The sequence below is a fragment of the Mesorhizobium sp. M0227 genome (genome assembly GCF_040321855.1).
Classification (GTDB): domain Bacteria; phylum Pseudomonadota; class Alphaproteobacteria; order Rhizobiales; family Rhizobiaceae; genus Mesorhizobium.
This window is the reverse complement of sequence record NZ_JAMYSJ010000002.1, coordinates 1-111,536: the sequence shown is the minus strand read 5'-3', so window position 1 is coordinate 111,536 and position 111,536 is coordinate 1. Positions and strand designations below refer to the sequence as shown.

Below are 111,536 nucleotides of genomic sequence, written 5' to 3'. Positions count from 1 at the left end.
GCGCAACACCGAGGAACACCGCCAGGCGCAGAAGGCCGGCCGTGGCGGTATCTTTGCCGGCTACCGATTGCGCATCGCCCATGTGGTGAGGGATTATGGGCTGACGGAGAGGGACGAGGCGCCTAGGGATAGCCGGGCGGTGAATGGGTGAGTGGTAGCCGATCGCCGCGCCGTCGCCCCCTCATCCGGCCGCTTCGCGGCCACCTTCTCCCCCAGGGGAGAAGAGTTGGCGCCGGCGCTGGTAGTCTCCTCTCCCCTCGGGGAGAGGTCAGCCGAGCGAAGCGGAGGCTGGGTGAGGGGGCGCTTTGCGGTTACGCATTCCCGATCAGCACGCCGGCCGCGAACACCAGGGCGCCGCCCAGCACCACCTGGAAGGCGGCACGCAGGAAGGGCGTCTGCATGTAGCGGTTCTGGACAAAAGCGATCGCCCACAGTTCGAAGAACACCACCACTGCAGCGACACCCGTCGCCGTCCAGAAGCTCGGAATGAGATAGGGGAGCGCGTGTCCGAGACCGCCCAACGTCGTCATGATGCCGACGGTCAAACCGCGCTTGATCGGCGAGCCGCGGCCCGACAGCTTGCCGTCGTCGGAAGCGACCTCGGTGAAGCCCATCGAAATGCCGGCGCCGATCGAAGCGGCAAGCCCGACCAACAGCGTCTGCCAGGTGTCATGCGTGGCAAAGGCGGCGGCAAAGATCGGCGCCAGAGTGGACACAGATCCGTCCATCAGCCCGGCCAGTCCTGGTTGCACATAGGTAAGGATGAACTGGCGCTGCTCGGCGCTGGCCTCCTCGGCCTTGACGGCGCCCGGTACATGTTTCTGCTCCAGCCGCTGCGCCAGAGTCTCGTGGCCCAGTTCGGCCACCGCCAGATCGTCGAGCAGTTTTCGCGTCGAGGCATCTGCCGTGCGCTTGGCCGCCTCGACATAGAACAGGTAGGCTTGCCGCTCCATCGCCTCGGCTTGGCTGCGCACGTGCTCGATGCCGAGCGGCCGGACCAGCCAGTCGGGCTTGCGCTCGTAATAACCCTTCACATGTTCGCGCCTGATCAGCGGTATGCGCTCGCCGAACCGCTTGCGGAAAAGCTCGATCAGCGCATCGCGATGGCCATCCTCTTCCTCGGCCATCTCCTCGAACACTTTTGCCGATTGCGGGAAGTTTTCCGTCAGGCCATCGGCATAGGCCCGGTAGATGCGTCCATCATCCTCCTCGGACGAAATGGCCAGCGCCAGGATCTCCTGTTCGGAGAGCGATTCGAAGGGACGGCGGCCGAAGCCGAAAACACGGGAAAGCATGAGGAATTCACCCTAGTTTAGAATAGTTCTAAACTAGGGTTTTGAGCGCCTCCGGTCAATTGCGCTCGGTCGCGGTCAAGAATTGTTGAAGCTCGTAAGCCGGGCTGGCCCTTCATTATCAGTGAATGTTCACCTATATAATTTACCTAACCAGAACAAGGAACCGGCAGATGACGGCAAAACAGCCTCCGCATCACTATGACCCAAAGCCCGTTCTCGATCTCATCGCCAGCATCGAGGCCGACCTGCAGCGCCTGAAGGGCCTGGTCGAACAGCAGGTCGAGAAATTCGACCCCGCCAATCCGCACAACAAGGGGCCGGATGGCAAACTGACCGAGGAAGGCGCCGAGTGCTGCTACCGCATGTTCGACGAGGGCAAGTCGCGCTACTCGGTCGCCCAGCAGATGAAAATCTCCTTTGCCGCCGCCAGCCACCGGTTCAACAACTGGCGCAAGCTGGGTGGGAGCAAGAGGCAGAGGACGTTGCTTGGGTGAACTGGCGAGATGTCGGCGGGACAGCACCCCCCTCTGTCCTGCCGGACATCTCCCCCTCAAGGGGGGAGATTGGCAGTTTCGACTCCGGCGCTTGTCGACCTTGTAAGTTGGTGAGAGCTTTCGTGACGTCTAATCTCCCCCCCTTTGAGGGGGAGATGGCCGGCAGGCCAGAGGGGGGCGTGCAGCCGTGGCGTTGGCGACCGTCCGCCAAACTTTGTAACGGTCACATTTTTTCATTGGTGTCGCGCGGCGCTTTCCGTGCACCATGGGCGGGCCACATTTCCGCAGGACCCGCCATGACCACCCCTCCCGGCATCGCCGACGTCCACGCCGCCGCCGCACGTCTCTCCGGCCTGATCGTCGAAACCCCCTTGATCGAATCGCAGGAGCTGAACAAGCGCTTCGGCGGCCGCATCCTGTTCAAGCCGGAGACGCTGCAGCGCACCGGCTCGTTCAAATTCCGTGGCGCCTACAACAAGCTGTCGTCGCTGAGCGAGGAGGAACGCAGTCGGGGCGTCGTCGCCTTCTCGTCGGGCAATCATGCGCAGGGCGTCGCGGCGTCGGCGGCGATGTTCGGCGTCGAGGCGGTCATCGCCATGCCTTCAGACGCGCCGGCGATGAAGATCGCTAACGTCCGCAAGATGGGGGCGGAGGTGGTGCCGTTCGACCGCTTTCGCGACGATCGCATGACCGTGGTTCGCCCTTACATCGAAAGAGGCATGGTGCTGGTGCCGCCTTTCGACGACCCGGCCATCATTGCCGGCCAGGGCACGATCGGCCTCGAATTGATGCGCCAGGCAAAAGTGCTTGGCGTTGACCTCGATGCGGTGATCGTCCCCTGTGGAGGCGGCGGCCTGACCAGCGGCATTTCGGTGGCCGTCAAGGACGCCTCGCCGGACACTGCGGTCTGGGCGGTGGAGCCCGAGCATTTTGATGACACCCGCCGGTCGCTGGCCGCAGGCGCCAGGGTTTCGAACGAGCCCGGCCATAGCTCCATCTGCGACGCGCTCCTGACCGCCGAGCCCGGCCTGATCACCTTCGAGATCAACCGCAGGAACCTCACTGGGGCCATCGCCGTCTCGGACCAGGCGGCGGCGCAGGCGGTGCGCGACGCCATGGCCTATATCAAGCTGGTGGTCGAGCCCGGCGGCTGCGTGGCGCTGGCGGCACTGTCATCGGGCGATATCGAACTAACAGGCAAATGCGTTGTCGTGGTGCTGTCCGGCGGCAATGTCGATTTCGGCACCTATGCCGAGATCATGGCGGCGGCTTGAGACGGCGATGTCCAAGGGGACCTGATATGGAGTATCTGGCGACACGTTCCGCCTTGGATCACTCCTCTCCCGCCGCCAAATCATCGCCGCGCTGAGCATGGTCATCTACCGCCCGCTCACGCGTTCCGAGCTGCCCCACGATACGGCATCCCTTGCCCGCGCCCTCATCGGCAAGATCGTGGTGCGCGAACTGCCCGAAGGCATCGCCTGCGGCCGCATCGTCGAGACAGAGGCCTACGTCGTCGGCGATGCCGCCGGGCACGGCTACCGGGGCCAGACGCCGCGCAATCGTTCGCTGTTTCTCGAGCCCGGGCACGCCTATGTCTATCTCGCCTACGGCATCTCCTACATGCTCAATGTCTCGAGCGAGATGCCGGGGGTCGGAACCGGCGTGCTGATCAGGGCGCTCGAGCCGCTCGAGGGCATTGCGATCATGCGGGTCAATCGCGGCACCGAGCGCCTGCGCGACCTGGCGCGAGGACCGGGAAGGCTGGCCCAGGCGTTGCGGATCGATCGTTCGCTCGACGGGCTCGATCTCTGCCGCGAAGGCCCGCTATGGCTCGGACATGATGGTGGCGAACCCGGCGAAATCGGGAAGAGTGTCAGGATCGGCATCTCGAAGGATGCGGACCGCCTGCTGCGGTTCTATGTCAAAGGGAACCCGTTCGTCAGCGGTCCAGCTTCGCTCAACGGTTAAGCGATGGCCGCTGATTGGCCTTGACCCTAATCCAGCGTCCGCCTGAACCGCACCAATGCCACACCGGCAAACAAGGCCACGAACACCACCAGCCAGCCGATCTCGCCTGCCACTGCGGGCAGTTCAGCGCCCTTCAGCATCACGGCGCGGGTGATGCGCAGGAAATGCGTCAGCGGGAAAATCTCGCCGAAGATTTGCGCCCAGTCCGGCATACCGCGATAGGGGAACATGAAACCCGACAGCATGATCGACGGCAGGAAGAAGAAGAAGGTGAGCTGGAGCGCCTGCATCTGCGTGCGGGCGACGGTCGAAATCGTGTAGCCGAGCAGCACCAGCGCCAGCACGAAGATCAGCACGGCGGTCAACAGCAGCGACATCGACCCGGTGAAGGGGATTGCGAACAGCAGCTTCGCCGCCGCCAGCACCACCACCACCTGCACGCCGCCGACCGCCAGATAGGGCAGCACCTTGCCCATCATGATCTCGAGCGGGCTGGACGGCATGGCGAGCAGGTTCTCCATCGTGCCGCGCTCGGTCTCGCGCGTCAGCGCGATCGAGGTCATCATCACCATGGTCATCTGCAGGATGACGCCGAGCAGGCCGGGTACGATGTTGTATTGCGAGATGCCTTCGGGATTGTAGCGCCGGTGTACGACGACATCGAGCTGACCCTTGGCGGCCTCGGCGGCGGCTTCCTGCGTGCCTTGCGCCCTCAGCAGCGCCTGGCTGGCGACGGTGCCGAGCGTCGAGATGGCGCCGCTGGCCACCGCCGGGTCGGTGGCGTCGGCCTCGATGAGTATCTGCGGGTTGTTGCCGCTCTCCACCCTCATGGCGAAATCGGCGGGGATGGTGACGACGAAGGCGACGTCGCCGCGCGATATCAGGAATTCGGCCTCGGCGGCGCTTTGCGCGACATGGTCGAAACGATAGTAGCCGGTGGTCTGCAGCGCGGCGACAATGGCACGCGTGTAGGGATCGTTGCTCGTCGCCACGAGTGCCGCCGGCAGGCTTTTCGGGTCGTTGTTGATGGCGTAGCCGAAAAGCACCAATTGTATCAGCGGCACGCCGAGCATCATGGCGAAGGTGATGCGGTCGCGCCGCATCTGGATGAATTCCTTGATCAGCAAAGCGCCAAGCCGGGCGAAGGAAAAGACGCTGTTCATGCCATGTTGTCCTTCGACCCGGACATGAACTGGATGAAGACGTCCTCGAGGCTGGTTTCGCCGGGCGAAACTTTCACGCCCTTGTGCTCTTTCTCGACGTCGGCGAGTGCGGCTTCGAGCTTCTTCCTGTCCGAGCCGACGACATGCAGCGTCGCGCCGAAAGGCGCCACCTGGTCGACGCCGGGGCGGCCCTGAAGCGCTTCGGCGACCTGATCGAGCCGCGGGCCCTGCAGGACGAACGTGGTCAGCCCGGCATTTTTCACCACCTCGGCGACCGTGCCGGTGGCCAGCATCTTGCCGTAGGAGATATAACTGATGCGGTGGCAGCGCTCGGCTTCGTCCATGTAGTGGGTGGAGACCAGAACGGTCAGCCCGCCGCTGGCAAGGCGATGGATCTCGTCCCAGAACTCGCGCCGCGCTTTCGGGTCGACACCGGCCGTAGGCTCGTCAAGCAGCAGCAATTTCGGCTTGTGCATGATGCAGGCGGCCAGCGCCAGCCGCTGCTTCCAGCCGCCCGATAAGGTGCCGGCCAGCTGGTTGCGGCGCGACGTCAGGCCGAGGTCCTCCAACGTGCTCGCGACATGCTCTTCGACCGGCTTCAGCCGGTAGAGCCGCGCCACGAATTCGAGATTCTCGCCGATCGTCAGATCCTCGTAGAACGAGAATTTCTGCGTCATGTAGCCGACTTCGCGCTTGATGCGCAGGCTGTCGGTGCGGATGTTGAAGCCGAGCACCGTGCCTTCGCCTTCGTCCGGCGTCAGCAGGCCGCACATGATGCGGATGGTGGTGGTCTTGCCCGAACCGTTGGGGCCGAGAAAGCCGACGATCTCGCCCTCCGCGACCGACATCGTCACATGGTCGACGACGGTCTTGTCGCCAAAGCGCTTGACCAGGCCGTGGACGTCGATGGCGTTCATCTTGCACTGTCCGCGAGATCAACATCGACGATCTGGCCCGGCTGCAGCGGGCCGGCATCGCCCTCCGGCCGCGCCTCGACCAGGTAGACCAGCTTCTGCCGGTTCTCGAGCGAATAGATCACCGGTGGCGTGAACTCAGGATCGGGCGACACGTAGCTGACGCGCGCCTTCACATCCGGGCCGCAGCCGTCGCAATGGACGCCGAGCAAGGTGCCGACCTTGACCGAGGAGAAGGCGCTCTCCGGGATGTAGACGCTGAGCTTGACCGCGCCGTCGGGCAGGATCGAGATGACAGGCGCGGTCGGACCTGATGTATCGCCCGGATTGCGGATGACATCGTTGACGCGGCCCGGCGAAGGGGCTGCCAACACCCGTTTCGACAGCCGCCACTGAGCCTGCTCCAAGGTAGCCTGCGCCTGCTTGACCTGATTGTCGGCGGCCTTGATCGTCTCGGGGCGTGCCGGCAGGCCGCCGACGGCGAGATTGGCATTGGCCTGGCCGACCTGCGCGTTGGCCGTTTCGAGCGTGGCCGACGCGGTGTCGAAATCCGCCTGCGTGCCGGCACCGCGCTTGAACAGATCGGCGGCGCGGTCGTATTTGCGCTTGGCGTCGGCGGCCTGGGCGCTGGCCATGTCGACCTCGGCCTTCAGCACGGCGATCTCTTCCGGCCGCTTGCCGATCTGCAGGTCGGCCAATTGCGCCTGCGCCTGGGCAAGGCCGGCCTGCGCCTGCGCCACCGCGATCTTCGCATCGGCGCTTTCCAGCGTCACAACGATGGTGCCGGGCGTGACACGGTCGCCGCGCTTGACCGTGACGGTCTCGACCTGCGCCACCTCGATCGGCGCCAGAAGCACGTAGTCGCCTTCGACATAACCGACGGCCAGCGGTGCTGCCGGGGCACAGGCCGAGAAGAGCTGCGCGGCGAGCGGCAGCGAACACAGAAAGCTCATGGTCTTTGCCCCTTCATGCTTTGCTCTTTTTGGAAGCCAATATGGCCTTGAGATTACCCGATGTGACCGCCACCACCTTGGCCGCCTCGGCGGCGCCGATGTCGTTCCAGCCCATGCGGCGCATCACCGCCTCGCGGCCGATGCGGAAATAGATGACCTGGCCAATCAGCGTGAACACGGTGAGCCTTGTGGCCTCGCTTTCGGCGGGCTCGCCGGTTGCCTGTTCCCAGAGTTGGCACAGCCGGCGATGGCTCGGCTCGAAGACACCGTCATAGATACGATCGAGGGCTGCCGTTGGATGGGAAAGTTCGCGCAGGATGAACTGCACGATCTCGCCGGCCTGCGGACTGGCCACGACAAAGCCGACCATTCGCTCCAGCGCCGCGAAGAGCTGCGCCTGCGCTGCCTCGGGACCGACCGGCGCGGTCGCCTGCGCGTTGCCGAGCGCCGGGCCGGCGACCGTCTGGATGGTCTCGACGATAAAGTCGGCGGCGGCCGTGCGAAGACCCTCCTTGCCGCCGAAATGATAGGCGATCGAGCCGATATTGGCTTGCGCCTCGGCGGCGATCTCGCGCGTCGAGGTGCCATCGAAGCCCTGCCTTCCGAACAGCTTCAGCGCCGCCTGGACAAGGGCCGCGCGCGTCATCTCGGCGGGAGATGCTTCGCGGCGAAGGTTTTTGGCATCGGGCTGCTTGATCATTTCGCGACTTTAATCAATCGATTGATTAAAGTCAATTCACGAACGTCAATCCGTGTATGTCATCGTCTTGCCACGGATAGCGGCAACCGCTTTAGTGCGCGGCCATGGGTAAGGAAGTCGAACGAAAATTCCTGGTCACCAGCACCGCATGGCGGGAGCTGGCCGAGGCGGATATCCGCATTCTCCAGTTCTATCTCGCTGCCGGCCCCGAGCGCACGGTGCGCATTCGCATCAGCGATGGCACTTCCGCCAGGCTGACGCTCAAATTCGGCAGCAAGGCGCGCGAACGCGACGAATTCGAATATTCGATCCCGCTGTCGGAGGCGGTGGAGATGCTGGACTTCGCCATCGGACGTGTCATCGAGAAGACACGTCATCATGTTAGGCACCGTGGCTATCTCTACGAAATCGATGTCTTTGGCGGTCCGCTTGCGGGACTTGTGATCGCCGAACTTGAGACGCCGGAGGACGTGCCGGACGAAATGCTGCCTGACTGGCTCGGCCGCGAAGTCACCGGCGAGTCAAAGTTCTACAACGCGTCGCTCGCCCTTGGGGGGATACCGGAGATCGCCGCATGAGCTTTCGTATCGATCCGCGCCTGCCGCTGACCGGCGAGGTCAGGCGTATCCTTGCCGAGGAAATCGGCAAGGCGCTGCATCACCTTGACGCCGCACGGAGCCGGCCGGAACAGGCGCTGCACAAATGCCGCAAACGGCTGAAGAGCGCCCGCGCCCTGCTGCGGCTTGTTCGTTCCGGTGACGAAACGTTCTGTGAGACCGAGAACCAGTGCTATCGCAATGTGGCCGGCCTGCTTGCCGGTCCGCGCGAGGCGACTGCGCTGATCGAGACCATCGACCGGCTGGCGGCGAGCTTTCCCAAGGAGAGCGCCGACGATGGGCTTACTGCTGCGCGCGACAGGCTGATCGCGCGCCAGCATGAACTGCACGAAGGCAGCGGGCTCGAAGCGGCGATCGGCGCGGCGACCGCCGCTTGCGAGGATGGCCTCAAACGCATCGAAGCGCTGGCCTTGCCCGACCAGCCGGAACAGGCGGCCGACGTGCTTGCCGAAGGTGCCCGCGTCACGCTGCGCCGTGCCAGGAAGGCGCTCGACAAGGCCGGATCGCGGGGCGCGGCCGATGATTTCCACGATTTGCGCAAGGCCGCCAAGACCCACGGCATGCATCTGTCGCTGCTCGGCAGGCTGTGGCCGACACCGATCAAGGCCCGGCGCAAGGCGGTCGACGAACTGGGCGAGCGGCTGGGCGACCTGCACGATGTGCTGGTGATGCGCGCGCTGCTCGAGGCCGACGACCAGCCGCTCGGGCTGCCCGAGGACACGAAACTTCTGGGCAAGCTGTTGAAACGGTCGGAGAAGCAGCTGAAGAAGAGCTGCCTGGCTGAGGCGGCCGAACTGTTCAGCGACAGTCCCAAACGCTCGACACGCAAACTGGCCCGCAAGGCGCGCGACGATCTGGCTGCGCCGCCGGAAGAGGCCGCTGCGACGGCAAGCTGACTTGGCGCCTTTCCTCTCGGTCCGGACAGGGGGAGGAAAGGCGTGCGCTAGCCCTCATTACCCGCCCATGCTAATCGCCATGGGGCATGACCGAGCCCGGCGACACGCTTCTGGATCGACTTGGCCGCTGGCTTGCCGGCCGGCTGCAGGAAGAATCGTCCGGCTACGAGCCCTACACACCGTCCGATGCCGAAACGCTGCGCCGCACGCTTGAGCCCGGCGACATCCTGCTGATCGAGGGCAACCAGAAGATCTCGGCGGCGATCAAATACCTGACCCAGTCGACCTGGTCGCATGCGGCCTTCCATGTCGGCGACGCCTTGCCAGAGCCGCAAGACGGCTCGGAGCGGCCGCGCCTGATCGAGGTCACGATCGGCGAAGGCTGCGTCGCCGTGCCATTGTCGCGCTACCGCACCTACAACACCCGCATCTGCCGGGCGAGCGGGCTGGCGCCGGAGGATCGCGACAAGGTCGTCGCGTTCATGATCGGCAGGCTCGGCCTGAAATACGACCTCAAGAACATTTTCGACATGCTGCGTTTTTTCTTCCCGACACCGCCGGTGCCGGTGCGCTGGCGGCGCCGCATGCTGGCCTTCGGCTCCGGCGACCCGACACGGGCGATCTGCTCTACGCTGATCGCCGAGGCCTATGGCCAGATCCGCTATCCGATCCTGCCCGAGATCACCCGTGCGCCCGGCCGCGCCTCGGCGCAGTCGAATTACTCGCGCAAGGAGATCCTGCACATCCGCCACCACTCGCTCTACACGCCGCGCGATTTCGACCTGTCTCCCTATTTCCGCATCGTCAAGCCGACGCTGGAATATGGTTTCGACTACCGGGCGGTGACCTGGGATGACAAGGTTGCCGATCCCGGGGCGAAGGCCGCCGAATAAACGCGATCAAATGAGTCCAGCCGCGTGCACGGGAGCGCTGGCCGGCGGCCGGGCGTCAGTGCTTGCAAGCCGCGGCCCGCACGTCCGAGGGTGTAGCGTCATAACGGCGACGGAACGCCCGGTTGAAATAGGAAAGGTCGTTGAAGCCGGCCTCGTAGGCGATCGCGGTGATGCTGCGTCCGGCATGGCGTGGATCGCCGAGCATGCGATGGGCGCGCGCCAGCCGCTGGTTCATCATGAAATCAATCAAGGATGTGCCATCGCTCTCGAACAGCTTGCGGACGTAGCGGGCCGACAGTCCGTGGCGGGCGGCGACGTCCTGCGCCGACAGGTCGACATGGCCACCATGCGCGACGATATCGGCCTTGATGGCGCGCAAGCGGGCAACGCTGACGCCACGGCCGCGTGCGATCTGGGCCGCATCCCTGGTCGCGCCCATGGCGAGTGCGGCAAGGTCGAAGACATGCGTCGCCGCAAGGTGGCAGGCCTCCGCGGTCAACTCGTCTCCGACCTCCTGGATCGAGCTGATATAGTCGAGCAACAGCCGCATCGCCCCGCTCTGGGTCGGCAAGGGCCGCATAAGGACCGCGGCCGGATCGCCGATCAGAGGCGAAAGCTGCTTGCGCGAAAAACTGAGATTGACGAAGCGGAACCCGCCGGCGCCGATCAGGTTGAGGCCAACCTCTTCACCGCTCATCATGAGCGCCTGGCCGTTGCCGACCGCCTCCTCGCGGCCGCGATGCTTCATCACGCTGCCCCCGTCGAGGGCCGCCAGAAGAACGAAGTCGTCGTTGTCGATCAGCGACGACGTATGATGCACCCGGAATTCCGATGAGCTGCCGGTGGCGATGCCGAGGCCCGGCAACGCGCGCACCCGCATGTCGATCTGCGCCGGCGCCAGCGGATCGAGGTCCACCCTCAGAACGGTGCGGCCGTAAACCTCGCGCGTAATCTCGACGCGATCCCGCTCCGGAAACATCTCCGTCGCCAGCCTGAACGAAGCTGACGGCCCCATCGTCGCAGTCATCGACACCCCCATGCCCAAGAGCGCGGTCATATGCGCCGCGGCCTGCAAAACGTCAATCCCGGGCCGTTTTGGCCGCTTTCAGTGCCGTTCTGTCCAAGCTGACCCCCTTCGATGCCCCTAGTTTGCGGCGCGATTCCAAAACCGGAACCGCATTGGCGGCAATCCAAGGGGGCACGATGTTTCATTTGCAATTGTTCAAGACGCTGTCGGCACTGGCCGCGGCGGGCTTCAATCCGCGCGTCTATCTGCTGTCGATCGCCTTGGGCAACGCGGTGACCGATCATCGCGAGGCCAAGCTGCCGCCGCGCGCTGCCCGATGATGAGCAGCACCGTGAAAAGGATCATTTTCCTGGCCCTGACCCTTGCCCTGGCGGGCTGCCAAACGGGCCAGGCCGACAACAACCCGGCATCGATCGCGAGCGCGGCCGGCAGCAAGAAGGCCCAGAACGAACCGACGACGGAAACGGCCTGCGCCGATGCCGCCAAGACGGCGGCGAAGGCGCAGACCAATGCGGCTCTGCTCGGCGGTGTCCTGTCGATGGCGGGGGGTCTTGGCGGTCTGGCTGGCAATGGTGGGGTCATTGCCGGCCAGGCCGCCTCGATCGGCGGCTCGGTTCTGCAGTCCCAGGCGACGAGCAGTGCCCGGGCCGGCATTGCGGAGGATTGTTATGGCTGAGCGGCGTTTCGCAGCCATGCGCCGGCTGGCCGGCGCGCTCGCACTTGCCGGCATGATCTTCGACAGCCCGCAGGCCTTGGCGCTGACAGCGCGGGATGCGTCGGCGGTCGTCGGCCTGATCGAGGCCTTGCAACCCGAATTCGGTCAGTTCGCCTATGACGAGGAGATCGCCGCCGACTGGTACGAGCGCGATGCCGCGGACAAGGGCTTGATCGGCACAGCCGGTTTCACCGCCGATAGCTGGAAGATCGCGCTTGGCGAGACCATGCGCGGGTTCCTGGCGACGATGCCGGTCGCAGAACTCGATGCCATTTTCGCCAAGCTCAGGAATGCCATATCCGGCATGAAGGAGCTGACCGACGCACAGAAGACAGAGACCATCGCCGCCATCGACGAAGAGGTCGAAGGGTTGATGGCTTTGCGGGCCGAGGGCGACCCCTTCGCCGATGTCGTCAGGCCGCTGACGCCAAAAATCCGCAGCCTCATCCTCGGCCCGGCGATGGGGCGATAGGATGTTGGGCAACAGGAAACGGGTGGCGGGAAAAGCAACTCCGAGCGGGAGCCTCGAGGCCGAACATCGCGGCATTTTTCCAACCACGGCACGTGTCAGGCGGGGCAGCCCGATCGCGATGCTTATCTGCCTGCTGGCGTCCAGCTGCAGCCAGACGGCCGCCAGCCCGCCGATCACGCCAGAGCAGCATGCGCAATTGGCGGAGCTGGCGGCCGGCCCGGACTCGCCGGAGGGCCTTGGCGAGGCCCTGGCTGCAGTCGAGGCGACCAGGAAAATGCAGGACTGCAGGGCCAGCATGAACGAGACGGCCGGGCAGATGAAGATGATGGGCGCGGTCAATGGCGCGGTCGGCATCGCCGGCCGCATGGCAGGCCCAGGCGGCAAGACAGCGGCGAAAATGGTGGCCATCGGCACCGCCAGGGCCGTGCGCGGCAAGCTCAGCCGCCAGATGCAATCATGCTGAGACGATTGGCCGATCAGGCCGGCAGCGGCCGCCGTGTCTTGGCGGCCGGGTCCGTTGCTCTCGCACCGGCATCTCGCGCGTGCGGCTCGATCGGCATGATCGCCGGGAATGGCGTCGCGCCAAAGGCAAACGTCCATTTGTAGCCGACCAGCCCGTCTTCCGGCGTCGTGTGCTGATCGTGATGGGCCAGCAGTTTGGCGCGATCGGCGAGGTCCTGCGCCTCGCGTCGCACCATCTCCGCCGTCTCCGGCCGCATCCGCCTGCTAAAGCTGACGAAGGTCGCTTCCTTGTCGATATGGGTGATCGCCCAGCCGATGAAGTTCTTGTTGGTCATCTCGAACAGCGGCCGCAGCGGCCCTTCGAAATTCCACTGGATCGGCGTCTCGACAAGCAATCTCGCCGTGAGCCCGCGGCCGAGCGCGATCAGGCCGAGCTCCTCGAGATCGCGCAGATAGAGGAACATCGAGGCTTCGCTCAGGCCTTGCGAGCGCATGATGCCCTCGGGCGTGAATTTTTCCGACAGCATGACGAAGATGAACAGCAGTGCCGGCCGGCCGGCGAGCCTGCGTTCGATCTCCGGCGCGATGTGGTTGACCGGCCCAGGCCCCCGGTTCATCGAGCCGAGCACGTTCTCCAGCTCGACACCGGCGGCAGCGCAGATCTCCACCAGCCGGTCGAGCTTGCAGTTGCGCTCATGGAAGATGCGCTTCACCGTCGGCTCGGAAACCCCCATGCGTTCGGCAAGCTCGCGATAGGTGACGCCCTTCGCCTTCAGCGTCCGCTTCAACGCGTCGAAGATAAGGCCGTTCATGGAATGCACCTCTCGCCGTGGGTTTCGTATCGACTTTCGATACTAGCGGTTATCGATCTTTCCGGAAAGTATCGAAAATCATAGCTCTCCGCCGACATCACAGGAGAGCAGCCATGAACACCCTCATCACCTCAGCCTTTCTCGCCGTCATCGGCATCGCAGCCGCGCCTGCCGCCGAGGCTGGAGAACTCTGGCGCGCCACCGGCCTCGAACAACCGGAATCGGCACTGTTCGACGCAGCCAGCAATCGCCTTATCGTTTCCAATATCGTCGGCAATCCCGGCGACGCCGACGGCAACGGCTATCTCAGCGTGCTGTCCGTGGACGGCAGGACGGTCACCCGGCACTGGACCGACGGCATGGACGCGCCCAAGGGCATGGCGATAGCGGGCGGCAAGCTCTATGTCGCCGACATCACCAAGGTTCGCGTCGTCGACCTCGCCAGCGGCAAGCTCGTCGCCAGCATCACGGTACCGAACGCTGTTTTCCTGAACGACATGACATCCGACCAGTCCGGCAAGGTCTATGTCACCGATATGCTGGCCGACGCCATCTACCGCATCGACAGCGACCGGCCGGAACTGTTCGTCAGGGACCCGATGCTGGCTTCGCCCAACGGCGTCTTCGCCGATGGCGACAGGCTGATCATCGCCTCCTGGGGCAAGGACATCAAGTCCGACTTCAGCACGGCGGAGCCGGGTGGGCTGCTGTCGGTCGACATCGCCAGCAAGGTGGTTTCGCCCTTGCCGGGCGCGCAGAAATTCGCCGATCTCGATGGCGTCATAGCCGTCGGCGACACCATCTACGCCACCGCCTACATGACCGGCACGCTCTACCGCTATCAAGCCGGCGGCGCGCCGGAAGCGTTGGCGCATTTCAAACCGGGCAGCGCCGACATCGGCACCGACGGCAAGTCGATCCTCTATGTGCCGTTGATGAACGAGGGCGAAGTGGCTGCGCTGAAGCTCGACTGAGAGCCATGATCGGTGCCTCAGGGCCGATCTCTGAGACGTTCGCCAACAGCCCCTGTCGTTCATCGGCGAGGATCGCCAACTCGAACTCTTATTGTGGCTAGTAAACGACGTCGCCCGGATCGGCCCGCCAAGCGCCAATAGCGTACATTGCCAAGCAGATATTTTGATGTCGCCTTTGGGCCGGTAGCAGTCCGTCAGCTTCTAGTGGAGAGGCATCGAAAGCGGACATCGGGTTGCGGGCGTACCGACGGCTCAATTGGGGCCGGCAGCAGACTGGCTGGTATTGTCGGGCAGCCGACGGTGGCGACGACGTAGGGAGGCCGGTGCGGAGAGGGGAATCTGTGTTCTCAAACCAGCATCGACTGCTGGGCGGAGATACCCGCCGTCGCGCCTTGCGATATTGCCGTGGTGACCGAGGCCATGGCCGGGTTCGCAAGATCGCCGGCAGCATAGATGCCGGCTGTGCTGGTTTCGCGGCGCTCATCGACCTTGATGGCGATGCCGAGGGGCGTATTGACCGTGGCGAGGCCCACTAATTCATGCAGGCTTGCGGACGGCTTGTTGCGCGGATGCGCGAACAGGATGTCGACCGCGGCATTGCGGCCGCTCTCGAGATTAACGGTGGTGATATGGCCCCGGTGATGGGCGATTTCGGCGATCCGGCCATCAACGATAGGTATGTTGCGGCGCGCCAGATCGGCTCGAACATCGGGTGAAATGTCGTGACCATCGGCGAAGACCGTCAATGTTTCGGTCCAGTCGTGGTACAGCCTGACATAATTGTGCGACGGCGGGCCGGACCAGACGAGGCCCCAATGCTGGTCGGCGACTTCAAAGCCATCGCAATAGGGGCAGGGCACAATGGATGTGCCCCAGCTTTCGGCAAAGCCCGGAACATCCGGCATCTGGTCGGCGACGCCATAACTCAGGATCAGGCGGCGCGCCCCAAGGCGTTCGCCATCGCCAGTGAGGACCGAGAAATCGTCGATGGTGCCGGAGATGCTGTCGGCCCGGCCATTGACCAGCCTGATCGTGGGATAACGCGCCAGTTGCTTCCGCGCTTCGGCCAGGATGTCCAGCGGTGGCTTGTGATCGTGGCCGAGCAGACCATGCGAGTGGCCGGCGAAGCGGTTGCGCGGCAGGCCGGTATCGAGAACGGTGACCTTGCGGCGGGCACGTCCGAGCTGCAGGGCGGCGGCGAGACCGGCAAAGCTGCCGCCGATGATGATGACGTCATCCATGGTGATGGGCTCCGTGTGTGGATGAGGGATGGCTTGGCCTGGCTTGCACATTTTTGACACTGCGTGGTATCGTAATTCAAGAATTATGATACTGTCAAGGACTGGAATTGTCGTGACCGAAAACAGCCAGGGCCGGCGCGGCCGGCCCGCCAATGAGGCGCTTGGCCAAACGATAGTCGACGCCGCGTGCGAACTCTTTGAGGAATTGGGTTTTCATGCGACGACATTGGACAAGGTCGCCCAGAGAGCGAAGATATCCAAGCTCAGCATCTATCGGCACTTCGAGAACAAGGAGGCGCTGTTCAGCGCGGCCATCGCGGCCCGCTGCCATCAGTTTGCACCACAGGCCCTTTTTGAAGGCGTCGACGGTTCGGCCGAAGATCAGCTCATGGTGGTGGGATCATCCCTGCTTCGCACGCTGTTGAACCCGGACGTCCGCAGTGTCGAAGCCATGATCATGGCCGACAAGACGAATCAAAAGTCGTTAAGCAAGCTCCATTACGAAGCCGGCCCCGCCCATGTCATCGCCCAAATCGAGGCCCTGTTGCGTCAGTTGCACGCGAAGGCGGTTCTGAACGTGACCGATCCTCTCCGGTCCGCCCGCCTGTTTGCCGCGCTTATCAAAGGATCCGATCTCCTGATTATCGCACGCTTCGATGAGGCGAGAGCAGAGGACGACAACGAAATCGAATCCTATTGCCGGTCGGCCGTCGCCATGTTCATCGCCGCGCACGGTGGCACGACCACCCGGGCGGATAGCCCAGGAGTACTTGCATGATATTTGGGGCTCGCATTGACATCAACGCGACTATTATCGTTGGGCAGCGGGCTGACCGGCGGCGTAACCTGCTACCACCCCATTCGAGGCCTTAGTGCTGGCTTAGCAGACCGTCAGCTTTCGGGAAGCTGCAACGATAGTCTGAATGGCGGAAACGAGGGCGCAAAGCGGCCGTTCACGTCGCGCCGTGCGTGAGTCAACCCAGGGCCAAAACGTTTGCGTTCAACCGGCGGACACCTGTGTGGCCCGCCGACCGGCAAATCCCGATTTCTACTCTGCCTCCAGCTTCCCTTTCAGCTGCGCCCGCGCATCCTTGATCGAGGCGGCATAGGTCACCAGCGGGCGCTTGACGCCGTGGTTGATCAGCATACGCCGGATCTGCGGCGCGGCACCTGATATGATGAAGCGGACGCCGGCGCGTTTCGCCTTGTGGGCGGCGCCCTCGATGACGTTGGCCGCCGTCGAATCGAAGAACGGTACGGCCGAGCAATCGAGGATGAAGTTTTTGCGCTGGTCGGCGATGCGGTCGAGCACGGTGCCGACGGTCGACGCGGCGCCGAAGAAGAAAGCGCCGGAGATGCGGTAGACCACGGTGTCGGCGTCGGTAGCCTCGCTGGCATCGTAGGCGTTGGTGCTGTCGGCGACATCCTCCTGCACCAGCGGCTGATCGGCCTCGACGGCAATGGACTTGGCCATGCGGTCGATGAACAGGATCGACCCCAGCACGAAGCCGACGACGATGCCTTCGGTCAGGTCGCGGAAGATGACGAGCAGGAAGGTCGCCATCAGCACCAGCGCGTCGCCGCGCGACGTGCGCAGCAAGGTGGCGAAGGCCTGTTTCTCGAACATGTTCCAGCACACGACGGCCAGCACGCCGGCAAGGGCGGCGAGCGGGATGTAGCTGGCGAGCGGCGCCGCCACCAGCATCAAAGCGAGCAGGATGGCGGCGTGGACGATGCCCGAAACCGGTCCGTGGGCGCCGGCCCGCACATTGGTCGCCGTGCGGGCGATGGTGCCGGTGGCACAGATGCCGCCGAACAGGGCGGACGCGATGTTGGCGAAGCCTTGCGCCACCAGTTCGCAGTTGGAGCGATGCCGCCGGCCGGTCATTCCGTCGGCGACCACTGCCGACAGCAGCGATTCGATGGCGCCCAGCAAGGCGAAGGCAATGGCATCCGGCAGCACGTCAATCATCCTGTCCAGGCTGACCGGTGGCAGAGCGGGCATTTGCAGGCTGCGCGGGATACCGCCAAAGCGGGTGCCGATCGTCTCCGCCGGCAGCGCAAGAAGCGCCACGACCAGAGACGCCAGCCCGATGGCGATGAGCATTGCGGGCCATGTCGGCCGCCAGCGCTTCAGGCCGGCGATGGTGACGAGGGTCAACACCGCCACCAAGGTCGCCGCCGGGTTGATGGTGCCGGCCGCCTCGGCGACCGCCATCAACTTGGACACCAGCGGTCCGGGCTCCTTGCCGGCAAGCCTCAGCCCGAACAGTTCGACGATCTGCCCGGAAAAGATGATGACGGCGATGCCGGCGGTGAAGCCGACCGTCACCGGATAGGGAATGAACTTGATGTATGTCCCAAGACGAAGATAGCCGATGGCGAGCAGGAAGACCCCTGCCATCATCGTTGCCAAAAGCAGCCCATCGATGCCGACACGGGCAACCGTCGCTGCCACCAGGACGATGAAGGCGCCGGCCGGACCGCCGATCTGGAAGCGGCTGCCGCCGAGCGCCGAAATGATGAAGCCGCCGACGATCGAGGTGTAGAGGCCGCGCTCGGGAGCGACGCCCGATGCGATCGCGATCGCCATCGACAAGGGCAGCGCGACGATGGCGACCGTCAGCCCGGCAATGGCGTCCGCCTTGAAGTCGGCGAAGGTGTAGCCCTCGCGCCAGACCGTCACCAGCTTGGGCGTGAACAATTCGGAAAATGTCGGCTTTGCCGACCCGTGGGCCGACCCGTGGCCAAACCGGTGGGCCGACTTATGGACCGGTTGATGCACTGCCCGCTGCGTCTGATCCATGGACTGCCTTTCGCACCCTGAAAGGCGGCGGGATCGTCGGCAGGGCTGTCGGCGGTCGCCGTCGCGACTTTATGCCGGCTCAGCCTTGGGACCCCGCGGCACGGCAGGCTTGAGGCGCACGCCCCGGCCGCCGCGCTCGCTGGTCTGGTTCTCGCCGATCAGCTCCACCCCGGCCTCGTCGAGAGCCTGGATGACCTTCATCAGCGTGTCGACCACGCCCCTGACCACGCCATCGCTCGCCTCCATGCGCTGGATGGTCGGAAGCGAAACGCCGGCGCGCTCGGCGAGCGTCTTCTGATCGATGCCGGCCAGCGCCCTTGCGGCGCGCATCTGCGCGGCAGTGATCATCGGCCACAATCCCCGTCTGAGTCTGCAGGAGTAAGGTGTAATACCATCATAGTGATGTTTCAAGCATTAGTATGAACCTCTGAGACGTAATGGGGCGGGCGTGACCGATCATTTTCAGATACTTCCCGGGATTGCGCGCTAGGGTGTCCATCTGGGCAGGGGGTAACGCGGTTGAGCATCCTCAAGACCTTCATGACGTGGGCGGCCTTGCTGTCGGCCGGCTGCGGGCACGGGCTGATCAACCGGCTGATCTAGGACGTAAACTCATAAACGCGGAATTATGAGGATAGAAAAGTGGTCCTTTCAAAAGTGGCCGGTTGGGTCACGGTTTTGAAGCGTAAACCAGACCGAGGAGGCTCTTTCCGAACCGTTCATCCCATAGCCGACCCCAATCCGCGATAAGCCGCTCCTCTGGTGTGACTGCGCGTCTATATTCTACTAACCTCGATATGCCGCCGTCTTCCGTCTCAACATCTGCATGGGTCATTTTCGGAGTTCCGTCAGAAAAGCGTAGATACATGTACGCAAAAACAATCAGGTGCCGCTTTCCCAATGACGCGACACGCTCGTCAATTGTCTTGACCGCAGACTGCACTGCATTGAAATCAGCAATCCTTACCGCTCGCTCAAGCCGAACGAAGTCCAGAAAAACCAACTGATTCGTGATCGTAATAAGCCCGTCGGGCGTCTTATCGACGCCATGGGAAATCAGTTTCTCCTTGACGAATCCATAGATCGAACCGGGCATTCACAGCGTTTACAATGTGAACCACTGCGTTCGCTAGGAGTCTTTTCGACTGGCGGCTTTCTTATTGCTGCTAAATCTGATTCAGGCTCGGCATGAGCCGATATGACCTGACCGACTTCGAATGGGGCGTGATCCAGCCGCATCTGCCCAACAAGGTGCGAGGCGTGCCGCGTGTAGACGACCGACGTGTAATGAATGGCATCTTCTGGGTTCTGCGCTCCGGTGCGCCGTGGCGCGACCTGCCCGAGCGGTACGGCCCACGAACCACCTGCTACAACCGCTTCGTGCGATGGCGGAAGGCGGGCGTGTGGGACCGGCTGATGAATGCCATCACCGCCGCGCACGACGGTGACATCCAGATGATCGACAGCACCTCTGTTCGCGCCCACCAGCAGGCCGCGACGGCAAAAAAGGGGGGCCAGATCACTGTCTCGGTCGATCGCGCGGCGGGCTCACGACGAAAATCCACGTCGTTGTCGATGCGCAAGGGCTCCCCATCCGGCTCGGCCTGACCGCCGGACAGGCGCATGACAGTCAGATCGCAGATCAACTGCTCAACCACCTCAGCCCGCGCACCATCGTGCTGGCCGACAAGGCCTACGATGCGGATCGCATCCGCTCCTTGATCGAGGAGCAGGGTGCAACGCCCAACATCCCGCCTAAAAGCAATCGGCGCTGGAAGCCGTGCTTCAGCAAACGGCTCTACCGCGAGCGCAATCTGATCGAGCGCTTCTTCTCCAAGCTGAAGCACTTCCGCCGCATCGCCACCCGCTACGACAAGCTCGCCGCCAACTTCCTCGCTATGGTCCAGCTCGCTTCAATGCGCCTGTGGCTGCGCGCTTATGAGTCTACGGCCTAGTCTCCAGTCTCGCCGTCCGGGTGCTGCCCACGCCATCGCTGCCACGCCCGGGCAGCGAGCCAGCAAAGCATCGCCCAGACGAAGCCCGCGCACCAGCCGGCAAGCACGTCCGATGGCCAGTGGACGCCAAGATAGATGCGGCTGATGCCAACCAGCAGCGTCGTCAGAACCGCCAGCGACAGCACATAGATCTTCGTCATTCGACCGGGCAGGAAGCGTGCCGCCAGCGCGCCGAGCGTCAGATAGGTCACCGCCGACAGCATGGCGTGGCCGCTCGGAAAAGACAGCGTCGTTTCGTTGACGAGATGCGAGACGAGTTCGGGGCGCGGCCGGTCGATGCCGGCTTTCAGCAGGCTCGACAATACCTGCCCCCCGGCCACCGCCACGAAGATGAAAAGGGCGGTCGCCGGCCTGCGGATAAGCAGGAGATACACGATGACCGCCGTCACGATCAGCACCAGCACGCTGCCGCTGCCGAGGCTGGTGATGTCGCGCATCGCCCCTTGCAGCCACAGCGGGCCGACCGGGCTGTCGGGGCGGCCCGCCTGGCGGAAGGCGAGCAGGATTTCGGTATCGAAGGCGTGCGGCGTGGTGGCGCGCGCCATCTCCATCAGCTCCTCGAATCCCCACAGGCCGGCGGCGATGACCAGGCCGGCCAGCAGCACCGGGAATTCAACCCGGTTGAGCAAAGCGTTCGCGGCGTTCTTCATCGGCAATTCGCCCGTTACAGCCGGCCTTGCAGATAGGGTCCGAGCGTGATCAGCGCCACCGCTGCGATCGCCAGCATGATCCCGGTCGCCTGCAGCGCATTGACGCGCTCGCCGAAGAAGACCAGTGCCACGACGTTCACCGAGACCAGCTGGATGACGGCGGAAAGGCTGAACGACACCGACATGCCGAATTCGCGGATCAGCCGCAGCATGATCAGATTGCCCAGCGAATAGAGTGCCAGCGTCAGCGCGATCTTGCCAAGGCTCGGCGCCAGGCCCCATTGCTTGGCGGCTGTCGCCGCCAGCAGGAAAATGACCGTCGAAAAGCCGAGCTGCAGCAATCCTGAAAAACTCAACGCTCCGTCCCCTCTCGAAGCGGCTCCCGCCGCGTGTGTCGCGGACGTTGTTTCCCAAGCGCGCCGGGACGTCAAGCGACCTCGACCAAACGAAGCTCTTGGCAATGGCAAGCCGGAAGCTCAAAGTACTACCATCGCCCAATCTGTCGGTTCGAAGGGCGGTCAGGGGCTCATGATTCGCAGTTTTCAAAACCTGGTGCGGCGCTGGAGCGAGCTTTCCCTTGCCCTGCAATTCGTCATTGCCGGCGGCTTTGGCCTGCTGGCTGTCATGTTGGTGGTCGGCACCTGGGTGACGGCGCAGATCCGGGACGGCGTCATCCGCAATTCGGCCGCCACGACGGCCCTTTATGTCGACAGCGTGATTGCGCCGCTGCTTCCCGACTTGCGCAAGGAGCAGGAGCTCAGCGAGTCCGTCAAGCAGGCGCTGGACGAGACGCTTGGCCAGGGCGCGCTTGGTAAGCGCCTCGAATCGTTCGTACTCTGGCGCCGCGACGGGACGGTTCTCTACGCCAAGGAGACGGCCCTGATCGGCCGCCGCTTCGGTCCGAGCGACAATCTGCGTTCCGCCTTCGAAGGCAACGTCGTCGCTGAATTCAATACATTCGATGATGATGAACGCGAGGAGAAGGCTACCCGCTTGCCCTTGCTGGAGATCTACAATCCCGTGCGCGAGCCCTGGTCGGGCGAGGTGGTGGCGGTCACCGAGTTCTATGAGATCGCCGACGATTTCCAGGCCACCCTGGCGTCCGCTCTGTGGTCGAGCTGGCTGATCGTGGCCGGCGCGACCCTGGCGGCATTCCTGCTCCTGTCGGGCATCGTCCTGCGCGGCAGCCGCACCATCGACGACCAGCGTGGGGCGCTGCGCCGCCAGGTGTCGGAGCTGCAGGGTCTGGTGGCGCAAAACAGTGCCTTGCGACTGCGCGTGCAACGGGCCTCTCGCCGCGCCACCGCGCTCAACGAAAGATATCTGCGCCGCATCGGCGCCGACCTCCATGACGGCCCGGCCCAACTCGTGGCCCTGGCGGCGCTGCGCATGGATAGTCCGATATTTTCCAGCGATGGCCATTCGGGCGTAAGCCGTTCGACCGAGGTCGCGATGATCCGCAAGACACTGGAGGATGCGATGCGCGAAATACGCGGCATCTGCACCGGCCTTGTCCTTCCGCAGATCGAGACGGCTGCCGCAAACGACATTCTGCGGCTGGCCGTCAAGGAACACGAGCAGAGGACGGGAACGTCGGTGACGCTGACGCTGGCCGGACAGTTGCCGGAACCCGGCGCTTCCGAGAAGATCAGCATCTATCGTTTCGTTCAGGAAGGGCTGAACAACGCCTATCGCCACGGGCTAGGCAAGGATCAGGCGGTGAGTGCCGGGATGAAAGGTGGCAGGCTTTTTGTCGAAGTGTCGGACGGCGGGCCGGGTTTCGATCCGGCGGCACGGGTCGAGGGCCTCGGGCTCGCCGGCCTCAGGGAGCGGGTCGAAAGCATTGGCGGACAGTTCGAAACCTTGACCGGGCCGCAAGGTACGCGTTTGGTAATCCGTCTGTCGGTCGAGGAGCAAGCATGACTGGTACCATCCGCATCGCCATTGTCGACGATCATCCCCTCTTTCGCGAAGGTGTGACGCGCAGCCTGTCGGAGATCGGGGGCTTCGAGATGGTTGGCGAGGGCGCCACGGCGCAGGATGCCGAACGCCTCGCCACGACGGTGCGGCCCGACATCTTGCTGCTCGATATCTCCATGCCTGGCGGCGGGCTGACCGCGGTCGCAAGCATCCTCGCCAGCCATCCCGCCCAGAAGATCGTCATGCTGACCGTTTCGGAGGCCAATGCCGATGTGACAAAGGCGCTGAACGCAGGGGTGAATGGCTATGTCCTCAAAGGCGTCGGGTCGCGCGGGCTCGCCGACATCCTGCGCAATGTTGCAGCCGGCGAAAGCTATCTGTCGCCGACGCTGTCGGCCCGGCTGCTTTCGGATCTCCAGTCCCAGCAGCCGACCGACGGCATTGCGGAACGGCTGCGGCAGCTCACCGATCGGCAGACGGAAATCCTGCGGCTGGTGGCGGAGGGGCTGAGCAACAAGGAAGTCGCCTTGCGGCTTGAGCTGCAGGAGAAGACCGTCAAGCATCACATGACCGGGGTGCTGTCGAAGCTCAATGTGCGAAACCGCACCGAAGCGGCCTTGATGATGCGTGAGTTGCGCGACCGCGACAGGCCTTCTTAGAGCATTTCACCGTTTCACGGAAACGGCGAGCTGCTCTAATTCTTTGTTTTGACGCGATTCTAGACGGAAAACCGCTTCACACTTTTCCTAGAATTGCTCCAGGCCAGGTACGGAGAAATGCGCAGCGGTTTCCCGTCCCGGATTGCGCAAAAGCACGTCGCGCCTCGGGACTGCAGCCATTGCGGTGCCGAAAACCGGGACGCTGGCCAAAAACGAGGTCACCTCCGCCGGGGGGCGGCGGAGGTGACGTGCAAAGCTGACCGTTGCCTGTTGGCCAGCTTCACAAGGCCTTGAGACGATTGGCATCGGCCGGGGTAGCCTGGCGGTCGATGATCGTGCGACCGAGCGCGTCCTTCATGCTGAAACGACCGTTCTCGAGCTTTTCCGTTATGCCGTCGGGGTGCCGGACCGTGATCTTGTTGCCGGTCACGTCGACCTTGTCACCGGTCTTTGCATTGACATGGCTCCCGCTCTTACCCTGATTGGATCCTGATTTGCCGCTGTTGCCATTCCCATTGCCGTTGCCGCTATTGCCGCTGTTCCCGCTATTGCCTCCGCCGGAATTGCCGCCGTTGCCGCCGCCACCTTTGCCGGCGTATGCGCTGGCGGTCTGGATGCCGGAAACGGAGCCGTCCAGGACAATTTGGTAGGGAGCAATCGTCAACGCCAGCGCCGCTGCCGATTTGAGCGCCAGCCGGCAACAACGGGTCGTGACCGATCTGTGCATTTTGATCTCCGACGACTGAGCCCGGCGCGCCCCACCCCAACGTTGCAGTGCAACAACATTGCCGAAAGACGCGGCGCCCGGAAGCGACCTCCGACCGTTGCGGTTGTCAACTAGGACCTTTGCAAGCGCAAGATTGGACTAAAGTCCCAAGCCTATGCTACATTAGCTTTGCATGAACGGCGCCGCCATCGCTAAACGGGAGACTCGCTTTCCCGACGCCTGACGACGGCAGACGCCGAACATCAAGTCACCTCCGCCGGGGGCGGCGGAGGTGACTTGTCGAGCCGGCTTTGTCCGTTGATCCGTTTGCAACGACTGACGCCATGGATGCGCGGCGAAACATGCCGCCGAAGGTCTCCTTCATCTCGAAAAGACGATTCCGGAGCAGTTCACGGCCTTCGGGAATGCTGAGCCAGCGCTGCGCGTAGTGCCTGTCGCCTCTGAAAGGCCTCCCGATGTCACGAAAATGTGACCCGGCGATTATAAGGGGGGTCAAACAGGTACCCCACGCTCCAGCCAACCCGACAGCCAGAGGCAAGCCACGATGACTGACCTTCGCTCCCCCGACACCCGATTCCGCACCAGCCTGCTTGAGGAAAACGACGGTCCGGCCATCAACGCCTCCGACAACCGCACCATGGGCGAGATCATCGCCGCGCGGTTCTCGCGCCGCGGCTTCCTCAAGGGCTCGCTGGCCGTCTCGGCCATCGCCGCCACCGTCAGCCCGCTGGCGCTGATCAGCGCCGACGAGGCCAGGGCAGCGGAAGGCTCTGCCTTCGCGTTCGACGAACTCGAGGCCGGCATCGACGACAAGCACCATGTCGCGTCGGGTTACGATGCCGATGTCCTGCTGCGCTGGGGCGATCCGTTGTTTGCCGATTCGCCCGACTTCGACCCCATGAAACAGTCGGCCGAGGCCCAGGCGAAACAGTTCGGCTACAACAATGACTATGTCGGCTACATCCCGATCGACGGCTCGGCCGAACATGGCCTGCTGGTGGTCAACCACGAATACACCAATCCGCATCTGATGTTCCCGGGCATCGTGAAGATCGTCGAAAAGGACGGCAAGAAGTCGGCAGAAATCGCACCCCTCTCGAAGGAGCAGGTCGATGTCGAGATGGCCGCCCATGGCGGCACCATCGTCGAGATCCGCAAGGACGGTGGCAAATGGCAGGTGGTGCGCGACGGCAAGCTCAACCGCCGCATCACCTCCAACACCGAAATGGCGCTGTCCGGCCCGGTTGCCGGCCATGACCGCGTCAAGACCAATGCCGATCCGTCCGGCACCAAGGTGTTCGGCACGTTCAACAATTGCGCCGGCGGCGTCACGCCCTGGGGCACCTATGTGATGGCCGAGGAGAACATCCATGGCTATTTTTCCGGCGAGCTGCCGGAAGGCCACAAGGAAGCCGCGAACTACAAGCGTCTCGGCATTCCCGAAGGCGCCTATGAATGGGCGGCGCATTACGAGCGTTTCGACCTCGCCAAGGAACCCAACGAAGCCAACCGCTTCGGCTGGATCGTCGAGGTCGATGTCAACGACCCGACCTCGACGCCGAGGAAGCGCACCGCCATGGGCCGCTTCAAGCATGAGGGCGCCGAATCGATCGTCGCCAAGGACGGCCGCGTCGTCTTCTATCTCGGTGACGACGAGCGCTTCGACTATGTCTACAAGTTCGTGACCAGGGCCGCGTTCAATCCGAACGATCGTGCCGCCAACAAGGACCTGCTCGACGATGGCACGCTGCATGTCGCCAAGTTCGCCGAAGACGGCACGGTCGAATGGCTGCCGATCGTCTTCGGCCAGGGGCCGCTGACGGCTGAAAACGGTTTTGCCAGCCAGGCCGACGTGCTGATCGAGACGCGCCGCGCCGCCGACCTGCTCGGCGCCACCAAGATGGACCGCCCGGAAGACGTCCAGCCCAATGGCGTCAACGGCAAGGTCTATGTCATGCTGACCAACAATTCGAAGCGCAAGGCCGACCAGGTCGACGCTGCCAACCCGCGCGCCGAAAACGCCTTCGGCCACATCATCGAAATCGCCGAGGACGGCGGCGATTTCACCGCCGCCAAGGGCAAGTGGGAAGTGCTGCTGAAATGCGGCGATCCGGCGGTCGCCGATGTCGGCGCCACCTTCTCGACAGCAACGACGGCCAATGGCTGGTTCGGCATGCCCGACAATTGCGCGGTCGATTCGGCCGGGCGTCTCTGGGTCGCGACCGACGGACAGGGGCCGAAAGCCACCGGCCGCACCGATGGCCTGTGGGCAGTGGACACCGAGGGGGCGGCGCGGGCGACCTCGAAACTGTTCTTCCGCGTGCCGATCGGCGCCGAGATGTGCGGTCCGCTGTTTGCGCCCGACGACCAGACCGCCTTCGTCGCCGTCCAGCATCCGGGCGACGGCGGAGAGGACTGGGAAGCGTTCGGGCGCCCCTCTTACTATGAGGACCTGTCGACGCGCTGGCCCGACTTCAAGCCCGACATGCCGGTGCGGCCGTCGGTGGTCGCCATCACCAGACAAGGCGGCGGCAAGATCGCGGTCTGATTGCCCACTCGCATGGGCAGCAGCGGAGCAGAATTTGCGCCGCTGCTGCGCCTTGAAGCCGCGGCATGTATCCCTTGGGCTGCGGAGCAGCTCCAGAGGTCTGCGCCGCGTCGCTTCGCTCCTTGCTCCGCCCCAGGATGACGAGGCGACGGGGGAAGTCGGTCAAGCCTCGGGAAAGATTGGCAATTTAAACGTGGCGCTCTAGGTCTTTATCAGGAGATCGCCATGTCGAAGTCTGTCTATGACCGTGGCTTGCTCAAGCCAGCCGATATCGCCAAGCTGCAGCGCGTGTTCGACGAGGCCTGCCGGCGGCGCGAGGCACATCCCGATTCCGCCGACGCGCGGGAAATCGCGCTTAACCTGCTCGCCCTGCACAATGCCGGCATGGTGGAAGAAGACATGCTGATGGAAGCCGTCGGTTTCCGGCGGCTGGAACCGAAATCAGCGTGATGCGCTGGATTGGTGCGGGGCCGACCTTGCAATTCGTTTGGCGATCGCCTTGGCCAGGATGCCGGCATTGGCGAAGCAGCCGCGAATGCTTGGCCGCATGCCGGTGAACCACAGACCGGGCAATTTTGGATCGGCTTGGCCACCGTTGAAGAGCGGAACGCCCTTGGCGTCGAGCACGCCGAGCTTGCCGACCATGGGCTCCAGCCCGGTGCGGTAGCCTGTCGCGGCAATGACGATGTCGGGATAGATCAGGCTGCCATTGGCCAGGATCACGCCATCGCGGGTGAATTCCCGTATGCCCGGCACGACGGTGATCTTGCCGGCCTTGATGGCGCCGACGGCGCCGTCATCGGCGGCGATCGCGGTATAGTCCGAGGTCAGGCGGCTGGCGCCGCCCGCAGGCGCGGGCGGCAGGCCGAATTTGGTCAGGTCGCCGAAAACCAGGCGCTGCGTTGCCGTCATCACCGCATCGGCGAGCCGCAACGGCAGGCGCGCCATGAACGGCGAAAGCCGGTGCACGGCGATCTTGGCAATCCGCTTGGGCAGCAAAGCGGGGCCGCTGCGGGCCGACAGCCAGATAGCGGCCGTGTCTATGCCGGCCAGATGATTGAGCGCATCGAAGCCCGAATTGCCGGCGCCGACGACCAGCACTCTTTGGCCCGCATAGGCTTGCGCGTCACCGAAATCCGCCGAATGGATGATGCGCCCGACGAAATCCTTCATGCCTTTCCATTCGGGGGTGAATGGCTGGCTGTCGCGGCCGGTGGCGATGACGACATTGCGGGCGAAGCGCAGTCCGGTGCTGGTGCGCAATGCCCAGTGATCGCCCTTGAAGGTGATCTCTTCGACCGCGACGCCAAATTGCACCGGCAGCCGGTTCTCCTTCTGGAAATCGTTCATGTGGCGGATGACGACCATCCTTTGCGGAAAGGCGGGCGTGCCAGGGGGAAAGGCGAGACCAGGCAGCGAAGAAAGATCGCGATGGGTGTTGAGATGCAATTGCTGGTGGCGCCGGTGCCAGGGCTCGGCCAGCCGGCTTTCCTTTTCCAGGATCGCCGTCGGCACGCCGGCGTTCATCAAGGCATGCGCGGCGGCCAGCCCGGCAGCACCGGCGCCGACGACGATTGCCGGCTCGACCATGGCCGGCAGATCCGCAACCGATCTGATTGTCGTATCCGTCATTCACTCGAATCCCATTGGACGTCCCGCCGCAAGGCTCGCAGGACGCTGTAACCGTTTGATCGCGCGCAGGATCCCTGCAGCAAACCGCGGCCGAATTTCGAGCGATGCGATTTAGAGCCACACGCCGGGCCGCGGTTGCGCTCTATATGGCATATGCGCGATATCAACGGTAATCAGGTCGCGGCAATGTGATTGATTCGAGGCCTTGGTGGCTGGCGGGTCTCGGTTATCCCCCACGCGCATGTCCGAAATCGAGTCCGATTTTCGAGTCATGCGCAGAATCAAAGTGTTACAGCACCTTGGCGCGTCCTGGACGGCCGGCGCTGTAGGCGGCACGCGGAATCTCGACCATGCCCTCCTTGCGGTTTTATTTCGACAAGATCCTTGAGGCTGCCGCGCCCGAGGTCGAGCGGCAGGCGCTGACCCATGTCGAACGCCTGGCACTGGTGCGCCGCTATGGCGACTTCTCGCTCGCCTATTCCACCGCCGTGCAAGGCAAGCTTTCCTATTTCGGCGACGCCGACGGCTACATCGCCTTCGGTACCAAGATGAAGCACCATTTCGCGCTCGGCGACCCGGTGGCGGCTCCGGCGCGTCGGGCCGATTACATCAAGCGCTTCGTCGAGACCGCCGGCAGCCCATGGTTCGTGCAGGTGGGCGAGGACACCGCACGCGTGCTGGCCGGCCTTGGCTACAAGGTCAATCGCCTCGGCATCGACACCCGCCTCGCCCTGCCCGAGCATGATTTTTCCGGGAAGCGCAACGAGACCGTGCGCTACTCCGAGCGCTGGCTGCTGAAGAAAGGCTTTTCGTTCGAAGAGGACAAGCGCACCATCTACCTCGACGAGATCGCCCGGCTTTCGGAAAACTGGCGCGGCGACCGCATCGTCAAGCGCTGGGAGATGGGCTTTCTCAACCGCCATTTCGCCGACCATCTCGGCACCGACATGCGCCGTTTCGTCCTGCACGGTCCCGATGGCGAACTGGTCGCTTTGCTCGACTTCGACCCGTTGTTTGCCGACGGCAAGGTCATCGGCTACACCACCGCCTTCAAGCGCAAGCATCTCGACGCTTCACCGCATGCCGAGGTCGGCCTGACCAAATTCGCCGTCGACCGTTTTCGCGAAGAGGGCATCTCGGTGGTCACGCTCGGCCTGTCGCCGCTCGTCGATGTGGGTCCGAGCGGATTTGCCGAAAGCGATTTCTGGCGCAATGCCTTCCAGCGCGCCTATTCTTCGCCCTGGGTCAACCGCCGCAGGTTCAACCTGCAGGGCCAGGCGGCCTTCAAGCGCCGCTTCCACGGCGTCGAAGAGCCGGTCTATATCGCCTTCCGCAAGGGAACGTATGTCGAGATGCTGGGGCTGCTGCGGCTGGTCAAGGCGATCTAGGTCTGCTGATATTCAGGTGATGCCGGCCTGCAAATGGCGGCTTCCTGCGCTTCCGGTGCTCACGTACGAAAAGTACGCTCCGCTCCGGTTCTCGGAATCCACCATTTTCGTCTCGGCCTGACCTGAATCTCAACAGACCTGTACTCTCGCCGCTCAATTCCTCAGCCGATAACCGGTCCTGAATATCCAGGCGACGATGCTTATGCAGACCAGCAGGAAGACGACCGTCATGCCGAGGCTGACGCCGACCGAAACGTCGGACTTGCCGTAGAAGCTCCAGCGGAAGCCGCTGATCAAATAGACGACCGGGTTGAACAGCGTCACCGTGCGCCAGATCTCGGGCAGCATGTTGATCGAATAGAAGCTGCCGCCGAGGAAGGTCAGCGGCGTGATGATCAACAGCGGCACCAGCTGCAGCTGCTCGAAACTCTTCGCCCAGATGCCGATGATGAAGCCGAACAGGCTGAAGGTCACCGCCGTCAGCACCAGGAAAGCGAGCATCCAGAACGGATGCAGGATGGTGAGCGGTACGAACAGCGAGGCGGTGGCCAGGATGATCAGGCCGAGGATGATCGACTTGGTCGCGGCGCCGCCGACATAGGCGATGACGATCTCCAGATAGGAGACCGGCGCCGACAGAAGCTCGTAGATCGAGCCGACGAATTTCGGGAAATAGATGGCAAAGGAGGCGTTGGAGATCGACTGCGTCAACAGCGACAGCATGATCAGACCCGGCACGATGAAGGCGCCGTAGCTGATGCCGTCGATCTCGGTGATGCGCGAGCCGATGGCCGAGCCGAAGACGACGAAATACAGCGATGTCGAGATGACCGGCGAGACGATGCTCTGCAGCACGGTGCGGAAAGCACGCGCCATTTCCATCCGGTAGATCGCCCATACTGCGCGAAGGTTCATGGCTCCCTCCTCACCAGATTGACGAAGATCTCCTCGAGCGAAGAGTTTTGCGTGTCGATATCGCGGAACTGGATGCCGCCGGCCTCGAGGTCGCGCATCAACGAGGCGACGCCGGGCCGCTCGGCCTGGTTGTCATAGGTGTAGGTCAGCTGCCCGCCATCCGGCGACAATTCCAGCGCATAGCGCGAGAACGCCTCGGGAATGGCCGTCAGCGGATTGCGCAGTTCCAGCACCAGCCGCTTGCGGCCGAGCTTGCGCATCAGTTCGGCCTTGTTCTCGACCAGGATGATCTCGCCGCGATTGATGACGCCGACGCGGTCGGCCATCGCCTCGGCTTCCTCGATATAGTGCGTGGTGAGGATGATGGTGACGCCGTCCTCGCGCAGCCGGCGCACCATCGCCCACATGTCCTGGCGCAGCTCGACGTCGACGCCGGCGGTCGGCTCGTCGAGGAATAGGATGCGCGGCTCATGCGACAGCGCCTTGGCGATCATCAGCCGGCGCTTCATGCCGCCCGACAAGGTGATCGCCTTGGCGTCCTTCTTGTCCCACAGCGACAGGTCGCGCAGCACCTTCTCGACAAAGCCGGGGTTGGCCGGCTTGCCGAACAGGCCACGGCTGTAATTGGCCGTCGCCCAGACGCTCTCGAAGGCGTCGATGGTCAGTTCCTGCGGCACCAGCCCGATCAGACCGCGCGCGGCGCGATAATCCTTGTTGATGTCGTGGCCGTCGACGGTGACCGTGCCCGACGAACGGTTGACGATGCCGCAGACGATCGAGATCAGCGTCGTCTTGCCGGCGCCATTGGGTCCAAGCAGCGCGAAGATCTCGCCGCGCTGAATGTCGAGATTGACTTCCTTGAGCGCGGTGAAACCGGTTGCGTAGGTCTTGGAGACCCCGGAAATGGACAGGATGGAAGGCATGGATGAAAACGGCTGCTTGAAAGAGGTCCCCTGATATAGGACGAATGTCGGTGCTTGCAACCGCAAGTCAATGCCCTGCTGACAGTTCTCGACAATCGTGCCCGGCCGGCCGTTGCAGGTGCGGCGCACAGGCCCGGAGTTGCGCGGCACAACCGGCAAAATTGTCCTGTGGCGTTCAGCCTCGCGGCAGGACGCCGCTTTGACCTGAACTCGCTTCGGGCCTATCCTTCGCGAGTATTTGCAGCAGCCGGAGCCCATCATGGACCCGCTCATACTTTCGCGTATCCAGTTCGGCACGAATATTTCATTCCATATTCTATTTCCGACGATCACCATTGCGCTGGGTTGGGTGCTGCTGTTCTTCAAGCTGCGCTACAACGCGACCAACGATTCCGCTTGGATGCGCGCCTATTTCACCTGGGTGAAGGTTTTCGCGCTGTCCTTTGCCATGGGCGTGGTTTCGGGCGTCACCATGAGCTTCCAGTTCGGCACCAACTGGCCGGGCTACATGGAAAAGGTCGGCAACATCGCCGGGCCGCTGCTGGCCTACGAAATCCTCACCGCCTTCTTCCTCGAAGCGGCCTTCCTCGGCATCATGCTGTTCGGCTTCCGCCGCGTCTCCAACCGCATCCACACGCTGGCGACGGTGCTGGTCGCCGGCGGCACCACCGTCTCGGCATTCTGGATCATCGCGCTCAATTCCTGGATGCAGACGCCGGCCGGCTTCGAGATGCGCGACGGCGTGGCGCATGCGGTCGACTGGTGGGCAATCATCTTCAACCCGTCAATGCCTTACAGGCTGACCCACATGCTGCTGGCGTCGGGGCTGACGGTGTCGTTCCTGATCGCTGGCCTGTCGGCGCTGCGCTATCTCACCGGCGACCGCTCGGAATCGATGTGGAAGGCGCTGCGCACCGGCGTCTTCACGGCGGCGACCCTGATCCCGATCCAGATCTTCGCCGGCGACCAGCATGGGCTGAACACGCTGGAGCATCAGCCGCAGAAGATCGCCGCCATGGAGGCCAACTGGAACACCGGCCCCAACGTGCCGCTGGTGCTCTTCGCGCTGCCAGACGAGGCAGCCAGGGAGAACAAATTCGAGATCGCCATTCCCAATGGGGCCAGCCTGGTGCTGCGGCACTCGACCAGCGGCGTGGTGCCGGGGTTGAACGACTATCCCGGCAATCATCCGCCGGTCTTTCCGGTGTTCTGGGGTTTCCGCATCATGGTCGGCACGGGCATATTGATGCTGCTCGTCTCATGGTCGGCGGCCTTCTTCCTCAAGCGCCGGCACAGCCTGCCCAAGCCGCTGGCCATGCTGATGGTGCCGATGGCGATGTCGGGCTGGCTGGCGACGCTGGCCGGCTGGTACACCACCGAAATCGGCCGCCAGCCCTGGCTGGTGACCGGCGTGCTGAAAACTGCCGACGCGGTCGGCCCGGTGGCCGGCAGCCATGTCGCGCTGACGCTCGCCATATACCTCGTTCTCTATGTGCTGTTGCTGATCGCCTATCTCGGCGTGCTGGTGCACCTGGCGCTGAAGGCGGCGAAGGACGGCGATTCATCGCCGCTGCCGGGCGTCATGAACGCCGCCATGTCGCAGCCGGCGGCTGGCGAGTAGGAGAAGAAAATGAGCTTCGACTGGCCAACCGCGCTCCCCTTGATCTTCGCCGGCCTGATGGGCCTCGCCATCCTGATCTACGTCATTCTCGACGGTTTCGATCTCGGCATCGGCATTCTGTTCGCCGCCGCTGAAGACGCCGAACAGGATACGATGATTGCCGCGATCGGCCCGTTCTGGGACGCCAACGAAACCTGGCTGGTGCTGGCCGTCGGCCTGCTGCTGGTCGCCTTCCCGCTGGCGCATGGCGTCATCCTGACGGCGCTCTACATTCCGGTCTTCGTGCTTTTGCTCGGGCTGATCCTGCGCGGCGTCGCCTTCGATTTCCGCGCCAAGGTGCCGACCGAGCGCAAGCACCGCTGGAACCGTATTTTCTTCCTCGGCTCCATCATCGCATCGCTGGCGCAGGGCTATATGCTGGGCGTCTATGTGCTGGGCCTCGATGTCGGCCTCGGCGGCGTGGCGTTCGGCGTGCTGGTGGCGTTCTGCCTTGCCGCGGCCTATGCGGCGATGGGCGCCGCCTGGGTGATCTACAAGACTGAAGGCGAGTTGCAGAGGAAGGCCGTGCGCTGGCTGCGCACCGCGCTGGTGCTGACCGCGCTCGGCATGGCGGCGGTGTCGCTGGCGACGCCCTTCGCCAGCCCGCGCATCTTCGACAAATGGTTCGTCTGGCCGGAAATGCTTTATCTGTCGCCGCTGCCGATCCTGTCGGCGCTTTTGTTCCTGTGGCTGTGGCGGCAGACCTTCCATCTGCCGAAGCCCGACGACCGCCATTCGCTGATGCCGTTCCTGACGCTGGCCGCCATCTTCGCGCTCGGCTTTGCCGGCCTCGCCTGGTCGTTCTACCCGTTCGTGGTGCCGGATCGCCTGACCATCTGGCAGGCGGCTTCCGCGCCGGAGAGCCTGGCCATCATTCTGGCCGGCACCGTGGTCGTGCTGCCGGTCATCATCTTCTATTCGTTCTATGCCTACCGGGTGTTCGGCGGCAAGGCGACGGATCTGACGTATGATTGAGCGGGTCAGGTGGGGGTGAAGGTGGCAGCAGCTACCGTGCCTTCGTCATCCTAGGGCGAAGCAAGGAGCGAAGCGACGCAGCGCAGACCCTAGGATCCATGCCGTGACGGTGGTGCAGTGCTCCGACGGTGCAAGAAACGGTGCACCTACCACCCCGTCCCGCGAAAAAGCTCGAACCACTCCGGATTCGCTTTTTCGATCAGGTCGATCTTCCATTGGCGCGGCCAGCGCTTCAGTGATTTCTCGCGCTGGATGGCATCAGTGATGTCGAAAAATTCCTCATACCAGACCAGCCGCTGCGCACCGTAGCGGCTGGTGAACCCTGCGCCCTGGCCGGATTTGTGTTCCGGCATGCGGCGGCCGAGGTCATTGGTGACGCCGATGTAGATCGTGCCACGCTTTTGGCTCGCGGTCATGTAAACGTAGCCGGTCATCGCGTAAGGATAGCTGGCGATCTACCGGGCAGCTATCCTGATCCGCCGCATTCTACGACCAATGTCACGGCATGGAAGGGAAGGAGGGCATCGCCGCCCTTCGCACCTCCCACACGCCAACCAGCGCTATCTCAATTGCTCGCCGACAGCACCAGCACGGGCTTTTCGCTGTAGAGCGTCGGGAACAGTGCCTTCAAGTTCGCCACCTTGGGCAGGTCGTTGTAGACGATGTAGGGATAGGTCGGGTTCAGCGTCAGGAAATCCTGATGGTAATTCTCGGCCGGATAGAAGGTCTTGCCGGTTTCCAGCGTGGTGACGATCGGCTCCGGGAACACCTTGGCCTGGTCGAGCTGGGCGATGTAGCTTTGCGCGATCTTCTTCTGTGCATCGTTTTCGGCGAAGATCGTCGAGCGGTATTGCGTGCCGGAGTCCGGACCCTGGAAATTCAGCTGGGTCGGGTTGTGGGCGACCGAAAAATACACCTGCAGCAGCTGGCCATAGGTGATTTTCGATGGATCGTAGGTGATCTCGACGGATTCGGCATGCCCGGTGCGGCCTGAGCCGACCGTCTCGTAGACGGCGGTGTCCTTGTCGCCGCCGGTGTAGCCGGAGACGGCCTTAGTGACGCCCTTGACGTGCTGGAAGACGCCCTGCACGCCCCAGAAGCAGCCGCCGGCGAAGATTGCCTTTTCAGTGCCGGTGGCCGCCTTCTCGTCGATTGCCGGCGGCGGGATCTTCACCGCGTCCTCGGCCGAAACCGCCGGCGTCAGCCAGAAGGCGGCGCCCGCTGCGGCAAGTGCCAGGGCGGCGAGCGCGCTGCGGAAGACGTTCGACGATTGTCTGGTGACTGGTTTTTGAATGTCGGTCATGGCTTGAGCTCCTGTGACGTCCATCATGTGGAGTCTATTGGATAAGATACGATCATGCGACGGGCGAGTTGCGGCCGAAGCCTCACTTTCACGTGCATCCGGCTTCGGACCCGCGGGACCGAAGCCGGAAACAGCACCACCTTTACTTGGCCGGAGCCATCGCATCCGTTGCCGGCTTCATGGCGTCGGTTCCCGGCTTCATGGAATTGGTGGCCATCGGGTCGGCCGGCTTCATCGCATCGGTTGCAGGCTTCATCGCATCCGCGGCCGGTTTCATCGCATTTGCAGCCGGCTTCATCGCGTTGGTCGCGTCGTCGGCACGAGCGATGCCGCCGGAAAACAGCGCCGTCGAGCACAAAGCGAGAGCGAGCGCCGGCAGCGTCAGGCGGGAAATGGTCATGATGATCTCCTTGGGTTGGTCGTGAAGGCGCGCCCTCTTGGCGGCCGTGCTATGCGGCGCCGCTCCATGCGGCGTTGCGCAATCTCTTGCCGAAGCGCGATCTAGTCGGTCGCGGCAGCCAGGATCGGTCCGCCACCGGGCGACTGCACGAGCACGGCGGTGCTCAGGCCGCCGGATGCGGCGGGCAGCGGATACGTCGCGGCCGCGCCGGTCCAGCTGCCGAGGTTTTTGAGCGCATGCACGACATTGGCGTGCGGCAAGGTGCGGCCGGTGTTTTCGCCGCGCGCCACCGGCACCTCGACGACGCCCTTGGCATAGCGCACCAGCCAGACATCGGCGTGGCCGCCAGGTGCGGCGCCGGCGCCGATGCTGATCTTGCCGCCATCGAGCGACAATGCCGGGCCGCCCGTCCGGCCGCTCACCGAGATCAGCTTTTCGATCTCGCCGGGTGCGGCGCCGACGACATCGGCATGGCCGTTGACCACCACTTGCGGCGTGAACGGCCCGTCACGGCCGAGCGCCGGCTCGTAATTGACCTGGCGCCGGGTGAATTCCTGTTTTCCGAAAATGTCCTTCCAGCCGAGATAGTCCCAGTAGGTGACGTTGAACGACAGCGCCAGCACGCCGGGCTGATCCTTGACCTTGATCAGATTGGCGTTGGCCGGCGGGCAGGACGAGCAGCCCTGGCTGGTGAACAGCTCGACCACGGTGAGCGGCTGGGCCGCCGCCGCACCGAGCGACGCCGCCAGCGCGAGCGCTGAGAGGCTGGACACTGTGACGAACTTGCGGGACATCGGCTTGCTCCGTGGGCGGCGGCGCCTGGAAGCGCCGCTCATGTCCCCACTTCGCCGCTGCTTGCTGCTTCGTTACAGCGTTCACCGGTTTGTGATGAGGTTCGGGAGATCGCAGGGAAAGCCGGAGGGACAGCACCCCCCTCTGGCCTGCCGGCCATCTCCCCCGCAAGGAGGGAGATCGACCCTCATCACGGCTTTCGCCTATCACTAGCTTCGCAACAGGAGCGCGGCCGACGAAGCTGCCAATCTCCCCCCTTGCGGGGGAGATGTCCGGCAGGACAGAGGGGGGTGTGAAGGATCGCCAAGCCTCACAAGCCCATAGGGCGTTTAGCCTGGGGCAGCGTCTACTGCGTCAGCACCGTGTTGGAGGGCCGCTTGTTGAAGTCGCACTTGCCGGTCACGCTGTAGAAGAAGTCGGCGTTCGTGACGTCTGGCAGTGGAGGATTGTTGCCGCCGTCTTCCCATGCCTGGTCGCTGGTCTGGCTGCAAGGCACCACTTTGAAGATGTCGACGTCCGTGTTGCTGGCAACCTCGACGGGGAGGTATTTGGAAGGGTCCAGTGCCTTTTGTGCCGCGGTGCTGTACCCGGCGCCGAGGTAGAGCCGGTTCGACGTGTCTGTATTGTTCGACCTGAGCGGGTTGACCGGTCCGGACGGCACATCCATCTGCAGATAGAGCTTGTCCACCGTGCTCACGTTGACTGTTGCGCCACTGCTGTTTCCGGCGGTATTCGTGGTCGCGCACGTCGTCTTGAAATAGATGGTGGCGCTCGTCTTTCCGCTTTTTGCCACCGCGGTGCTTTTGTAAACTCCCGCAGTGGCAGTGAAATCGGTTGCCGATCCTACTGTCGTGCACACTTGGGTCTGAACCAGCGTATTGGTTGGTCCCGTGGTAATAGTTGTCGTGCCGTAACCTTTCGGCTCGGTAGCCGTGTAGGTCTTACCCCCGCTCGTATAGGAATAACTATACGCTTTGTAGTTATAGTTGGCCTTCATCATGGCCGTCGGTGTGGTCGTGGAGGTCCAACCGTAGGGAAGGCCGTACAAGGTCATGGTCTTGTTCCAGTAGCCTGAAACGTGATCGACGTTGAATGTGGCCTCCACCAGTGCGGGCGTCTTGCTCACCGCCGACGAGACACCGACCGCCACCGTCGGGATCCTGGCGATCTGCATGAACACGGTCGGCATGGCGTAGCTTGCCGAGGCCCGCGCTGTGGCGGTGCCGTTGGCGCTGACGTCGAAGCTGTTCAGCGTCGCGGTGCCCTGTCCGCCGTTTTCTCTGTAGGTATCCTGGAGCACCACCTGGCGCTGCGGCTTCGTCGAGGCTGTTTCCATCGTGGTGATCGACAGGATCGCGGCGTCGAGTGCCGCCTGCTCGGTCGACCTGGTCTGGACCGCGGAGGTGTAGTCGACGGAAAAGCCGATCGCGGTGATCAGCGGAATCATGGCGAGAACAAGTATCGGTGCGAACGAGCCGCTCCGCGACTCGATAAAACTGCCTGCAAGCCCCCGCATGCCTTCGTCCTTACATCAGATATTTCCCCCGGCTAACATGCCGATCACAAATTATGCTCTAACGCGCATGGTTAAAATTTATCGATTTTTCGAGGAAACCGGGGGGAAAGGCGACAAGCGCCCGCACCGCTTGCCCCGGCAGCGGCCTGCTCTGCCTTCCCGGCAGCGCCTGTACGGCTTGCAAGGCAACGGGCCGCGCCACATGTACGGCGGCAGCCTGCCGCTTGCTCGGGCAAGCCACCCCTGCTAAACGCGCGCCATGAGCACGCCCCTCGACCACATCCGCAATTTCTCCATCGTCGCCCATATCGACCATGGCAAATCCACGCTTGCCGACAGGCTGATCCAGCTGACCGGCGGGCTGGAGCTGCGCGACATGAAGGAGCAGGTGCTGGACTCGATGGACATCGAGCGCGAGCGCGGCATCACCATCAAGGCTCAGACGGTGCGGCTGAAATACCGCGCCAACAATGGCGAGGACTATATCCTCAATTTGATCGACACGCCCGGACACGTCGACTTCGCCTATGAAGTGTCGCGGTCGCTGGCCGCCTGCGAGGGGTCGCTGCTGGTGGTCGACGCCTCGCAGGGCGTCGAGGCGCAGACGCTGGCCAATGTCTACCAGGCGATCGACAACAACCACGAGATCGTCGTGGTGCTGAACAAGGTCGACCTGCCGGCCGCCGAGCCCGAGCGCATCCGCGAGCAGGTCGAGGAGGTGATCGGCATCGACGCCTCCAACGCCGTGCTGATCTCGGCCAAGACCGGGCTTGGCATTCCCGACGTGCTGGAGGCCATCGTCCACCAATTGCCGCCGCCGCGCGAAGGCGATGCGACCGCGCCGCTGAAGGCGATGCTGGTCGACAGCTGGTACGACGCCTATCTCGGCGTCATCGTTCTGGTGCGCGTCATCGACGGCGTTTTGAAAAAGGGCCAGACCATCCGCATGATGGGCACCGGCGCCAAGCACCTGGTCGAGCGCACCGGCGTGTTCACCCCGGCCCGCATCAATGTCGACGAGCTCGGCCCCGGCGAATTCGGCTTCTTCACCGGCTCGATCAAGGAAGTGGCCGACACCCGCGTCGGCGACACCATCACCGAGGACAAGCGCACCACCGCCAAGGCGCTGCCCGGCTTCAAGCCAGCGCAGCCGGTGGTGTTCTGCGGCCTGTTCCCGGTCGACGCCGCCGATTTCGAGGACCTGCGCGCCGCGGTTGGCAAGCTGCGCCTCAACGACGCCTCCTTCTCCTTTGAAATGGAAACCAGTGCGGCGCTCGGCTTCGGCTATCGCTGCGGTTTCCTTGGCCTGCTGCATCTGGAAATCATCCAGGAGCGGCTGGAGCGCGAGTTCAACCTCGACCTCATCGCCACGGCGCCCTCAGTCGTCTACCGGCTGGCTCTGACCGACGGTTCGATAAAGGAACTGCACAACCCGGCCGACATGCCCGACGTGGTGAAAATCTCCGCCATCGAGGAGCCGTGGATCCGCGCCACCATTTTGACGCCCGACGACTATCTCGGCGGCATCCTGAAACTCTGCCAGGACCGGCGCGGCATCCAGGCCGACCTGTCTTATGTCGGCAAGCGCGCCATGCTGATCTACGATCTGCCGCTCAATGAGGTCGTCTTCGATTTCTACGACCGGCTGAAGTCGATCTCCAAGGGCTACGCCTCGTTCGACTATCACCTCACTGACTATAAGGAGGGCGACCTCGTCAAGATGTCGATCCTGGTCAATGAGGAGCCGGTCGACGCGCTTTCCATGCTGGTGCACCGCACGGCGGCGGAAAAGCGCGGCCGTCAGATGTGCGAGAAGCTGAAGGAGCTGATCCCGAACCATCTGTTCAAGATCCCGATCCAGGCCGCCATCGGCGGCAAGGTCATCGCCCGGGAAACCATCTCGGCGCTGCGCAAGGACGTCACCGCCAAATGCTACGGCGGCGACGTCTCGCGCAAGCGCAAGCTGCTGGACAAGCAGAAAGAAGGCAAGAAGCGGATGCGCCAGTTTGGCAAGGTGGATATCCCGCAGGAGGCGTTTATTCAGGCGCTGAAGATGGGGGATTGAGAAGCCGGTTGGCGCGCAAAGCGCGCCAAGTCATCGATCCGGTGGATCGATGACAGGCTTCGAAAGCGGGGGAGCTGCCGGAGGCAGCGGGCCCCCCGCCAGCGCGGCGCTGATGCTGCACGGTGGGGATTAGGCACAACACCCCAGTCACCCTTGCATTCTCTACCCCCGATTGTATCGTTGCCTCATTTCTGGGGAAATAACTTTTCATGCGCAAATACGGGATTCCGTTTCTTCCGTCTTGTTGGGCGGAATGATGCCAAAGTTGGTTGGCGGCCGACCCGGATTTAGGAGTTGGGTGGATAAGCACCCCGATCCCAAGTGGGGGCTCATGCCCTTAACTCATATTACGAAAGGCATTGTCGCAGAGGATATCATCCGCTCAAATACCGTCTCGGTAAGCGATTGCAAAGTCTTTGGCGAGCCCCTCGCATATCTTTTCTATGGGCGGCCCGCTTATCGGGTTGCCGGAGATGGATCGATTCGCGTCGAAGCAGCCTGCCCTTTCTGTTTTATTTTCGACGCATCGCTTATTCAAAAGGCCAAAGCAATCTTTGCGTTCGACACCGGAGCATTCGACAAGCGGTTATACAGTCGAATCCTTATGGATGAGATGACTGTCGAGGACTTTAGCTTGGAAGGCGACACCACAAGACCCAACCGGATCATTTCAGCCTTGTTTGGCACCCGCAGGGAATATTTCGAAGGTGACACGTCAAAGATCGATTCCGGGCGAGCAGCAGAAGCATGGGAGTTTCACGCACAGGCCTACTTAGATCTCTTAACATCGCCCGGGCGCAATGAACCAGACGACAGAATTTGCTCAATCGAGGTAATTCTTGGCGAACCAATCTCTATCGAAGGCAATCTATCCGCCGTAGTTGTCCCACACACGCTCTGGGATGGCGAAAAGGGGGCGCCATGGCTTGAAAGACTTGTCCAAAGCGGTGTCGTGGTCAGCCCTTATACGTTCGTACCTGGTCGCCATCCTGACTACTATCAGGCCCACCTCGAAGCTGCGGTTAGAGACTTGTACTTAGCTTGGGGGGACTTGTGAACAGCACTCAGACCTTCTTCGTCGTCGGGTGTTTGCCATTTCTGGATGATTTGGTCGGCTTTGCTCTTCCAATACTGAAGACGCCTGCAAGGCCACATACAGAAGTTGTCCAGTATATAGATGAGTATACTGGATTGGTCTCTGGGTTTTTCGAATTTGAAAGGACATCCGAGAAGATTGTCCTGCAGCAAAGTAATTTTACCGTTAAAATTGGAGATGAGCACGTTCTCGCATTTGTTACGGAAGACGGCTTTTGCCATCTGGGCACGACTGCAAGTCTAGCGCCCATCCTACGGGGCTTCATATCTCGCTTTCCGAAGAGAAATTCAATTGCCTTGCAGGTTGCGGAACTGATCGGTAACGCCCAAGAAAAGAAACTTGCTCGTCTCTCAATGCGTGAAGAGCTCGTCAACTCAGCAGGGTTGCCGTCTGCTAGGGCATTTTACGAGGGAGCCGCTCTTAGGTCGGCAGTTTGGGCAAATCTACTCGCATTGGCCCCAAACGCAGATGTTGCAAAACGTGTTCTAGGCGCTCGCGCGAGATTGGGCGCATCCATAGGCGTGGGAGGTGAATTACTACTTCACCTAGATGCTCTGGACGACGGTGACCGAGCTTTGATGAATGAAGAGATCTTAAAGGATGCGATAATTTCCGAATTTGCGATCATCCCAGACATGATCGCTACGCCTAACCCAACATACGAGAAGTATGACAATGTACAAGATAGCGCGGTTAAAGATTTACTTATTGAGGTTCGATCCGCGCGGCGCCAGGAAGAACGCATTGCGATTCTTATTGCTGGCATACTTGAAAATAGAAACGTTGGTATTTCAGCCCTCTTGCAGTATGAACGCGATAAAGCGAAGTTTGCGAACCTTGCCCTTGATAGGATTAGAGATACCCTTATTAGAGACGACGGCGATGATCGTTTGATGGAAATTGCGGCTGCAAAGCTTGTGCGCCATTTGTATTCCGCACAGTTTCCCGCAAGCAGAGGCTCGTTACTGTTATTTTTTGCGAAATATCTGGCGGGGTGGCCGGAGATAAATGGCGAGATACATCGGAGGCTAGGTAGAACCCGCAGCATTTTTGTTGAGCAGTATAGGCCAGCGATTGAAGAATTCCTTAAGAGTCCAAGAGTTCAGAACCGAGAGGGACCTAACCTGCCCCTATTCCGGGCATCGCTCCGATCCAATCCCATCGATTGATCTGTCTAACGACATGGGCTCCCCCTCGACACCTCCCCGCTTTCCGCGCGCCCCCTTTGAGAGCGCCCCGCCATGACGTATCCTCCCGACGGCTTGGGGAGACATCACATGCGCACCACTTCAGACACCGCCGCTTCTCTCGGCCTCGCCATTGGCGGCGCCTTGGGCCTCGCCGGCCTTTCGTCGCCAGCGCTCCACTGCGCGAAACGCTGTGGACGATCGATGGCGCAGCGCCGGTGGTGGCGACCGCGCTACTGATGATAAAATATCAGCGGCTGGGCAATGATGGCGTGGTGGCCGGCTTCCTGACCTTCCTCGCCGGCGAGAGCCTGCTACTGGCCGGCAATGCGGCGGGGCTGGAGACCAGCGTGCCCTCCTATGTCGGCGGCATTTCGCTGTGGGCGGCGGCACTTGTCATGGTCAGCGCGCCGAAAACTTTTGCCCTGTGGATGCGGCTCCCTCGTGGCCGCCGTGCTGTTTGTCGTCTCGGCCGGCATGACCCTGTGGGGCGCGCCCTTGCTGCCGACCTCCGCGCCCCTGCCCGCCGCCGGCTACCCGTTTCTGGTGCTGACTTTTATCGGCTGGATCTGCACGCTTCTGAGGGCGGCGCGGTGAGCCTTTGTCTGCTTCCGTACCAAACGTCCGGCCTAGTTGATCGAGCATCACCGGAACGGTAAAAAATCCGGGCGGCGGACCCAGGTTCGCCAGTGGCCGGCGCGGGCTCAGGCAACTGCCTCACCGGCATTCGCGCCGGCCATTTCCCAGGTGCAATTCGGCCAACGTTGGCGCCGCCCCTCATCTGCCGCCATCTTCTCCCCGTAAACGGGGCGAAGGACGCGGTGGTCGATGATTTCGCTAGTCGCCAACCTTGCAATGGAGGCGCCGGGGATGGCGCGGCTTGGTTCCTCGCCCCACGAAGTGGGGAGAGGTGGCCCGGCGAAGCCGGGACGGAGAGGGGCCAGCGCGGCGTTGGGAGGTAGTTTCTCAAGGGTTGCTGTCGTGTCAGCCAGCTCTCATTCTTGATACGGTTTTGGTTTCGCGAAGGGCGTCCCCCGCTCCGTCCCGGCTTCGCCGGCCCACCTCTCCCCCACTCCCGTGGGGGCGAGGAACCCAAGGATGGAAAGCCTCAACTCTCAATCCAAACCTTCTCAAAATGCTGCTCGAGCGCCTGGTGCTGTTCGCAACCTTCGACGCCTTTGCGGTACGTCCGGTAGACCGAGCGCCAGTAGGGTTGGATGATGATGCCGGAGTCGCGCAGATTCTCCTCGATCTTGGCCATGATCTCCTTGCGCGCCCTGGCGTCCGGGGTCGCCAGCGCCTTGTCGAGCAGCTCGTCGAACTCCTTGCTGGCGTAGGCGCTTTCGTTCCAGGCGGCGCCCGATTTATACGCCAGCGCCAGCACCTGGACGCCGAGCGGGCGGCCGAGCCATTCGGTGCAGGAGAAGGGGTATTTGCTCCAGTCGTTCCAGAAGGTGGCGGCGGGCAGCACGGTGCGCTTGATCTTCAGGCCGGCCTCGCGCATCTGCGCGCCGATGGCGTCGCCGGTGGTCTTTTGCCATTCGACATCGACGGAGATGAGCTCGAACTCGTGATCGGCCTTGCCGGCTTCCGCGAGCAGCTTCTTCGACTGGTCGAGGTCGCGCTTGGCCGGGCCGATATCGGCATATTCGGGGTGCATGGGGCCGACATGGTGGTTGTCGGCGGGCTTGCCGCGGCCGCCGAGGCCGAGCGCCAGCACGGCGGAATTGTCGACGGCGAGCTGGGCTGCGCGGCGCACCTTGACGTCGTCATAGGGCGCGTTGCCGACATTGAAGCGGGCGACGATGGTCGAGCCGGTGGCGATCTCGGAATTCATCAGCCCCATCTGCTCGGTCTGCGAGACGGCATCGGAGGCGGTCTCGTGGTCGGTGTCGATCTCGCCGGATTCGAACGCCGACAGCATGGCGTTGGGGTCGGAGCCGTAGTCGACCCATTTGATGCCGTCGAGATGGAATTCGCCCTTCCACCAAGGCTTATCCCTGCGCTTCACCTCGGCACCGGGCTCGGCATCCCAGCTGACCAGCTCGCAGGGGCCGGTGGTGATGGCCAGCGCCTTCAGCGGGTCGCCGTCGCCCTCATAGGAGCGGTGCATGATCAGTGCGGGATAGTCGGCCATGCCGGCGATCAGCGAAATGTCGGGTTTGGGCAAATTGAGCTTGATGGTGAAGTCGTCGACCTTGGCGATGCCGCCATCGACGACCTTCTTGGTGTCGGCATTGACCAGCGCGCCCATGCGCGCGGCGACCGAGTTGCCGGGCACCGAGGCATCGCACCAGCGGGTGAGGTTGTGGATGACATCGTCGGCGTTGAAGGCATCGCCATTCGACCAGGATATGCCCTTTCGCACATGCAGTGTGAGCGTCCTGGCGTCGTCGCTCGCCTCCCAGCTTTCGAGCAGCCAGGGCTCGAAGGAGAAGTCGGTGTTCCAGCGCACCAGATATTCGTTGCAGTGGCGGGCGACATTCGACATCTCCACGCCGTCGAAGGTGCGCGGGTCCTTGAAACCCTTGACGTTCATGGCAACGCGCAGGACGCCGCCCTTCCTGGGCTCCGCCGCGCGGGCAGGCGTGGGGGCGAGCCCGCCTAATGCCAGCGCCCCGGCGGCGCTGACGCCGAGGCCGGCCATCAGGGCCAGGTATTCGCGGCGGTTGATGCCGCCGGTCCTGAAATCGTCGGCGACGGGCTTGGCTTGCGGGTGCAGTTTGCGATCGGTCAGCATGAATTTCATCGTCGTTCCCCTGTTGTTGATGCATGCCGCCCAAAAGTGCCCAGCGGTTTTGGGACAACGGCATGCACAGAAAAATCGCCCCGGCCGATCGACAGACGCGGGGGCGGACGCGACCGCCGGGACGCCATTGCCTGAGGGGAATGATAGAGCGAGGTGACGCCGGGAAGTGTTCGGGAATCCGCAGTGATTGTGCGGGGTTCCGCAGGGTGCCAAGCGAGGGCCTCCCCCTTCGAAAATTGGCGAAGGGTGACGTGACAGCCAATCTCCCCCCTTGCGGGGGAGATGTCCGGCAGGACAGAGGGGGGTGTGAAGGATCGCCAACCTTCGATCCCCAGATCATTTAAAATCGGTCTGAGAGCGCGGCTGGACTTAGCTGATTAGCTGAAAGGTCAGCGGGACAGCACCCCCCTCTGTCCTGCCAGACATCTCCCCCGCAAGGGGGGAGATTGGCGCCCCACCGCCGGCGCCTTCCTTCCTCAGCCACTCAATACGGCCACTCGCCCTTACCCAACGCACCAACCGCCGCAACAATCCGCGCAAACGCCTCCGCCGCCGCCGGCACCGTTGTCCGGGCGCGCAGGAAGCTGTGCACCAGCCTCGGCTCCTCGTGCCACCACGCCTTGCCGCCGGCGGCCGCAATACGGTCGCGATAAGCCTCGCCATCCGACGACAGCGGGTCGCATTGCGCCGTGACGATCACCGTCGGCGGCAGGCCGGAGAAATCGGTGTCGCGCAGCGGCGAGAAGGTCGGATCGTCAGGTGATTGCCGCCTGGCCGAACGGACGTCGCGGTAGAAGGCGATGTCGGCCACCGACAGCAGCGGCGCCTCGGCGTGCTCGATATAGGAGCCGGCGCGCTCGTCGCCGCCGAGCTCGGGGTAGATCAGCACCTGGCCGACCGCAGCTCTGATATGGCGGCGCGTCGCCTGCGCCACCGCGGCGGCGAGGTTGCCGCCCGCGCTTTCGCCGCACAGCACCAGCGGCAGATCTGATGACACTGCCGCCCATTCGAAGGCGGCCACCGCATCGTCGAAGGCGGCGGGATGAAGATGCTCCGGCGCCAGCCGGTAGTCGACCGACAGCACGTCGAAGCCGGTGCCGGCGCAGAGCTCGGCGCAGATGTCGTCATGGCTTTCCAGCCCGCCGAGGATGAAGCCGCCGCCGTGGTAGTAGATCACCATCGCCTGGGCGGCCTTGCCGGCAAACCGGTAACGGCGGATGGGGATGTCGCGGCCGGCGGCGGCGATCAGGCCATCGCTGGCCTTGACGCCGGGCGGGCGGCCCTGGTGGAAGGCCCGGCTCATCCGGTCATAGACTTCGCGCTGCCTGTCGATCGGCAGGCCGATGATCTCAGGCGGATACCAGGTGTTGACCGCGTCGATATAGGCCCAGAGTTCGGGGGCGAGCCGGGTTTCGTATTTGCCCCGAGTCATGCTTTCGACAGTCATAGATCGGCGTAGAGCGCGGCCGCATTCTCAAAACTGAAACGCAGCGGCACCGAGCCTTCGACCTGCCAGGCGGTGACGGTCTCGCCGGCCAGCAGCCGGCAGGCGCCGTCGGTGTCGGTGACGGCGCCACCATAGAGCCGGTTGGCGAGGTTGAGGATGCCGGTCTGGTGCATGGCCGCGCTGCCGCTGCCGCAGGCATCCTTGACCAGCAGCACGCGAAATCCTCTGGCCACCGCATCCTTGACCGACGCGTCGATGCAGGCCTCGGTCCAGACACCTGCCACAACCAGCCATTCGATGCCCGAAGACTTGATGTCACGCGCCGCCGGCCCGGTGCGGAAGGCGCTGGCCTCGGCCTTGATCAGCAGCGCCTCGCCCTTGGCCGGCGCCACCTCACGGCAGATCTCGGTCAGCGGATCGCTCTTGTCGGAAAAGGCCGACTTGCCGTCCTCACCGAGCGGATGAAACGGCCGGTCCTGGCTGTCGAGATCGACGATGTAGGCCCAGTGGTAGAGCGGCACATGGTTCTGCCGCGCCGCCGCCTGCAGGCGCTGGACGTTGGCGAGGATCGTGGCGTAGCCGTCGACGAGATAGCGGGGGTCCTGCCGGTGCTCTTCCTGCAGGTCGATGAAGATCGCGGCCATTGTGCCGGGTTTGATGGAGATGGGGGTTTTCATGCGGCTTCATTATCCACGGGCGGAGCAGTCCAAGACTCTTGCCTGTGCCGGTGGGACAGCACCCCCCTCTGCCCTGCCGGGCATCTCCCCCGCAAGGGGGGAGATCGGCCGTCGCGAATGCCCTCGCCAATCGTCAGAGTTGCAGGAAAAAGCGCTGCAGGCGACGCTGCCAATCTCCCCCCTTGCGGGGGAGATGTCCGGCAGGACAGAGGGGGGTGCGACGGAATGAGGCGCTTGTTGTGAGCGTTAGTTGCGCGTATCAAACCTGCGTCTCCAGAAACTCATCCTCATAGGGAAAGCGCGACAGAAGCTCCGTGCCGGTGTCGGTGATCAGGATCTCGTCCTCCAGCTTGACGCCCTCGCGGCCGCCTTTCTCGCCGATATAGCTTTCGACGCTCACCACCATGCCTGGCACGATATGGCCGTCGCGGCCATAGGTCTCGTAGTCCATGGAATGCGCGATGAAGGGCGTTTCGCCATGCATGCCGACGCCGTGCATGACCGAGGTGTAGCGCTGGTCGACGAAGCGGTCGGGGATTTTCCAGGCCTTTTCGGCAATCTCGCGGAACGCCATGCCGGGTTTGACGATCGAGATGTTGTGCTGAACCTGGTCGTGCGCCATGCGGTAGAGCGACTTCTGGTAGGGGGTCGGCTTGCCCGGCCCGCAACGGAAGGTGCGCGAAAAATCGGAATAGTAGCCGTAGCAGCCGATCGTGTCGGTATCGAGCGCCAGCAGTTCGCCCGGCCGGATCTTGCGGCCGCTGGCCTCGTTGAACCACGGATTGGTGCGCTGGCCGGAGGTGAGCAGCCGCGTCTCGATGAACTCGCCGCCCTGGCGGATGACCTCGCCATACATGATGGCGAACAGGTCGTTTTCGGAGACACCGGGCTTGATCGCCTCGCGCACCGCATAGACGGCGGCCTCGGCGCCGGCCATCGACACCTGCAGGCATTTGACTTCCTCGGGCGTCTTGACGGCGCGCACCGCTAAAATCTCGCCCTGGCAATCGCGGACATCGCAGCCGCGCTTTTCGAGCGCCAGCGCCTGCAGATGGCTGCAGCGATCGAGGCCAAGCTTCATCGAGCCGCCGCCGTGCTGCTTGAGCAATTCGGCGATCTCGTCGGCGAAGGGGCCGGCGGTTTCGTCGTCGCGGCCGGAGACCGACGACCAGACGAGCTTGGACGGACGCGCCTCGTCGATCGTGTCGAGCACCATGGAGACATGATAGCTCTGCGGATATTCGAACAGCACGATAGGCCCGTCGGTCGGGATGAAGAAATAGCGGGTCGAGTTGCGCAGGAAATAGCCGAACATGTTGCGCGAGCCGGTGGCGTAGCGCTGGTTGTACGGGTCGAACAACACGACGCCGCCATAGCCGGCCTCGCGCATCCAGCCGCGCAGCTTGGCCAGCCGGCCCTTGCGCAGGGCATCGGCATCGATGAAGGACGGCTCGGTGTCCGACAGCCACATGCCGCCGGCCGGATCGGCCGCGGCCGGGTGGCGCATGCGGTCCTTGAAGTCCACGTCCTCGGTGCTGTCGGGGTCGAATACGACGATGCTCATGGGGGTACGGCCTTGGATGGGTTGTGAGGGTTGAGCATGGCGCAGGTGGGGCGGATGGATTGTGCGGAATACCGCAGGTGTTGTGCGGGATGCCGCTGGTGCCAATGAGAGATGCCGATGGGACAGCACCCCCCTCTGTCCTGCCGGACATCTCCCCCGCAAGGGGGGAGATTGGCAGTTTCGATGCCGCCGCTCTTCTTGCAACATTCGAGATTGGCGAAAGCTGAGGTGCAGTCAATCTCCCTCCCTGCGGGGGAGATGGCCGGCAGGCCAGAGGGGGGTGCTGTCCCGCCATTCCTTTGATACCCTAATGCCTTCGCGCCAGCTTCGGCGGGTGCCCATGCTCCTCGCGAAACGCCCGGGCAAAGCTCGACATCGAGGCGAAGCCGCAGGCCAGCGCCACGTCGCGCACGGCGAGCGTCGAATGTGCCAGCAGGTCGGCGGCGCGCTTCAACCTGAGCCGGCGGTAATAGCCATTGGGCGAGATGGCGAGTTCGGAGCGAAAGGAGCGCTCGAGCTTGTCGGAGGAGACGCCGAGCTTCGCGGTCAGCTCGGCCATGCCGAGCCGCTCTTCCACCGCGTCCTCCATGATGGCGATGGCCGACAGAACCAGTTCGTTCTGGACGCCGGTGCGCAGCCGCAGCGGCATCATCTTGCGGTCGATGCTGGAACGCAGCTGGCTGTGCACGAACCACTCGGCGACGCCGGCCGCAAGCTCGGCGCCATAGTCGCGGGTGATGATCTCCAGCATCATGTCGAGGCTGCCGACGCCGCCGGCCGAGGTGAAGCGCTTGCGGTCGATGACGTAGAGGTCGCGCCTCAGCTCGATGTTGGGAAAAGCTTCGGTGAAGGCGGCCTGGCTGGTCCAGTGCAAGGTGCAGGCATGGCCGTCGAGCAGGCCGGCGCGCGCCAGGAAGAACGCGGCATCCGCCACCGCACCGATATGGGCGCCGTTGCGCAGGCTCTTGCGGATCCAGTGTGCTGCGTCCTCCGCGACGAGATGATCGGCATCGCCGCCCGAACAGACGACGATGCGATCGACCTTCGGCGCATCCTCGGCGTAAAAACCCGGCTGGATAACGACGCCATTCGACGCCTCGACCGCGCCTTTCGTGCCGCCGACGATGATCCAGCGATAGCATTCTCTTTTCGCTAGGACATTGGCCGCACGCAGCGGCTCGATGACCGAGCTGAACGCCATCATCGGAAAGCCGGGGAACACCAGCACCGCGAAGGTGAGAGGGGTGTCGGTGGGTTTGGGTGGGGCGTGTGTAGCCATGGGGCGCTACATTTCGGGCAGATGGGGTTCGGGGTCAACGGGGCTTGGCTGAACGATGCGCGAAGCGCGGTTTGCCGTTGACCGTTGTGGCGGCGAAGAGATCGGTCAGACGTCGGCGGGACAGCACCCCCCTCTGGCCTGCCGGCCATCTCCCCCGCAAGGAGGGAGATTGCAGCTTCGATGGCGCCGCTCGTCTTGCAACGTTCGAGATTGGCGAAAGCGGAAGTGACATCTGATCTCCCCCCTTGCGGGGGAGATGTCCGGCAGGACAGAGGGGGTGTGAAGGATCGCGACAGACCCCAGTTTGCCCTGCGCCGCATCTTCCGCGATATCAGTCCGCTAACCCAGCGCCTGATCCAGATCGGCGATCAGATCGTCGCCATCCTCGATCCCCGCCGACAACCTTACCAGCGAATCCGAAATCCCGATCTCGGCCCGTTTCTCGGCCGGTATGGACCCATGCGTCATCAGCGCCGGGTGCTCGATCAGGCTTTCCACCCCGCCGAGGCTTTCGGCCAGCGTGAACAGTTGCGTGCGTTCCAGGAAGCGTTTGGTGCCGGCAACGTCGCGGTCGAGCACGGCTGTGATCATGCCGCCGAAGGCGTGCATCTGCTGGACGGCGACGGCGTGCTGCGGGTGGCTGGCGAGGCCGGGATAGATGACGCGGCGCACATCGCGACGCGCTTCCAGCCACTGCGCGATCTTGAGGCCGTTGGCGGAATGGCGCTCCATCCTGAGCGCCAGCGTCTTCAGCCCGCGCAGCGCCAGAAAGCTGTCGAACGGACCCGAAATGGCGCCGATGGCGTTCTGCAGGAATTTCAGCTGGGTGGCGAGCTCCTTGTTGTCGCCGACCACGGCGACGCCGCCGACCATATCGGAATGGCCGTTGAGATATTTCGTCGTCGAATGCACCACGATATCGATGCCGAGCTCCAGCGGCCGCTGAATATAGGGACTGCAAAACGTGTTGTCGGCGACCGTGAGCAACCCCTTGTGCTTGGCGAGTGCCGCAACGCCTTCGAGGTCGACGATGCGCAGCAGCGGGTTGGTTGGCGTCTCGACCCACAGCATTTTCGTCTCGGGCCGGATCGCCGCCTCGACGGCAGCGAGGTCGGTGAAGTCGACGAACGAGACCTGCAGGTTGGCCGAGCGTTTGCGCACCCGCTCCATCAGCCGGAACGAGCCGCCATAAATGTCGTCGGTGGCGACGATGTGGGCGCCGGAATCGAGCAGTTCCAGCACGGTGGCGATCGCCGCCAGGCCGGACGCGAAGGCAAAGGCGGCCGAGCCGCTTTCGAGATCAGCCACGGCGCGCTCGAAGGCAAAGCGCGTCGGGTTCTGGCTGCGGGCATATTCAAAGCCCTTGTGCACGCCGGGAGACTGCTGGGCAAAGGTCGAGGTGGCGTAGATCGGCACCATCACCGCGCCGGTCAGCGGGTCGTGGCTCTGGCCGCCATGGATGGTGCGCGTCGAGAAAGCCAGACGGTTCTTGCCGGCTGAAGATGGGCCGGCTGGCGGAGTATTGCTGGTCATCGTGCGCGCCTCAAATGGTTGATCAGGTCTATGCGGGTTATCAGGCCGACGAACTCTTCGCCGTCGAAGATGATGGCGACCTCGTTGCGGTCGAAGACCGGCAGCAGCGCATCCAGCGTCTGGCTGGCCTGCAGCGTGTGCAGATTGGAGGTCATGGCCGTGCGCACCGGGCCGTTGAAGCGCTCCCAGCGGCCGTCATAGGGGCCGTCGACCTTGGCCAGGATGTCGCTTTCGTCGACGATGCCGACGAGCTTGCCATTGTCGAGCACCGGCAGCTGCGAGACATCGGAACGGCGCATGCGGCCATAGGCGTTGAGCAGGCTTTCGTCCGGGCCGACATAGACGGTGTCGCCGGTGCGGTGCGAACGCATCACCAGGTCGCGCAGGTCGCCATGCTGTTCGTGCTCGGCCAAACCCTGCTCGGCCAGCCAGAAATCGTCGAACACCTTCGACAGATATTTGTTGCCGCTGTCGCAGACGAACGTGACGACGCGCTTGGGCACCGTCTGCTCGCGGCAATAGCGCAGAGCGGCCGACAGCAGCGTGCCCGACGACGAGCCGGCGAGGATACCTTCCTTCGACAAGAGGTCGCGGACCGCCAGCATGCTCTGCTTGTCGGGGATGGAATAGGCCTTCTTGACCAGCGACAGATCGGCGTTGGGCGGCACGAAATCCTCGCCGATGCCTTCGACAGTCCAGCTGCCGGCCTCTTCCATCTTGCCGGTCTTGATCAGCGGCGCCAGCACCGAGCCGACCGGATCGGCCAGCACCATTTCGGTCTTCGACGACACCTTGGCGAAGTAACGGCCAAGCCCGGTCAGCGTGCCGCCGGAGCCGACGCCGACGACCACCGCGTCGACATCGCCGTCGAGCTGCGAGAAAATCTCCGGGCCGGTGGTGGTTTCATGCGCCAGCGGGTTGGCCGGGTTGGCGAACTGGTTGGCATAGAAGGCGCCGGGCGTTTCCGCTGCGATCTTCTCGGCCATGTCCTGGTAATATTCGGCATGGCCCTTGCCGACATCGGAGCGTGTCATGCGCACCTCGGCGCCGAGCGCGCGCAGATGCTGGATCTTTTCGCGCGACATCTTGTCGGGCACGACCAACACGATGCGGTAGCCCTTGGGGATGCCGACCTGGGCGAGGCCGAGGCCGGTATTGCCGGCGGTCGCCTCGACAATGGTGCCGCCACGCCTGAGCTTGCCCTGCTTTTCAGCCGCGGCGATCATCGACAGTGCGATGCGGTCCTTGATCGAGCCGCCGGGGTTCTGGCTTTCGAGCTTGATGAACAGCCGGCATTTGCCGGTGTCGAACTTGGTCAGCTCGACAACCGGCGTCTGGCCGATCAGGTCGAGCACCGACTTGTAGGGCGGGCGCAGGCGGGACAATGCGTCGGCTGCGGCGATCTCATGCTCGCTCATATCGATGCTCCATGACCAAGCGACCGCCTCGAGGCAGGGCGGCAGCGTATCCTCTTTTCCAGCCCTTTGCAGTCGGAAAGAAGATAGATCGTGCCAATCAACCGGCCAGATGCGGAATGAAATTCCGGGTTGTGGCTGTGGTCTCAAACAAAACGCTACCGCAGCACTCCGTCACACCCCCCTCTGGCCTGCCGGCCATCTCCCCCGCAAGGGGGGAGATCGGATGTCGCCGCCGGTTTCGCCAATCTCCAACGCTGAAGAGAACGTGCCAAAAGTGAAGCTGCCAATCTCCCCCCTTGCGGGGGAGATGTCCGGCAGGACAGAGGGGGGTGCTGTCCCGCCGGCATCAAAGGTTCTGCTTCAACCCAACAACTGCTTGCTCAGCCTCGCACACTGCACGCGAATATCTGGAATGGCGTCGATCTCGAAGAAGGTGCCGCGCGTCAGCGGGCCGACGGCGAGGATCTTGGCCGAGACGGTTCCGTCGCCGGCGATGATCTCGCATTTGGCCGATACATCGAGGCCGATGCGCAGCGGATCCGGCCGTGCCAGGCCGCGGTCGACCAGCGAGCGCACGACGCTGTTCGACGAGGTCGAGATGTCCCTGACGATACCAGAGCAATCATAGATGCGGGCGACCTCGAAGGTCTCGAGGCGCTGCGTGTGGCGCGACTGGACCTGGACGGTGAATTCGCCGTTGCGCGCGATGTCGACGACGCGGCCGGCGACCAGGCGGATGCGGCCGGACCGCACGGCTTCGGTGACGCGGGCGTAGACCTCGGGCGCCATGCGATGGCGGTGGATGTCCCACCAGGCCTTGGTGTGCTCGACGAAGCGGCGCTTGGCGGAAGCCGGCCAGTTCTGCCAGATCTTCTGGTTGAACGGCCGCAGGCCGTCGACGACGTCGCGCCAGTCGATGCCGGCCTTCTGGTTTTCCTTGATCAGGTCGCGGAACCAGCCGACGAAATAGGAGAGCTGCGTGCCGAGCGGAATGTCGGCGACGTCGAGCTTGATCGGATTGCCCTTACGATGCGGCGAGGGCAGCAGGCCGCGCCGCGACACAGCTATGATGTCGCCGCGATGGCCGCGCTGCTCGAGCGCCAGGAAGGCATCGACCATGCTGAGGCCGGTGCCCAGCACCATGACGCCGGCGTCGGGGGGAAGTGCTGTGTCGGCTTCCGACCCCATCCTGACGGCATGGCCTTGCGCCGGCTCCTCGTCGTGGCCGGTGGCCAGCACGGCGAGATGCGCAACGACGCTGGTGCCGTTGGCCAGCGCCACTTCGACACCGGATGCGGTGGGCGTGATCGAGAGGCTTTCCTCGCGGATCAGCCGAAGCCGCCCGGTCTGCTTTTCGCGCGCCTGCAGCTCGTCGAGCAATTCGCCGAGGTAACGGGCATAGATGCTGCGCGGCGCATAGAAGGGCGCCTGCTCGGCCGTTGCCAGGCCGCGCTCCTGCAGCCAGCGCCAGAAATTGCCAGGATCGTCGGCATAGGCGCTCATGCCGGCGGCGCTGACATTCAAGACATGCGCCGACAGCAGCGTCGAATAGGCGATGCCCTGGCCGAAATGCGGGCGCCTTTCGATCAGCGTGACGCGCAGGTCGGGATTGGGAGACTTCAGGAGATGCGCGGCCAGCACGACGCCGCTGGCGCCGCCGCCGACAATGATGATGGAGTTGGCGCGCCCGGTCATAGGCATGCCTTCGCTCTGCGCAGCGCCAGTGTCAGGCCTGGACCTTCACCGCGACCGGCAGATCGCCGATGTCCCTCGCAACCGGCAGGTCGTCGATGCGCTTCGCGACCGATAGGTCGTCGAGGACGATGTCGCGCATTTCCGCGAGGCTGCGCTGATCGAGCACCTCGGCGATCGCCTGCCGGACCTCGAGCATCAGATGTCGGACTTGGCATGTCGCCTCGTTGCAATCTTCACAGCGCTGGTACTGGGTGCGGCTGGCGCAGGGGATCGGCGCCAGCGGACCGTCGAGGACGCGCACGACATGGCCGACCTTGATCTCGTCGGCGGGGCGCGCCAGGCGATAGCCGCCATCCTTGCCCTTGCGGCTCTGGACGAAGCCGGCATTGCGCAACTCGCCCAGGATGGCGTCGAGAAATTTCTTCGGGATGTTGTTGCCGGTGGCGATGTCGTTGACGAAGGCAAGCTGCCCGGCCGGCAATTGCGCGAGATGGACGAGCGCCTTGAGGCCGTACTTGCCCTTTTTCGTGAGCATGAGATCAAAATTTCTCTGTCATGCGACGGCGTGGAACCATCGGTTGCAAAACGCCTGGCGTGCGTTGCCGCCGCGTCCAAGCCCGCATGACACATAAATTCTAGTGACATGATGTACAAGCCGAGAACCGTTGATTTTGCTTCGTTTTCAAGCCGCTGTGGCCATTTTAGCCCGACCTTGTGCCCTCGAAAGCACAAAAATGCCCTTTGAGAGCAGTGGGATGGCAAAATGGTCCTCCAGGGCCGGATGTGGTCGGCATCGACTGACGCGACGGCGAAAGCCGATCCATGCCGCGAGCGATCATGGTGATGTGGTGGCCGCTCATCGCCGACTCCAACTCTCTCATGTCGATAAGAATACTATACTTATGCTGGAGCACTGTGGAAGGTGTTTTCGAATCCATGGCTTTTTTGGGTATGGATTTGCCTGACAGGGGCAAGACTAGGAATTCTCGTTCGCGATCGAGGTCATGCCATTCCTTCGAGCGTTGGTGCGTGCAGAACCTTGCCGGACGCTGGCAGGACAGCACCCCCCTCTGCCCTGCCGGGCATCTCCCCCGCAAGGGGGGAGATTGGCAGATCCACCGTAGGTTCAACACCTGCAACGATGGCGATTGGCGAAAGCCGGGATGACAGCGATCTCCCTCCTTGCGGGGGAGATGGCCGGCAGGCCAGAGGGGGTGCTGTCCCGCCGACATCGGAAGACTTCGGACAGTAGCCGAGCCCCCAACGTCACGGCTTGGATCAAGCCAGGAGATCGCTTGCAGCCGCCACATCCGCTTCGCCACCCAGCACCGACAGCTTTTTTCTAACAAGCTCGCCTTGGTTGGAAGGATTTAACTCTACAAGAGCAATAGAATTAGCTGACTATCATAGGGCATTCCGGTTTTTCTCTTTTCAGGAGCCCTTCATGTCCACCATTTCGCGACGCATTGTTCTTCTCTCGTCCGCCGCACTGGCCGGCGCCGCCTTCCTCGGCCCGGCCCTTGCCGACGACCTCAAGATCACCATCGGCTATCAAACGGTAGTCGAGCCTTCGAAAGTGCCGCAGGCCGACGGCGCCTATGAAGAGGCGACGAAGGCCACCATCGACTGGCGCAAATTCGATTCCGGCGCCGATGTCATCGCCGCGGTCGCTTCCGGTTCGGTCGATATCGGCTATGTCGGCTCGAGCCCGCTGGCGGCGGCGGCGAGCCGCGAGCTGCCGATCCAGACCATCTTTATCGTCGGCCTGATCGGCGAATCCGAGGCGCTGGTGGCGCGCAACGGCGCCGGCATCGCTGGGGTCGCCGACCTCGCCGGCAAGAAGGTCGCCGTGCCCTTCGTCTCGACGACGCATTACAGCCTGCTCGCCGCGCTGAAGCACGAGGGCGTCGATCCGAAGTCGGTCGAGATCCTCAATCTGCGGCCACCGGAAATCGCGGCGGCCTTTTCCCGCGGCGATATCGACGCGGCCTATGTCTGGGATCCGGCGCTCGGCCAGATCAAGACGACCGGCAAGGTGGTGGTGGATTCCTCGCAGGTCGCCGCCTGGGGCGCGCCGACCTTCGACGCCTGGATCGTGCGCACCGACTTCGCCGAAAAGAACCCTGAGGCAGTGCGCGACTTCGTCAAGGTGACGGGCACCGCCTATGCCGAGTTCCTCGCCAAGCCCGACGCCTGGTCGGTGTCGTCGCCACAGGCGGCCGCGATCGCCAAGATCACCGGCGCCAAGCTGGAAGAGGTGCCGCAGCTGCTCAAGGGCTATGTCTTCCCGACGCTCGAAGAGCAGGCTTCGGACAAGTTCCTCGGCGGCGGCACGGTCAAGGCGGTGGAAGCAACATCCGCCTTCCTCAAGGAGCAAGGCAAGATCGACGCCGTGCTTCCCGATTATTCCAAATACGTGTCGTCGAAATACGTCACCGAGGCGCTTGCCTCGAACTGAACGCCTGACGCCAAACGAACGCGCGCGGATCTTCTTCCCTGACGCCGCGTGCTGCCTGCCCCGGAACCGCTGACGAGGAGCGGTTTCGGGGCAGTCGGATTTGCTTCAAAATCGGCGAGGTATCCATGCCGCATCTCGTGCTCGACCCCCATCTCGTACTGGACAAGGTCTCGATCCACTATGACGGCCAGGCGGAGCCTGCCGTCGAACGGGTGTCGATCGATGTCGCCAAGGGCGATTTCGTCGTGCTGGTGGGCCGTTCCGGCTGCGGCAAGACCTCGCTGCTCAACGTCGCCGCCGGCCTTGTCGCGCCGGCGCGAGGTACGGCTTCCATCGACGGCAAGCCGATCACCGCGCCGGGCTCGGACCGGGCGGTGGTGTTCCAGAACGATGCTTTGTTCCCATGGCTGACGGCGCGCGAAAACGTTGCCTTCGCGCTCAGGCTGCGCGGTGTCAGGCCAGCCGAGCGGGCCCAGCGCGCCGATGAGTTGCTGGCGCTGGTGAAGCTCACCGACGCCGGCGACAAGCGCATCTGGGAGCTTTCCGGCGGCATGCGGCAGCGCGTCGGCCTGGCCCGGGCGCTCGCCGCCGAACCCGAATTCCTGCTGCTCGACGAACCGCTCGGCGCGCTCGATGCGCTGACGCGCGAACGCATGCAGACGACGCTGCTCGATCTGTGGACGGCAAGCGAGGTCGGCGTGCTGATGGTGACGCATGGCATCGAGGAGGCGCTGGTGCTGGCCACCCGCATCGTCGTGCTGGCGCCCGGTCCGGGCCGCGTGGTGCGGACTTTTGAACCCGGCTTCTCCAGGCGCTACGGATCGGGTGAACCCATCCGCACCATCAAGGCCGATCCGGCTTTTGCGGCGGCGCGCGGCGGGTTGACCGACGCGATCTTCGAAGGAGAAGCGGCATGACCGTTACTTCCTACACGGAGCGACCGGGACACAAGATCGACGAGGCCGACGGCCTGTCGGTGCCATGGTCGCGCCCCAGCCCTAAGCGCAAAGGCGTTTCGGCCCGCGCGGTCAGCGCTGTCACCATCCTGGTGGTGCTGGCGCTGTGGGCGCTGTCGGCCCGCCTGCAACTGGTGTCGCCAGTGTTTCTGCCATCGCCTGCCGCCGTGTGGAACAAGTTCATCACCGTCGCTCGTGACGGCTTCGTCGATGCGACGCTGCTGCAGCATGCCGTCGCCAGCCTGTGGCGGGTATTCGCCGCGCTGGTCGCCGCCATCCTCATCGGCGTGCCGGTTGGGCTCGCCATCGGCATCAGCACGATCGGGCGCGGCATCTTCGATCCGCTGCTGGAATTCCTGCGGCCGATCCCGCCGCTCGCCTACCTGCCGCTGGTCATCATCTGGTTCGGCATCGGCGAACCGTCCAAGATCCTGGTGATCGCCATTGCCATGCTGGCGCCGGTGGCGCTGTCGACCGCGTCCGGCGTTCGCGGCGTCTCGCAGGAGCGCATCAACGCGGCGCGCTCGCTGGGTGCTACCCAGCGCCAAGTGGTCCGCCACGTCATTCTGCCCAGCGCGCTGCCGTCGATCCTGACCGGACTGCGCATCGCGCTCGGCGCCGGCTGGTCGACGCTGGTCGCCGCCGAACTGGTGGCGGCGACACGCGGGCTTGGCTTCATGATCCAGTCGGCCGCCCAGTTCCTCGTCACCGACGTGGTGGTGATGGGCATATTGGTGATCGCGGCCATCGCCTTCGTGCTCGAATTCACCATCCGCAGGATCGAGCGCGTGCTCGTCCCGTGGGCGGGACGCGAATGATCGAAGCCCAGAGGAGCAGGAGAATGACGATGACCCATTCCACCGCCGTGCTGTTCGCCCAAGCCGGTAACTGGCTTCTCGCCTGGACCAGGGAAAGCCAGCCGCTTGAACAGCAACTGAAATCGCCAACGCCGGTCCGCTGGGACGCCGAGCGCGACCGCCTGCCGCCACGCGACGAGAGTTTTTACTGGGCTTGGCAGTATTGGTCGCAGTGAAGGGGGCGGGGCACGACTTGTCTCACGAAGACGGCTTAACTTAAGCTTCGTCATCCTGGGGCGAAGCAAGGAGCGAAGCGACGCGGCGCAGACCCTAGGATCCATGCCGTGACGGTGGTCGTAGAATGCGGCGGATCAGAAATGTCGCTTTGCACGCCAACTCACGCGGGCTACCCTTCAACCATGACCGGCTATGCCTACATGACCGCGAGTCAGAAGCGCGGTACGATCTACATCGGTGTCACCAACGACCTCGGCCGCCGCGTACCCGAGCACAAGTCCGGCCAAGGCTCAGGCTTTACCAGTCGCTACGGCGTGCAACGCCTTGTCTGGTACGAAGAGTATTTCGACATTACCGACGCCATCCAACGTGAGAAATCACTGAAGCGCTGGCCACGACAATGGAAGATCGAACTGATCGAGAGGGCCAATCCGGAGTGGTTCGAGCTCTTTCGTGGAACCGGCTGGTCGGCGCTCGGTTCCTTGCACCGCCGGAGCATAGCATCACCGTCACGGCATGGATCCTAGGGTCTGCGCCGCGTCGCTTCGCTCCTTGCTTCGCCCTAGAATGACGAAAGCTGGGGCTGCCCGCAGAAAACAAATCCGCTCTTCAAGTCCATCTCGCAAAATTATTCCTCTACTAAATTTATAGAACTACCTAGCCTGATCCATCTTCCAACCGGCGAGGCCATTTCCCGGCGCCGATCCGCAGCGAAGGAGAGGGATCAATGTTCAATCTGACCAAGCCTTTCAATCTGACGAGACGTGTTTTCGGCATCGGCCTGCTGGCGGCTACGGTTGTCCTGTCATCCGGCGCCACAGCGCAGGAGCTGAAGCAGCTCAGCATCGGCTATCAGAAGACCGGCCTGCCGGTGATCGCCAGGCAGCAGCAGGTGATCGAAAAGGCACTTGAAGACAAGGGCGTGACGGTCAAATGGGTCGAGTTCACCGCCGGGCCGCCATTGGTCGAGGCGCTCAATGTCGGCGCCATCGATGTCGGCTGGACCGGCGACGCACCGCCGATCTTCGGCCAGTCGGCCGGCGCCAACATCGTCTATGCGGCGGCGCTGCCGTCGAATGGCGACGGCGAGGCGATCTTCGTCAAGCCGGCGTCGCCGATCCAGTCGGTCGCCGACCTCAAGGGCAAGCGCGTCGGTGTCGGCAAGGGCACCAGCGCGCATAATCTGCTTGTCGCCGCACTGGAAAAGGCCGGTATTCCGTTCGACCAGATCACGCCGGTGTATCTCAGCCCGGCGGATGCGGCCGCAGCCTTCGCCAGCGACCAGATCGATGCCTGGAGCGTTTGGGATCCGTTCTTCGCCATCGCCGAAACCCGCTACCAGCCGCGTGTGCTGGCCCGCTCCAGCGAGGTGCTCAAGGTCAACACCTACTTCCTCGCCAACAAGGATTTCGCCAAGGCGCACCCCGAAACCATCGCCACGACGATATCGGCCCTTGGCGAGGCGGCGAAATGGGCCGACCAGAACCGAGACAAGGTGGCCGCGGCGCTGCATGAGGTGACCGGTGTGCCGCTCGACGCGCAGATCATCGCCGCCAACCGCACCAAGTTCGGCATCTTTCCGATCACCGACGAGATCATCGCCGGCCAGCAGGCCACCGCCGACCGCTTCTATAAGCTCGGGCTGATCCCGAAAGCGGTCCGCATCTCCGACGCGGTGTGGACAGCACCCGGCAACTAACTTGTCCCCTGACGGCGCCGGGTGAGAACGCCCGGCGCCCTTTGCGTTTGCACCCATATCTCCAGGAGATCCGCCCGTGACTGTGCCAGACATGACCGCGCCTGCCAGCACCGCACCGCTCGATTTCTTCTGGTTCATCCCGACGCATGGCGACGGTTCTTATCTCGGCTCCGAGGAGCAGCAGCGGCCGCCCGAATTCGGCTACTTCAAGGAGATCGCGCAGGCGGTCGACCGGCTCGGCTTTCCCGGCGTGCTGCTGCCCACGGGTCAGAACTGCGAGGATTCCTGGATCACCGCGACAGGTCTCGCGGCGCTGACCGAAAAGCTGAAGTTTCTCGTTGCGCTGCGGCCGGGCGTCACGCTGCCGACTTTCGCCGCGCGCCAGACCGCCGCCCTCGATCGCTTGAGCAATGGCCGCCTGCTGCTCAATGTCGTGGTCGGCGGCAATCCGACCGAGCTCGCCGGCGACGGCGTCTTCCTGCCGCATGACGAGCGCTATGCCCAGGCGCATGAGTTCCTGACCATCTGGCGCGGCCTGGTGTCGGGCGAGCGGGTCAATTTCGACGGCAAATATTACCGCGTCGAGAGTGGCCGCCTCGACCTTCTGCCGCACCAGGAGCGGCCGCCGCTCTATTTCGGCGGGTCGTCGGACGCAGGCCAGGAACTCGCCGCCGACCTCGTCGACATGTATCTGACCTGGGGCGAGCCGCCGGCGCAGGTTGCCGAGAAGCTGGCCGCGGCGCGCGCAAAAGCGGCACTGCGCGGCAGAAAACTACGTTTCGGCATCAGGCTGCATTTCATCGTCCGCGAGACCGAGGACGAAGCCTGGCGCGCCGCCGAACGGCTGATCAGCCATGTCACCGACGCCCAGATCGAAAATGCGCAGGCGCGCTTCCTCAACCAGATGGATTCGGTCGGTCAGCGCCGTATGGCGCAATTGCATGGCGGACGCCGTGACAGGCTGGTCGTCTCGCCCAATCTGTGGGCCGGTGTCGGGCTGGTGCGCGGCGGCGCCGGCACGGCGCTGGTCGGCACGCCCGAACAGATCACCGAGCGCATCCGGGAATACCAGGCGATCGGCATCGATACCATCATCGGCTCGGGTTATCCGCATCTCGAGGAAGCCTATCGCGTCGCCGAGCTTCTGTTCCCGAAACTCGGGCTCGGCACCAGGCGGCAGCGGGCGCATGAGAACATCGCCAACGAATTCTCGGTCGGCTTCCATGGCGCCAACCGCCTGCAGGCTTCGTCATGAGCTTTTCCACACGCCTGCATAACAATGCCATAGGCTGGCTGCTCCCGGCGCTGGTTATTGCCGGCTGGGAGGTTGCCAGCCGCGCGGGCGTCATGCCCGCCAACGTGCTGCCGGCGCCGAGCGCGGTGGCCGAAGCCTTCTGGCGGCTGACGCTGTCAGGCGAACTGATCCGCAACATCGGGGTCTCGACCGCGCGCGCCCTTGCCGGCTTTGCCGTCGGCGGCTCGATCGGCTTTGCGCTTGGCCTTGCCAACGGGCTGTCGACGCTCAGCCGCGGCCTGACCGACACGACGCTGCAGATGATCCGCAACATCCCGCACCTGGCGCTGATCCCGCTGGTCATCCTGTGGTTCGGCATCGACGAGGAAGCCAAACTGTTCCTGGTGGCGCTTGGCGTGTTCTTTCCGATCTACGTCAACACGCTGCTCGGCATCCAGAGCGTCGACCCGCAGCTGGTCGAGATGGGCCGCGTCTACGGCATGGACCGACGCGCCCTGTTCTTCCGCGTCATCCTGCCCGGCGCGCTGCCGGCGATCTTCGTCGGCCTGCGCTATGCCCTGGGCATCATGTGGCTGACGCTGATCGTCGCCGAAACCATCTCGGCCAGCTCCGGCCTCGGCTACATGGCCATGCAGGCGCGCGAATTCCTGCTGATCGACGTCGTCGTGCTGTCGATCCTGATCTACGCGCTGCTCGGCAAGCTCGCCGACAGCCTCGCCCGCCTGCTCGAGCGGCTGTCGCTCGGCTGGCATCCGGCCTTCCAGAACGGATGAGAGATTGCCCATGACCGCCGCCAGCCTGACCGCAGCCCGTTCCTTCGTCGCCACGCCGGTGCGGCCGATCGGCTCCGTCGAAGGGCAGCGGGCCTTTGCCTTCAGGCAAGCCGGCAAGCGCTTCGGCGACAAGACCGTGCTCGACGGCATCGACCTGGACGTGCCGGCCGGGCAGTTCCTTGCCGTCATCGGCAAGAGCGGCTGCGGCAAGAGCACGCTTTTGCGGCTTCTGGCCGGGCTCGACCGGCCGACATCGGGATCGCTGACATTCGGCGTGGCAGAGGAAGGACACAGCCGCACGCGCTTCATGTTCCAGGAGCCACGGCTCCTGCCCTGGGCCAGCGTGGTGAAAAACGTCGAGGTCGGGCTGACCGGGATTGCTTCCGGCGCGGAGGCAAGGCAACGCGCGCCCGACATTCTCGGCGAGGTCGGGCTTGCCGATCGGGCCGACGAATGGCCTTCGGTGCTGTCCGGAGGTCAGAAGCAGCGCGTGGCGCTGGCCCGCGCGCTGGTCGGCCACCCGCAGATCCTGGCTCTCGACGAGCCGCTCGGCGCACTCGACGCCCTGACCCGCATCGAGATGCAGCAGCTTCTGGAACGCATCTGGATCGCGCAGAAGTTCACGGCTGTGCTGGTCACGCATGATGTCGCCGAAGCGGTCGCGCTGGCCGACCGGGTCGTGGTGATCAGCGAAGGCCGGATCGCACTTGATCTGGATGTGCCCGTGGAACGGCCGCGCCGGCGCGGTTCGGTGGAGTTGGCCCGGCTGGAGGGCAAGATTCTGGATCGGCTGTTCGGGTAGCTTTTTGACGATATACAACATTTGGAGGCGTCGGCGGGACAGCGCGCCCCTCTGCCCTACCGGGCATCTCCCCCTCGAGGGGGGAGATTAGCAGCTTCGGCCTCGCTGCCCTCTTTCAATGATGAAGATTAGCGAAAGCAGTGATGACGGCCAATCTCCCCCCTCGAGGGGGAGATGCCCGGTAGGGCAGAGGGGGGCGCCACAGATCGCCGCCCCTCGTTCTACAGCTCACACCCCTACCGGTTCGCCCACACCAATCCCACCAGCCCGACCAGCATGGTGACGACGCCGATATAGAGCCATTGCGACTGGCCGGTCATGAAGCTGCCGCCGACCACGCCGATGCCTTGCAGCGACCACAGCGCGCCGACGGCAAGCACAATCAACGCCAGCAGATTTTTCGTCAGCCTCATTGCAGGATCTCCCTTTTGAAGTCGATTGGCTGCAGCATCGGGGCCGCGATAAAAGAGCCGAAGGAAGTGGCCCGTCCGTGCCGGACTCTACTTGGATATTAATGTTCGATCTTGTCAAACGGATGCCTGGCAGCAGGACAAAGATCATCATTGATTGATCATCGCGCGGCGGAAAATCCCTGACAGACTGTTACTCAGCGACTCCAAACGTGTGCCATTGCCACGGAACCGCCAGATGACTGCCGCATTTCGCGCCTTATTTGGCACCTAACGGCTGGGGTCTGTCAAAAACGGAGCCATCCCCCAAATATGAAGAACCCAAAACAGACCGCGCTTGTCGCGGTAACGATCGCTGCTGGCCTCATGGTCGGCGCTTCTTCGGCGACCGCCGCCGCCCAGTGCGGCCGCGCCTCATGGTACGCCCTGCACTCCAAGACCGCATCGGGCGAGCGCATGAACCCGTCAGCGCTGACCGCCGCGCATCGCACCTTGCCTTTCGGCACCAAGCTCAGGGTGACCAACAAGAACAACGGCCGCAGCGTCGTCGTGCGCATCAACGATCGCGGTCCGTTCATCAAGGGACGCGTGCTCGACCTGTCGAAGGGTGCGGCCGGCCAGCTCGGCTTCATCGGCTCCGGCCATACTTCCGTGTGCATGGCGCGCGTCTAGAGTTTTCTGTGTCCGGCAACATAGGCCGGACACATTGCCTACACATTTCGCAGTCGCACACTGAGCCGGCTGGCACCGTTCGGCCCCGATTTCCACGGTCTTGAACCAAAGAAGCATTGGTCACGCCGCGTGACGTATTGCATCGCAGCAATTAGTTGTTAACTTCCCCGCGAGACATCTAGGGCTCGGCGCGGCTCGTCGTCCCTTCGGTCGCAGGCAGCAGCGGGGTTCTCGATGTTCTACCAGCTCTATGAGATGAACCACGCGGCCCTGCAGCCGGCGCGCCTCTATGCCGACGCGGTGCGGATGTTCTACTCCAATCCACTCAATCCGTTTTCCCACACGCAATGGGGCCGTTCGATCGCGGCGACGGCCGAACTGTTCGAGCGCACCACGCGCCGCTACGGCAAGCCGACCTTCGGCCTGACCAAGACCGTGGTCGACTGGAAGAGCGTTGAGGTCACTGAAAAGACCGTCTGGTCGAAGCCGTTCTGCAATCTCGTCCGCTTCGAGCGCACGGTCCCCGCCGGACGCAAGCCCGATCCGAAGCTTCTGATCGTGGCGCCGATGTCGGGCCACTATGCGACGCTGCTGCGCGGCACGGTCGAAGCCATGCTGCCCTATGCCGACGTGCACATCACCGACTGGGTCGATGCCCGCATGGTGCCGCTTGCCGACGGCCAATTCGATCTCGATGACTACATCGACTACGTCATCGACATGCTGCACACGCTGGGGCCGGACACGCATGTGATGGCGGTGTGCCAGCCTTCCGTGCCGGTGCTGGCCGCCGTGGCGCTGATGGAAACGAAGGGCGACCCCTTCGTGCCCTCGACCATGACCTTGATGGGCGGCCCGATCGACACCCGCAGCAACCCGACCGCGGTCAATCTGCTGGCGCAGGAAAAGGGCATCGACTGGTTCCGCGACAATGTCGTGATGCATGCGCCCTGGCCGGTGCCGGGCTTCGGCCGCGAGGTCTATCCAGGCTTCCTGCAGCTGTCCGGCTTCATGAGCATGAACCTCGACCGCCACATCATCGCCCACAAGGACTTCTTCATGCATCTGGTGAAGCATGATGGCGACAATGCCGAGAAGCACCGTGGTTTCTACGACGAGTATCTTGCTGTCATGGACCTGACGGCGGAGTTTTATCTGCAGACCGTCGACACGGTCTTCGTGCGCCAGGCCTTGCCCAAGGGCGAGATGACGCATCGCGGCACCAGGATCGATCCGTCGGCGATCCGCAACGTCGCGCTGTTCACGGTCGAAGGCGAAAACGACGACATATCGGGCCTTGGCCAGACCAAGGCGGCGCATGATCTGTGCCCCAACATCCCGGCAGACAGGCATGCCCACTACATGCAGCCGGCGGTTGGCCATTACGGCGTGTTCAACGGTTCGCGCTTCCGTTCCGAAATCGTGCCGCGCATCGTCGACTTCATCACCAGCTATGGCCGCCAGGAGCGTGTCGCGGTGAAACCGAAGCTGGTCCGCGCCGCCAAGAGATAATGCAAGGCCGCCCAAAATTGCGGGTTTTGGGACGATGACCTGCATAAACCAAGCTTAACGGCGATAAACCGTGAAATTGAACGGTAAAAGCCGGCTGGCTGGCCGATTCTGTTGCACAAGTGCCGCTGTCCAGCCCCTCGGGTAACCATGCCGACAATCCGACCGTCGTCGTAATTGACACGGACTGTAAATCCCCCTTAACCTTTCGTTAATAACAAAGGGTGAGCGGGGACAATGATTTCCTCATCGATGGCGCGACGGCTGCGCGTGTATGTGGCGGCCGGGCTGGCAATGACGGCGGGCTGGGCGGCACCGGCTTTTGCGGGTGGAGCGATGGCGACCGGGGGGCTCACCTCGCAGCCGATCGGCCACTATGATTTCTGCAAGCTGCATCCGGGCGAATGCTCGATCCGCCCGACCAATCTGGCGCCGGCCACGATGAGCGACGGGCTGATGCGCAAGCTTCTCAATGTCACCGCCAGGGTCAACGCCGCCGTCAAGCCGATGAGCGACATGGATATCTACGGCAAGGACGAGGTCTGGGCCTATCCCGACAAGGGCGTCGGCGATTGCGAGGACTATGTGCTGGAAAAGCGGCGCCAGCTTTCGCGCATGAGCATCTCGCTTGCCGATCTTCTGATCACCGTCGTGCGCAAGCCCGACGGCGAGGGTCACGCCGTGCTGACGGTGCGCACCGACGAGGGCGACTATGTGCTCGACAATCTGACCGACAAGGTCAAACCATGGGACGCGACCGGTTACCGCTTCCTCAAGCGGCAGGCGATCGACAACACCGGCCGCTGGGTCTCGATCCGCGGTGGCCAGCAGGTTCTGGTCGGCGCGGTGCAGTAGCTTCTGCACGAACAGGGCGGCATCGGCGATCCTTGGCGCCGCGCGCATCCTCTAATAATCTCGCATCTCTCCGTGAACCATTTCGCTCCGGCCAGCGACACACAGCCGTGAACCGAAACCAACCATGGAGACTTCAGATGACTGCTTTTCTGCGAAACACCCTTCTTGCCGCTCTCGCGGTGTCGAGCATGGCCGGATCCGCCATGGCCGATCAGACCACCACCAGCTGTGCCAAAACCAACCTCAACGATCTCTGGGCCGGCCGCTGTTGCGGTGATGCCGGGGCGTCGGACTGCCTGGGCGGCGGAAACAATGGCCATGGCGGAAATGGCGATCACGGCCGGGGCGGAAATGGCGGCACGGCCGGCAAGAAATGATCTCACCACTGTGCCCGCTGGCGCTCCGCCGGCGGGCAGTTTCCTTCTGAAGCAGGCGAACTTGCATCACGCTCGGATCGTCGGACTACGGCCGCTGGTTTAACGCCGCGCGGATCGATGCGGTGATGCGGCGAAGCTCGGCTTCGTCGAGTTTCTCGATGTTTTCCGCCAGCAGATTGGCAAGCTCGGTGGCGGCGGGGGAAAGACCCGACGTGTCGAGTTTAACACGCGGATGCGAGGCCTCGGCCAGCCGCGCCAGTTCCTCGGCATCGTCCCAGATGATGTTGAAATAGCCGATGATCTTCTGGATCAGCGTCCAGGTCGGGGCACCGCGCCTGCCATGTTCGAGCGCCGACAGATAGGCGGCGCTGACGCCGATCGCCGCCGCCATGTCCTTCTGGCGGACACCGCGTTCGCTCCTAAGCGTCCGCAGCTTCTCTCCGAACGGGGTCATGTCCCCACCCTCATGATAGAGCTCCTCACAGGCGCGCCCGCCGCAGGCGGATATAGAGCGCACCCGAACCGCCATGATTGCGGGCGGCATGGTCGTGGCTGGAGACCAGCGGCCGGAAGGCGGGCGTCGACAGCCAGGCCGGTACCGCGCGCCGCAACACGCCATCGCCGCCGGAGGACGAGCCCTTGCCGGTGATGACCAGGACATAGCGGACGCCGCCGGCATGCGCCCGGTGCAGGAATGAAAACAGCAGCGAATAGGCCTCGTCCTGGGTCAGGCCGTGCAGATCGACGCGGCCCTCGATCGGCAGCCGGCCCTTCGACAGCTTGTCCAAGGTCGGTTCGTCGAGCGCATGCGCGACATGCTGCGTCTTTGGTTTGGCTGCCCCGGGATTGGCCATGGGCTGAACCGGTTGCGGCTGACTTGGCCTGACCTCGGCAGGGATTTCAGGGATGTCGACGGCAAATTTGCCCTTCAGCGGCTTGGCCGTGCGCGCCACCAGGTTCCACAGAACCCGGTCGTCCTCGCTGAGCTTGTCCGGGCGCCGGGTCATCGGACCGCACCTGCAACGAGCGCGCGCGGGATCAGCGCATAAAAATCCGCGGCATTGCGGACCACGCCGGCGATCTCGCCCGCGGCATCGCCCGAACCGGCGAACAGGTCGCCCCGCGCGGACCCGGTGATGGCCGAGCCGGTGTCCTGCGCGATCATCAGCCGGCGGAACGGTTCTGCGTCGAAAGCAGTCAGCGTCGGTGCGTCGATGTAAAAAGGCGTGCCGAATGTATGCAGCAAGCGGTCGACGGCGATCGAGCGGCCCGGCGTCAGCGGCACCTTGGCGGCGGCGATCGGGCCAAGGGCCGCGTCCTCGACATCGGCCTCGCGGAAGAAGATGTAAGAGCGGTTCTGCCGCAGGATCTCGTCGACGCGGCCCGGATGCGCCTTGAACCAGGCGCGGATCGACTGCATCGTCACCTTCTCCAGCGGGATCTCGCCAAGCTCGCTCAAGATCTTGCCGGATCCGGTGAAGCGCTGGCCGGATTTGGCGGCATAGGTGACGCGGACAAGCCGGCCGTCGGTCATGGCGAGGCGTGCGGCACCTTGCACGTGAATGAAGAAGGCATCGACCTTGTCGGCCAGCCAGGCGATTTCCAGACCCTTGCCGTCGAGCGCGCCACGCTCGATCTCGCCACGGTCGGGATACTCGACCGGCCCGCTCGGCGTCTGGCGCGCGAAAGCGAGGTAGGGATCCAGGCCGGGCGGCCGGTTGCTCTCGTCGATATCGACGAGATCGGCCGGGCGCGACAGCAACGGCACCGAAAACCGATCCGTGCGCACCGGTGACGCCTCGACCTGCGGCTCATAGAAACCAGTGACGAGCCCGGCGCCGGCATGTTCGGCGGGGATAAGCGCCGGGACGAAATGGCGCTCGAAGAAGGCGCGGGCTTCCCCGCGGGTCGGCGACTGATTCGCCGGCGAAACGGTCCGGGCCTTGGCGTAGGCATCGGCAAAGGCGTCGAAGTCTATGCCGAGCGCACCACTGCGATAGGGTTTGGTCAGGACATGGAAGGCCGAGCGGCGAAAGGCGGCGAAAGCCGCCGAATGGTCGTCATCTCCCCAGCCGGGCAGGTCGCCGAAGGCTTTCTCGACAAAAAGAGGCGATAGCGACACCGGAGCCTCGCCGCGTGTTTCCGAACTAGTCTTCTTCCTCGGTGGCGACGAGCTTCCAGTTCGGGTCGCGCGAGCGCGTGTCGCGGGCGAAGGTCCAGACATCCTTGACCTCTGCGACGGTTTCCGGGTCGCCGTCGATGACCGCGCCGGCCTTGTCGCGGGTCGCCGAAATCAGCTCGCTGATGATGCGCAGCGTGACATGCGCCTCGCCGCCCTTCATCTCGGCCGAGACGATGTCGGCCTTGTCGATGCCGACGAAGGAGGACTGGATCTTTTCCGCCTTGGCCTCGCGCTCACCGATGGCGGCGACAAAGCCGTCATAGACCTCGCGCGACAACAGGTTCTTCAGCGTTTTGCGATCGCCGTCGGCATAGGCCATGACGATCATCTCGTAAGCCATCTTGGCGCCGTCGACGAAACCCTTCGGCTCGAAGGACGGATCATTGTCCTTGATCGTGCGCAGGCCCTTGTTGAGGTCGGTATCGGGCTTGGCGAATGCGTCGATCGCGGCATAGGTGTCGGGAGCCAGCTCGCCTGGCGGGCGCTTGCGCGGCAGCGAGACGACATTTTCTGATTTCTGGGCGGCATCCTTGTCGCCGGTGCGAGCCGCCGAATAGGGATCGAAGGGCGGCCGTTCGCTGCCGGTGCGGCGGCCCAGCACATTGCGCAGCTGGAAAAAGATGACCACCGCCGCAATCAGGAAGAAAATCGTGCCGAAGTCGAAGAATCCCATATCTTCCGCCAATCAATTCCTGCCCTGTGGCCGGACCGTCAGGCCCAATGGCCACGGTCGCATAGCGTTCAACATTCAAAGCATATAGAACGCAAGGCGCAATCATTCAAATCAAAGGCAGGCATACCTATCTAACAGCCTCAGTGCCAGCGGCGATTGCCAACTGGCGGCCAAAACAATCGAAACGTCATAACAATCGAAAAAAGGTTGGCAAGACTTGCGCATTTCGCTGCTTCCCTTCTTTCTCCTCGCGCTTCCGCTGCTGGAAATCGCCGGTTTCGTCATCGTCGGCCGTGAGGTCGGCGCGCTGGCGACGGTCGGCCTCGTGCTGGCCTCGAGCATCGCCGGCGTGCTTTTGCTCCGGTACCAGGGCTTTGGCGTGATGGCCCGCATCCGCACCGAGATGGCCGCCGGCCAGAACCCAAGCCGCCACCTTGCGCACGGCGCCATGATCGTGGTTGCGGCGGTCCTCCTGATCATCCCCGGCTTCATATCAGACATCATCGGCCTGCTGCTGTTCCTGCCGCCGTTGCGCGACTTTGCCTGGAACCGGTTCAAGGGCCGTATTGTCGTCGGCACCGATTTCTCGACCGGCGGTTTTCGCAGCCGCCAGCGCGACAGGGTCATCGACCTCGAAGACGGCGACTATTCGCGCGAGGACGATCTGAAGCGCGGCCCGGATCACAACTCGCCGTGGCGCCGCCTGAAGGACGATTAGGGCGCCGTCCCATCTATATCCGCAGCCGAGAAGCAAGGCGGCAAACCTTGTCTTGTCATCCCCGCCATGGTAGCGAACGCCCGATTTCAATTCGGTCAGCGACGCTGCCCAGGCAAGAGGACAAGGCTTATGGCCAGCAAGGATGACGCGCCGGTCGGCGCAGCCAACGGAAACGGCAATGCGGCGCAGCCGTCGCTCAACGTTCTGGCGCAATATGTGAAGGACCTGTCGTTCGAAAGCCCCGGCGCGCCGAATTCGCTGCGCGGCCGCGACAAGGCGCCGGGCATCGCCATCAACGTCAACGTCAACGCCAACCCGCTCTCCGACAAGCAGTTCGACGTCAATCTGACGCTGAACGCCAAGGCGTCCTTCGACCAGGAAGTGCTGTTCAATGTCGAGCTGGTCTATGGCGGCGTGTTCGCCATCGCAGGCTTTCCGCAGGAGCACATGCTGCCGATCCTGTTCATCGAATGCCCGCGCCTTTTGTTCCCGTTCGCCCGGCAGATCATCGCCGAGGCAACCCGCAATGGCGGCTTCCCGCCGCTGATGCTCGACCCGATCGACTTCGCCCAGATGTTCCAGCAGAAGCTGGCCGAGGACGAGGCGTCCAAGGTCAAGGTGAGCTGAGGCCTGCTGTCATCGTTGTTGTTTCTGAGAACACGGCCTTGTGCCGGGTTTTCTGTTTGGAACGCTGGCGGGGCAGCGCGCCTTCGAGGTTGGCTGAAGGCCCCTCGCGTCTTCGTCATCCTAGGGCGGAGCAAGGAGCGTAGCGACGCAGCGCAGACCCTAGGATCCATGCCGTGACATTCGCCTTAAAATGCAACGGATCAGAATGGCGCTTGTCCCCGCGCCTGTGCTCGCTACGCTAAAACCATGACCGGTTATGTCTACATGACTGCGAGCCAGAAAGGTGGCACCCCTCTATATCGGTGTCACCAACGACCTCGGTCGCCGCATGCCGGAGCACAAGTCGGGCCAAGGCTCTAATTTCACCAGCCGCTACGGTGTTCAGCGGTTGGTCTGGTACGAGGAGTTTTTCGACATCACCGATGCGATCCAACGTGAGAAGTCCCTGAAGCGCTGGCCGCGCCAATGGAAGATCGAATGATCGAAAAGGCCAATCCAGAGTGGTTCGAGCTGTTTCGCGGGGCGGGGTGGTAACGCTCGGTTTCTTGCACCGCCGGAACATATCATCACCGTCACGGCATGGATCCTAGGGTCTGCGCCGCGTCGCTTCGCTCCTTGCTTCGCCCTAGGATGACGAAGTTATCGGGTCCGCTGCCAATCTTGAGGGTCGGCCCTTCCAGCCTTGCCGCCATCGCTTCTCTAACTGCCAGCAGCAACCTTCAGCCACAACGCCTTCTCACCCAACGTCCCGACCATGCCGGCGTGCGCGGCGCGTTCGGCTTCGGTGAGGCGGGGCCGCAGGGGTGCCGGGCGCTGGCTGATGATGATCTCGATCTGGCGGACATTTTCGCCTTGCGCCGGCGCGGTGGCGCTGTCGAGGATAAGGGCCGCCTGCTTGCCGCCGATCAGCTCGATATAGACCTCGGCCAGCAATTCGGAATCGAGCAGGGCGCCGTGCTTGGTGCGCCTGGTGTTGTCGATGCCGTAACGCCGGCAGAGCGCATCGAGCGAATTGGGGCCCATCGGGTGCTTGCGGCGCGCCAGCGCCAGCGTGTCGACGACGAGGCCGTTGTCGATGACGGGGTGGCCCAGCCGGCCGAACTCGACGTTGAGGAAGCCGACGTCGAACGTCGCATTGTGGGCGACCAGCTTGGCGCCGTCGGTGAAGTCCAGCCATTCCTGCACAATCTCGGCAAAGGTCGGCTTGCCCGCGAGGTCCGCCGCGCTGATGCCGTGCACCGCCTGTGCCTCGGCATGGATCGCGCGCCCTTGCGGGTTGATGTAGTGGTGGAAGGTCTTTCCGGTCGGGAAGCGGTTGATCAACTCGACGCCGCCAAGCTCGATCACGCGGTCGTCGCGCGAATCGAGGCCGGTGGTTTCCGTGTCGAAGATGATCTCACGCATCGAATCAGTCGCTCCAAAGGAGCAGAATCATGAGACCGGAACAAAATGGCAATGGGAAACGAGCTGATCAGGGCAATCACTACAGGTTTGCGCTGCCCCTCATCGCACTGCCGGGCACTTCTCCCCCTATAGTGACGGGGAGAAGGACGCCTTCGCAAAGGATTTCGCCAATCTCCTGCGTTTGCAAGAGAGTAGCCGAGGTCGCGGCCAGCTCCTTCTCCCCGTCACTACACGGGGAGAAGATGATGCCGGCAGGCAGATGAGGGACGGCGCTGACGTTGACAGACGGCAGCCAGTGTCAATGGCCCGGCTTGCCGACCCCGATCAGTTCCGCAATGATCGCATTCACCTGATCCCGCGCGGCGTCCAGCCCCTGGCCGGTGTCGACGATGAAATCGGCCTGACGCCGCTTTTCCGCATCCGGCACCTGCTTAGTCAGGATCGACGCCAGCTTTTCCTCCGTCATGCCGGGCCGCGCCAGCACGCGGGCGCGCTGGGTCTCGGCCGACGCAGTGACGACGACGACCTTGTCGACGCGGTTGCGGCCGCCGGTTTCGAACAGCAGGGGAATATCGAGGACGGCGATCGGCGCGCCTGATCTACGATGCCTGGCCAGAAAGGCATCGGCGTCGGCGCGCACCAGCGGATGGATGATGGCCTCGAGCCGCTTCAGCGCGGCGGCGTCGCCGAGCACACGCGCGCCAAGCTTTGTCCGGTCGACCACCCCGGCAGATGTGGTGCCGGGAAAGGCGGCTTCGACCAGGGGCGCCGCCTTGCCGGCATAGAGGCGATGCACCGTCTCGTCGGAATCATGGACCGGCACGCCGGCGTCAGTGAACATCCTGGCCGTGGTCGACTTGCCCATGCCGATCGAGCCGGTGAGGCCGAGCACGATCATGGCTTCGGCGCCAGATCGGCGACGATCAGGGCCCGGAGTTCGGCCGTCACCCGCGGCCTGACGCCGAACCAGCGCTCGAAGCCGGGCACGGCCTGATGCAGCAGCATGCCGAGGCCGTCGACCGCCTTCAGCTTTCGCGCACGGGCGGCCGCGAGCAGCGGCGTCTCCAGCGGCACATAGACGATGTCGGTGACGACGGCGTGGTCGGGCAGCCGGGCGGGATCGGCCGACAGGCCTTCATTGCCATGCATGCCGAGCGCCGTGGTGTTTATCAGCAGGCCGGCATCGCCGAGCAGTTCATCCGTAGCCGCCATGCCATGCGCCGAGACACCGGCGCCGAAACGATCGCGCAGTTCCTGCGCCCGGGCCAGAGTGCGGTTGACGATGCGGATGTCGGCAACGCCGCGCTCCTTCAGCGCATGGATGACGGCGCGCGACGCGCCGCCGGCGCCAAGCACCACCGCCGGACCCTTGCTCGCCCAGCCCGGCGCATGATCGTCGAGGTTGGCGGCAAAGCCGTGCGCGTCGGTGTTGCCGCCACACAGGACGCCGTCCTCGAACCACAGCGTGTTGACGGCGCCGATTTCTTGCGCCGCCTGGTCGCGGCGTTCGGCCAATGCGAAAGCCGCTTCCTTGTGCGGGATGGTGATGTTGCCGCCGCGGAAGTCGTTTGCCTGCAGCGTTTTCACGAACGCGCCAAAATCCTGCGGCGCGACATCGATGGCCTGGTAGCTCCCGTCGATGCCATGTTTGGCCAGCCAGTGGCCATGGATCTTCGGCGAGCGCGAATGCTTGACCGGATGGCCTGACACGAAGGCCTTCTTTGACACCTCAGCCATCGATCGCTCCCAGGTCACGCAGTTCGGCCAGCAGCGGCAGAAGCGGCAGGCCGACAATGGTGAAATGATCGCCCTCGATTTTCTCGAACAATTGAATGCCTTCGCCTTCGATCTGATAGGCGCCGACGCTTCCCAGCGCCTTGGCGCCGACGCGGGCGAGGTGGCGGCCGATGAAGGCTGGGTCAAGCTTGCGCATGGTCATCGAAGCGATGCCGACATGCCGCCACAAAACCCTGCCATCGCGGACCAGCACGGCGGCGCTGTTCAACTGATGGGTCTTGCCCGACAGCGCCAGGAGATGACGGCGCGCGCCTTCCCTATCGGCCGGCTTGTGGAACACCTCGTCGCCGAGCGACAGCGTCTGGTCGCAGCCCAGAACCAGGGCGCCCGGCCTGCGCTCGCTGACTTCTGTGGCCTTGGCCTCGGCCAGCACCAGGGCGACGTCCTCGGGCGAGACGCCGCTATCCTGCAAAGGCCCCTCGAGCGCGCGCTCGTCGACTTCGGCCGGAACCGCCTCGACCTCGACGCCGGCGTTGACCAGCATCGCCTTGCGGAACGGGCTGCCGGAAGCGAGGATGAGTTTCTCGGTCATGGTTTTAAGCGCCTGATCAATTGTCTAACCGTTGTTGAGATTCTGGCTCCAACAGAAAACCGCTGGCACCTTCGACCACCGTCACGGCATGGATCCTAGGGTCTCCGCGACGTCGCTTCGCTCCTGCTCCGCCCTAGGATGACGAAGGCGTGATGGCTTTTTTGGCCAATCGCGGATGTCGGGTTTGGCATCTGCGCTGTCGAACAGCAGCTGGTGGCAATCGCAAACCTTCGAAATTGGCCGAGACAATCGTCCCTTCGTCATCCTAGGGCGAAGCAAGGAGCCAAGCGACGCGGCGCAGACCCTAGGATCCATGCCGTGACCTTCGAACTTCGCGGCGTCGAAATAGCCGGGCAAAACCTCACCCGGCTGCTGGCCTCATTTATCTCGTCTTCCCCCGCAGGGCAACGATGGCCGCCGCCGTTTCCTCGATCGAGCGGCGGCTGACGTCGATCATCGGCCAGCCATGGCGCGTGCAGATCTTGCGGGCATAGGCGAGCTCTTCGCTGATCGCCGCGCGGTCGACATAATCCGATGCCTCATACAAGCTGCTGTTGCCGAGGATGCGGTTTTGCCGGACATGCGAGATGCGCTCGGCGGTGGCGATCAGCCCGACGATCAGGGGCTTGCTGGCGGCAACCAGGCTTTCCGGCACCGGCACGCCGAGCACGATCGGGATGTTGGCGGTCTTGATGCCGCGGTTGGCGAGATAGATGCTGGTCGGCGTCTTCGACGTGCGAGAAATGCCGATCAGCACCACATCGGCATCGTCCATATTGAGCGGCAATTGGCCGTCATCATGGTCCATGGTGAAATTGAGCGCATCGATGCGGCGGAAATATTCGGCGTCGAGGACATGCTGGGCGCCGACGCGCCGGCCGGCCGGGGTGCCGAGATAGGACTGGAACACGGTCAGCACCGGCTCCAGCACCGATACACAGGGCAGGCCCATGGCCGCGCAGCGCTCGTCGATGCCGCGCGCCAGCTTCTGGTCGACGACCGTATAGAGGATGATGCCCGGTTCCTCCTCGATGTCCTCGAACACCTTCGCCACCTGCTTTTCGGTGCGGATCAGCGGATAGATATGCTCTATGGCGCGCGCGTCCTTATACTGCGCCGAAGCTGCCCGGCCGGCGGCAAGCAGCGTTTCGCCGGTCGCGTCGGAAATCAGGTGCAGGTGGAAGAAGCTCTGGGGTTTGTTCACAGGGGTCACCTGGGGCTGTGGGCTTCTGTGGATAAAGCGGGATGAAAAGACTGGCCTGTCGGAGGCGACTGTATCAGATGGCAGTTTGTCCACAATTCGATGCGCTGTCAGCTTCGTCGGGCGACTGGGGACAAGTTTGGGGACGGCTTTTTTCGACTACGGTCCGTCCACAGGACCCGCCTTTCACCGCTGTGCCTAACACTTTGACTCGATTGATCGATTCGGAGCTATCCCCAGAACCCTACATCTGGGAAAAAGAAGCACGCGACAATATGTTGGCTGGTGTTTTCCGGGGCAAAGCGGGACAGGTGACAACCACCAGAACCAACAGACTCTTAGAATCAGAAGAATCTTAGATATAAGAATCTTTGATTATAGAAGAGGCTGGGAGAAGCGAGCGCCCGATGCCCCAGAACCGGATCATGCTGGATGTCCTGAAGGGCAAGGCTCATTTTCCGCCTCCGCTCTGGATGATGCGTCAGGCCGGGCGCTATCTGCCGGAGTATCGGGAGACACGCAGGCGAGCAGGCTCGTTCCTGGACCTCTGCTACGATCCTGACCTTGCGGTCGAAGTGACCTTGCAGCCGATCGAGCGTTTTGGTTTCGATGCCTCGATCCTGTTTTCCGATATCCTTGTCGTTCCGCATGCGCTTGGCCGTGACGTGCGCTTCGAAGAGGGCAGAGGGCCGCTGCTGACGCCGATCACCGCGCCGGAGATTTTGGCTCTGGAAGGCAAGGTGTTTCACGTGAATCTCGAACCGGTCTACGAGACGGTTCGCCGGTTGCGGGCCAAACTGCCCGAAGAGACAACCCTGATAGGCTTCTGCGGCGCGCCGTGGACGGTGGCGACCTACATGATCGCCGGCCATGGCACACCCGACCAGGCGCCGGCGCGGCTTTTTGCCTATCGCGAGCCGGTGGCGTTTCAACGACTGCTGAAGGTGCTTGCCGAACATTCGGCCGCCTATCTCATCCGCCAGATCGAGGCGGGCGCGGATGTGGTGCAGATTTTCGATTCCTGGTCCGGCGTGCTGGACGATGAAACTTTCGACCTGTTCTGCGTTCAGCCAATGGCCGAGATCGTTGGCCGGGTGCGGGCGGTTCATCCCGATGTTCCGATCATCGGTTTTCCCAAGGGCGCCGGTTCGCGCTACCGGACCTATCGGCAAAAGACCGGCGTAACGGCGCTGGGGATCGACTGGACGGTGCCCTTGGTCGCGGCGAAGGAATTGCAGCGCTCAGGTGCGGTTCAGGGCAATCTCGATCCCTTGCGGCTCGTGGCTGGCGGCAAGGCGCTGTCGGATGGTGTCGAGGCGATCCTGAAGGCGCTGGGAGACGGGCCGCTGATCTTCAATCTCGGTCACGGCATCACGCCGGAGACGCCGATCGCTCATGTCGAGGCGATGGTGAAACAGGTGCGGAGCGCGACACGCTGATGGCTGAGATGAAAAACACGAACAGCACCGGCCAGGCGATGATGCGCATGACGATCGGTATCGCCGTGCTGGTCGTTTTCACCGCGCTTTTGTATTTCGCCGCACCCGACAGTTTCTATCCCTGGGCCAAGGCGATCCATATCCTCGCCGTCATCTCATGGATGGCGGGCATGCTCTATCTGCCGCGGCTGCTGGTCTATCACGCCGATGCCGAGAAGGGCTCGGTGCAGTCCGAGACCTTCAAGGTAATGGAGCGGCGCCTGCTGCGCGGCATCATCAACCCGGCGATGATCGTCACCTGGGTATTCGGCCTATGGCTCGCCTGGAAGGGTTTTGGTTTCCAGGGCGGCTGGCTTCACGCCAAGATCGGAGCGGTGCTTTTGCTGTCGGCCCTGCACGGCTATCTCTCGGGCGCGGTGCGCAAATTCGCCGATGACCGCAATGAAAAACCGGCCAGGCACTGGCGGATGGTCAACGAGATCCCCACATTGCTGATGATCGCAATCGTCATCCTGGTGGTGGTCAAGCCGTTCTGATGCATGCTGCTCAGAAACGACCAGGAGACAGCGACAGGCATTGACGCGTTTTAAGCCTTCATAGGGCACGCAAAACGCAGCTTGCTCTTTCACCCGACCGACGATAAAAGACGGGTCTTCCTTCCCGTCATGCGCCGCCCCTCGTTGTTTTCGGCCGCGCCCGGCATTTGTCGCATCCCGCCGATATTTTCCCAAAGCCTACCCAGACTCCATCTATTCAAGGTCCGTCTATGCAAGAAATGAAACTCGCCGAGTTCAAGAACAAGAAACCGCCAGAGCTGATCGCTTATGCCGAGTCGCTCGAGGTCGAAAACGCCAGCGTCATGCGCAAGCAGGAGCTGATGTTTGCGATCCTGAAGAAGCTGGCCGCCCAGGAGATCGAGATCATCGGTGATGGCGTGGTCGAGGTGCTGCAGGACGGTTTCGGCTTCCTGCGCTCCGCCAACGCCAATTATCTGCCAGGTCCCGACGACATCTATATTTCGCCGTCGCAGATCCGGCGCTTTTCGCTGAAGACCGGCGATACGGTCGAAGGGCCGATCCGCAGCCCGAAAGAGGGCGAGCGCTATTTCGCGCTGCTCAAGGTCAACACCATCAATTTCGACGATCCCGAGAAGATCCGTCACAAGATCCACTTCGACAATCTGACGCCGCTCTATCCGACCAAGCGGCTGAAGATGGAGATCGAGAATGTGACCACCAAGGACATCTCGGCCCGTGTGATCGACCTGGTAGCGCCGATCGGCAAGGGACAGCGCGCTTTGATCAACGCGCAGCCGCGTACCGGCAAGACGGTTCTGATGCAGAACATCGCCCACTCGATCACCGCCAACCATCCGGAATGCTATCTGATCGTGCTTCTGATAGACGAGCGGCCGGAAGAAGTGACCGACATGCAGCGCTCGGTGAAGGGCGAGGTGATCTCCTCGACCTTCGACGAGCCGGCCGTGCGCCACGTGCAGGTCGCCGAAATGGTCATCGAGAAGGCCAAGCGCCTGGTCGAACATGGCCGCGATGTCGTCATCCTGCTCGATTCGATCACCCGCCTCGGCCGCGCCTACAACACCGTCGTGCCGTCATCCGGCAAGGTGCTGACCGGTGGTGTCGACGCCAACGCCCTGCAGCGGCCGAAGCGCTTCTTCGGCGCCGCCCGCAACATCGAGGAAGGCGGCTCGCTGACCATCATCGCCACCGCGCTGATCGATACCGGCAGCCGCATGGACGAAGTCATCTTCGAAGAGTTCAAGGGCACCGGCAACTGCGAAATCCAGCTCGACCGCAAGGTGGCCGACAAGCGCATCTATCCGGCCATGGACATCTTGAAGTCCGGCACCCGCAAGGAAGACCTGCTGGTTTCCAAGCAGGATCTGCAGAAGATTTTTGTGCTGCGCCGCATCCTGGCGCCGATGGGAACCACCGACGCGATCGAGTTCCTGATCGATAAGCTCAAGCAGACCAAGACCAATGCGGATTTCTTCGATTCGATGAACACGTAAAGGTCAGGCCGAAATCTTCCGGTCTGTGTATTGAAGCCCCATTCCGCGAAACCGGGATGGGGTTTTTCATTGTCCGGCGGCAAGTCGCTTTCCCGATATCGGGCGGCTGTATGTGGCGGCAGACGATTTCGCGTTCATGCAAAGCTCGTGTCTGCAAACTGGAAGCAGCGACGTGAAGAAGACAATCCCGACCCTGATCGGCTTTTCGGCCATCCTGACCTGGTCCTTCCTGGCGCTGCTGTCGACCGCTGCGGGCTCGATCCCGCCGTTTCAGCTGGCAGCCATGACCTTCCTGCTCGGAGGGCTGGTCGGCGCCGGCAGCTGGATTTTCCGCCCAGGCGCGATCCGGTCGCTGCGGCAGCCATGGCCGGTCTGGGCGATAGGCACGGCGGGACTGTGCATCTACCACTGCGCCTATTTCTTTGCGATCCAGTCGGCGCCGCCGGTCGAGGTCAGCCTGATCGCCTATCTCTGGCCATTGCTGATCGTCGTCTTTGCAGCTTTCCTGCCCGGTGAGAGGCTGAAGGCTCACCACGTCGTGAGCGTCGTTCTCGGGCTTGCCGGCGCCATCGTGGTGATCACCAAGGGCGGCAATGTCGGCCTAGCCAATGGGGTGATGAAGGGCCATGTCATCGCGCTCTTCTGCGCCTTCATCTGGGCTGGCTATTCCGTCCTGTCACGCCGCTTCGGCCAGGTGCCGACGGATGTCGTGGCCGGTTATTGCTTCATCACGGCGGCGGTCGCTTTCTCGCTGCACCTGATGCTTGAGACCACGGTCTGGCCGCAGACGCCGACGCAGTGGACGGCTATCGTCATTCTGGGCACGATTCCTCTGGGAGCCGGCTTCTACGCCTGGGATTTTGGCTGCAAGCACGGTGACATCATGATCCTTGGCGCCCTGTCCTACGCCGCGCCGCTGTTGTCGGTCATCGTGCTGTTGCTGGCAGGCTTTGGTGTGTTTCACTGGTCGGTGGCGCTCGCCTGCGTGCTGATCACCATCGGTGCGGTGATCGCCGCCAAGGATTTGCTGTTCAAGCGCCGGCCGGCTGGTTCTTCGACCGAGGCGTTCTCCGAGCCGGCGCAAGGCGCCTGACCTATTGGTGGTTGAGAAGGCGTTCCAGCTCTTCGGGACCCGTGACGGCGGGAAGACAAACCTGGCCGGTGCAGAGCCAGGCGCCCGCTTTATCGGTCGGCGGCAGCATCCCGCCGGGTAGCAAGGGTCGATTCGTATCCGTACCGATCGGCACGATGATGTCCACCCGCCTTGGATCCGGGTTTTGATTCGCAACCGGAACAAGCTTTGGATCGCCCAGCGTATCGACGATGACCAGTTTGAGCGGCTCGATCGCCAGCGCGCAGGCGTTGACGATGCCAGCCTGGCCATAGGCTTGGTTTGCGGCACGGCCGGCGGCATGTTCGGCGACCTCCCAGGCTTTCTCGTGCAGCTCGAGATCGCCGGTGACGGAGGCGAGCCGGACCAGTGCTTCGATGATTTGGCCGGTGGCGGACGGAATGGCCTCGTCGACATCGCCGCGGATGCGGATCGGCACGTCGGTGCTGTCCGAGGCAGTCAGGTAATAACCTGCCTTTTCGGTATCGGCGTGCCAATGGTCGAGCTGCTCGACAAACTGGCCGGCCTGGTCGACATAGCTCCAATCCCCAGTGGCCTCGAACAGCGAGATGGCTGCGTTGGTCATGGCGGCATAGTCGCTGGACAAAGCAGGAAACAGTTTTCTGGCGCCGAGCATCGAATGCGGCAAGCGGCCGTCGCGGCTTGCAGCGCGGATATGGGCAAAGGCTTTTGCCGCCGCATCGATCCAGTCAGGCCGCGCCAGCGACCGGCCGGCTTCTGCAATCGCCGCGATCATCTGGCCGTTCCAGTCGGTGAGGGTCTTTGCGTCAAGGCCGGGCCTGACCCGCTCTTCCCGGACTGCAAGGAGTTTCCCCTTGAGCGGGCTGATCTCTTCGCGATCGATCACATATTGCGATTGCTGGGACAGGGTTTGGTGAACAACCGGCTTGCCTTCCCAGCCATGCGGGCTGGAGAGCGTGAAGTGATTGACAAACAAGGCGGAATCGTCACCGAGTGCGGCCTCGACCTCGTCTTTGCTCCAAGTGTAGAACAGCCCTTCCTCGCCGTCGCTGTCGGCGTCGAGACTGGCGGCAAATGCGCCGCCGTCGACGCGCATTTCGCGCAGCAGCCAGTCGATCGTCTCTTCGATTCGGACCCGGAACAACTCGTTGCCGCTTGCGGCATAGGCCCAGTTGCAGAAGCGGATCAGCTGGGCATTGTCGTAAAGCATCTTTTCGAAATGCGGCACCAGCCATTCGGCGTCGGTCGAGTAACGGCTGAGCCCGCCGCCGATATGGTCGTAGATGCCGCCGCTCACCATCTGCTCAAGACTGAGTAGGACGTCGTCGCGGTGGCTGGCGTTGCCGTCGCGCAGCCAGGACAGCCACAGCGTTTGCAGGAACGGCGCATTGGGGAATTTCGGCGCGCCGCTTAAGCCGCCGAGATCGCGGTCGATCATGCCGTCTATGCCCTTGGCAAGCTCAGCCAGCGTGCCGCGATCGAGCCCTGTTTTCGCATGCGAGCCGGCAAGCCGCGCCTCGACATGTAAGGTCAGGCCGTCGGCACTCTGGTTGAGGCTCGCCCGCTTCTCGCGCCAGGCCTTGTCCACCGCCTCCATCACCTGGATGAAACCGGGGCGGCCATAGCGTGGCTCGCGCGGAAAATAGGTGCCGCCCCAGAACGGCTTGCCGTCCGGCGTCAGGAACATGGTCAGCGGCCAGCCGCCTTGCTCGCCCATGGCGGAGAGTGCAGCCATATAGATCTGGTCGATGTCGGGACGCTCCTCGCGGTCGACCTTGATATTGACGAACAGACGGTTCATGACGGCGGCGACACCATCGTTCTCGAAGCTTTCATGCGCCATGACGTGGCACCAGTGGCAGGCGGCATAGCCGACCGAGAGCAGGATCGGCCTGTCCAGCGCCTTCGCCTCCTCGAGCGAAGCCGGCGACCAGGCGCGCCAGTGCACGGGATTGCCGCTGTGCTGCTGCAGATAGGGGCTTGCTTCTTCAGCGAGCAGGTTTTGCGCGGGCAACGTCACGATGGGCAAACTCGGATGGGTCGGATAGGCGTAAAGCTAGGGCGGTTCGGTAGAGCGGGCAAATGATTTCAGGCGGTTCCATCGTAGCGCTGTCGAGCGGCCGGCTTCCGGCCGGGGTTGGCGTCATCCGCATTTCCGGCCCGCAGACTCGATTCGTGGTCGAAACGATTGCCGGCAGCATGGTTAAGGACCGCTCGGCAGTTCTGCGCCGATTCAGGGCACCCGACGGGACCGTGCTCGACACCGGCCTGGTCGTTTTCTTTCGCGGTCCGGCCAGTTTCACCGGCGAGGACGTTGCGGAATTCCATGTTCACGGCGGTCGTGCCGTTGTGGCAAAAATGCTGGAGACGATCGCAGGCCTTGACGGCGTCAGGCACGCGGAACCCGGCGAATTCACGCGCCGGGCCTTTCTCAACGGCAAGGTCGACCTTGTCGAGACCGAGGCACTGGCGGATCTCGTCAATGCCGAGACCGAGGCGCAGCGGCGTTTTGCCGTTCAAAATGCCGAAGGCGTTCAGAGCGAACTCTATCTCGGCTGGCGCCGCAGACTGATCCATGCCCGCGCCATGATCGAGGCGGAAATCGATTTCGCCGATGAGGACGATGTCCCCGGTTCCGTTTCGGATACGGTCTGGTCCGATGTCAGGACGATGATCGGCGAGATCGATCGCCACATCGCCGGGTTTCGCGCCGCCGAGATCATTCGCGACGGCTTCGAGGTCGTGATCCTTGGCGCGCCCAACGCCGGTAAGTCGAGTCTGTTCAATGCCCTGGCCCGGCGGGATGCCGCTATAGTAACGGATGAACCCGGCACGACGCGGGATCTGCTTGAAGTGACACTTGATCTCCAGGGGCTGCGGGTCCGGCTTACCGATACGGCCGGGCTGCGCGATGCGCCGGGGAAGGTCGAGGCGATCGGCATCGAGAAGGCGAGGGCCAAGGCGTATGGCGCCGATCTCTTGCTGTTGCTGCAGGATGTTACGAATCCTGGGGATATTCGTTCATTGCCGACCGCGGCGCCGACCTTGCGCGTTGGCACCAAGCGCGATCTGCTGGAAGACCGCGCGGCGAGCGGGGCGATGGAAGACTACAACCTTGTCATTTCGGTAAAAAACGGGACGGGCGTGGAGAGACTGCTGGCGGAAATCGGCCGGCGAGCTGCCGAAGCAGCCGGCAGCGTCGGTGATGTTTTGCCATCGCGCCTGCGCCACGTCGAATTGCTTGGCGCAGCGAATAGGCACCTGCTTCGTGCAACCGACGGCCAGACTGTCGGGCAGGAATTGCGCGCCGAAGAGTTGCGGCTTGCCGCGGATCGCCTGGGCCGTATTGTCGGCGCCATCGACGTCGAGGAGATGCTGGATGTGATTTTCTCACAGTTCTGTATTGGGAAATGACTCACGTGAAACAGTGCGGTGTATCGCTTCGTCATCCACGGGCGAAGCAAGGAGCGCAGCGACGCAGCGCAGACCCGAGGATCCATGCCGCGACATCAAAGCAGCGGCCACGATGCAGAATTCTGCTCCGCTGTACCCTTTGGCCAAGGTCACGGCATGGATCCTCGGGTCTCCGCGACGCCGATTCGCGGACGCTCCGCCCGTGGATGACGAAGGCGGGGAGGCTTCGTCTGGGCCACCGCGCTGCGCTGCCTGTGTGACTCACGTGAAACGCGTCAGGCAGCCTTGGTGACTCACGTGAAACATGGAGCTGACAGCCCGCAAGGTTGTTTCACGTGAAACGACCCGCGGAGTTTTCTTGACAGCAAAGCCTCACGGGGACATGTGTCCCTGATTCATTTGAGTCTAGGACGTTTGGAAATGACCAATCACTATGATGTGGTTGTGGTGGGCGGTGGCCACGCCGGGTGCGAGGCGGCCAGCGCTGCAGCGCGCGCCGGTGCGAAGACCGCTTTGGTGACGCTGCGTTTCGACACGATCGGGGTCATGTCGTGCAATCCGGCGATCGGCGGGCTCGGCAAGGGTCACCTGGTCCGCGAGATCGATGCCATGGACGGCTTGATGGGGCGGGTGGCGGATGCTGCCGGTATCCAGTTCCGCCTGCTCAACCGCCGCAAGGGCCCAGCAGTACGCGGGCCGCGCACGCAGGCCGACCGAAAGCTCTATCGCCTCGCCATGCAGGAAGCGATTCGGCAGCAGAAAGATCTCGACGTGGTCGAAGGCGAGGTTCTGGACTTCGAAATCGACGATGGGCAGATCGTGGCCGTTCTCCTGGCCGATGGAAGGCGGCTTGCCTGTGGCGCTGTCGTTTTGACGACCGGAACTTTCCTGCGCGGACTTATCCATATCGGCGAGAAGAAGATTGTTGCCGGCCGCATGAACGAACAGGCCAGTCTTGGTCTGTCGGCGACGATGGACCGCGCCGGCTTCAAGCTCGGTCGGCTGAAGACCGGCACGCCGCCGCGGCTCGACGGCCGGACCATCGACTGGGCGTCGCTGGAAAGCCAGGCGGCGGATGAGAATCCTGTGCCGTTCTCGCTGATGACCGACCGCATCACCACGCCGCAGATCGAGTGCGGCATCACCCGCACGATGACGGCCACGCATGAGCTGATCCGCGCCAATCTCGGCCGCTCCGCCATGTATTCCGGCTCGATCGAAGGTGTCGGACCGCGCTACTGCCCGTCGATCGAGGACAAGATCGTCAAGTTCGGCGACAGGGACGGGCACCAGATCTTTCTGGAGCCGGAAGGGCTGGACGATGATACCGTTTATCCCAATGGTATTTCGACCTCGCTGCCCGAAGACGTACAGCTCGATATATTGAAAACCATCCCAGGGCTGGAGCGCGCAACCATGCTGCAGCCCGGCTATGCCATCGAGTATGATCACGTCGATCCGCGCGAACTGCATCAGACGCTGGAGACGAAGCGCATCAGTGGTCTTTTCCTCGCCGGGCAGATCAACGGCACGACCGGCTATGAGGAAGCAGCCGGGCAAGGCTTGCTCGCAGGCCTCAATGCGGCGCGGCGGGCGGCGGGGAGCGAGCAGATCGTGCTCAGCCGCACCGAAGCCTATATTGGGGTGATGGTCGACGACCTGACCAGCCGCGGCATCAGCGAACCCTACCGGATGTTCACCTCTCGGGCCGAATTCCGGCTGTCGCTGCGTGCCGACAATGCGGATGAACGACTGACGCCTCTGGCTGCGAAGCTGGGCATCGCTTCGGCACAGCGCATGCAACGCTACGGGCAGGTCATGCAAAGCCTGGATGAGGCGCGGGACTTGGCGAAGTCGCTCGCCCTGACGCCGAACGAGGCGGCGCGACACGGGCTGGACATCAACCGGGATGGCGTGCGCCGGTCCGGCTATGAATTGCTGTCCTATCCTGACGTCGATGTCGCTTGGCTGGCCGGCGTCGATCCGCGCTTTGCGGCGATCGACGGCAAGACGGCGGAGCGCCTCGAGACGGAAGCGAAGTATTCTGTCTATCTGGATCGTCAGAAAACTGACGTGGCGCAAATCCGGCATGAGGAGAGCCGGCTTATCCCCGAGACGGTCGATTTCGCCGGAGTGCCGGGTCTGTCGAACGAGCTGAAGCAGAAGATGCAGGCGCGGCGGCCGCGCTCCATCGCTGATGCCCAGCGCATGGAAGGCATGACGCCGGCGGCGCTGGCGATCATCGTCGCGCATGTCCGTCACGCGGAAAGCACCCAGCGCCCACAAAAGGAAGTTGCGTGAGTTCTATTTCCCTAGAGAGCCTGCAGGACGCGGCAGGCCCGGTTTCACGTGAAACATTCGATCGGCTGGTGGCCTTCGAGCAGATGTTCCAGAAATGGAATCGCAGCATCAATCTGGTGGCGCAATCGACGTCGGGCGATGTCTGGCAGCGCCATATCCTGGACAGCGCCCAACTCGGACGCATAGAACCGGTTGCCACGCGCTGGGTGGATCTCGGCTCGGGCGGCGGATTTCCGGGCCTTGTCATGGCTTTCCTGCTTGCCGAGCGCGACGGCGCCAGCATCGACCTGGTTGAAAGCAATCGCAAAAAGGCGTCCTTCCTGCAGACCGTCGTCGGGCAGTTCAGGCTGCCGGCGCGAGTCGTGGCGCGCCGCATCGATGACAGCCATGCGCTTGTTTCGACACCGCAAGTTGTCACGGCGCGGGCTTTGGCGTCGCTTTCGACCTTGCTGGACCTGTCGGCGCCATGGCTGACGTCAGGCGCGCGCGGCCTGTTCCACAAAGGCCGGGATTACCGCGCCGAAGTGGAAGAAAGCGTTCACCGATGGTCCTTCGATCTGGTAGAACATCCAAGTGTGACCGACCCGCATGGGGTCATCCTTGAACTGTCCAACCTGCGACCTGTCTGATCCGCGACGTGTCAGACGCTTTGGCGATCCCAAAATGAACTTCTGGCATAGACCCATGATGAAGAATGGCCCCCGAATCATCACCGTAGCCAACCAGAAGGGCGGTGTCGGCAAGACAACGACCGCCATCAATCTGGCGACCGCGCTGGCCGCGATCGGCGAAAAGGTGCTGATCGTCGATCTCGATCCGCAGGGAAATGCCAGCACCGGCCTCGGCATCGATCGCAAGGACCGCACGGTGTCCTCCTATGACGTGCTGACCGGCGAGCTTGAGCTGGAGGCCGCGGCCATCCCCACGGCGGTGCCCGGCCTGTCGATCGTGCCGTCGACGCTCGACCTGCTCGGCATCGAAATGGAGATCGCCTCGGCGCCCGACCGTGTGCTCAAGCTGCGCAATGCGCTGCGCGCTGCGACCGAGCGCGGCGCACCATTCGGCTATGTGCTGATCGACTGCCCGCCATCGCTCAATCTTTTGACTTTGAATTCAATGGCTGCGGCCGATTCTGTTCTTGTACCGCTGCAATGCGAGTTTTTCGCGCTCGAAGGTCTCAGCCAGTTGCTGGAGACGGTCGAGCAGGTGCGCCGCTCGATTAATCCGGATCTCACCATCCAGGGCATCGTGCTGACCATGTATGACGGCCGCAACAATCTCGCCAACCAGGTGGTGCAGGATGTGCGGGCGCATATGGGCGACAAGGTCTACGAGACCGTCATTCCGCGCAATGTGCGGGTGTCCGAGGCGCCGTCCTACGGCAAGCCGGCGATCCTCTATGATTTGAAGTGCTCCGGCAGCCAGGCCTATCTGCAACTGGCGTCGGAAGTGATCCGCCGCGAGCGCAAGTTGCGCGCCGCTTGATTAGGCCGGATGCATAGCTAAGAGCCGATTCGACACCGAAACGATTTGGAATAGCCAACTGGAATAAAGATGAGCGAAGACCTTTCAAGAAAGAGACTGGGGCGTGGGCTGGCAGCGCTGATCGGAGAGATCGATCGTCCGGCAGTCCCCGAAAAGCCTGGCATGAGCGCCGACGGCAAGGTGCCGATCGAGTTCCTGACCCCCAATCCGAAGAATCCGCGCCGGCATTTCGGCGATGCCGAGCTGACGGACCTTGCCCAATCGATCCGCGAACATGGCGTCGTCCAGCCGGTGGTGGCGCGGCCTTCGCCGACACAGGCCGGCCGCTACGAAATTATCGCCGGCGAGCGGCGCTGGCGCGCGGCGCAGCGCGCCGGGCTGTCCGAGATTCCGGTCATCATCCGCGAGGTCAACGACCGTACCGCGCTCGAACTGGCGATCATCGAGAACGTCCAGCGCACCGATCTCAATGCGGTCGAGGAGGCGCTTGGTTATCAGCAACTGATCGACGAGCACGGCTACACCCAGGCCGATCTCGGCCAGGTGATCGGCAAGAGCCGCAGCCATGTCGCCAACACGCTGCGGCTCTTGAAGCTGCCGGACGTGATCCGCGACATGCTGGTCGACGGCGCACTGTCGGCCGGCCACGCCCGCACTTTGGTGACGGCGGAAGATCCGGCCGGCCTTGCCAAGCGCATCGTCGAAGAGGGACTTTCGGTGCGCCAGGCCGAAGCGCTGGCGCAGATGCCGGCCGGCAGCAGCAGCGCCAGGGAAGCCAAGCCGGCGCCAAGTCCTGAGCAAAAGGACGCCGACACGCTGGCCCTGGAAAAGCTGTTGACCGACACGATCGGCATGATTGTGTCGGTGGACCACAAGGGCAGAGGCGGCGTGCTGCGGGTTTCGTACCGGTCGCTGGAACAGCTTGATGAGCTGTGCCGCAGGCTGAAGCAGGATCGGTAGTTAGCCGGCAAATTAACTCCTGGCTTAAGGTCCAGCTGAGCTGGTTGGCACGGGCTTGAGGCATAAAGGGCTGGCGGTTGCCGGCCCTTCTCTTTGCGGCGCCTATGTTTGGCGAACGCGGCGAAGCTGCCAATCTCCCCCCCTCGTGGGCAGGGCTATCGCATATGGATTCTTGCGAAGAAGAACCCCCACCCTAACCCTCCCGACAAGGGGGGAGGGAATGCTGCCGCGTGTCTTTTATTCTTCTTGGCGCCGAAAAGACAGGCGATTCTCCTGGGTCAGCGCCAACGGAAGTCTCCCTCCCCCTTGTGGGGAGGGGTTAGGGGTGGGGGCCGTGCCGGGCAGACATCTCAGGAATTCCATATGCGACAGCCCTGCACACGTGGGGGAGATGCCGGTAGGGCAGAGGGGGGCGTGAAGGAACGCCAGCTTTGGTCACTTTCGAATAGCTGACAAGCTGTCAGGTGGCGCATTCTAGCCAATAGAGACGCCGGCGGGACAGCGCCCCCCTCTGGCTTGCCAGCCATCTTCCCCCACGAGGGGGAGATCGCCAATCTCCTACCTTTGCGCCAGCCGGCTGCTTTCCACGGCAATGCCGAGCAGCGCCTGCCTTGCCAATGCGACGGAAAGATCCGGCCGCCGCCTGGTCTGCAGCACCGCCGTCTGGAGCCGGGTCAACGCGCGGCTGAGCGCGTCGACGTTCCAGCGTTCCAGCGCCTTCTCGACCAGCTTGCGCCTGGAGAAAAACACCGGCGGGCGGGCGGCGGCGACGACCGAGGCGGCGTTGCGGTTGCTGGACTCCATCTGGCCGCGCATGGTCTGGATCTGCTGCAACTGCCGCATTGCCGAGGACAGCACCAGAAAGGGCTGGCCGCCGGACTGGCAATGGCGGGTGAAGGCGATATCGAAGTCGCCGACCTTGCCTTCGAGAAGCGCGTCGACCGCGTCGTCGAAAGAGGCGCCGGAGACATCACCCGACATCGCCTTGACCTCTTCCAGGCCGATCTCGTTCTGGCCATGGGCGTAGAGCACGAGCTTTTCGATCTCGCCGCGCGAGGCCAGCCGGTCGCCGCCGAGATTGCGGCGCAGCGCCTGCCTCGCCTCCATGGTCATCGACATGCCGGCCTTGCTCAATTCGGCGTCGATGACGCCGTCGATGTCACGCGCCTCATCGCCATAGCACGGCAGCGCCATGGCACTGTCCGCCGCCTCGACGATGGCGCGCAGGCCGACACCCTTCTTGAGATCGCCGGCCTCGATGAGAATGATGGCATCGCGCGCGGGCTCCGCCGTCAGCGCCTTGACGTCGTCGGCCAATGCCTTCTGGCCGCTGGCATTGCGCACCCATAGCAGCCGCCGGTCGGAAAACATCGGCACGGTGCGGGCCTCGTCGAGCAGCCGGCCCTCGTCACGGTCGACCTCCGAACCCTCCAGCCTGACCACCGAAAACGGATCGTCGAGCGGCAGGCCGGTCTTGCCGGCAAACGCCTTCGCCCGCTCGGAGACGAGGCCGCGGTCGGGACCGTAAAGCAGGACGATCGAGATGCTCTGGTCCGGCCGCGCCAACCACCCATCGACCTCGTAAGCTTTCTTCTGTGCCATGGCGGGTTGGTTAGCATGATGCGGGGGCGGGGTGAATGGAGGTTGGTGCAAACGGTGAAGAGCATAATCTCCCTCCTTGTGGGGGAGATGTCCGGCAGGACAGAGGGGGCGCGCTGTCCCGCCGACTTCTCGGTCGATCAAGAATGCGCCCTCAAGCTTGTTTTCTACTGAACTTGTAAAGCGACGAGGTTAGCAATCCTTCACGCCCCCCCTCTGCCCTGCCGGGCATCTCCCCCACCAAGGGGGAGATTGGCAGCTTCGATGCCGGCACCTAAATCGCCTTATCTGACCCGAAACCCGGCACAACCTTCTCCCTAATTGCGCGCCGTCCCCCAACATCGACAAGAAATTTCGTCGACATATCTTCATCTTGGTTCTGGGGAGGCTGGATCGGCCGGCGCGGCCGGGACCGACGTCCGCAGGCTACCCCGACGAATTCGCACTGGCCTGGCGGCGCAGATATGCAAATATCGGCACCAGGCAACATTGGAGGACAGACGTCATGGCCGATGCTGGGATGTTGCGGTTTCACGTTCCGGAGCCGGAAGTGCGGCCGGGCGGAACGCCTGACTTTTCCAATGTGCCGATCCCGAAGGCCGGCTCGGTGCCGCGCCCCGAAATCTCTGTCGATCCGCGCGCGATCCGCGATCATGCCTTCTCGATCATCCGCGTGCTGAACCGCGCCGGCGAAGCCGTCGGCCCTTGGGCCGGCCTGCTTTCCAGCGACGAGCTTTTGGCGGGCCTGCGCCACATGATGACGCTGCGAACCTTCGACGCCCGCATGCAGATGGCGCAGCGCCAGGGCAAGACCTCGTTCTACATGCAGCATCTGGGCGAAGAGGCCGTGGCTTGTGCCTTCCGCAAGGCGCTCGAACCCGGCGACATGAATTTCCCGACCTACCGGCAGGCCGGCCTGCTCATCGCCGACGGCTATCCGATGGTCACGATGATGAACCAGATCTATTCCAACGAGGCCGATCCGCTGAAGGGCCGGCAATTGCCGGTCATGTATTCGTCGAAGGAGCACGGCTTCTTCTCGATCTCCGGCAATCTGGCGACGCAGTACATCCAGGCGGTCGGCTGGGCGATGGCCTCGGCGATATCGAACGATTCGCGCATCGCAGCCGCCTGGATCGGCGACGGCTCGACGGCCGAGTCCGACTTTCATTCGGCGTTGGTGTTCGCCTCCACCTATAAGGCGCCGGTCGTGCTCAACGTCGTCAACAACCAGTGGGCAATCTCGACCTTTCAAGGCATCGCGCGCGGCGGCTCGGGCACGTTTGCTGCCCGGGGCCTCGGCTTCGGCATCCCGTCATTGCGCGTCGACGGCAACGACTATCTCGCGGTGCATGCGGTTGCCAAATGGGCGGCGGAGCGGGCGCGCAGCAATCTCGGGCCGACGCTGGTCGAATATGTCACCTACCGTGCCGGCGCGCATTCGAGCTCGGACGACCCCTCGGCCTATCGGCCAAAGACCGAATCCGACGCCTGGCCGCTCGGCGATCCGATCGTGCGGCTGAAGAACCATCTCATCGCGCTCGGCGTCTGGTCGGACGAGCGGCACGCGCAGGCCGAGGCGGAAATCCTCGACACGGTAATCGCGGCGCAGAAGGAAGCGGAAAGCCACGGCACGCTGCATGCCGGCGGCAAGCCGTCGACGCGCGACATGTTCGAAGGGCTCTATGCCGAGATGCCGCCGCATCTCAGACGCCAGCGCCAGCAGGCGGGGGTTTGAGCCATGCCGAGACGGACCATGATCGAGGCCATTCGCGATGCCATGGACGTGTCGATGGGGCGCGACGACAAAGTCGTCGTGTTCGGCGAAGATGTCGGCTTCTTCGGCGGCGTATTCCGCTGCACGCAAGGCCTGCAGGCCAAATACGGCAAGAGCCGCTGCTTCGATGCGCCGATCAACGAATCCGGCATTGTCGGCTCGGCCATCGGCATGGCCGCCTATGGCCTGAAGCCGTGCGTGGAGATTCAGTTTGCCGACTACATGTATCCGGCCTACGACCAGCTGACGCAGGAAGCGGCACGGCTGCGTTACCGCTCCAACGGCGATTTCACCTGTCCGATCGTGGTGCGCATGCCGACCGGCGGCGGCATTTTTGGCGGCCAGACGCACAGCCAGAGCCCGGAAGCGCTGTTCACCCATGTGTCGGGACTGAAGACCGTGGTGCCGTCCAACCCACATGACGCCAAAGGGCTACTCATCGCGGCGATCGAAGACCCCGATCCGGTGATTTTTTTGGAGCCGAAGCGGCTCTACAACGGCCCTTTCGACGGCCATCACGACCGGCCGGTGACGCCGTGGTCGAAACATGAGCTCGGAGAGGTCGCCGACGGCCACTACACCGTGCCGCTCGGCAAGGCGGCGATCCGCCGGGCAGGCTCGGCCCTCACCGTGCTCGCCTACGGCACCATGGTCTATGTCGCGCAGGCCGCGGTCGAGGAAACCGGCATCGATGCCGAGATCATCGATCTCAGGACCCTTTTGCCGCTCGATCTCGACACGATCGTCGCCTCGGTCAAGAAGACCGGGCGCTGCGTCATCGTGCACGAGGCGACGCTGACGTCGGGCTTCGGCGCCGAACTGTCGGCCCTGGTGCAGGAAAACTGCTTCTATCACCTCGAAGCGCCGGTCGCTCGCGTTGCCGGCTGGGACACGCCCTATCCGCATGCGCAGGAATGGGACTATTTCCCCGGTCCCGCCCGGGTAGGCCGTGCTTTGCTTGAAACCATGGGGGCCTGAGATGGGCGAACACATCATCAAGCTGCCCGATGTCGGCGAGGGTGTCGCCGAAGCCGAGCTCGTCGAATGGCACGTCAAGATCGGCGACATGGTGCGCGAGGACACCGTGCTTGCCGCCGTCATGACCGACAAGGCGACGGTCGAAATCCCGTCGCCTGTCGACGGCGAAATCCTGTGGCTGGGCGCCGAGATCGGCGACACGGTGGCGATCGGCTCGCCCATCGTGCGGCTGAAGGTGGCAGGCGAGGGCAATGTTGCGGGTGGTGCGACGCCGGCAAAAGTCACGGCTGAGAGTACCCCCACCCCTAGCCCCTCACAAGGGGGAGGGGGACGCGCCACGGCCTCCAAGGGCGGAGCAAAATCTACTTCGCCATCATCAGAGTCCTCCGCAAAAAGCGTGCGAGCAGCGCAGACAGAATTCCCCTCCCCCTTGTGGGGAGGGGCTAGGGGCGGGGGTACTGCGCCGACGTCCGGAGTTGTCGCGCCCGCCGGCGCACCCCGGCCCGAGGGCGAAAGACCGTTGGCCTCTCCGGCCGTCCGTCTGCGGGCAAAAGAGGCGGGCATCGATCTCCGGCAGGTTGCGGGGAGCGGCCCTGCCGGGCGCATCGGCCATGAGGATATCGAGGCGTTCCTGGCGCGCGGCCCGCAGGTCGCCAGGACATCCGGTCTCGCCCGCAACGATACGATACAGGACATCAAGGTGGTCGGGCTGCGGCGCAAGATCGCCGAGAAGATGACGCTGTCCAAATCGCGCATCCCGCACATCACCTATGTCGAGGAGATCGACGTCACCGCGCTGGAGGAATTGCGCGCCGCACTCAACAAGGAGAAGCGCCCGGGCGCGGAGCGGCCGAAGCTGACGCTGCTGCCGTTCCTGATGCGGGCGATGGTCAAGGCGCTAGCGGACCAGCCCAACCTCAATTCGCTGTTCGACGACGAGGCCGGCATCATCCACCAGCATGGCGGCATCCATATCGGCATTGCCGCGCAGACGCCGTCGGGGCTGGTGGTGCCGGTGGTCAGGCATGCCGAGGCGCGCGACATCTGGGAATGCGGCACTGAGGTCATCAGGTTGGCCGAGGCTGCCAAGTCCGGCACCGCGACACGCGACGAGCTGTCCGGCTCGACCATCACCATCACCTCGCTCGGCGCCATGGGCGGCGTGGCGACGACGCCGGTGATCAACCATCCGGAAGTGGCGATCATCGGCGTCAACAAGATGATGGTGCGGCCGGTGTGGGACGGCACCCAGTTCATGCCGCGCAAGATGATGAACCTGTCGTCGAGCTTCGACCATCGCGTCATCGACGGCTGGGACGCGGCGGTGTTCATCCAGCGGATAAAGACGCTGCTGGAAACACCGGCGCTGATTTTCGTGGATTGAGGGGATGAGAACCGTCGCAAAGGCCCCCTCACCCGGATTGCCAGCCGAATTGCAAAGGCAATTCGGGGCAATCCGACCTCTCCCCGAGGGGAGAGGAGGTCGTCAGCGCAGGCGCCAGTCTCTTCTCCCCAGCGGGGAGAAGGTGGCCGCGAAGCGGCCGGATGAGGGGGCCTTCCTCACCAAAAAGAGCGTATCCCCATGAAAGAAATCTCCTGCAAGCTGCTGGTCATCGGCGCGGGTCCCGGTGGCTATGTCTGCGCCATCCGTGCCGGGCAGCTCGGCGTCGACACGGTGATCGTCGAGTCGGGCAAACCAGGCGGCACCTGTCTCAATGTCGGCTGTATCCCGTCCAAGGCGCTGATCCATGCGGCGGAAGAGTTCGAGAGGGTCTCACACATGGCGGGCGGCAAGAGCCCGCTTGGCATTTCGCTCACCGCACCGACGCTCGACCTGGCTAAGACGATCACTTGGAAGGACGGCATCGTGAGCCGGCTCAACAGCGGCGTCGCCGGCCTGCTCAAGAAGGCAGGAGTCAAGACCGTGCATGGCTGGGCGAGCTTTCGCGACGGCAAGACTGTGGAGGTCGAGACCGAGACGGGAAGCCAAGTGATCCGCGCCGAGGCGATCGTCATCGCCACCGGCTCGACGCCGGTCGAACTGCCGTTCCTGCCCTTTGGCGGTCCGGTGATTTCCTCAACCGAGGCGCTGGCACTCGGTGAGGTGCCAAAAAAACTTGCCGTCGTTGGTGGCGGCTATATCGGACTGGAACTCGGCATGGCCTTCGCCAAAATGGGCGCCAAAGTGACCGTGGTCGAGGCGTTGCCGCGCGTGCTGGCGCAATATGATGCGGAACTCACCCGGCCGGTGGTCAAGTGGCTCAACGCACTCGGCATCGAGGTGATGCTGGGTGCAAAGGCCAAGGGGCTGTCGACCAAAGGCGACGCGCTGCTGATCGAGACATCCGACGGCAAGAGCGCCAAGGTCGCCGCCGAAAAAATCCTGGTGACGGTCGGCCGCAAGCCGGTGACCGAAGGCTGGGGGCTCGACCAGATCGACCTTGATATGGCTGGAAAATTCATCCGCATCGACGAGCAGTGCCGCACCTCGATGCGCGGCATCTTTGCCATCGGTGACGTCACCGGTGAGCCGATGCTGGCGCACCGGGCGATGGCCCAGGGCGAGATGGTCGCCGAGATCATCGCCGGTCACAAGCGCAACTGGGACAAGCGCGCCATTCCCGCCGTTTGCTTCACCGATCCGGAACTCGTCACCGCTGGTCTTTCACCGGAAGAGGCCAGAGCTCTGGGCGGCGAGATCAAGATCGGCATGTTCCCGTTCGCCGCCAATGGCCGGGCGATGACGAAGCTGGGCGAAGACGGCTTCGTCCGCGTGGTGGCGCGGGCCGACAACCATCTGGTGCTTGGCATCCAGGCGGTCGGGAAAGGTGTGTCGGAACTGGCGGCGTCATTCGGGCTGGCGCTGGAGATGGGCGCGCGGCTGGAGGACATTGCCGGCACGATCCATGCGCATCCGACGCAGGGCGAAGGGTTCCAGGAAGCGGCGCTCAAGGCGCTGGGGCACGCGCTGCATATTTGAGGATGCTTACCCTCCCCCTTGTGGGGAGGGTCGATCCGCGAAGCGGAGCGGGGTGGGGGTCCTCGCCGACCGTCAGCGCTCACCCCACCCCGTCTCGCAGTCTACGCTTCGCTACGCATGCGAGCCGACCCTCCCCACAAGGGGGAGGGTGAAGAACTTCAGCTCGCCAGCCGGCTCACCATCTCGTGCTGGGCATAGGCGCGGCCGAAGCGGTTGGCTAGGAATGCGTCGAGCGCGATGTCTTCCTGCTTGACGAAGCCGGTCGCCGGCAGGCTGCCGTCGGCCAGCATGTCGAGCACGGCGCAGATGCCGGATGCGGTGGTGATCTGGATGGCGCTGCGCACCGTGTCGCCGACACGCTTCGAGTAGATCTTGTTGGCGTAGGTCTCCTGCAGCAGGCGGCCGTTCTTGCGGCCCGAGACGGTGACGAAGACGATGACCACATCCTGCAGCGTCGCCGGCAGGGCGCTCTCGAAAATGTCCTTCAGCACGTCGCGGCGGTGGCGCAGGCCAAGGTCGTTGAGCAGCGCCTTCATGATCGCGGCGTGGCCGGGATAGCGGATCGTGCGGTAGTTCAGCGTGCGCACCTTGCCCTTCAGCGTCTCGGCCAGCGTGCCGAGCCCACCGGAGGTGTTGAAGGCTTCGTAAGTGACGCCGTCGAGTGAGAATTCCTCGCGCTCCTCCAGCGGCGGCACCTCGACCAGTTCGCCCTCGACGATCGCCTCGCAGGGCTCGCAATATTCGTTGATGACGCCGTCGGTGCTCCAGGTCAGATTGTAGTTCAACGCATTGGACGGGTATTGCGGCAAAGCGCCGACGCGCATGCGCACGCTTTCGAGCGTGTCGAATCGGCTGGCGAGATCGTTGGCGACGATCGAGATGAAGCCCGGCGCCAGGCCGCATTGCGGAATGAAGGCGTTTCTGCCGGAGCGCGCCAATTCCTTGACGCGGCGGGTCGAGACGACATCCTCGGTCAGGTCGAGATAGTGCACGCCGGCACTGGCCGCTGCCTCGGCGATGCGGGTGGTCAGATGGAAGGGAGCGGCGCTGAGCACCGCGAATTTGCCGGCGAGGGCGGCTTCCAGCGTGCCGGATGCCTCGATGTCGAGCTCCAGCGTCGCGACCGTGGCCGGCAGTTCGGCGGAAGCGAGCTGTGCTGCCGAGCGGTCGACGAGCGTGACCTGATAATCCCCCGTGGCGGCGAGCATCTCGGCAATGGTCGAGCCGATCTTTCCGGCGCCGACAACGACAATTTTCTTCATGACCGATCCCTCACTGATTGTAAGCCCAGATTCGCAGCTTGCCCGTCGAATGGAAGCGTGGTTTTGTTCGAAACGAAACCATCTATTGGCTAGTCTGCCGAGAAGAATCGTCGAAATGCTCAGTGACGCCGAACAAGCCCTGCTTTCCCTGCTGCGCGAGAATGCGCGCGCCTCGACCGCCGAGCTGGCGCGGCGGCTTGGCGTCTCGCGGACCACGGTACAGAGCCGGATCGAACGGCTGGAGCAGCGCGGCATCATATCAGGCTATGGCGTGCGGCTGGCGCCGGACTACGAGCAGGGGCTGGTGCGGGCACATGTGCTGCTCACCGTGACGCCCAAGCTCGCCGACAAGGTGGTGCGCGCCCTGCGCGGCCTGGCGACGGTCAGGACGCTGCATTCGGTCAGCGGCAATTTCGACATGATCGTCATCGTCGACGCGCCGTCGATCCGCGACCTCGACATGCTGCTCGACCAGATCGGCGCCATGGACGGAGTCGAACGGACTTTGTCGTCGATCATCCTGTCGACGCGGATTGATCGGTGAGGGTCGACGCTGCCAATCTCCCCCCTTGCGGGGGAGATGGCCGGCAGGCCAGAGGGGGGTGCTCAGGCGCTAGCCTCGGCCATCTGCGCCGTGTGACAGATCGACAGGTCGGCGGGACAGCACCCCCCTCTGCCTTGCCAGGCATCTCCCCCGCAAGGGGGGAGATTGGCCGTCACTTCGGCTTTCGCCAATTTCCTTACCTCAGGCATTGGACGAATGGTTCATTTCGCCTACCAATCCAGCGCCGGCGGAAAGCTCACCGCCACCTCAAGGCCAGGCCGACAATCCTCAAGCGTAATCGATGCGCCATGCAGGTCGGCGATGGCCCTGACAAGGCTGAGACCCAGCCCGCTGCCCGGCGTCGAGCGGCTGTGGTCCAGCCGGTAAAGCCTCTGGAACACTTTCTCGCGCTCTTCCGCCGGAATGCCGGGACCGTTGTCGGCGACACCGGCAACGACGCGTTCGCCCTGGCGCGTCGCCGACAGCTTTATCGTCGTGCCCGATGGACAATGGCGTAGCGCGTTCTCGACCAGATTGGCGAACATCTGCGTCAACAGCTCGCGATCGCCATGGATCAGGTCCGTCGTTTCCTGTGATTGCGCCAACGACAGCGACTTTCCGTCGTCCTCGGCCACGTCGGCATAGATCTCGGCGATGGTTTGCAACACCTCGCCCAGATCGACATCGCTGAACCGCGCCCGGCGGGCGCCGGCCTCGATCTGCGCGATACGCAGCAGCGCATCGAAGGTCTCGTTGATCTGCAGGCTCTCGGCATGCGCCTCGGCCAGTTCAGCCGCGATCTTCTGGCCCGACAGATTCTTTTCCGATGCGGTGTCGAGGATCATCTGCAACCGGTTGAGGGGCGTCTTCAGATCGTGGGCGATGTTGGCGCTGACCTGTTTCATGCCTTCGACCAGTGCCGACAGGCGATCGAGCGCGGCATTGACCTGGCTGGAGACGATGTCGATGTCGTCGCCCTTGCCGGTCAGCGGAATGCGGGTGTCCAGCCGTCCATGCGAGACATCCACCATGGTGGCGGCGATGCCGTCGAGACGGCGCTGGACTCGCGAAGCCAGCAGGGCGCCGCCGGCGACCGCCAGCCCGGTGATGATCAGGGTTCCCCAGCCAAAGCTCATCAGCACGATCCTCTCCAGCTCCTCCGTCTCGGAAAGGCTGAAGGCGACGGTCAAGGTGTTGCCGCCGACCGGGCCGGAATAGGCGCGGTACTCGGCGCCGGGCGGCACGCCGGGCATTTCGGTGTCGAACATCGAGAAGCCGTCGGGAAGCCCTGCCGCGGTGAAGTTGCCGGCCAGGCGATTGCCCGTCGCGTCGGTCAGCGAAAACAGCTGCTCCTTCTTGAGGCTGCGCAGGGAGTGGCTGCCGACGGTCTCAACCAGCTCCTTGAGATCGTTCTCGGCATAGGTCGCGGCGACGACCGCGTAGGTCTCCTTGATGGTGTCGTCGAGCCGCTCGGCAAGATCGGCGCTCATCATCTGGTAGACGATGGCGCCAGACAGGACGAAGGCCAGCACGAACAGGAAGGCGAAGGTCAGGGCCAGCCGGAACGGCGTGCTGCGCAGCAGGCGGGACCATGTTCCGGTCATGACGGCGCGTGCAGGCTGTAGCCGGTGTTGCGGACGGTGTGGATGAGCTGGGTTTCGAAGGGCTTGTCGACCTTGGCCCGCAGCCGGCTGATATGGGTCTCGACGACGCTGGTCCTGGGATCGAAATGAAAATCCCAGACGCGCTCCAGAAGCATGGTGCGGGTGATGACACGGCCTTCGCCGCGCATCAGCACTTCCAGCAGGCTGAATTCCCGCGGCTGCAGGTCGATCGGCTGGCGCTGCCTGGTGACCCGCCGCATGATCAAGTCCATTTCGAGGTCGGCGACCCGCAGGACGGTTTTCTGCTCCTGCGCCGCTGGCCGCCGGCCAAGCGCGTTGATGCGGGCGAGAAGTTCGGAAAAGGCGAAGGGCTTGACCAGATAGTCGTCGCCGCCGGCCTCGAGCCCCTCGACGCGGTCGTCAATGCCGCCGACCGAGGTGAGAAAGATCGCCGGCGTCCGTACGCCCGCGGCGCGCACCGCCTTGACCATCGACAGGCCGTCGAGACCGGGGATCATCCGATCGGCGATGATCACGTCGTAATTGCCCCGGGTCGCCGCGAACAGCGCGTCATGTCCGTTGCGCAGCAGGTCGCAGACATGGCCGGCTTCGGTCAGTCCCCTGACGATATAGTCGGCCGTCCTGTGGTCGTCCTCGACGAGAAGCAGTCGCATGAAAGGTCCGGTCCGTTGCCGAGATGGAGAGGCTATCACCGGCACGGGCTTGTTCCTAGGATGTCACGACGCGCAGGTATGGTGGCGCTTTCGTCATACATTCGCGATTGGCGGAAGCTTTCCTGGCTTCGTCCTTGGGATGCCGTGACATCTCCGAGCCGCGTAGCGATGCGGAACCCGACGCCCGCGGGACAGCACCCCCCTCTGCCCTTCCGGGCATCTCCCCCGCAAGGGGGGAGATCGGCAGCTTCGATCCCCCCACCCCTCTTGCAACTCTTGCAACATTCGAGGATTGGCGAAAGCGGAGGTACAGTCAATCTCCCCCCTTGCGGGGGAGATGGCCGGCAGGCCAGAGGGGGGTGTGAAGGATCGCTACTGAAGAAAACTTCCATTCTGCTCTGCACTTGGTCAGCGCACGCACACGCTGAGGTCAATCCGATTCCAGGAGGATCTCATCGGCCTCGTCGCCCTTCAGGGTCATGTGCAGGACGAGCGCAATGATACAGCCGAGGAAGAGCAGGCTGGTGAAGATGGTGCCGAGACCCAGGCCGCCATGCCTGGCCGACCGCGACAGCAGGTCGCCGAAGGAAGCGCCGAGCGGCCGCGTCAGGATATAGGCGAGCCAGAAGGCTTGGATGCCGTCGAGACTGAGCAGCCAGTAGGCGAGCGCTATCAGCGCGATGACGCCGCCGAACAGCAGCCCCGATGTGAGATAGCCCATGTCGAAGCTTTCGGCGACGAGGTCGCCGGCGGCGGTGCCGAGCGCGAAGGTCAGCAGGATCGCCAGCCAGTAGAAGATCTCGCGCCTGGTGGTGAAGATGGTGTGGATCGACAGCGTCCTTTCGCTGGCGTACCAGACCGCGAATGTCGCAGCGAGCGCGACCGAGAAGGCGATGGTTGCCGTCTGCAGGCGCACGCCGAAACTGTCGACGAGGCTGTCCGTCACCAGCGTGCCGACGATGCTGATCAGCACCACCGCCAGCCAATAAGCCCACGGCACATAGCGTTTCCGCGCAAACTGCAGGACGAGGGCCGCGATCAGGATGCCGGTCATGATCAGCGAGGTGGCGGTCAGCCCAAGCCCGATTGTGTCGGCAAGATAATCCGCCGCGGTCTCGCCGGTGGTGACCGCCATCAGCTTGATCAGCCAGAAGTCGAGGGTGACGTCGGGAACCCTGTTGTGGCTCGGTGCGGCGGGTTGTTGCCTGTTGGGCGCGAGCATGGCTGAAGTCCAGAGGTCGACGGTTGCGGCGGGGCGGCGGCGATCCACCCCGCGCATCGTAAGCAAACGAGTTCACACCGGCCTGTCCGGCGGCATACAAATTCGTAAGAATGGCGCGCAAAAGGCATTGCGAATGCCTGGCGGTGCGTTTGATGGAATGCGGCGCCTTGCATCCGCCATCGCTGTTCAACGGCGCGCTGATGGCGGGCGCGATGCCGGGCCGCACGTTCGGCCCGACCCACCTGCGCTCTAGTGATCGGTGGTTCTAGCTGCCGAGCGGATGCGGCATGTAGCCGACGAAGCCAGCGATCTTCCAGCTGCCGCCGACCCTGCTGCAGAAATACAGCGTCTGCCATTTCAAGCGATCGACGCTGCCGTCCGCCTTGGCAACCGAGCCGTCGAATTTCTTGTGCAGCACAGCGCGGTCGCCGTCGACATCGATGTCGCGCATGTTGGTTACGCGAAACAGCGCCTCGCGCAGCGGCTCGGCGAATTTGGTCGCCGCCGTCTCCCTGGCCTGGCGCAGCCATTCGTCGCGGTAGACTTCGAGCCTTGGAAACTGCAGCCGCCAGGCGTCGGCGTTGTGCAGGAAATGCGCATGCATGCCGAAGAAGCTCTCGGCGACGAAATCATCCTCGACCATGGCCCAATCCTGGCCGATGAAGGCGTCGATGTCGCGCCGCACCAGCATTTCCCAGAGCGCGTGGCGATCGGTATCGCCTGATGGAAACGGGTTCTTGTCGTAAGTCATTGCTGGGTGTCTCCGCTCTGGCAAATGCGTCTGTGCGTTACAGCTCCCAAGTCGCCCGCCAGCGCGTACGATGCAAGCGCTCTTGTAATAAAGCAACGCGGATTTCGAAGAATGTTGCTTTCCAACAAGCCCCCTATGAGGATCGCCCCGATCGGCGTAAGTGTCGATCGAAGCGGGCGCTGCCATGGCACCCCGTCCTGTCATCAGAGGAGGCTTGTCCCTTGCCGAAACAGTATTTTGGAACATCGCATGTACCGTTGTCGCCAGCCGTGCGGGCCGGTGATCTCGTCTATGTCTCGGGCCAGGTTCCCGTCGGCAGCGACGGCATCGTGGTCAAGGGCGGCATATCGGAACAGACCGAGCAGGTGCTCGCCAACATCAAGGCCGCGCTGGCGCTGGCCGGCTGCACCATGGACGATGTGGTGAAGACCACGGTCTGGCTGGAGGATGCGCGCGATTTCGGCGCCTTCAACGCGGTCTATGCCCGGCACTTCCCCAAAGACCCGCCGGCCCGCACCACGGTCGAATCGCGGCTGATGATCGACATCAAGATCGAGGTCGAGGCGGTCGCCTACCGGCCTCTCTGAGCAAAAAGCAACGAAGCGGAGGTTACCCCAATGCAATTCGACCTCCTGCTGAAGGGCGGACGGCTGATCGATCCGGCGTCCGGGATCGATGCGCCGCGCGATGTCGCCATCGCCAATGGCCGCGTTGCCGCTGTCGATGCCGATATCCCGGTGACCAGCGCCGCGCAGATCGTCGATGCCGGCGGCTGCATCGTCACGCCGGGCCTGGTCGACCTGCACAGCCACGTCTATTGGGGCGGCACGTCGCTCGGCGTCGATGCCGACCGGCTGGCCGCCAAGAGCGGCACCACCACCTTCATCGATGCGGGCAGTGCGGGAGCCGGCAATTTCCTCGGCTTCCGCCGCCATGTCATGGAGCGGTCGAAGGTCCGCATCCTGGCCTATGTCAACATTTCCTTTGCCGGCATTTTCGGCTTCTCGCAGACGGTGTCGGTCGGCGAGTGCAGCGACCTCAGGCTGTGCGAACCGCGCGAGGTGGTCGCGGCGGTGCGTGAACACCGCGATGTCGTGGTCGGCGTAAAAGTCCGCTCCGGCAAGCATGCCGGCGGCACCAGCGGCATCGCCCCGGTGGATCTGGCGCTGGAGGCCGCCGACCAGGCTGGCCTGCCGCTGATGGCGCATATCGACGAGCCGCCGCCCGGCCGCTCGGAAGTGCTGCCGCGCCTGCGCAAGGGTGACATCCTCACCCACTGCTTCCGGCCGTTTCCCAATGCGCCGGTGTTCGCCTCCGGCGCGGTGCGGCCCGACATGCGGCTGGCGCGCGAGCGCGGCGTCATCTTCGACATCGGCCACGGCATGGGCTCGTTCGATTTCGCCGTCGCCCGCGCCATGCTTGAGGAAGGGCTGGCCCCGGACGTGATCTCGAGCGACGTGCATCTCTACTGCGTCGATGGGCCGGCCTTCGACATCCTGGTCTGCATGTCGAAGCTGCTGGCGCTCGGCATGCCGCTGGTCGAGGTCCTGCGCGCCGCCACGCAAGCGCCGGCGAGGGCGATCGCGCGGCCTGATCTCGGCACGCTGGCGGTGGGCACCGTCGGCGATGTCGCCGTGCTCCGCCAGCGCCCGGGCCGCTTCACCTTTGTAGATGCGGTCGGCGCGTCATTGGTCGCCGACCAGAGGCTGGTGTCGGAAGGCATCGTTATCGGCGGCACCTGGTGGCCGAACGAGGCGGTGAATGATGTCAGCGAGACGGAGCGTTTCGAGGCGCATGAACGGCATACGCATGTCGAGGTTGCGGCGAGGCATTTTGGGCATCGGCATGACTAGCTGATCTCGGCCGTCGGGGTTGTGCCTGCCTAGCGGCGGCTGCTGCACGCTGGGCGAGCGTGCTTCCCCCACTCCGTCGCCGCTTCGCGGCGCCACCTCTCCCCCCTCCGGAGGGAGAGGAAAAGCGCCAAGGCTGGCGAATTCGCGCCTTTCCTCTACCCCGTCGATCGGGGGAGAGGTGGCGAGCGAAGCTCGACGGAGTGGGGGTCGACCTTACCTGGCGTTGCTCACCGCCCCATACACCGGCGTCTCAATCCCTTCCCTCCGCGCCTTGATCTGCAGCGCCACATATTTCGAATAGAAGCGCGACAGCGCCAGATTGCCGCCGTGGAACCACAGTGCTTCCTGCGCGGTCGGCTTCCACATGTTGCGCAGCTCGCCTTGCCAGGGTCCGGGGTCGCCCTTGACGCCCGAGCCAAGACCCCAGCACGGGCCGACCTTGTCGGCGACTTGGCGCGAGACGATCGCGGCGACATTCTCGTTCATCGACTGATAGCCGGTGCAGGCGATGATGGCGTCGGCGGCGAGTTCACTGCCGTCCTCGAACAGGATGCCGCTCGGGGTCAGCGATTTGATGGCGACGCCGCTGCGGATGCCGATCTTGCCGTCGATGATCAGGTCGGAAGCGCCGACATCGATATAGTAGCCGGAGCCGGTGCGGTAGGCCTTCATCAGAAGGCCGGTCTCGTCGTCGCCGAAATCGAGGGCGAAGCCGGCGGCGCGCAAGCGGTCATAAAAGGCCGCGTCGCGCGCCTTGATCACCTCGTAAAGCGCCCGCTGGCCCTTGGGCACCAGCGCGAACGGTGTCGAGGCGACGATCATGTCGGCTTTCTCGGTGGTGATGCCGCGCGCCAGTGCGTCTTCCGAGAAGATCTCGAAGCCGACCTCCATCAGCGTGCTCGATTTGACCACCGTCGTCGGTGAACGCTGGATCATGGTGACCTCGGCGCCGCTTTCCCAGAGGTCGACGCAGACATCGTGGCCGGAGCTTGCCGCGCCGATGACAGCGACACGTCTGCCCCGGAATTTCTCGCCGCTGGCATACTGGCTGGAGTGCAGCAATTCGCCCTTGAACCGGTCGGCGCCCGGAAGATCGATCCGCCGTGGCGGGCCGTAGGCGCCGGTGGCGAAGACGATGTGCTTGGGCTTCAGCGTGATCTGCCGGCCGACGCGGTCGACCACCACGGTCCAGACTTTTTCGACCTCATCATAGGACGCGCTGAGGCATTTGGTGGCGACCCAGTAATTGAGCTCCATGACGTGCGTGTACATTTCCAGCCAGTCGCCCATCTTGTCCTTGGGCGTGAATACCGGCCAGTTTTCGGGGAAGGGGATGTAGGGCAGATGGTCGTACCAAACCGGATCGTGCAGCACGAGCGTGCGATAGCGGTTGCGCCAGGAATCGCCCGGCCGCGCATTTTTCTCGATGACGATGGTCGGCACGCCGAGCTGGCGCAGCCGCGCCCCCAGCATGATGCCGCCCTGGCCGCCGCCGATGACCAGGCAGTAGGGCTGTTCCTCGTTGCCGAGCTCGCGCGTCTCGCGCGCCCGCGCCTCCGACCAGGTTTCACGCTGGGGATCGGCCTTGTGGCGCACGCCGAGTGGCCGGTCTGCGCCCTTGCGCTCCTCGAATCCCCTGAGGTCCGTCATCGCGGTGAACAATGTCCGGCAGCGGCCGTCGCGCAGCCGCATGATGCCTTCGCCTGACGCCACCGCGGTTTCGAAGCTGAACCAAGCCTCGATGGTGCCCTCCTCCGAAGTTGCCTCGCCGATCAGCTGCCATGCCCTGGGCTTGGTCGTCGCCAGCGCAGCTTTCAGCATATCGGCGATCGCCTCGCGGCCTTCCATGGTGGTGATGTTCCAGGTGAAGGTCAGGAGATCGCGCCAGTAGCAATCATCGACAAACAGGTTGGTCGCGGCCGCCGCGTCTCCCGCTTCGAGTGCCTTGGCAAAGGACCCGAGCCATGCGGCTGCCTGTTTCGATGGGGCTATCTCGAGCATGTCTTTCCCTCTTCCTGCAACACGCCGCACACGGCGTAAAAATCTCAATTGTCGAACGCGGCGCCGCCCCTCATCCGCCTGCCGGCACCTTCTCCCCGTGAACGGGGAGGAGGGAGCTAATCCCCGAGCGGCTCCATCTCCTTGCCGGTGCGGTGGATCTGGGCGTTGTATTTGATGCGGCGCACCGTCTCGCGGGCCGAGCCGTCGAGCTTGTAGGCCGAGGCCACCGCCAAAAGGTCGATCGCCGCCAGGAAGGCGAAGCGCGAGGCCGTCGGCTTCAGCGTGTCGGGATATTCGGGCACCGCCACCGTCAGCCTGACGTCGCAGGCGCGGGCGAGTTCGGTGTCGGGCGCGGTCACGGCGATCGCGTTGGCGCGGTAATGCTTGGCGAGCTCGACGGCCTCGATCACCTCGCGGGTGCGTCCCGTGGCCGAAATGGCGATCACCAGATCGCCCGGCTTGAGCGTCGAGGCGGTCATGCGCATCAGATAGGGGTCGCACTGGGCGCTGACTGTGATGCCGTAGCGGAACAGCCGGTATTGGGTTTCCTGCGCCAGCGCCGAGGAGCTGCCGCCGAGGCCGAAGACCGTAACCTGGCGCGCCTTGGCGATCAGCTCGGCGGCTTTCTGCAGCTGCGCCGGGTCGATCTGCCGCTCGGCCTCCTGCAGCGCCCGGCGCGCCTCGCCGAACACGGCGTTCCAGAACGGCATGCCATTGTCATTGCTGACGGAGGGCGACTTGGCCAGATAGAGAGCGCCGACGACGAGGCTCTGCGCCAGCTTCAGCTTGAAGTCGCGCACGCCCTCGCAGCCGATAGCGCGGCAGAACCGGGTCACCGTCGGTTCGCTGACCCCGGCGCGCTGGGCAAGGGCGGCATTGGAGGCGTCGACGGCATATTTGACGTCGTCGAGCACGACATCGGCGACACGGCGTTCGGCCGGGCGCAATTCGCTATAGGAATCCTTGACCAGCGAGATGATGTCGGGAATGCGCCGGACAGGATCGCGCCCCTCGGCATCCTGGTCTGGAACAGGCTCGTCCTGGCTGCCAGCTTCGGTCATGGGGTCCTGGTCTTTCCCTGGGTTGCGAGGCTGCCGTCTTAGCATGTTTGCACGCCCTGGCTCCACGCGCCCGACCGCATCGCAACCGCAGCGTGTCGTTGGGGAAACCGCACCTTCTCTGCTTCCTTCCAGTCTGCGCGAATTCGGAAGTATGTAGGAAAGCAACACGTATTTCAAGGCTATGAAAATATCATTAAAACAACAAGATAGATATTCAGGACCATTTTTGTGATACGGGTACCAGCGCTCGCGCTTGACAGGAAAGTAGGATAGTTACAGACTGATTTTCGCGGGGATGAGCCAATGGATCATCGCGCAATCTTCCCGGGGGGCAGATGAACACGGGCGATGCAAAAAAGCCGAAGCTTGGCGTGCAGGCAGCGACCAAGATCTATCATACGGCCTCCGGCGACCTGCTGGCGCTGGACCGCTGCAGCCTCGATGTCAGCGCCAATGAAATCGTCTCGATCGTCGGTCCTTCCGGTTGCGGCAAGACCACGCTCTTGTGGTCGATGTCGGGCCTGCACAGCCTGACCAGCGGCGAGATCCGGCTCGACGGCAAGGCCATCACCGGTCCGCATCCCGATATCGGGATCGTTTTCCAGGAAGCGAACCTTCTGCCGTGGCGCAATCTCGATGCCAACATCCGCTTTCCCTTCGAGATCAAGGGCGAGAAGCCGGACCGGGCGTGGATCGCGCATCTGCTCAACCGGGTCGGGCTCGACGGCTTCGGCGGCAAATTTCCGCGCGAGTTGTCGGGCGGCATGCAGCAGCGCGCGGCGATCGTGCGGGCGCTGGCGCTGAAGCCCTCGGTGCTTTTGATGGACGAGCCGTTCGGCGCGCTCGACAGCTTCACCCGCGAGGAGATGAACCGGCTGGTCGAGGAGATCTGGCTCGACACCAAGACAACCATCGTCTTCATCACCCACTCGATCGAGGAGGCGATCTTCCTCTCCGACCGGGTCGTGGTGCTGAGCGCCCGGCCTGGCCGCGTCGCCAAGGAGTATCGCGTGCCGTTTCCCCGGCCGCGCTCGCTGGAGATCATGGCGACGAAGGAGGTCTTCGACCTCACCAACCGTATCAAGATGGACATTGTCGGCGAACGCACGCGGCCAAAAGCGCCGGAGCGCCCGAGCGCCGAGATCGTGAGGATCAGGCCGTGAGCGACACGATCCCGGAATTCTCCAAGTCCAAGTCTGGTGCCAAGTCGGGCGACGGCCATGAGGTCAGCCTGACCAATCTGTCGGCCTTCGCCAGCGGCCCCGGCATCAAGTCGGGCAAGGAGGTGGCGGCCATTCTTGCTGTGGCGGTGATCATCATCGGCGGCATCGAACTGGCGCTGCGGCTGTTTCATGTGCCGCTCTACATCATGCCGCCGCCGAGCTCGATCGCCTATGCGCTGTTCGACGAGTTTCCGCTGATCGCGCCGCATCTCGGCTACACGCTGGTCGAGCTGGTGTCCGGCTTCACCATCGGCGCCATCGTCGGCCTGGTGCTGGCCGCCGTCATCACCCAGTTCCCGTTCGCCGAGAAGATCGTCGCGCCCTACATCCTGCTCTTGGTCACCACGCCGATGCTGGCACTGGTGCCGCTTCTGATCCTGCGCTTCGGCTTCGGCTACACGCCGCGCATCATCGCGGTGGCGCTGGCCGCCGGGCCGATGGTGATGATCAATGCCGCGACCGGCTTTCGCCGCGTCGACAGCGCCAAGATCGCGCTGGCGCGCTCCTATGGCGCCAGCACCTTGCAGATCTTCTGGAAGATCCGCGCGCCGATGGCGCTGCCGATGATCCTGGTCGGGCTGATGATCGGCGCCATCTTCGGCCTGCTGACAGCGGTCGGCGCCGAAATGGTCGGCGGCGGTTTCGGCCTCGGCAACCGGCTGACGACCTATTCGTCGATGATCCAGATGCCGCAGTTCTTCGCCGTGGTGCTGATCCTGTCGACGCTCGGCATCCTGATCTACGTGCTGTTCTTCCTGATCGGCAAGAAGTGGGCGAGCTGGGAGGCTTGAACACAAGGATATGAACGCCCGGGAGGCGGGCGGCAAGAGACCGAAATCAAACAAAAAAGGGGAATGCCATGACCAAAAAAATCTCGATTAATCCGGCGGGGATCAGCCGCCGCACTTTCCTGCAGGTGACCGGCGCTGGGCTGGTGACGGCCACGGCGCTCGGCGCCACCGGCCTCAAGGCCAGGGCCGAACCCTACGGAAAATTCACCTGGATCTCGCCGCGCGGCACGCTCGAAGTGCTCGACGACTATCCCTACTGGGCGGCCAAGAAGGCCGGCTATTTCGATGGGCTGGACACCGATATGCAGCCGGGGCCGTCGGACGGCACCGCGACGGTGAAGTTCGTCGATGTCGGCCAGGCCGACATGGGCTTCCCGTCGCCCGGCGTGTTCTCCTTCGCCATCCAGAACGGCATGAAGCTGAAGTCGGTGTTCCATATGGGCGCGCGCGACACGTTCAGCATCGCCTTCCGCAAGGGCGAGGGATCGAACGATCTGAAGAAGCTGGAAGGCAAGACCATCCTGCTCGGCTCCGCCGCCTGGCAGTCGATCACCGACCCGCTGCTGGCCGCGCAAGGCGTCGACATCAAGAAGGTGAAATATGTCGAGGCCGGCTGGCCGACCTGGGGCACGGCGCTGGCCGGCGGCCAGGGCGACGCCGCTTTGGCATGGGAAGGGCTGCGTGCCGAATGGATCGCCAAGGGGCTCGACTTTGAATACTGGCTCGGCGTGCAGAATTCCAAGCTGCCGGCCAACACCTTCGTCGTGCGCGCCGCCGACCTCGAGGATGCCGACAAGAAGGCGTTGCTGGAAAAGTATCTGCGCGGCTGGGCGATGGGCCTCGAATTCGGCTACCAGAATCCCCGCGCGGCGGTCGAAGCGGTGTTCGAGCAGTTCCCGACGCTGGCCAAGAATCTCGGGCCCGAGCTCGGCACCACCTCGATCCTGCAGCAGATCAACGTCTTCCGCGGCGACATGGACAAGCGCGGCGGCTGGGGCTCGCACGACATGGCGAGCTGGCAGGGCTTTTTCGACGAGATCCACAAGATCGGCCAGATCACCGCTCCGGTGAAGGCCGAGGACGTCTGCACCAACGAGCTGATCGGTCCGGCCAATGATTTCGACAAGGCCAAGGTCAAGGCCGATGCCGACGGATACAAGTTGTCGGAAGGTTTTGCCGCGCTCGATGTCGAGAAGATCAAGGCGCATCTGTTCGATTCGGCGATCAAGTAGGGTTGCGCAAACGAGGTCGTGTCGCCGCCTCCCTTTGCACTGCCTTGGCTCCTTTCCTCTCCCTCCGGAGGGGGGAGAGGTGGCGCCGCGAAGCGGCGACGGAGCGGGGGAAGGCGTCCGCCAAACGCGCAGTAACCTCAGGCGGGCGCGAAGGTCGACCCCCACTCCGTCGAGCTTCGCTCGACACC

General features: G+C 63.6%; 108 protein-coding genes and 2 pseudogenes (1 of these 110 running past the window's edge). 60 read left to right on the top strand and 50 right to left on the bottom strand.

Going from position 1 to position 111,536, the window contains the following annotated elements; all coding sequences use genetic code 11:
• Positions 1-151: the end of an antibiotic biosynthesis monooxygenase family protein gene (locus tag NKJ00_RS04115; protein ID WP_352628857.1), read on the top strand. The gene continues 194 nt to the left of window position 1, outside the view; 151 of the gene's 345 nt are visible here — the last part of the coding sequence; the start codon falls outside the window, past its left edge; the stop codon is at positions 149-151.
• A gap of 160 nt (positions 152-311) precedes the next feature.
• On the opposite strand, the gene mbfA is transcribed toward NKJ00_RS04115, so the two are convergent.
• Positions 312-1,295 carry an iron exporter MbfA gene (gene mbfA / locus NKJ00_RS04110; protein ID WP_352554346.1) on the bottom strand — a complete coding sequence of 328 codons (984 nt, stop codon included), beginning with the start codon at positions 1,293-1,295 and terminating at the stop codon, positions 312-314.
• Positions 1,296-1,465: 170 nt separating this feature from the next.
• Here mbfA and NKJ00_RS04105 point away from each other — a divergent pair, with 170 nt between their 5' ends.
• The 3 genes from NKJ00_RS04105 (at position 1,466) to NKJ00_RS04095 (ending at position 3,760) form a co-directional block, all read left to right on the top strand.
• Positions 1,466-1,789, top strand: coding sequence for a hypothetical protein (locus NKJ00_RS04105; RefSeq protein ID WP_128305301.1), 324 nt, complete (start codon positions 1,466-1,468; stop codon positions 1,787-1,789).
• 296 nt (positions 1,790-2,085) lie between these two features.
• Positions 2,086-3,063: a threonine ammonia-lyase gene (locus NKJ00_RS04100; protein WP_352628855.1), complete on the top strand. Its 978-nt coding sequence runs from the start codon at positions 2,086-2,088 to the stop codon at positions 3,061-3,063.
• Positions 3,064-3,160: 97 nt separating this feature from the next.
• The gene (locus tag NKJ00_RS04095; protein WP_352628853.1) at positions 3,161-3,760 is read left to right on the top strand and encodes a DNA-3-methyladenine glycosylase; all 600 of its coding nucleotides are present in this window, start codon (positions 3,161-3,163) and stop codon (positions 3,758-3,760) included.
• A 26-nt stretch (positions 3,761-3,786) separates the two neighbouring features.
• On the opposite strand, the gene NKJ00_RS04090 is transcribed toward NKJ00_RS04095, so the two are convergent.
• From NKJ00_RS04090 to NKJ00_RS04075, 4 genes are read right to left on the bottom strand one after another with little or no spacing between them, the layout of a single operon-like run.
• Complete coding sequence (locus NKJ00_RS04090; RefSeq protein WP_352628851.1) at positions 3,787-4,923, bottom strand: ABC transporter permease; 1,137 nt, start codon at positions 4,921-4,923, stop codon at positions 3,787-3,789.
• On the bottom strand, positions 4,920-5,840 hold the full coding sequence (locus NKJ00_RS04085; protein WP_352628849.1) for an ABC transporter ATP-binding protein: 921 nt from the start codon (positions 5,838-5,840) through the stop codon (positions 4,920-4,922). Before NKJ00_RS04085 ends, NKJ00_RS04090 begins: the two co-directional genes overlap by 4 nt.
• Positions 5,837-6,790: an HlyD family secretion protein gene (locus NKJ00_RS04080; RefSeq protein ID WP_352554352.1), complete on the bottom strand. Its 954-nt coding sequence runs from the start codon at positions 6,788-6,790 to the stop codon at positions 5,837-5,839. Before NKJ00_RS04080 ends, NKJ00_RS04085 begins: the two co-directional genes overlap by 4 nt.
• 13 nt (positions 6,791-6,803) lie before the next feature.
• Positions 6,804-7,490, bottom strand: a complete 687-nt coding sequence (locus NKJ00_RS04075; protein WP_352554353.1) for a CerR family C-terminal domain-containing protein — start codon at positions 7,488-7,490, stop codon at positions 6,804-6,806.
• A gap of 104 nt (positions 7,491-7,594) precedes the next feature.
• Between NKJ00_RS04075 and NKJ00_RS04070 the strand changes: the two genes are divergently transcribed.
• From NKJ00_RS04070 to NKJ00_RS04060, 3 genes are all read left to right on the top strand, one after another.
• Entirely contained in the window at positions 7,595-8,068 is a 474-nt protein-coding gene (locus NKJ00_RS04070; protein ID WP_352554354.1) for a CYTH domain-containing protein, read from the top strand.
• Positions 8,065-9,003: a CHAD domain-containing protein gene (locus NKJ00_RS04065; protein WP_023813484.1), complete on the top strand. Its 939-nt coding sequence runs from the start codon at positions 8,065-8,067 to the stop codon at positions 9,001-9,003. The genes NKJ00_RS04070 and NKJ00_RS04065 overlap by 4 nt, the downstream gene beginning before the upstream one ends.
• Positions 9,004-9,089: 86 nt before the next feature.
• Complete coding sequence (locus NKJ00_RS04060) at positions 9,090-9,896, top strand: C40 family peptidase (RefSeq protein ID WP_352628847.1); 807 nt, start codon at positions 9,090-9,092, stop codon at positions 9,894-9,896.
• A 55-nt stretch (positions 9,897-9,951) separates the two neighbouring features.
• Here the strand turns inward: NKJ00_RS04060 and NKJ00_RS04055 are convergent, their stop codons facing one another.
• Positions 9,952-10,953 (bottom strand): helix-turn-helix transcriptional regulator, encoded by a 1,002-nt coding sequence (locus tag NKJ00_RS04055; RefSeq protein ID WP_245486339.1) that lies wholly within the window; start codon positions 10,951-10,953, stop codon positions 9,952-9,954.
• Between the two features lie 146 nt (positions 10,954-11,099).
• Between NKJ00_RS04055 and NKJ00_RS04050 the strand changes: the two genes are divergently transcribed.
• Genes NKJ00_RS04050 through NKJ00_RS04035 form a run of 4 tightly spaced genes read left to right on the top strand, consistent with a single transcriptional unit; the run spans position 11,100 to position 12,573 of the window.
• Positions 11,100-11,243, top strand: a complete 144-nt coding sequence (locus NKJ00_RS04050) for a hypothetical protein (RefSeq protein ID WP_023813481.1) — start codon at positions 11,100-11,102, stop codon at positions 11,241-11,243.
• An 11-nt stretch (positions 11,244-11,254) separates the two neighbouring features.
• The gene (locus NKJ00_RS04045; RefSeq protein ID WP_352613473.1) at positions 11,255-11,599 is read left to right on the top strand and encodes a hypothetical protein; all 345 of its coding nucleotides are present in this window, start codon (positions 11,255-11,257) and stop codon (positions 11,597-11,599) included.
• Complete coding sequence (locus NKJ00_RS04040) at positions 11,592-12,110, top strand: hypothetical protein (RefSeq protein WP_352613475.1); 519 nt, start codon at positions 11,592-11,594, stop codon at positions 12,108-12,110. Before NKJ00_RS04045 ends, NKJ00_RS04040 begins: the two co-directional genes overlap by 8 nt.
• Before the next feature lie 22 nt (positions 12,111-12,132).
• Entirely contained in the window at positions 12,133-12,573 is a 441-nt protein-coding gene (locus NKJ00_RS04035) for a hypothetical protein (protein ID WP_164893054.1), read from the top strand.
• Positions 12,574-12,586: 13 nt separating this feature from the next.
• Here NKJ00_RS04035 and NKJ00_RS04030 read toward each other — a convergent pair whose 3' ends face one another.
• Positions 12,587-13,384, bottom strand: coding sequence for a helix-turn-helix domain-containing protein (locus NKJ00_RS04030; RefSeq protein ID WP_352628845.1), 798 nt, complete (start codon positions 13,382-13,384; stop codon positions 12,587-12,589).
• 113 nt (positions 13,385-13,497) lie between these two features.
• On the opposite strand from NKJ00_RS04030, the gene NKJ00_RS04025 reads away from it, so the two are divergent.
• Positions 13,498-14,358, top strand: a complete 861-nt coding sequence (locus NKJ00_RS04025) for an SMP-30/gluconolactonase/LRE family protein (RefSeq protein ID WP_352628843.1) — start codon at positions 13,498-13,500, stop codon at positions 14,356-14,358.
• Between the two features lie 347 nt (positions 14,359-14,705).
• Here the strand turns inward: NKJ00_RS04025 and NKJ00_RS04020 are convergent, their stop codons facing one another.
• Positions 14,706-15,599, bottom strand: a complete 894-nt coding sequence (locus tag NKJ00_RS04020) for an NAD(P)/FAD-dependent oxidoreductase (RefSeq protein WP_352613136.1) — start codon at positions 15,597-15,599, stop codon at positions 14,706-14,708.
• 106 nt (positions 15,600-15,705) lie between these two features.
• Here NKJ00_RS04020 and NKJ00_RS04015 point away from each other — a divergent pair, with 106 nt between their 5' ends.
• On the top strand, positions 15,706-16,377 hold the full coding sequence (locus NKJ00_RS04015) for a TetR/AcrR family transcriptional regulator (RefSeq protein WP_502895366.1): 672 nt from the start codon (positions 15,706-15,708) through the stop codon (positions 16,375-16,377).
• Positions 16,378-16,647: 270 nt separating this feature from the next.
• Here the strand turns inward: NKJ00_RS04015 and NKJ00_RS04010 are convergent, their stop codons facing one another.
• From NKJ00_RS04010 to NKJ00_RS04000, 3 genes are all read right to left on the bottom strand, one after another.
• Positions 16,648-18,405 (bottom strand): SulP family inorganic anion transporter, encoded by a 1,758-nt coding sequence (locus tag NKJ00_RS04010; protein ID WP_352613138.1) that lies wholly within the window; start codon positions 18,403-18,405, stop codon positions 16,648-16,650.
• A 69-nt stretch (positions 18,406-18,474) separates the two neighbouring features.
• Positions 18,475-18,753, bottom strand: coding sequence for a helix-turn-helix domain-containing protein (locus NKJ00_RS04005; protein ID WP_023813472.1), 279 nt, complete (start codon positions 18,751-18,753; stop codon positions 18,475-18,477).
• A gap of 322 nt (positions 18,754-19,075) precedes the next feature.
• The gene (locus NKJ00_RS04000) at positions 19,076-19,501 is read right to left on the bottom strand and encodes a hypothetical protein (RefSeq protein WP_352613140.1); all 426 of its coding nucleotides are present in this window, start codon (positions 19,499-19,501) and stop codon (positions 19,076-19,078) included.
• A gap of 92 nt (positions 19,502-19,593) precedes the next feature.
• Here NKJ00_RS04000 and NKJ00_RS03995 point away from each other — a divergent pair.
• Positions 19,594-20,360 (top strand): IS5 family transposase gene (locus tag NKJ00_RS03995; protein WP_502895848.1). Its coding sequence is split into 2 segments (ribosomal slippage): positions 19,594-19,903 and positions 19,903-20,360, totalling 768 coding nucleotides; the frame shifts between segments, so codons are not numbered across the junction.
• Here NKJ00_RS03995 and NKJ00_RS03990 read toward each other — a convergent pair.
• Positions 20,357-21,070, bottom strand: coding sequence for a phosphatase PAP2 family protein (locus NKJ00_RS03990; RefSeq protein WP_352613142.1), 714 nt, complete (start codon positions 21,068-21,070; stop codon positions 20,357-20,359). The two genes, NKJ00_RS03995 and NKJ00_RS03990, sit on opposite strands and share 4 nt — an antisense overlap.
• A 14-nt stretch (positions 21,071-21,084) precedes the next feature.
• The gene (locus tag NKJ00_RS03985; RefSeq protein ID WP_013528672.1) at positions 21,085-21,426 is read right to left on the bottom strand and encodes a hypothetical protein; all 342 of its coding nucleotides are present in this window, start codon (positions 21,424-21,426) and stop codon (positions 21,085-21,087) included.
• Between the two features lie 172 nt (positions 21,427-21,598).
• On the opposite strand from NKJ00_RS03985, the gene NKJ00_RS03980 reads away from it, so the two are divergent.
• On the top strand, positions 21,599-22,993 hold the full coding sequence (locus NKJ00_RS03980; protein ID WP_023813469.1) for a sensor histidine kinase: 1,395 nt from the start codon (positions 21,599-21,601) through the stop codon (positions 22,991-22,993).
• Positions 22,990-23,649 (top strand): response regulator, encoded by a 660-nt coding sequence (locus NKJ00_RS03975; RefSeq protein WP_023813468.1) that lies wholly within the window; start codon positions 22,990-22,992, stop codon positions 23,647-23,649. The genes NKJ00_RS03980 and NKJ00_RS03975 overlap by 4 nt, the downstream gene beginning before the upstream one ends.
• Positions 23,650-23,929: 280 nt before the next feature.
• Here NKJ00_RS03975 and NKJ00_RS03970 read toward each other — a convergent pair whose 3' ends face one another.
• Positions 23,930-24,376 carry a hypothetical protein gene (locus NKJ00_RS03970; protein ID WP_352628838.1) on the bottom strand — a complete coding sequence of 149 codons (447 nt, stop codon included), beginning with the start codon at positions 24,374-24,376 and terminating at the stop codon, positions 23,930-23,932.
• Positions 24,377-24,920: 544 nt separating this feature from the next.
• Between NKJ00_RS03970 and NKJ00_RS03965 the strand changes: the two genes are divergently transcribed.
• Both NKJ00_RS03965 and NKJ00_RS03960 read left to right on the top strand, forming a co-directional pair.
• Entirely contained in the window at positions 24,921-26,924 is a 2,004-nt protein-coding gene (locus tag NKJ00_RS03965) for a PhoX family protein (protein ID WP_352628836.1), read from the top strand.
• A 225-nt stretch (positions 26,925-27,149) separates the two neighbouring features.
• On the top strand, positions 27,150-27,374 hold the full coding sequence (locus NKJ00_RS03960; protein WP_013528677.1) for a hypothetical protein: 225 nt from the start codon (positions 27,150-27,152) through the stop codon (positions 27,372-27,374).
• On the opposite strand, the gene NKJ00_RS03955 is transcribed toward NKJ00_RS03960, so the two are convergent.
• Positions 27,366-28,556: a flavin-containing monooxygenase gene (locus NKJ00_RS03955; RefSeq protein ID WP_352628834.1), complete on the bottom strand. Its 1,191-nt coding sequence runs from the start codon at positions 28,554-28,556 to the stop codon at positions 27,366-27,368. The genes NKJ00_RS03960 and NKJ00_RS03955 overlap by 9 nt on opposite strands.
• A 350-nt stretch (positions 28,557-28,906) precedes the next feature.
• On the opposite strand from NKJ00_RS03955, the gene NKJ00_RS03950 reads away from it, so the two are divergent.
• Positions 28,907-29,944 (top strand): phosphatidylglycerol lysyltransferase domain-containing protein, encoded by a 1,038-nt coding sequence (locus NKJ00_RS03950; RefSeq protein ID WP_127296923.1) that lies wholly within the window; start codon positions 28,907-28,909, stop codon positions 29,942-29,944.
• Positions 29,945-30,097: 153 nt separating this feature from the next.
• Here NKJ00_RS03950 and NKJ00_RS03945 read toward each other — a convergent pair whose 3' ends face one another.
• Both NKJ00_RS03945 and NKJ00_RS03940 read right to left on the bottom strand, forming a co-directional pair.
• A complete protein-coding gene (locus NKJ00_RS03945) occupies positions 30,098-30,859 on the bottom strand; it encodes an ABC transporter permease (protein WP_128305642.1) in 762 nt (253 codons plus the stop codon).
• A complete protein-coding gene (locus NKJ00_RS03940; protein WP_352628832.1) occupies positions 30,856-31,782 on the bottom strand; it encodes an ABC transporter ATP-binding protein in 927 nt (308 codons plus the stop codon). The genes NKJ00_RS03945 and NKJ00_RS03940 overlap by 4 nt, the downstream gene beginning before the upstream one ends.
• Positions 31,783-32,041: 259 nt before the next feature.
• Between NKJ00_RS03940 and NKJ00_RS03935 the strand changes: the two genes are divergently transcribed.
• Both NKJ00_RS03935 and NKJ00_RS03930 read left to right on the top strand, forming a co-directional pair.
• Positions 32,042-33,403 carry a cytochrome ubiquinol oxidase subunit I gene (locus NKJ00_RS03935; protein ID WP_352628830.1) on the top strand — a complete coding sequence of 454 codons (1,362 nt, stop codon included), beginning with the start codon at positions 32,042-32,044 and terminating at the stop codon, positions 33,401-33,403.
• 9 nt (positions 33,404-33,412) lie between these two features.
• Positions 33,413-34,417, top strand: a complete 1,005-nt coding sequence (locus NKJ00_RS03930; protein WP_128305637.1) for a cytochrome d ubiquinol oxidase subunit II — start codon at positions 33,413-33,415, stop codon at positions 34,415-34,417.
• A 146-nt stretch (positions 34,418-34,563) separates the two neighbouring features.
• On the opposite strand, the gene NKJ00_RS03925 is transcribed toward NKJ00_RS03930, so the two are convergent.
• The 5 genes from NKJ00_RS03925 to NKJ00_RS03905 form a co-directional block, all read right to left on the bottom strand.
• Positions 34,564-34,851, bottom strand: coding sequence for a GIY-YIG nuclease family protein (locus NKJ00_RS03925; RefSeq protein ID WP_352554385.1), 288 nt, complete (start codon positions 34,849-34,851; stop codon positions 34,564-34,566).
• A gap of 131 nt (positions 34,852-34,982) precedes the next feature.
• A complete protein-coding gene (gene msrA, locus NKJ00_RS03920; protein WP_352628828.1) occupies positions 34,983-35,720 on the bottom strand; it encodes a peptide-methionine (S)-S-oxide reductase MsrA in 738 nt (245 codons plus the stop codon).
• A 142-nt stretch (positions 35,721-35,862) separates the two neighbouring features.
• Complete coding sequence (locus tag NKJ00_RS03915) at positions 35,863-36,120, bottom strand: hypothetical protein (protein ID WP_352628826.1); 258 nt, start codon at positions 36,118-36,120, stop codon at positions 35,863-35,865.
• 101 nt (positions 36,121-36,221) lie between these two features.
• Positions 36,222-36,914: a DUF1223 domain-containing protein gene (locus tag NKJ00_RS03910; RefSeq protein ID WP_023813455.1), complete on the bottom strand. Its 693-nt coding sequence runs from the start codon at positions 36,912-36,914 to the stop codon at positions 36,222-36,224.
• 344 nt (positions 36,915-37,258) lie between these two features.
• The gene (locus NKJ00_RS03905; protein ID WP_023813454.1) at positions 37,259-38,428 is read right to left on the bottom strand and encodes a TadE/TadG family type IV pilus assembly protein; all 1,170 of its coding nucleotides are present in this window, start codon (positions 38,426-38,428) and stop codon (positions 37,259-37,261) included.
• 259 nt (positions 38,429-38,687) lie between these two features.
• Between NKJ00_RS03905 and lepA the strand changes: the two genes are divergently transcribed.
• From lepA to NKJ00_RS03885, 4 genes are all read left to right on the top strand, one after another.
• The gene (gene lepA / locus NKJ00_RS03900) at positions 38,688-40,493 is read left to right on the top strand and encodes a translation elongation factor 4 (protein ID WP_352628823.1); all 1,806 of its coding nucleotides are present in this window, start codon (positions 38,688-38,690) and stop codon (positions 40,491-40,493) included.
• Between the two features lie 298 nt (positions 40,494-40,791).
• Positions 40,792-41,550, top strand: a complete 759-nt coding sequence (locus NKJ00_RS03895; protein ID WP_155930603.1) for a hypothetical protein — start codon at positions 40,792-40,794, stop codon at positions 41,548-41,550.
• Positions 41,547-42,758 (top strand): hypothetical protein, encoded by a 1,212-nt coding sequence (locus NKJ00_RS03890; protein ID WP_023813451.1) that lies wholly within the window; start codon positions 41,547-41,549, stop codon positions 42,756-42,758. Before NKJ00_RS03895 ends, NKJ00_RS03890 begins: the two co-directional genes overlap by 4 nt.
• A gap of 257 nt (positions 42,759-43,015) precedes the next feature.
• Entirely contained in the window at positions 43,016-43,435 is a 420-nt protein-coding gene (locus NKJ00_RS03885; protein WP_352628821.1) for a hypothetical protein, read from the top strand.
• Between the two features lie 449 nt (positions 43,436-43,884).
• Here NKJ00_RS03885 and NKJ00_RS03880 read toward each other — a convergent pair whose 3' ends face one another.
• From NKJ00_RS03880 to NKJ00_RS03840, 9 genes are all read right to left on the bottom strand, one after another.
• On the bottom strand, positions 43,885-45,525 hold the full coding sequence (locus NKJ00_RS03880) for an ABC transporter substrate-binding protein (protein WP_352628819.1): 1,641 nt from the start codon (positions 45,523-45,525) through the stop codon (positions 43,885-43,887).
• A gap of 484 nt (positions 45,526-46,009) precedes the next feature.
• Positions 46,010-46,957 (bottom strand): alpha/beta hydrolase, encoded by a 948-nt coding sequence (locus NKJ00_RS03875; protein WP_050592743.1) that lies wholly within the window; start codon positions 46,955-46,957, stop codon positions 46,010-46,012.
• Between the two features lie 11 nt (positions 46,958-46,968).
• Positions 46,969-47,649, bottom strand: a complete 681-nt coding sequence (locus NKJ00_RS03870; protein ID WP_031213665.1) for an isochorismatase family protein — start codon at positions 47,647-47,649, stop codon at positions 46,969-46,971.
• 259 nt (positions 47,650-47,908) lie between these two features.
• The gene (locus tag NKJ00_RS03865) at positions 47,909-49,213 is read right to left on the bottom strand and encodes a M24 family metallopeptidase (RefSeq protein ID WP_352628817.1); all 1,305 of its coding nucleotides are present in this window, start codon (positions 49,211-49,213) and stop codon (positions 47,909-47,911) included.
• 307 nt (positions 49,214-49,520) lie between these two features.
• Positions 49,521-50,492, bottom strand: coding sequence for a GlxA family transcriptional regulator (locus tag NKJ00_RS03860; RefSeq protein ID WP_352628815.1), 972 nt, complete (start codon positions 50,490-50,492; stop codon positions 49,521-49,523).
• Between the two features lie 339 nt (positions 50,493-50,831).
• Positions 50,832-52,025 carry a trans-sulfuration enzyme family protein gene (locus NKJ00_RS03855; protein ID WP_352628813.1) on the bottom strand — a complete coding sequence of 398 codons (1,194 nt, stop codon included), beginning with the start codon at positions 52,023-52,025 and terminating at the stop codon, positions 50,832-50,834.
• Positions 52,022-53,443 carry a pyridoxal-phosphate dependent enzyme gene (locus NKJ00_RS03850; RefSeq protein WP_352628811.1) on the bottom strand — a complete coding sequence of 474 codons (1,422 nt, stop codon included), beginning with the start codon at positions 53,441-53,443 and terminating at the stop codon, positions 52,022-52,024. The genes NKJ00_RS03855 and NKJ00_RS03850 overlap by 4 nt, the downstream gene beginning before the upstream one ends.
• A gap of 360 nt (positions 53,444-53,803) precedes the next feature.
• On the bottom strand, positions 53,804-55,138 hold the full coding sequence (locus NKJ00_RS03845; protein ID WP_352442390.1) for an FAD/NAD(P)-binding protein: 1,335 nt from the start codon (positions 55,136-55,138) through the stop codon (positions 53,804-53,806).
• Between the two features lie 31 nt (positions 55,139-55,169).
• The gene (locus tag NKJ00_RS03840) at positions 55,170-55,673 is read right to left on the bottom strand and encodes an RrF2 family transcriptional regulator (protein WP_352442344.1); all 504 of its coding nucleotides are present in this window, start codon (positions 55,671-55,673) and stop codon (positions 55,170-55,172) included.
• A gap of 909 nt (positions 55,674-56,582) precedes the next feature.
• Between NKJ00_RS03840 and tauA the strand changes: the two genes are divergently transcribed.
• The 9 genes and pseudogenes from tauA (at position 56,583) to NKJ00_RS03795 (ending at position 64,115) form a co-directional block, all read left to right on the top strand.
• A complete protein-coding gene (gene tauA, locus NKJ00_RS03835; RefSeq protein ID WP_352442345.1) occupies positions 56,583-57,596 on the top strand; it encodes a taurine ABC transporter substrate-binding protein in 1,014 nt (337 codons plus the stop codon).
• Positions 57,597-57,721: 125 nt separating this feature from the next.
• Entirely contained in the window at positions 57,722-58,513 is a 792-nt protein-coding gene (locus tag NKJ00_RS03830; RefSeq protein ID WP_352442346.1) for a taurine ABC transporter ATP-binding protein, read from the top strand.
• Positions 58,510-59,370, top strand: coding sequence for an ABC transporter permease subunit (locus NKJ00_RS03825; RefSeq protein WP_352442347.1), 861 nt, complete (start codon positions 58,510-58,512; stop codon positions 59,368-59,370). The genes NKJ00_RS03830 and NKJ00_RS03825 overlap by 4 nt, the downstream gene beginning before the upstream one ends.
• Positions 59,371-59,399: 29 nt before the next feature.
• Positions 59,400-59,585, top strand: coding sequence for a hypothetical protein (locus NKJ00_RS03820; RefSeq protein WP_031213663.1), 186 nt, complete (start codon positions 59,400-59,402; stop codon positions 59,583-59,585).
• Positions 59,586-59,768: 183 nt separating this feature from the next.
• Positions 59,769-60,053 (top strand): annotated as a pseudogene (locus NKJ00_RS03815) (GIY-YIG nuclease family protein); the annotation flags it as partial.
• A 260-nt stretch (positions 60,054-60,313) separates the two neighbouring features.
• On the top strand, positions 60,314-61,285 hold the full coding sequence (locus NKJ00_RS03810) for a sulfonate ABC transporter substrate-binding protein (RefSeq protein ID WP_352628808.1): 972 nt from the start codon (positions 60,314-60,316) through the stop codon (positions 61,283-61,285).
• A 91-nt stretch (positions 61,286-61,376) separates the two neighbouring features.
• Complete coding sequence (gene ssuD, locus NKJ00_RS03805) at positions 61,377-62,540, top strand: FMNH2-dependent alkanesulfonate monooxygenase (RefSeq protein ID WP_352629068.1); 1,164 nt, start codon at positions 61,377-61,379, stop codon at positions 62,538-62,540.
• A complete protein-coding gene (locus tag NKJ00_RS03800) occupies positions 62,537-63,313 on the top strand; it encodes an ABC transporter permease subunit (protein WP_023813431.1) in 777 nt (258 codons plus the stop codon). The genes ssuD and NKJ00_RS03800 overlap by 4 nt, the downstream gene beginning before the upstream one ends.
• Before the next feature lie 10 nt (positions 63,314-63,323).
• Positions 63,324-64,115 carry an ATP-binding cassette domain-containing protein gene (locus tag NKJ00_RS03795; RefSeq protein WP_352628805.1) on the top strand — a complete coding sequence of 264 codons (792 nt, stop codon included), beginning with the start codon at positions 63,324-63,326 and terminating at the stop codon, positions 64,113-64,115.
• Positions 64,116-64,351: 236 nt separating this feature from the next.
• Here NKJ00_RS03795 and NKJ00_RS03790 read toward each other — a convergent pair whose 3' ends face one another.
• Complete coding sequence (locus NKJ00_RS03790) at positions 64,352-64,528, bottom strand: hypothetical protein (RefSeq protein ID WP_023813429.1); 177 nt, start codon at positions 64,526-64,528, stop codon at positions 64,352-64,354.
• A gap of 309 nt (positions 64,529-64,837) precedes the next feature.
• On the opposite strand from NKJ00_RS03790, the gene NKJ00_RS03785 reads away from it, so the two are divergent.
• The 4 genes from NKJ00_RS03785 (at position 64,838) to NKJ00_RS03770 (ending at position 67,938) form a co-directional block, all read left to right on the top strand.
• Positions 64,838-65,197 (top strand): septal ring lytic transglycosylase RlpA family protein, encoded by a 360-nt coding sequence (locus NKJ00_RS03785; RefSeq protein WP_023813428.1) that lies wholly within the window; start codon positions 64,838-64,840, stop codon positions 65,195-65,197.
• Positions 65,198-65,431: 234 nt separating this feature from the next.
• Entirely contained in the window at positions 65,432-66,709 is a 1,278-nt protein-coding gene (locus tag NKJ00_RS03780) for a polyhydroxyalkanoate depolymerase (protein ID WP_352628803.1), read from the top strand.
• Positions 66,710-66,943: 234 nt separating this feature from the next.
• Positions 66,944-67,561, top strand: coding sequence for a transglutaminase-like cysteine peptidase (locus NKJ00_RS03775; RefSeq protein WP_352612582.1), 618 nt, complete (start codon positions 66,944-66,946; stop codon positions 67,559-67,561).
• 203 nt (positions 67,562-67,764) lie between these two features.
• Complete coding sequence (locus NKJ00_RS03770) at positions 67,765-67,938, top strand: hypothetical protein (protein ID WP_352555704.1); 174 nt, start codon at positions 67,765-67,767, stop codon at positions 67,936-67,938.
• An 85-nt stretch (positions 67,939-68,023) separates the two neighbouring features.
• Here the strand turns inward: NKJ00_RS03770 and NKJ00_RS03765 are convergent, their stop codons facing one another.
• Genes NKJ00_RS03765 through NKJ00_RS03750 form a run of 4 tightly spaced genes read right to left on the bottom strand, consistent with a single transcriptional unit; the run spans position 68,024 to position 70,793 of the window.
• Positions 68,024-68,392 carry a helix-turn-helix domain-containing protein gene (locus NKJ00_RS03765; protein ID WP_352612580.1) on the bottom strand — a complete coding sequence of 123 codons (369 nt, stop codon included), beginning with the start codon at positions 68,390-68,392 and terminating at the stop codon, positions 68,024-68,026.
• 25 nt (positions 68,393-68,417) lie between these two features.
• Positions 68,418-68,945, bottom strand: a complete 528-nt coding sequence (locus NKJ00_RS03760) for a Smr/MutS family protein (protein WP_023813424.1) — start codon at positions 68,943-68,945, stop codon at positions 68,418-68,420.
• Complete coding sequence (gene mltA / locus NKJ00_RS03755) at positions 68,942-70,060, bottom strand: murein transglycosylase A (protein ID WP_023813423.1); 1,119 nt, start codon at positions 70,058-70,060, stop codon at positions 68,942-68,944. The genes NKJ00_RS03760 and mltA overlap by 4 nt, the downstream gene beginning before the upstream one ends.
• Before the next feature lie 25 nt (positions 70,061-70,085).
• Positions 70,086-70,793 (bottom strand): Tim44/TimA family putative adaptor protein, encoded by a 708-nt coding sequence (locus NKJ00_RS03750; RefSeq protein ID WP_352628801.1) that lies wholly within the window; start codon positions 70,791-70,793, stop codon positions 70,086-70,088.
• Between the two features lie 217 nt (positions 70,794-71,010).
• Between NKJ00_RS03750 and NKJ00_RS03745 the strand changes: the two genes are divergently transcribed.
• The 3 genes and pseudogenes from NKJ00_RS03745 to NKJ00_RS03735 all read left to right on the top strand — a co-directional run bounded on the left by NKJ00_RS03745 (position 71,011) and on the right by NKJ00_RS03735 (position 72,672).
• Positions 71,011-71,511, top strand: a complete 501-nt coding sequence (locus NKJ00_RS03745) for an FxsA family protein (RefSeq protein ID WP_352628799.1) — start codon at positions 71,011-71,013, stop codon at positions 71,509-71,511.
• Between the two features lie 129 nt (positions 71,512-71,640).
• Positions 71,641-72,138 carry a protein-export chaperone SecB gene (gene secB / locus NKJ00_RS03740; protein ID WP_023813420.1) on the top strand — a complete coding sequence of 166 codons (498 nt, stop codon included), beginning with the start codon at positions 71,641-71,643 and terminating at the stop codon, positions 72,136-72,138.
• Positions 72,139-72,384: 246 nt separating this feature from the next.
• A pseudogene (locus NKJ00_RS03735) lies at positions 72,385-72,672 on the top strand (GIY-YIG nuclease family protein).
• Between the two features lie 165 nt (positions 72,673-72,837).
• On the opposite strand, the gene dnaQ reads toward NKJ00_RS03735, so the two are convergent.
• The 5 genes from dnaQ to NKJ00_RS03710 all read right to left on the bottom strand — a co-directional run bounded on the left by dnaQ (position 72,838) and on the right by NKJ00_RS03710 (position 77,168).
• Positions 72,838-73,542 (bottom strand): DNA polymerase III subunit epsilon, encoded by a 705-nt coding sequence (gene dnaQ, locus NKJ00_RS03730; protein WP_352612574.1) that lies wholly within the window; start codon positions 73,540-73,542, stop codon positions 72,838-72,840.
• Positions 73,543-73,840: 298 nt separating this feature from the next.
• On the bottom strand, positions 73,841-74,440 hold the full coding sequence (gene coaE, locus NKJ00_RS03725) for a dephospho-CoA kinase (RefSeq protein WP_352612572.1): 600 nt from the start codon (positions 74,438-74,440) through the stop codon (positions 73,841-73,843).
• Positions 74,437-75,279 (bottom strand): shikimate dehydrogenase, encoded by an 843-nt coding sequence (locus NKJ00_RS03720; protein WP_352612570.1) that lies wholly within the window; start codon positions 75,277-75,279, stop codon positions 74,437-74,439. Before NKJ00_RS03720 ends, coaE begins: the two co-directional genes overlap by 4 nt.
• Positions 75,272-75,871 (bottom strand): Maf-like protein, encoded by a 600-nt coding sequence (locus NKJ00_RS03715; RefSeq protein WP_352612569.1) that lies wholly within the window; start codon positions 75,869-75,871, stop codon positions 75,272-75,274. The genes NKJ00_RS03720 and NKJ00_RS03715 overlap by 8 nt, the downstream gene beginning before the upstream one ends.
• Positions 75,872-76,253: 382 nt before the next feature.
• Positions 76,254-77,168, bottom strand: a complete 915-nt coding sequence (locus NKJ00_RS03710) for a pyruvate, water dikinase regulatory protein (RefSeq protein ID WP_502895900.1) — start codon at positions 77,166-77,168, stop codon at positions 76,254-76,256.
• A gap of 311 nt (positions 77,169-77,479) precedes the next feature.
• Here NKJ00_RS03710 and hemE point away from each other — a divergent pair, with 311 nt between their 5' ends.
• The 4 genes from hemE to yddG all read left to right on the top strand — a co-directional run bounded on the left by hemE (position 77,480) and on the right by yddG (position 81,636).
• Positions 77,480-78,511, top strand: coding sequence for a uroporphyrinogen decarboxylase (hemE, locus tag NKJ00_RS03705; protein WP_352628795.1), 1,032 nt, complete (start codon positions 77,480-77,482; stop codon positions 78,509-78,511).
• Positions 78,511-79,047, top strand: coding sequence for a protoporphyrinogen oxidase HemJ (gene hemJ, locus NKJ00_RS03700; protein ID WP_352555691.1), 537 nt, complete (start codon positions 78,511-78,513; stop codon positions 79,045-79,047). The genes hemE and hemJ overlap by 1 nt, the downstream gene beginning before the upstream one ends.
• Positions 79,048-79,277: 230 nt before the next feature.
• Entirely contained in the window at positions 79,278-80,543 is a 1,266-nt protein-coding gene (gene rho, locus NKJ00_RS03695; RefSeq protein WP_013528732.1) for a transcription termination factor Rho, read from the top strand.
• Between the two features lie 172 nt (positions 80,544-80,715).
• On the top strand, positions 80,716-81,636 hold the full coding sequence (gene yddG / locus NKJ00_RS03690) for an aromatic amino acid exporter YddG (RefSeq protein ID WP_352628793.1): 921 nt from the start codon (positions 80,716-80,718) through the stop codon (positions 81,634-81,636).
• A gap of 1 nt (position 81,637) precedes the next feature.
• Here the strand turns inward: yddG and NKJ00_RS03685 are convergent, their stop codons facing one another.
• A complete protein-coding gene (locus tag NKJ00_RS03685) occupies positions 81,638-83,656 on the bottom strand; it encodes a thioredoxin domain-containing protein (RefSeq protein WP_352628791.1) in 2,019 nt (672 codons plus the stop codon).
• A 62-nt stretch (positions 83,657-83,718) separates the two neighbouring features.
• Between NKJ00_RS03685 and mnmE the strand changes: the two genes are divergently transcribed.
• The 5 genes from mnmE to NKJ00_RS03660 all read left to right on the top strand — a co-directional run bounded on the left by mnmE (position 83,719) and on the right by NKJ00_RS03660 (position 89,796).
• Complete coding sequence (gene mnmE / locus NKJ00_RS03680; protein WP_352628789.1) at positions 83,719-85,050, top strand: tRNA uridine-5-carboxymethylaminomethyl(34) synthesis GTPase MnmE; 1,332 nt, start codon at positions 83,719-83,721, stop codon at positions 85,048-85,050.
• Positions 85,051-85,470: 420 nt separating this feature from the next.
• On the top strand, positions 85,471-87,351 hold the full coding sequence (mnmG, locus tag NKJ00_RS03675) for a tRNA uridine-5-carboxymethylaminomethyl(34) synthesis enzyme MnmG (protein WP_023813407.1): 1,881 nt from the start codon (positions 85,471-85,473) through the stop codon (positions 87,349-87,351).
• Positions 87,348-87,980, top strand: coding sequence for a 16S rRNA (guanine(527)-N(7))-methyltransferase RsmG (rsmG, locus tag NKJ00_RS03670; RefSeq protein ID WP_031213658.1), 633 nt, complete (start codon positions 87,348-87,350; stop codon positions 87,978-87,980). Before mnmG ends, rsmG begins: the two co-directional genes overlap by 4 nt.
• A gap of 55 nt (positions 87,981-88,035) precedes the next feature.
• Positions 88,036-88,836, top strand: coding sequence for a ParA family protein (locus NKJ00_RS03665; protein ID WP_013528736.1), 801 nt, complete (start codon positions 88,036-88,038; stop codon positions 88,834-88,836).
• A 69-nt stretch (positions 88,837-88,905) separates the two neighbouring features.
• The gene (locus NKJ00_RS03660) at positions 88,906-89,796 is read left to right on the top strand and encodes a ParB/RepB/Spo0J family partition protein (protein ID WP_352628786.1); all 891 of its coding nucleotides are present in this window, start codon (positions 88,906-88,908) and stop codon (positions 89,794-89,796) included.
• 558 nt (positions 89,797-90,354) lie between these two features.
• On the opposite strand, the gene holA is transcribed toward NKJ00_RS03660, so the two are convergent.
• A complete protein-coding gene (gene holA, locus NKJ00_RS03655) occupies positions 90,355-91,398 on the bottom strand; it encodes a DNA polymerase III subunit delta (protein ID WP_023813404.1) in 1,044 nt (347 codons plus the stop codon).
• A gap of 502 nt (positions 91,399-91,900) precedes the next feature.
• On the opposite strand from holA, the gene NKJ00_RS03650 reads away from it, so the two are divergent.
• The 4 genes from NKJ00_RS03650 (at position 91,901) to lpdA (ending at position 97,130) form a co-directional block, all read left to right on the top strand.
• Complete coding sequence (locus NKJ00_RS03650; protein WP_352628784.1) at positions 91,901-93,133, top strand: 3-methyl-2-oxobutanoate dehydrogenase (2-methylpropanoyl-transferring) subunit alpha; 1,233 nt, start codon at positions 91,901-91,903, stop codon at positions 93,131-93,133.
• A 3-nt stretch (positions 93,134-93,136) separates the two neighbouring features.
• On the top strand, positions 93,137-94,150 hold the full coding sequence (locus NKJ00_RS03645) for an alpha-ketoacid dehydrogenase subunit beta (RefSeq protein WP_027162844.1): 1,014 nt from the start codon (positions 93,137-93,139) through the stop codon (positions 94,148-94,150).
• Between the two features lies 1 nt (position 94,151).
• A complete protein-coding gene (locus NKJ00_RS03640; RefSeq protein ID WP_352628782.1) occupies positions 94,152-95,534 on the top strand; it encodes a dihydrolipoamide acetyltransferase family protein in 1,383 nt (460 codons plus the stop codon).
• 198 nt (positions 95,535-95,732) lie between these two features.
• Positions 95,733-97,130, top strand: a complete 1,398-nt coding sequence (gene lpdA, locus NKJ00_RS03635) for a dihydrolipoyl dehydrogenase (RefSeq protein ID WP_352628780.1) — start codon at positions 95,733-95,735, stop codon at positions 97,128-97,130.
• A 158-nt stretch (positions 97,131-97,288) separates the two neighbouring features.
• Here the strand turns inward: lpdA and NKJ00_RS03630 are convergent, their stop codons facing one another.
• Positions 97,289-98,392, bottom strand: a complete 1,104-nt coding sequence (locus NKJ00_RS03630; RefSeq protein WP_128305951.1) for a saccharopine dehydrogenase family protein — start codon at positions 98,390-98,392, stop codon at positions 97,289-97,291.
• A 115-nt stretch (positions 98,393-98,507) separates the two neighbouring features.
• Here NKJ00_RS03630 and NKJ00_RS03625 point away from each other — a divergent pair, with 115 nt between their 5' ends.
• Entirely contained in the window at positions 98,508-98,936 is a 429-nt protein-coding gene (locus tag NKJ00_RS03625; RefSeq protein WP_023813397.1) for an Lrp/AsnC family transcriptional regulator, read from the top strand.
• Positions 98,937-99,166: 230 nt separating this feature from the next.
• Here the strand turns inward: NKJ00_RS03625 and NKJ00_RS03620 are convergent, their stop codons facing one another.
• The 4 genes from NKJ00_RS03620 to NKJ00_RS03605 form a co-directional block, all read right to left on the bottom strand.
• Positions 99,167-100,540, bottom strand: a complete 1,374-nt coding sequence (locus NKJ00_RS03620; protein ID WP_352612551.1) for a HAMP domain-containing sensor histidine kinase — start codon at positions 100,538-100,540, stop codon at positions 99,167-99,169.
• On the bottom strand, positions 100,537-101,214 hold the full coding sequence (locus NKJ00_RS03615) for a winged helix-turn-helix domain-containing protein (protein WP_352556153.1): 678 nt from the start codon (positions 101,212-101,214) through the stop codon (positions 100,537-100,539). The genes NKJ00_RS03620 and NKJ00_RS03615 overlap by 4 nt, the downstream gene beginning before the upstream one ends.
• Before the next feature lie 430 nt (positions 101,215-101,644).
• Positions 101,645-102,436: a COG4705 family protein gene (locus NKJ00_RS03610; RefSeq protein WP_352628778.1), complete on the bottom strand. Its 792-nt coding sequence runs from the start codon at positions 102,434-102,436 to the stop codon at positions 101,645-101,647.
• A gap of 265 nt (positions 102,437-102,701) precedes the next feature.
• Positions 102,702-103,187, bottom strand: coding sequence for a hypothetical protein (locus NKJ00_RS03605; protein ID WP_023813391.1), 486 nt, complete (start codon positions 103,185-103,187; stop codon positions 102,702-102,704).
• A gap of 221 nt (positions 103,188-103,408) precedes the next feature.
• On the opposite strand from NKJ00_RS03605, the gene NKJ00_RS03600 reads away from it, so the two are divergent.
• Positions 103,409-103,774: a RidA family protein gene (locus NKJ00_RS03600; protein WP_352628776.1), complete on the top strand. Its 366-nt coding sequence runs from the start codon at positions 103,409-103,411 to the stop codon at positions 103,772-103,774.
• Between the two features lie 30 nt (positions 103,775-103,804).
• Positions 103,805-105,040, top strand: a complete 1,236-nt coding sequence (locus tag NKJ00_RS03595) for an amidohydrolase/deacetylase family metallohydrolase (RefSeq protein ID WP_352628774.1) — start codon at positions 103,805-103,807, stop codon at positions 105,038-105,040.
• A gap of 213 nt (positions 105,041-105,253) precedes the next feature.
• Here the strand turns inward: NKJ00_RS03595 and NKJ00_RS03590 are convergent, their stop codons facing one another.
• Both NKJ00_RS03590 and NKJ00_RS03585 read right to left on the bottom strand, forming a co-directional pair.
• Positions 105,254-107,041, bottom strand: coding sequence for a flavin-containing monooxygenase (locus NKJ00_RS03590; protein WP_352628772.1), 1,788 nt, complete (start codon positions 107,039-107,041; stop codon positions 105,254-105,256).
• Between the two features lie 116 nt (positions 107,042-107,157).
• Complete coding sequence (locus NKJ00_RS03585) at positions 107,158-108,102, bottom strand: MurR/RpiR family transcriptional regulator (RefSeq protein WP_352628770.1); 945 nt, start codon at positions 108,100-108,102, stop codon at positions 107,158-107,160.
• Positions 108,103-108,437: 335 nt separating this feature from the next.
• On the opposite strand from NKJ00_RS03585, the gene NKJ00_RS03580 reads away from it, so the two are divergent.
• From NKJ00_RS03580 to NKJ00_RS03570, 3 genes are all read left to right on the top strand, one after another.
• On the top strand, positions 108,438-109,265 hold the full coding sequence (locus tag NKJ00_RS03580) for an ABC transporter ATP-binding protein (RefSeq protein ID WP_023813386.1): 828 nt from the start codon (positions 108,438-108,440) through the stop codon (positions 109,263-109,265).
• The gene (locus NKJ00_RS03575; protein ID WP_127297856.1) at positions 109,262-110,116 is read left to right on the top strand and encodes an ABC transporter permease; all 855 of its coding nucleotides are present in this window, start codon (positions 109,262-109,264) and stop codon (positions 110,114-110,116) included. Before NKJ00_RS03580 ends, NKJ00_RS03575 begins: the two co-directional genes overlap by 4 nt.
• A 68-nt stretch (positions 110,117-110,184) precedes the next feature.
• Positions 110,185-111,348 carry an ABC transporter substrate-binding protein gene (locus NKJ00_RS03570; RefSeq protein WP_352628768.1) on the top strand — a complete coding sequence of 388 codons (1,164 nt, stop codon included), beginning with the start codon at positions 110,185-110,187 and terminating at the stop codon, positions 111,346-111,348.
• The last annotated feature ends 188 nt before the right edge of the window (positions 111,349-111,536 follow it).

Coding starts and splice junctions, on each gene's coding strand:
- NKJ00_RS04075 (WP_352554353.1), bottom strand. CDS start 7,490: ATGATCAAGCAGCCCGATGCCAAAAACCTTCGCCGCGAAGCATCTCCC.
- NKJ00_RS03810 (WP_352628808.1), top strand. CDS start 60,314: ATGTTCAATCTGACCAAGCCTTTCAATCTGACGAGACGTGTTTTCGGC.
- holA (WP_023813404.1), bottom strand. CDS start 91,398: ATGGCACAGAAGAAAGCTTACGAGGTCGATGGGTGGTTGGCGCGGCCG.
- hemJ (WP_352555691.1), top strand. CDS start 78,511: ATGGCTGAGATGAAAAACACGAACAGCACCGGCCAGGCGATGATGCGC.
- NKJ00_RS03580 (WP_023813386.1), top strand. CDS start 108,438: ATGAACACGGGCGATGCAAAAAAGCCGAAGCTTGGCGTGCAGGCAGCG.
- NKJ00_RS03760 (WP_023813424.1), bottom strand. CDS start 68,945: ATGACCCGGCGCCCGGACAAGCTCAGCGAGGACGACCGGGTTCTGTGG.
- dnaQ (WP_352612574.1), bottom strand. CDS start 73,542: ATGCGTGAGATCATCTTCGACACGGAAACCACCGGCCTCGATTCGCGC.
- NKJ00_RS03590 (WP_352628772.1), bottom strand. CDS start 107,041: ATGCTCGAGATAGCCCCATCGAAACAGGCAGCCGCATGGCTCGGGTCC.
- NKJ00_RS03860 (WP_352628815.1), bottom strand. CDS start 50,492: ATGGCTACACACGCCCCACCCAAACCCACCGACACCCCTCTCACCTTC.
- NKJ00_RS03915 (WP_352628826.1), bottom strand. CDS start 36,120: ATGACCATTTCCCGCCTGACGCTGCCGGCGCTCGCTCTCGCTTTGTGC.
- NKJ00_RS03620 (WP_352612551.1), bottom strand. CDS start 100,540: ATGACCGGAACATGGTCCCGCCTGCTGCGCAGCACGCCGTTCCGGCTG.
- secB (WP_023813420.1), top strand. CDS start 71,641: ATGGCCAGCAAGGATGACGCGCCGGTCGGCGCAGCCAACGGAAACGGC.
- NKJ00_RS04060 (WP_352628847.1), top strand. CDS start 9,090: ATGACCGAGCCCGGCGACACGCTTCTGGATCGACTTGGCCGCTGGCTT.
- NKJ00_RS03630 (WP_128305951.1), bottom strand. CDS start 98,392: ATGAAGAAAATTGTCGTTGTCGGCGCCGGAAAGATCGGCTCGACCATT.
- NKJ00_RS03750 (WP_352628801.1), bottom strand. CDS start 70,793: ATGGGATTCTTCGACTTCGGCACGATTTTCTTCCTGATTGCGGCGGTG.
- NKJ00_RS03785 (WP_023813428.1), top strand. CDS start 64,838: ATGAAGAACCCAAAACAGACCGCGCTTGTCGCGGTAACGATCGCTGCT.
- NKJ00_RS03940 (WP_352628832.1), bottom strand. CDS start 31,782: ATGCCTTCCATCCTGTCCATTTCCGGGGTCTCCAAGACCTACGCAACC.
- NKJ00_RS03595 (WP_352628774.1), top strand. CDS start 103,805: ATGCAATTCGACCTCCTGCTGAAGGGCGGACGGCTGATCGATCCGGCG.
- NKJ00_RS03855 (WP_352628813.1), bottom strand. CDS start 52,025: ATGACCAGCAATACTCCGCCAGCCGGCCCATCTTCAGCCGGCAAGAAC.
- NKJ00_RS03905 (WP_023813454.1), bottom strand. CDS start 38,428: ATGCGGGGGCTTGCAGGCAGTTTTATCGAGTCGCGGAGCGGCTCGTTC.
- ssuD (WP_352629068.1), top strand. CDS start 61,377: ATGACCGCGCCTGCCAGCACCGCACCGCTCGATTTCTTCTGGTTCATC.
- NKJ00_RS03720 (WP_352612570.1), bottom strand. CDS start 75,279: ATGGCTGAGGTGTCAAAGAAGGCCTTCGTGTCAGGCCATCCGGTCAAG.
- NKJ00_RS04010 (WP_352613138.1), bottom strand. CDS start 18,405: ATGGATCAGACGCAGCGGGCAGTGCATCAACCGGTCCATAAGTCGGCC.
- NKJ00_RS03820 (WP_031213663.1), top strand. CDS start 59,400: ATGACCCATTCCACCGCCGTGCTGTTCGCCCAAGCCGGTAACTGGCTT.
- NKJ00_RS03885 (WP_352628821.1), top strand. CDS start 43,016: ATGATAAAATATCAGCGGCTGGGCAATGATGGCGTGGTGGCCGGCTTC.
- NKJ00_RS04085 (WP_352628849.1), bottom strand. CDS start 5,840: ATGAACGCCATCGACGTCCACGGCCTGGTCAAGCGCTTTGGCGACAAG.
- NKJ00_RS03605 (WP_023813391.1), bottom strand. CDS start 103,187: ATGACTTACGACAAGAACCCGTTTCCATCAGGCGATACCGATCGCCAC.
- NKJ00_RS03800 (WP_023813431.1), top strand. CDS start 62,537: ATGAGCTTTTCCACACGCCTGCATAACAATGCCATAGGCTGGCTGCTC.
- NKJ00_RS03715 (WP_352612569.1), bottom strand. CDS start 75,871: ATGACCGAGAAACTCATCCTCGCTTCCGGCAGCCCGTTCCGCAAGGCG.
- NKJ00_RS03830 (WP_352442346.1), top strand. CDS start 57,722: ATGCCGCATCTCGTGCTCGACCCCCATCTCGTACTGGACAAGGTCTCG.
- NKJ00_RS04020 (WP_352613136.1), bottom strand. CDS start 15,599: ATGGATGACGTCATCATCATCGGCGGCAGCTTTGCCGGTCTCGCCGCC.
- NKJ00_RS03925 (WP_352554385.1), bottom strand. CDS start 34,851: ATGACCGGCTACGTTTACATGACCGCGAGCCAAAAGCGTGGCACGATC.
- NKJ00_RS04100 (WP_352628855.1), top strand. CDS start 2,086: ATGACCACCCCTCCCGGCATCGCCGACGTCCACGCCGCCGCCGCACGT.
- NKJ00_RS04105 (WP_128305301.1), top strand. CDS start 1,466: ATGACGGCAAAACAGCCTCCGCATCACTATGACCCAAAGCCCGTTCTC.
- NKJ00_RS04050 (WP_023813481.1), top strand. CDS start 11,100: ATGTTTCATTTGCAATTGTTCAAGACGCTGTCGGCACTGGCCGCGGCG.
- NKJ00_RS04065 (WP_023813484.1), top strand. CDS start 8,065: ATGAGCTTTCGTATCGATCCGCGCCTGCCGCTGACCGGCGAGGTCAGG.
- NKJ00_RS03840 (WP_352442344.1), bottom strand. CDS start 55,673: ATGCTCACGAAAAAGGGCAAGTACGGCCTCAAGGCGCTCGTCCATCTC.
- NKJ00_RS03615 (WP_352556153.1), bottom strand. CDS start 101,214: ATGCGACTGCTTCTCGTCGAGGACGACCACAGGACGGCCGACTATATC.
- NKJ00_RS03990 (WP_352613142.1), bottom strand. CDS start 21,070: ATGAAGAACGCCGCGAACGCTTTGCTCAACCGGGTTGAATTCCCGGTG.
- NKJ00_RS04090 (WP_352628851.1), bottom strand. CDS start 4,923: ATGAACAGCGTCTTTTCCTTCGCCCGGCTTGGCGCTTTGCTGATCAAG.
- mnmG (WP_023813407.1), top strand. CDS start 85,471: ATGACCAATCACTATGATGTGGTTGTGGTGGGCGGTGGCCACGCCGGG.
- NKJ00_RS03850 (WP_352628811.1), bottom strand. CDS start 53,443: ATGAGCGAGCATGAGATCGCCGCAGCCGACGCATTGTCCCGCCTGCGC.
- NKJ00_RS03880 (WP_352628819.1), bottom strand. CDS start 45,525: ATGAAATTCATGCTGACCGATCGCAAACTGCACCCGCAAGCCAAGCCC.
- hemE (WP_352628795.1), top strand. CDS start 77,480: ATGCCCCAGAACCGGATCATGCTGGATGTCCTGAAGGGCAAGGCTCAT.
- NKJ00_RS03650 (WP_352628784.1), top strand. CDS start 91,901: ATGGCCGATGCTGGGATGTTGCGGTTTCACGTTCCGGAGCCGGAAGTG.
- lepA (WP_352628823.1), top strand. CDS start 38,688: ATGAGCACGCCCCTCGACCACATCCGCAATTTCTCCATCGTCGCCCAT.
- NKJ00_RS04095 (WP_352628853.1), top strand. CDS start 3,161: ATGGTCATCTACCGCCCGCTCACGCGTTCCGAGCTGCCCCACGATACG.
- NKJ00_RS03950 (WP_127296923.1), top strand. CDS start 28,907: ATGCCCTCCTTGCGGTTTTATTTCGACAAGATCCTTGAGGCTGCCGCG.
- mnmE (WP_352628789.1), top strand. CDS start 83,719: ATGATTTCAGGCGGTTCCATCGTAGCGCTGTCGAGCGGCCGGCTTCCG.
- NKJ00_RS03610 (WP_352628778.1), bottom strand. CDS start 102,436: ATGCTCGCGCCCAACAGGCAACAACCCGCCGCACCGAGCCACAACAGG.
- NKJ00_RS04070 (WP_352554354.1), top strand. CDS start 7,595: ATGGGTAAGGAAGTCGAACGAAAATTCCTGGTCACCAGCACCGCATGG.
- NKJ00_RS03825 (WP_352442347.1), top strand. CDS start 58,510: ATGACCGTTACTTCCTACACGGAGCGACCGGGACACAAGATCGACGAG.
- NKJ00_RS04080 (WP_352554352.1), bottom strand. CDS start 6,790: ATGAGCTTTCTGTGTTCGCTGCCGCTCGCCGCGCAGCTCTTCTCGGCC.
- NKJ00_RS03845 (WP_352442390.1), bottom strand. CDS start 55,138: ATGACCGGGCGCGCCAACTCCATCATCATTGTCGGCGGCGGCGCCAGC.
- NKJ00_RS03790 (WP_023813429.1), bottom strand. CDS start 64,528: ATGAGGCTGACGAAAAATCTGCTGGCGTTGATTGTGCTTGCCGTCGGC.
- tauA (WP_352442345.1), top strand. CDS start 56,583: ATGTCCACCATTTCGCGACGCATTGTTCTTCTCTCGTCCGCCGCACTG.
- NKJ00_RS03770 (WP_352555704.1), top strand. CDS start 67,765: ATGGCCGATCAGACCACCACCAGCTGTGCCAAAACCAACCTCAACGAT.
- coaE (WP_352612572.1), bottom strand. CDS start 74,440: ATGATCGTGCTCGGCCTCACCGGCTCGATCGGCATGGGCAAGTCGACC.
- rho (WP_013528732.1), top strand. CDS start 79,278: ATGCAAGAAATGAAACTCGCCGAGTTCAAGAACAAGAAACCGCCAGAG.
- NKJ00_RS03980 (WP_023813469.1), top strand. CDS start 21,599: ATGATTCGCAGTTTTCAAAACCTGGTGCGGCGCTGGAGCGAGCTTTCC.
- NKJ00_RS03570 (WP_352628768.1), top strand. CDS start 110,185: ATGACCAAAAAAATCTCGATTAATCCGGCGGGGATCAGCCGCCGCACT.
- NKJ00_RS03660 (WP_352628786.1), top strand. CDS start 88,906: ATGAGCGAAGACCTTTCAAGAAAGAGACTGGGGCGTGGGCTGGCAGCG.
- NKJ00_RS03975 (WP_023813468.1), top strand. CDS start 22,990: ATGACTGGTACCATCCGCATCGCCATTGTCGACGATCATCCCCTCTTT.
- NKJ00_RS03625 (WP_023813397.1), top strand. CDS start 98,508: ATGCTCAGTGACGCCGAACAAGCCCTGCTTTCCCTGCTGCGCGAGAAT.
- mbfA (WP_352554346.1), bottom strand. CDS start 1,295: ATGCTTTCCCGTGTTTTCGGCTTCGGCCGCCGTCCCTTCGAATCGCTC.
- NKJ00_RS03970 (WP_352628838.1), bottom strand. CDS start 24,376: ATGCACAGATCGGTCACGACCCGTTGTTGCCGGCTGGCGCTCAAATCG.
- NKJ00_RS04000 (WP_352613140.1), bottom strand. CDS start 19,501: ATGCCCGGTTCGATCTATGGATTCGTCAAGGAGAAACTGATTTCCCAT.
- NKJ00_RS03930 (WP_128305637.1), top strand. CDS start 33,413: ATGAGCTTCGACTGGCCAACCGCGCTCCCCTTGATCTTCGCCGGCCTG.
- NKJ00_RS03665 (WP_013528736.1), top strand. CDS start 88,036: ATGATGAAGAATGGCCCCCGAATCATCACCGTAGCCAACCAGAAGGGC.
- NKJ00_RS03910 (WP_023813455.1), bottom strand. CDS start 36,914: ATGTCCCGCAAGTTCGTCACAGTGTCCAGCCTCTCAGCGCTCGCGCTG.
- NKJ00_RS03645 (WP_027162844.1), top strand. CDS start 93,137: ATGCCGAGACGGACCATGATCGAGGCCATTCGCGATGCCATGGACGTG.
- NKJ00_RS03935 (WP_352628830.1), top strand. CDS start 32,042: ATGGACCCGCTCATACTTTCGCGTATCCAGTTCGGCACGAATATTTCA.
- NKJ00_RS03960 (WP_013528677.1), top strand. CDS start 27,150: ATGTCGAAGTCTGTCTATGACCGTGGCTTGCTCAAGCCAGCCGATATC.
- NKJ00_RS03765 (WP_352612580.1), bottom strand. CDS start 68,392: ATGACCCCGTTCGGAGAGAAGCTGCGGACGCTTAGGAGCGAACGCGGT.
- NKJ00_RS04025 (WP_352628843.1), top strand. CDS start 13,498: ATGAACACCCTCATCACCTCAGCCTTTCTCGCCGTCATCGGCATCGCA.
- NKJ00_RS04040 (WP_352613475.1), top strand. CDS start 11,592: ATGGCTGAGCGGCGTTTCGCAGCCATGCGCCGGCTGGCCGGCGCGCTC.
- NKJ00_RS03795 (WP_352628805.1), top strand. CDS start 63,324: ATGACCGCCGCCAGCCTGACCGCAGCCCGTTCCTTCGTCGCCACGCCG.
- msrA (WP_352628828.1), bottom strand. CDS start 35,720: ATGACCGACATTCAAAAACCAGTCACCAGACAATCGTCGAACGTCTTC.
- NKJ00_RS03865 (WP_352628817.1), bottom strand. CDS start 49,213: ATGAGCATCGTCGTATTCGACCCCGACAGCACCGAGGACGTGGACTTC.
- NKJ00_RS04055 (WP_245486339.1), bottom strand. CDS start 10,953: ATGACCGCGCTCTTGGGCATGGGGGTGTCGATGACTGCGACGATGGGG.
- NKJ00_RS03585 (WP_352628770.1), bottom strand. CDS start 108,102: ATGACCGAAGCTGGCAGCCAGGACGAGCCTGTTCCAGACCAGGATGCC.
- NKJ00_RS03780 (WP_352628803.1), top strand. CDS start 65,432: ATGTTCTACCAGCTCTATGAGATGAACCACGCGGCCCTGCAGCCGGCG.
- NKJ00_RS03875 (WP_050592743.1), bottom strand. CDS start 46,957: ATGACTCGGGGCAAATACGAAACCCGGCTCGCCCCCGAACTCTGGGCC.
- NKJ00_RS03945 (WP_128305642.1), bottom strand. CDS start 30,859: ATGAACCTTCGCGCAGTATGGGCGATCTACCGGATGGAAATGGCGCGT.
- NKJ00_RS04030 (WP_352628845.1), bottom strand. CDS start 13,384: ATGAACGGCCTTATCTTCGACGCGTTGAAGCGGACGCTGAAGGCGAAG.
- NKJ00_RS03640 (WP_352628782.1), top strand. CDS start 94,152: ATGGGCGAACACATCATCAAGCTGCCCGATGTCGGCGAGGGTGTCGCC.
- lpdA (WP_352628780.1), top strand. CDS start 95,733: ATGAAAGAAATCTCCTGCAAGCTGCTGGTCATCGGCGCGGGTCCCGGT.
- NKJ00_RS03965 (WP_352628836.1), top strand. CDS start 24,921: ATGACTGACCTTCGCTCCCCCGACACCCGATTCCGCACCAGCCTGCTT.
- NKJ00_RS03775 (WP_352612582.1), top strand. CDS start 66,944: ATGATTTCCTCATCGATGGCGCGACGGCTGCGCGTGTATGTGGCGGCC.
- NKJ00_RS03955 (WP_352628834.1), bottom strand. CDS start 28,556: ATGACGGATACGACAATCAGATCGGTTGCGGATCTGCCGGCCATGGTC.
- NKJ00_RS04005 (WP_023813472.1), bottom strand. CDS start 18,753: ATGATCACTGCCGCGCAGATGCGCGCCGCAAGGGCGCTGGCCGGCATC.
- NKJ00_RS03870 (WP_031213665.1), bottom strand. CDS start 47,649: ATGAAAACCCCCATCTCCATCAAACCCGGCACAATGGCCGCGATCTTC.